Raw genomic sequence first — 115,343 nt, 5'->3', positions numbered from 1 at the left:
GCCGTATCCGTAATCCAAGCTATTTTCTTCATTAAAAATTTCTCCTCAAACTACAAATTTCATATATGACTAGCGAACTTCTATCCATAACTTACACTACGGATTAGCCAGGACCTAGTGACAGTTGTCATATCTTGTCGAATAATTGTGTTTGCTGTCATAAATTGAACATATGTATAAAGAGGAAAGCGAATGGTAGTGTAGGAATTAACGGAGAGTCTTACAGATGTGGTTTGTGGATAGTGTAATTTTTCATCTGTCAGGTACTAACGGGTTCGGTACATGGGGAGAAAACGTTAAAAGGAACAAAGTATTTCATGCTAAAATAGATTATAAGAGGAAGATTTTCTCAATAAATGGACCAAAATCAATTGTAGATAAACTATTGCTTTATGTTTCAGCGCACGCTTTCCGGAGGGCTTGGCCGTATTTCTGTGTACTTTACAGAAATTAAGGCACCTGTCCAGGGTTTCAAGGTTCACGCTGATCCTCATGGAGTCGGCGCCTACACTCCAAGCAACGAAGTGTATTATGTAAATAAGCATTTTCATCAAACGGGCCATTTTGTGAATGTAAGGTAATGAAGAATAGGAGGGGATAATCATGCCACGTTGTACTAACTGTAATTACAAGTGGAATGCGAAAGACATAATCGCTCTTGGATTTTCAAAGAAGGGAAAAGACTGCCCTAATTGTGGTGATAGACAATACATATCTGCTGAATCGCAAAGGTTATTAACTCTGGGATGGTTAAGTCTAATATTTGTTCCGTTTATTATTTCTAAAATTAAATTAAGTGGAAAAGATGAACCCCTTTGGTAATTCCATAGATGGGTACGAATGTGGCACAAATACTATGCCATTAACGGGCCATTTTATTGGTATGCAAAATATATTAGCCATCATAATTACTGAAAGAAGAAGGTGTGTCTCTTGAGGATGTCAAAAAGCAAAGTCTATTGGATTGCATTATCTCTTGTTATGCTTACTGGGATATCTCTAATATTAAAATTACCGAAAAACGGTTACGTCTATGCTTTTACCATGTTAATTTTATTTTTGATAATTGACTATCTTCTTGTTGCCAAGAAAAAACGTGAGAACAAATATTAAGCATTCGGGGGCTATTCTAGGATAAAGAACCTGTACCTTTTCAGTAATAGGAACATATAGAAACTAAAAGGGGGGGAAGCCCTTGTTAGCAGAACAGTTCTATGAACGGGTAGGAAAATCACGAAATACATTTCTGATATTCGCCACTTTAAACATTCTCTTCTTTTCGGGAATATCATTTACTTTTGTAATTCCTGGACTGAAGGGGTTTAGCCTGTTTTTTGTGGTTTTGACATCACTAATGTATTTCATTGCGGCAAACATATTTGTAGGTTTATTTAAAGATAGAATATGGTTTGTTTTTACGATTTGTATAATTTTAAACGGCTTTGGAATGGGTTGGCGTTTATGGCTTGAGTGGGGAGAATTTAGTTTAGTTGAACATACGAGTCTCGCAGTTTATATAGGTTATCCAAGTGTTAGTGCTATCATCATTACGATATTTTATATCATCGGCAATTCGATATTTGGAAAGAAAGTCAACTCTTCAATAAGATGACAGAGCGTTTTAAATGAGCTATCCTCTACTACCACGGTACAGTTACGGAAAAGGACTGTGCCTGAAACGGGTGCGTTTACAGGATAGCTGTGTTCCAGAATCGGGCCACTTTGCGAAGAAGTCCTGTATGTTGTACTAACGGGCAGAGGAGTTGAATAAGAGTCCGATAACTTATCAATTGAAGAAGGTGAATAATTATTAGTAAAAGAATTACAGGAGTAGTTTTCGGAATAGTAATTTCTTTAATTACTGCCTTATTATTTATGCTAATAGGGCAAGCATGGGCTGGTGGAATTACTTCACTTTGGGGTGAAGGTTGGCTCTATCTCTCAGTTGTAATCCCTTTTGTAATTACATTTGTGGTGTTAGGTGAATACTTTCAGAATAGAGACGGATTATCTAATAAAAAACTGTGGCTAACAAGTCTTATAAGTGCATTTTTCGTAACCTTATACAGTGGAACGATAGGTGCAATTTTTGGTGAAACTATTGTTAGAGGCGGGATGGAAACAATAAATATTGGGGGTACATTGATTTGGGGAACAATATACGCTTTTGTGTTATTACCACTAACTACACCTTTTGCCCGTTTGATAATCGGTGTGTTTTATAAACTAATTCAAGAATGACACATTCAAATTAAATTTGATATTCAACTAGCGCAATTTTCGAACTGTAAATTGCACTATTTCAACAATAGGGCCATTTAATTAAACAAGAAAGGATGAAAAGAATGAGTGATGGATTTGATTTAAGTTTAAAAAACAAAGTGGTTAGAATGTGTCTTTGGATTGTAGTGCCAGCTGCAATTATAGCTGTATTGCTCATATTGCTTACTGAGGTTCCCAGTATTGTACCCACAATAATACCTACCATAGCTTGGATTTCTTTTTTTATATGGCTGTATTTTTATAAACGCAAGCAGAAGAAAGAACAATATGCTAATTAAATAATTACTTTTCTGCAATCGGGTGCGTTTATGGAAGAGGCTTCTCTGTAGTTGGCTAGTTGATCTTCGCTACAGCCGGCGACTCCCGGAGGATCAGCGAAAGTCGTAACGAAGAACGGCTTTTGCGAGTGAAGCGTAGCGAGAAGGAGCACATCATTGCATTGACAGGTGAAACACCCGGCGAGCAACGCGAGGGGTGTGGTTCACCGCCCGCCCTCGGGAACGCGTCCGGCTGGAGCGCAAGTCAACGGATCTTGACCACTTTGCCTTTATCGGGGGCGTTAATTGAATAAGGATTGTATTACAATCGGGCCAAAGAGGGTGATATGTTGAAAGGAAAAGTCAACACTAAACGAAAAACTATTGAGACGATTTCATTTGGTGTAGTAATATTATCTAACGTTATTGGAATAGTATTGTTTAACTCTAAAGTTGGAGAGCAACTCACATATAATACAATTTGGTCTGTGATTTTTACTGGGCTCGCGATAGCAATGATTTTACTCTTAATTTCACGTTTAATTCCAAAGGAAAACTGAAACCATATATGAAATTCAATAAAAGGGCACGATTGCCGCAGAGCTTCACTGTAGTCAGCTAGTTGATCGGAGCTACAGCCGGCGACTCTGGGAGGGTCAGCGAAAGTCGTAACGAAGAACGGCTTTTGCGAGTGAAGCGTAGCGAGAAGGAGCACATCTTTGCATTGACAGGTGAAACACCTAGCGAGCGAAGCGAGGAGTGTGGTTCACCGCACGCCCATAAGACACGCGTCCGGCTGGAGCGCAGATCAACGACTTTCGACTACTTTGCCTTTATTGGGCGCGATTGCTCTAGAAGTGATCGTGTCCAGATCACGTAAACGGGCCATTTAATTTACTATTGATGAAAATAGTGTAAACAAGTGTATATACTGAGAGCAGGAGAGGGGATCGTATATATGAATGAGCCGAAGATGAAAGAAAACAAAAATAGTGTAACTGACTTTATTGAAAGTGTGGAAAATGAGAAGAAGAAGGCGGATGCCTATGAGTTATTAGCTATCTTTGAAGAGGTGACTGGTTACAAAGCAAAAATGTGGGGTCCTAGTATAATAGGCTTTGGCAGCTATCACTATAAATATGCATCAGGACGCGAAGGGGATGCGCCTTTAGTGGGTTTTTCACCGAGAAAGGCAAAGATTAGCCTTTATTTAGACTATGAAAGTGAAGAAAGGGAAAAGTTATTAGAACACTTCGGTAAACACACGAAGAGTAAGGCTTGCATTTATGTAAATAAATTAGCTGATATCGATGCCAATGTTTTAAAAAATTTAATTAAACATACAGTAGAAAAATATCAGAGTCTTTATCCTAATGAATGAGGTAATGATTACATTATTCTACAGACGTGAACGCTTGTTAAATAGGCGTCATTGCTAGTATTCAACAAATGGCTCTACTAAAGGAGTTGTATAAAGTGGATGAAAAAAAAGATGTACAATTAAAATCCTCTTCAAAAGCAGAAAACATTCTATCTCAGATTAATAGTAACACTAAGCTAGGCGACTTAAGAAAAATCGCGAAGGACATTAAAAAAGATCACGAACTAGCTATGGAACTTTGGTCAACCGAAGAATTTTTGCCCAGACTATTAGCAATCTTAATTATGGACAAAAAACTTCTTTCACAAGATGTACTAAATAAGCTGGATCAAGATATGCAGAATCATTCTTTTGATGAGCGAAATTACTTAATGGATTGGTTAATGGCTAACCAGCTCGCCAAAGACAAGAAGAAAATTGCATTGATGGAGTCATGGCAAAATAGTCCTTCTGCTCTTCAAAGGCGGATTTTCTGGTATTATCAAGGGCGATTGAGATGGACTGGACAAACACCGCCGGATAACACCGCAGACTTGCTATCTGCATTAGAAGCGAATATTATGCAGGAAGAACCGGAAGTTCAATGGGCTATGAATTTCACCGCAGGCTGGATAGGCGTTTATGATGAAAATAATCGTGCACGTTGTATTAAACTAGGTGAGAAAACGGGTCTTTACAAAGGTGAAAGAGTATCAAAAGGATGTACTCCCAACTATTTGCCGGAGTTTATTACGATTGAAGTTAACAAACGACAAAGTAAGTAGTTATCTCTAAAGTATGTATTAAGGTTTAATGCAAAAAATAAAGAAATTCAAAGCCTCAATGTGAAAATTATCATGAGCTTGGACCGAAAAATATAGGAAACATCGCGTTATGGCAGCCAGTTAGTGAAATATGCAAGGAAGATGTAAAGGATTAACCCACTCTCTCTTGTAATCTGTAAGGTGCTTGTCTTTAAAAACAACAAATTTCCATTTGCGCAGTACAACGATAAAAAACTTCCACAATCGGGGCCGATAGTGGAACAAGTGATACGAAATGTATATTATGAAATAAGATAAGTGGATAACACACAGGCGAAATAGTCTGTGTGTTTTCTTTTGCCTTTTATGGTTAATGCATCTATAAAACATATGTTAAATCGGTTGTTACTTGACTTGTTATGATCGTTTATCTCCCCATCAACCGAACCGGTTAGTTAGATAAAGCGATCTTTATTGTTTAGCATCGGGCGTTAATTTCACACTAGAAGGTTTGTAAAACTGATCCACTAAGTTATAAATAGTGATCAGTTCATAGAGAACGACAAACTCGGGTGGGAATTGGCTTGGATGTCTCTCTTCACTAGTTGTAATTTCCTTATTGTCATCCCAGAAAAGGTCCGTAACGTTTTTTAATTGTGACTCATGCTTCTTCGGGTTGTAATCAATGGAATGCTTCAAGTCGTTCGCAAGCTCGGTTACAGCGTGCATGATCCGATCGCGTTCTGCCGGCGTCCAGGAAATGCATCGTTCCGGTATGTTCAATAAAGCACCCAAATGATATTCGAGATTATGTAGAAATAATAACTGCTTTTCAGCCATGAGTAGTTCTTTTTCTTTTCCTCTGACCCACGGATACAATTTCGATTCGTTACGTTGAAAATGAATCAGTGTTTCGGTTTTTCTAATTTCTTTCGTAAGTTGCTTGGTAGTCTCTAGCTCATCTCGGCTGTTTGTTTGCACGTCATACAAGATGGTTTGGAATGTTCGTTCCAAAATAGTTCCTGCTCGCTCACTAATATGTTGGATGTTTTCTACAATATCTCTCCTGTAGTTTGGCGGGAAGACCAACATATTTACAGCAGTGGACACTAGCAAACCAATGGTGGTCGTACCGAGTCGAATGAAAAAAGCGATTAAGTAGTTGCTGTGGATGACTTCGACCATGGCGACCGCTGTCAATGTGGCAACGAGTAGACCGGCATGCAAGTTTAGTCGGTAACAGACTAAAATGGTGGCAACCGCTGCTAATGTATAGGTAATCGGGGAATTCCCGAAGAGCGTGATAAAGAGTACAGCAAATGCAGAACCGATAGCAGATGCAGGAAATCGAATAATTCCTTTCTTAATGGAATCACTGACAGTGGGCTCAATCGTGACAATTGCCGTGATTACAGCAAATACTGGGGGCCAATTAAACCATTCACAAATAATAGCTGTTAAAAAGATCGCTATACCTGTTTTCACTATTCGACTGCCGTTAAAATGAAAGGATCGCATACCGTTATAACCTCCAGTTCGTATTACGTATGTTTAGTACTGTAGTACATTATATCATCCGCTACCATCGGAACGTACGAGCGCTACTTTTCGCACAAATATACCTACACAGATTTTTATTTGGCGAATACTATGCTGTAACAAGGAATAGATTGCTAATAAGATGTCACTCGATTACTTCATTATCCTGTTCGCAATTTGAGTACTAAATACGTTTAAAAATAGGAGAAGGGGTGTGTGAAATGAGTATCCTTTTATATTTAATAATTGGCGGTGTCATTGGCTGGTTTGCTAGTCTGATCATCGGCAAAAGTGTCCCAGGCGGTATTGTTGGAAATATTATTACGGGAATCATAGGTGCGTGGATTGGCGGGAGTTTATTCGGCAGTTGGGGACCGCGCTTAGGAGAATTTTATGTTGTACCTTCTATTGTAGGGGCGCTGATTTTTGTCATAGTTGTCAGTTACATTATGAAGGCGGCGCGGAAAAGACGATAACTAGATAGGTAAGGGGTTCCTACATTGTCAATATGACGAGAGGGAGCCCTTTTTCATTGATTGGAATACATAAAACGATGAGAGCTGTACTTATTATTCTACTTGCGTATATAAGCATATCATTATATGCTTGTAGGGAAGTGGAGGGATGGACTATGAATACACTTGTTACGGTTGATCTACAACGCGCATCACGACTATTAAAATTGCTAGGAGACCCCACACGGTTGACGATGATGAAGTTACTCAAGTCACATGAATGCTGTGTTTGTGAATTTGTTGCGATTTTTAAAATGAGTCAGCCAGCGATTAGCCAGCACTTACGTAAACTTCGAGATATTGAGTTGGTTAAAGAAGAACGTAGAGGTCAATGGGTTTTCTTCTCGATCAATGAAAATCATGAAGATTACCCGTTTATTCAAAGCATCCTTGAACATCTTCCAGAACAGAATGAATCTATCGCTGAATTGGAAGCACAAGGGCTTCGAATTTGTTGTGAATAAGGAGGAGAAAGTACGTTGGCTATAACTGCATCATTGATTTTCATCATTACACTTATTTTTGTTATTTGGCAGCCTAGAAACTTCTCGATCGGATGGTCTGCCTGTATTGGTGCGATCATCGCATTGTTAGTTGGGGTAGTTAACTTCCAAGATGTTATGGATGTAACGGGGATTGTATGGAATGCTACGCTTGCTTTCATCGCGATCATCATTATTTCATTAATCTTAGATGAAATTGGTTTTTTCGAGTGGTCGGCCCTACATATGGCTAGATTAGCCAAAGGCAGCGGTATTCGCCTATTTATTTACGTCACGATTCTAGGTGCAGTCGTGGCTGCTCTGTTTGCAAACGATGGGGCGGCCCTTATATTAACGCCCATTGTACTTTCCGTGGTACGAAATTTGAATTTCAATGAAAAAATGATTTTCCCATTTATTATGGCCAGCGGATTTATCGCTGACACGACTTCATTACCATTGGTTGTAAGTAACTTAGTCAATATTGTTTCGGCAGACTTTTTCAATATCGGGTTTGTTGAATATGCATCTCGAATGATCGTCCCGAATTTATTTGCATTAGTTGCCAGTATTTTAGTGTTGTTGTTATTCTTCCGTAAAAGTATTCCGAAAGACTATGAAGTATCAGATTTAAAAAAACCGAAAGATGCGATCAAAGACCTCAAGTTGTTTCGACTTGCTTGGGTAATTTTAGGTGTATTACTTATAGGATATTTCTCAAGTGGGTTTACGGGATTGCCTGTATCTATTATTGCGGGGCTTACGGCGATATTCTTTATGGCTATGGCGCAAAAAAGTCCAGCCGTTCATACGAAACAAGTGCTTAAAGGTGCACCTTGGGCGATCGTATTCTTCTCTGTCGGGATGTATGTTGTAGTATACGGATTGCGTAATGTCGGTCTAACGGGTGTATTGGCGGATGTCATTCAAACGGCAGCCGATCAAGGACTCTTTGTCGCAACGATTTCGATGGGCTTTATTGCAGCGATACTGTCATCACTTATGAATAATATGCCTACGGTCATGATTAACGCGTTAGCAATATCGGACACAACTACGACAGGTCCCATTCGCGAAGCTTTGATTTACGCAAATATTATTGGATCTGATTTAGGTCCCAAAATCACACCAATCGGTTCATTGGCCACCTTATTATGGTTGCATGTACTGGCTCAAAAAGGCGTGAAGATTTCTTGGGGTAGCTACTTTAAAATTGGTATTATTCTAACAGTCCCTACACTTCTGATTACACTAATCGGACTGTATCTATGGCTGTCAATTATACAATAAGAAGGAGATTTCATTATGTCGAAAAAAACACTTTATTTCTTATGTACAGGCAACTCATGCCGTAGTCAAATGGCTGAAGGATGGGGTAAAGAGTATCTAGGTGAAGAATGGCAAGTTCTTAGTGCTGGAATTGAAGCGCATGGCGTGAATCCAAATGCAGTAAAAGCTATGAATGAAGTCGGCATCGACATATCGAACCAAACTTCGGATATCATCGATCCACAAATCTTAAACAATGCAGATTTTATCGTCACTCTTTGTGGGGATGCCGCTGACAAGTGTCCGATGACACCACCTCATGTAAAACGTGATCATTGGGGGTTTGATGACCCTGCAAAAGCACAAGGAACAGATGAAGAAAAATGGGAATTCTTCCAGCGTGTGCGCGACGAAATTGGTGCCAGGATTGCGGAGTTTTCTAAAACAGGTCAATAAATATAAGACGCTGTAGATGCCTATCCGGGCTATCCATTGACATGTGAAGCGCTCCTTTTACATATTATTTCTCGCTATAAATAGAATAATCAGATAGTTTATGAGATAATAAGATAATGAAAAGGGGGATTCGTCATGGATAGTCGATTTCCGATCGGGGAATTACACGTTCCGGAGCATGTCACGTTGGAAGATATTCAAAAGTGGTTACAAGAAATTGAAAGCTACACTACTCGATTGAGAGAAATTGTAGATTCATTGAATGAGGAAGAGTTAAACAAAACGTATCGCGAAGGTGCGTGGACTGTTCGTCAATTGGTGCATCATATTGCAGACTCGCAGTTGACTATGTATCAGCGATTAAAGCTTGCGTTAACAGATGACAACCCCATAGCACCTGCTTTTGATCAAGAGAAGTGGGCTGTATTACCTGACACAGAACTGCCGGTTGAGCCTTCGATTAAAATGCTCGAAGGGATCAATGAGCGTATTGTAGCGTTAGGCAATAGTCTGACGGAAGCGCAACTGCAACGAACATTTATCCATCAAGTAAACGGTGAGATCGCAGTAGCGAAAAAAGTGGCGAAGTTAGCTTGGCACGAAGAACATCATTTAGCGCATATTGAGTTGGCTTTGGCGAAATAAGCGTGTCTTATATCGTATGGACCCCGCCACTTCTTCACTTGAGGAAGTGGCGGGGTTTTATTAATGTCCCGGGGTATCTCTTGAGCGCTTGATTGCACGAACCAAAGCCAATTCTGACTGGTGATTGGCATAATCAACCAACTGTGGCACACGAAATAGATCAAGCAATAGCCAAAGGTACGGAATGAGTGGAAGAATGATAAAGTGCGGATGCATGAGTAAAAATAAGATGTAATCGATCGTCATTTGATTGATATATGCATCTCTGATGAAATAGATGATTACACCATTTAGTAATAACGTATAAATTGCACCGAAAATCGCATATGGCGTAATACCGAGATAAAATCTGTGAAGAAAGTAATTGCCAAAGAAAATCAGAAGTACATACGTGATGGCATTTGTTTTCTTGCGGTTATTGTATTCATACTGTAATTGCATTACTTCTTCGTATGTCATGCCTTTCTTACTTATGTAGTCCATTGTACTGTCATCTCCTATAGTTCTTTATGTTATTTAAACCACTATATCATAAATTTCTCTGGTATAATGAGACTAATTAGGGGATTGTGAGAAAGGTGGCATAAATATATGAAATGTACAAGATGTGGCCGTCATTTGCAGCCTAGACATGAAGACTGTCCGAATTGTGGCGAGCCGATTGTCTATAAATTAGAGAAAAGTCATAATGTAGCGAAGATGCTTTTTTTCGCAGTGTTAACGATTGGTGCCTTAGTAGCAGTAGTTGTTATACTATACAGTGATCATGATTTTACGTTGAAAAAAAAGAGTGTGAAACAGGCGACAGAATCTGTCTTAGGTGAATCAACAACTAATCCAGATTACGATGATGAGTGGGTGGAAGAAGAATACGAACTGGTGGCTGATGATCCTGGGATGACATCTGAAAGTGTAACCGTACAATCTGATCCGGTTATAGGGAATACGCAAGAATATGAGGTTGATGAACCGTTACCGATGCGTGAGCTAGTGGAAGAATTCTATCAAGACTATCGCTTGATGTATAGTGAGTCATTGAACAATCTGGATTTCAGTATAGTAGCATCACTTTTAACTCCAAATAGTTCTGCGTACAGTGAGATGTATAAGTACATAGATGATATCAAAAACTCAGGATACTATTTTAACTTCTATGATAACGAAATATTGGACTATTACAGGGACAAAGGGATGCTGTATTTAAAAACATATGAAGCATTCGATTTAATTGATCAGAATGGAATAGTAACTTCTCATCAGCGGAATAAAACCTATGCAATAGTTTTGAATTACAATAATGTACCTGTTCAAATAGATGCAATCGAGATTACAAATTATTATCGATAGACCACATATAATTTTGAGCATGTTTGTCTTTATAAAGTACAGACTTATTGAGTATTGGGAAGTCTTTTTTACATTTATCTTCTTCTAACATTTAATAAACCACTCAATGCGTAGAAAACAGTAACTTATGGATGTGGGAGAGATGAAAGTGAAGATGCAAAGAATAGTTGTGCTCGTACCATGGCTAGTAGTCAGTATTCTATTTGGCGTATTGACCAAGATGCTGGATTCTGTCCCTTTCCTTGGAGATGTCTTCACTAGAATGGGCATTTGGGTATTAATTGCGACGTGCATTGCGGCATACAGCCAAACTGCTTTGCGGGCAGCGATTCATACGTTGCTATTCTTTTTAGGAATGTTGACTGGCTATTATCTATACTCCGCCCATTTATTCGGTGTGTATTCGACGAATGATATGAAGTACTGGGGCATTGTAGCGGTCGTTACGCCATTTCTTGCGGTGGTCGTCTGGTATGCGAAACATGGTAGATGTTTGGCTTGTTTTTTACCCGCGTTACCAATGGGATTGATGTTAAGTCTCTCACTAGGAATCGGGTTGTTTTATTTGGATGTGAATTATTTAGAAGAATTTATTATGTACATCATTTTGTGCGTGATCTTCTACCGAAACTCTAAACAACTAACTATAGTGATTGTTCTTTCTGTTATGGTCACAAGTGTAATTGAATTGACGCCGTTGTCTTGGTTCTTTATGTTTTGATTTATACTACTTTACGGACCCTTTCTTATCTATGAAGAGGGTCTTTTATTGTAGATCTGCAATCATTAAAAGTTGAATCTTCCATTTTAATTAACTCCACACCAAGTCATCTGTTCAAAATGTAAACAACCTCATTATTAAATTGTCAGAATTATGATATAGTGAGTACTAGTTTTCAAGAAAAGATCTTATATAATCCATTTGGTGTTTACACATTACATGGCTAGGAGCAGTAGTTCGGGCTAGATTATCCGAAGTGAGTAAATGGAGGTTTACTGATGTTGAAGGTCGTGGTGATATTTCTGCTGGCCGGCTTGGCTGAAATCGGCGGAGGTTATTTGATTTGGCAATGGTTGCGCGAAGGTAAATCCGCGATACTCGGATTATTCGGAGGTATTGCCTTAATTTTATATGGCGTAGTAGTCACATTCCAAACATTCCCGACTTTTGGCAGAGTGTATGCGGCTTATGGAGGCGTGTTCGTCTTTCTATCCGTATTATGGGGATGGGGAATTGATAAAAAGACTCCTGATTTGTACGATTTCCTAGGGGCAGGTATTTGTCTGTTTGGTGTGTCCGTCATATTGTTTGCACCGAGATCGTAACAGTGAATGGTGGGTTTAAGGCAGAGTATGAAAATGAAGGACCTCATTAGATAACGGGAGGACGATCACATGACGCAAAATGAAATCTTTCATATTGGCAAACAAGCACTAGAAGCACAATCTTTCAGTAAACTATTGGGAACAAAATTGATGGAGTTTACTGCGGGGGAAGTAGTTCTGGAAGTTCCCATCACGGAACATGTACTACAGCAACATGGCTTTGTACACGGTGGGGTCATTGGCTATGCGGCGGATAACGCATTGACGTTTGTAGGCGGTTCCGTTCTAGGTCCGAACGTATTGACGGCAGAATACAAAATCAACTATGTACGGCCCGCAGTAGGTGAAAAATTAATTGCCCGGGCGACAGTTATTTCAGCTGGCAAGCGACAAGCTGTGTGCCGCTGTGATGTTTTTGCCGTCAAGGATGGGGAAGAGAAGATTTGTGCCACTGCACAAGGTACCATTATGACGGTTATATCGGAATAATGAAATGAATAGCTTATGACAAAAACGCACCCATTAGCTGGCGGGTGCGTTTTGTGTCGTTTCATTCGCATGCACATGATCAGTGGGAGTAGATGTAACGCGGGTCTGTTGACGTTTGGCCGAATGATACCAGTTGCTAAACAACAGAATGATAATTACAAGATCCACCGCATCACCACCGTAATACATAAGCATCGCTCCTGCACGGGCCTCTTCAATCGGCACACCGGCAGGCGGATAGGCGTATAGGAATTTGGATAGAATCCCGTGTCCCGCCAGAGCTACAATAAAGACCGCAGTACGATAACGGTAACTGTAGCGGTGAGATACGGGATCGATGTATAAAAGAGAAATGGTAAATAGATATCCCGCAACAAACACATGAATATGGACTAAAATATGCAGCCAGAGATGATGGTGCATGGCCGCAAACAAGCCTGTCGTGTATAACAACCAAAGTCCGCCAATGTTCAAAATAGAAGCAATGATGGGATGTGTAGAGAACCCAGCGAGTCGACTTTTTAGCAATCGGCTTACCTTTCTAGCCTGCCGAACGGGAAGTGTCCGCAGCACCAACGTCATAGGAGCAGCGAGCGCTAATAGAAGGGGCCCGAGCATGCCGAGCAAAAGATGGCCGAACATATGCCAGGTGAACTGATCATGTGACAGTTTGGCAAGCGGTCCGACAACAGTGCTTACTGAAGCGAGTACGCCTGCTACCCACAACACAATCCGTCTACGTGGCCATTTTCGTAAACGTTTTTGCCGATTGGAATGAAATATCCCGACCCCGTATAACAGGATGGCGAGCAACGCAAGCGTCCCAAACAGCCAATCGGTCGCACTGATATATGCATCATGTGGCATGAAGCACCAGCTTTTCCGCCGAGCGTGCATTCTGTCGCGCTGACTTGATTAGCAACAGGCCTGCCGCAATCATCACAATCGCAGAACCGTTCCAAACGACGTCATATGGAACGATGTCTACATGATAACGAATCTGATGAATACGCATGACCTTGTGTTGAATGGTTCCATCATACAATTGGAACGCTCCACCCCCGAGCAACTTGCCACCCCAGAACATCTTATGCCATAACGCATTCCTCCTACGCAAATCCGCCACCAAATACAATCCACCGACCGTCGCAAACCAGCTAAACGCATGAAATAAACCATCCGACACCAATCCGACCGCCACTGTAGATTTATCATAAAACTTGTGCCAATGCAGCAACTGATGAAACAGTGTCTCGTCCAAAAACGCCACAAACCCGAGTCCGAATAATATACCCGCCCAGAGATTTCTCTTCTGATAACTTTTTCGATTCGTCCAATTTATCACTTGTGACTCAGCCATTCATTACTGCTCCTTTCCTTACGTAGGTAGTGTTCCCTGAGGGTGCGGTGTTTAATACATGGTGCGTGCTGGTAGATGGGCGAATAGAGCGGCGTGGAGCGGGGGTGGGGTCGGGTCGGGATCATAGAGCGGTTACGTGGCTTGATAGAGCGCATTACTTCGAAGTATGAGCGGATACAGGTTAACATTGAGCGGATCTACATCGACATAGAGCGCTTTATTGCCAACTATGAGCGGATCTCTGACCTGATAGAGCGGACGCGCGGCTCGGTGTGAATACGCGGGTTCATAGAGTTGAACCGCGTTGTCATTGAGCGATTTCGTATTCAGATAGAGCGCTTTACTTCGAAGTATGAGCGGATACAGATTAACATTGAGCGGATCCACATCGACATAGAGCGCTTTATCGCCAACTATGAACGGATCTGCGACATGATAGAGCGGACGCGCGGCTCGGTGTGAATACACGGGGTCATAGAGCGGAACCACGTTGTCATTGAGCGGTTTCGTATTCAGATAGAGCGCTTTATCTCGAAGTATGAGCGGAACCATGTTGTTAATGAGCGGATCCACGCTCACATAGAGCGCTATACCGCAAACTATGAGCGGATACGGGACTTGATAGAGCGGATGCAAGACTTTATAGAGCGAATGACCACCTTCATTGAGCAAAAACACCTAGCAAAACTATTACCCTGTCCATCTACAGAGATATCTGAAAGCCTTCATTATAAAAATATATGAACTAACCAATATTTTACGGTAACTTTTCCCACGTAATCTGCTAGAATACGATTAAAGGGAGTGTGAGCCGTGAAAATTGTCATTGCGCCTGATGCATTTAAGGGAAGTTTGCATGCGGAAGAAGCGGCCGACGCTATATATAGTGGAGTGAAAAAAGTCTATCCACACGCAGAAATAGTACGTTTGCCGGTTGCGGATGGTGGCGAGGGGACGCTTGCTGTTCTCGTTTCATCAACTGGTGGGACGTTGCGAACGGTGTCTGTGCAAGATCCGCTGGGCCGCCCAATCGATGCGTGTTTTGGTGTGCTTGGTGACGGCAAGACAGCGGTCATTGAAATGGCGCAGGCGTCCGGTTTGCTGTTGCTTGAGGATCATGAACTGGATCCAATGAAAGCGTCAACATTTGGCACGGGACAATTAATTCGTCATGCGCTGGATGCGGGGTACAGGGAAATGATTATTGGACTTGGCGGCAGTGCGACGAATGACGGGGGAACAGGTTTGCTCGAAGCGCTAGGCGTACGTTTCCTTGCTGACGGACAGTTGTTGCAGATAAATGGGGAAGCGCTTCCGTTCATCAATGAAATCGATACCTCGCAACTAGATAAGCGTTTGCTGGAGACGGACATTCGCATTGCGTCCGACGTGGAAAATCCATTTGTCGGTGAGCAAGGTGCGTCGTTTGTTTTCGGTCCGCAAAAAGGGGCGAATGCGGAAATGGTTCTGCGTTTGGATGAAGGGTTACGTCATCTGGCAGACGAGACGGAAAAGCGGACAGGCGTGCGATTGCATGAGTTACGTGGTGCAGGAGCCGCTGGGGGAAGTGCAGGTGCATTAATTGCCTACTGTGGGGCGCGTCTTGAAAGTGGAATTGATGTCGTGCTCGAGTCGATGAACTTCGCAAAGCATCTATCTTCATCAAATTTCATTGTGACGGGTGAAGGTAAGACAGATCGGCAGACGCTTGCAGGCAAGGCATTAATGGGGATTGCAAAGCTTGCAAAAGTAGAGGGGGTTCCGGTCATAGTCATTTCGGGGGCTATTGAAGAAGCGGCGCGTCAAGAGCTTCTAGGGTGGTTCTCCGAATTACATTCATTAGATGACGGGAAGATGTCGTTGGCTGAATTGATGGCATATGCAGCAGTGTTGTTGGAGAATAAAGCGTCAACCGTCATGCAAAGTAGAAAATAGTTTCTTTATGCCAAGCATAGTAACTAGACAAGTAGGGTATAGCATACACAAGGAGGTGGTCAGATGTTTCAAGATGCGATCGACTGGCTTGTAGGGCCGGCGAATAATTTCATTTGGACATATGTTTTAATTGGACTTTTATTGGCAACAGGTTTATATTTCACGATTCGCACGAAATTTGTGCAAGTACGCTTATTTCGCGAGATGTTCCGTCTGATTGTAGAGAAGAAAGATAGCAATGACGGAGTGTCTCCGTTTCAGGCATTCACGATCAGTGCCGCATCACGTGTAGGAACAGGTAACGTAGCGGGGGTAGCCCTTGCGATCGGAATCGGTGGTCCGGGCGCGGTATTCTGGATGTGGGTGATTGCTATTATCGGCATGGCGACCGCATTCATTGAAAGTACATTGGCGCAAGTGTATAAAGTGAAAGACGGTGATACATTCCGCGGAGGGCCGGCGTATTATATGCAAAAAGCGCTTGGCTGGCGAAAACTTGGAATTATTTTTGCGATTTTATTGACGATGTGTTTCGGATTCATATTTAACGCAGTACAATCTAATACGATTAGTCAGTCCTTTACTGAAGTATTCGGTATTCCGAACTGGGGTATTGGGGTTGGTTTAATGCTGTTGACAGGGATGATCGTCTTTGGCGGCGTCAAACGTATTGTCAAAGTAACACAGACCATCGTACCCGTCATGGCAACCTTCTATATTTTAGTAGCCCTATACATCGTGATTATAAATATCACAGAAGTTCCAGGCTTGATTGTCTTAATATTCGAGCATGCTTTCGGAATTAAAGAAGTTATGGGTGGCGGAATCGGTATGGCGATGATGCAAGGTGTACGTCGCGGTCTCTTCTCCAATGAAGCAGGTATGGGTAGTGTGCCCAACGCAGCCGCTACAGCGAACGTATCGCATCCGGCCAAACAAGGATTGGTACAAAGTCTAGGTGTGTTTTTCGATACAATTATTATTTGTTCTGCCACAGCATTCATTATTTTGCTCGGCGGTTTGTATCAATCAGGTGAAACAAACGGGATTATCTTGACACAAAATTCCATGGCCGTACAAGTCGGCGCATGGGCACCATACTTCATCGCCGTTGCGATTATGTTCTTCGCCTTCAGTTCCATCATTGGAAACTATTACTATGGCGAAACGAATATTGAATTCATCAATGCTAACGTCGTATGGAAACGAATCTACCAAGTTCTCGTACTTGCTATGGTATATTTCGGAGCCATTGCAAAAGTACAAGTAGTATGGGACATGGCCGATCTTTTCATGGGACTAATGGCTATCATTAACCTAATCGTCATTCTGCTACTCGGCAAAATCGCCTTCAAAGTACTCGACGACTTCACGAAACAACGAAGAGCCGGCAGAAATCCCGTCTTCAAATCAGCCAGCATTCCTGAACTAAAAGGTGCAGAATGTTGGGAAGAAACAGCTGAAAGAGCAGAAGATCGCTTGTGATATTGAGAGATAATCTAGGGCTTTTTATGTTTTGATCTTAAGACTTTGAATTGGTACTAAAAATACATTGAATTTTCTAGGTGGTCTACGTTAGAAAGTAGGATGAAGACGGGGGCGACTCCGGAACTCGTCGCCCGGTTGGAGCCCTCATCCCTTCTCCTAACTAAATTCACAATCTATTTAAAAACATTCACAACACTGACACCAGGAAGCCCCTCATTTCAATCATGGGGAGGAATGGTGTCGGTTTTTTCTTTGTTCTACGGCAAATAATATAGTATATTGTTTGCTAATCATCTATTGTTTTGGTACTACTAACAAAAAAATCAGATAACGGCCTCAAGGAGCTGTTTCACATGAATGACTATATACATAAAAAAGGACTGGTCTACAAAAATCAATTTCATGTGATTTTTTGTCCGAAGTATCGTAGAAAGGTGCTAATAGGAGACATCGCAATGGATCTAGAACAGATATTCTACGAACTCGCAGAAGAAAAAGAGATTATCATTCATGCTCTGGAAATCATGCCAGAACACGTCCACTTATTCATAGAGTTTGATCCACGGCTACTGCTGCATAAAGTAATTAAAGATTTCAAAGGGGTTAGTAGCCGAAGACTGCGTGGCAAGTACCCGTCTCTTAAGTCTAGGCTTCCGTCCCTCTGGACACGTAGCTATTTCAGTTGCACTGTTGGCCATATTTCAGAAGATACAATCAAGCACTATATTGAAAATCAAAAAAATGTCTAACTGAAAGGAGTGTTGATCGATGACGAACAGAACATACGTATTGACTCTTCCGCTACGCACAGAGCCATGGCAAGAAGATGTCCTTCGGAAGCGGTTGAACATTGCTCGCACCCTCTACAATGCTTGTCTTGGAGAATTACTCCTTCGTAGAAAGAACCGAGGCAGGGATCCTCGCTATCGCTCTTTGCTTACAGAAGAACCGTCTGCAACACGCAATAAGGCGTTTCGGGAACTCGACAAGGCATACGGCTTAAGTGAATATGCTTTACATGCCTATGTGAAACCTATGCAACACCACTTCAAGAAGAATATCGATTCGAACACTGCCCAGAAAATCGCAACGCGAGCTTGGCACTCCTTCTCTAAGCTGCTGTTTGGCAAATCGAAACGTGTCCACTTCAAACGAAAAGGGGAGATGCACTCTGTCGAAGGGAAAAGCAATGGCGCCGGCATTCGCTACAAAGAAAGATGCATTCACTGGAATGGACTTACGCTACCCATCCTTCTCAAGGAGCGTGACGTCTACGCTCATCTCGCTTTACAGGATCGCGTCAAGTATTGCCGCGTCATTCGAAGATCTATCCGAGGGTCAGAACGCTATTTTGTACAGCTCGTCCTCGAAGGCATTCCCCCAGAAAAGAAGGACCAAAAAGGCGAACCGAGGCATTCGAAAGGTGTCGGTCGCGTGGGCATTGATATTGGGACACAAACGATTGCGGTCGTTAGCGAGACAGATGCCAAACTCTTCCTACTCGCTCCAAATGTCATTCATTTGGAGCGGGAGATTCGCCTCTTGCAAAGAAAGCTGGATCGAAGTCGGCGAGCGACAAATCCCGAACGGTATCATCCAAATGGAACGATCAAGGGGGTACGTATACCATGGCATGAAAGTAACACGTATCAAAAGGTGCGTTGGCAGCTCAATGAGTTACATCGCAAGATGAAAGCCATACGAAAGCAGGACCATCAAATCATGACCAATTGGATTCGTGCGATGGGAGATGATATTCGCGTGGAAACGATGAGTTTCTCGGGCTTACAACGTAGGTCCAGTAAGACAACCCTCAATGAAGTGACGGGTCGCATCTGTTCGAAGAGGCGATTTGGACGGTCGCTTGCTCGACGGGCCCCTGCACTTTTACTCTCGATATTGGACACGAAATTGCAGGCAGACGGCATTCATCTCAAAAAGATTGATACCTGGAGCGTCAAGGCGAGTCAATACAACCATATGGATGACACCTATCAAAAGAAGACCTTGAGCGACCGCTGGAACATATTCGGAAAGCGACACATACAGCGAGATCTCTACAGTGCATTCTTGATTCAAAACACGAACAACGATTTAACAAGCATTGATCGAAATTTATGTAATGCGTCATGGAGCCGCTTTTGCGACGACCATGAAACTGAAATGATTCGACTATCCACCAGCATGATCTGCATTGCGAGCATGGGTGTGTAACAATAAAGCAAAATTGAACAGGTCTTGAAATGGGCCTACCGAATCGTAACGCAGTCCGTTAGGGCATACGTGATTCCAGAAAGACTCAGGGAACTCGGTTAGTGTCCTGTCCAGTTATTATAGAGTCAGGAAGAAGCCGAATAGTACCTCAGAACCCACCGAATTTATTCGTGTGGAGTTTCAGACAAACAATTTAGTCAAGAAGTAAAAAGTTTGATATACTATAAAATAATGAATAAGAAAAATCGGATCGTAGTTCAGAAGAAGGATTCTGGACCTCGGTTCGATTTTTGTTTTGCATGTTTGAACACAACATGTTAGGGTTATATATGAATTAACACACTATATATAGTGTGTGACAGCAATTAGATGAATTGGTACTCACGAAGTTTAAAAGGGAATCCGCCACTAACGGAGCTGCCCCCGCAACTGAGGGCACGGACGACTATCTTATAAAAACCACTGCTACGGCGGGAAGGAAAGATGGAAGAACGATGTGCCAGCCAGTAGACCTGCCAGTCATCTCAGCAAAACATTCTTCGGGGTTGGAGAGTGAAAGCACAAAGCAGTCTTTTTTCAGTCTGCCTAAAACTTTCCGCAATCTACTAAGCGTCAATCGACGACTCCCGATTTTTATTGGGAGTTTTTTTATTTAGTACATAACCGAATTAATTCACTAAAGGGAGCGGATATAATGGCTATAATTCAAGAATCTGTTGGACTTAATTTATTGATGGAAAACTTACAAGAGGAATTTGGCAAGAAGCAAATCGAGCCGTTGATCGAAGCGAGTGAGAAATTCCAGGAGCGTCACCCGGCGAGCTCGGCAACTGAGTGGACGAACGCGATGGTGCTAGAGTCTTTAAGCCGTATTGATGAAGCGAATGCGTACTGGACGTTTGTAGCGGCGCGTATTTATTTATTCGACGTCTATGCAAAGCAAAAAGCGTTGCGTGGAGCGGATGTCTATACCGATTTTGCGAAAAATGTAGAACGCTTGGTGGAAGAGGGTTTATATACACCCGTTCTAACAGAGAAATACAGCCAGGACGAGCTTCAGGAAATCGGTAAGCTACTCGATCCTTCTCGTGACCTATTATTCACATATATTGGATTAAAAACATTAGTAGACCGCTATGTAACGGTAAACTTTAAGAAACAGTCAGTGGAGCTTCCGCAAGAGCGCTGGTTGATCATTGCGATGACGTTAATGCAGGACGAAACAGTAGACCGCATTCATAAAGTTGGCGAAGCGTACTGGGCGATGAGCAATTTGTACATGACGGTTGCGACACCTACATTATCGAACGCAGGCAAGATGCACGGTCAGCTATCGAGTTGCTTTATCGATACAGTGGATGATTCATTACAAGGGATCTATAACAGCAACACAGATATCGCGAACTTGTCGAAATTCGGTGGCGGTATCGGTGTCTATATGGGGAAAGTTCGTTCTCGCGGTGCATCGATTCGTGGATTCGAAGGCGCGTCAAGCGGGGTTCTTCCATGGATCAAACAGCTGAACAACACAGCAGTCAGCGTCGATCAACTCGGTCAACGTCAAGGTGCCGTGGCGGTGTATCTCGACGTATGGCATCAAGATATCTTCACATTCCTCGATCTCAAGCTCAATAACGGCGATGACCGTTTGCGTGCACATGACATTTTCACAGGCGTATGCTTGCCGGACTTGTTCATGGAGAAAGTCGAGTCCCGTGAAGACTGGCATTTATTCGATCCACATGAAGTCCGCACGAAAATGGGCTATTCATTGGAAGATTTCTATGATGAAACAAAAGGCCAAGGAACATTCCGCGAGAAGTATGAAGAATGTGTCCGCAATGAAGATTTATCAAGAGAGACGGTTTCAGCGATTGAAATCATGAAACGAATCCTGCGTAGCCAGCTCGAGACAGGAACACCATTCATGTTCTACCGCGACGAAGTAAATCGTATGAACGCTAATAAGCATGAAGGAATTATATATTCTAGTAATTTATGCACAGAAATACTGCAAAATATGTCAGCAAGTACACATGAATCGGTCACGCTTGAAGACGATATGGTTGTCACACGCACGAAGCCAGGCGATTTCGTTGTATGTAATCTGTCATCGATTAATCTTGGAAAAGCTGTTACAGCAGACGTACTAGACCGTTTGATTAACATTCAAGTACGTATGCTCGACAACGTCATCGATCAGAACCAAATCCCGGTTGTACAAGCGCAACGCACAAATGCACGCTACCGTGGAATTGGACTCGGCACATTCGGTTGGCATCATTTACTCGCATTGAAAAACATTCAGTGGGAATCAGATGAAGCAGTGGACTTTGCAGACGAGTTATATGAAAATATCGCGTATTTGACAATTAAAGCTTCAATGGAATTAGCAAAAGAAAAAGGCGCGTATCCATTGTTTGATGGTTCGGATTGGCAAACGGGCGAATACTTCGAGCAACGCGAATACGATTCAAATAAATGGCGTGAACTGCGCATGGATGTGGCAATGAACGGTATGCGTAACGGCTACTTGATGGCAGTCGCACCGAACAGCTCGACATCGGTTATCGCAGGCTCCACAGCGTCGATCGATCCAGTATTCAAGCCGTTCTACCATGAAGAGAAGAAAGACTATAAATTACCGGTCATCGCACCGGATTTGAATCACAACACGTATGACATTTACCGTCGTTCCGCTTACATCGTGGATCAGCGCTGGTCTATTAAGCAAAACGCCGCGCGTCAGCAGCACATCGATCAGTCGATTTCATTCAACATCTATGTACCAAACTCCATCCGCGCATCCGTTATTTTGGACTTGCACTTGCAGGCATGGAAGTCAGGAATGAAAACAACGTACTATATGCGTTCAACCGCAGCTGAGATTGAGGAGTGCGAGTGGTGTCATTCTTAATCGCCTATGCATCCTGGAGTGGCAACACGCAGGAAGTAGCGGAATTGATTACGGAAAGTCTACAAAATGAAGGCGTCGAAGTCGATACCTTTCGTATCGGCATCGGTGTCATCCCAAACGTTAAAGAATACGACGCGTTGTGCATCGGTTCATTCACATGGGAAAAAGGGGCAACGCCGGATGAAGTCAAAGATTTCGTGGCAGACGTCGGCTATAAACCCGATCTCGTCTACGTTTTTGGCACAGGGGATACCCAGTTTGGTGGCGATGATCTATTTTGCAAGGCAGCAGACAAGCTGGCAAAATTTTATCATTCCCCTTTTGAACCATTGAAGATTGAGCAAAGCCCACGCGGCATGCAAGAACAAAGCGTTACGAATTGGACGAAAGGAGTGCTCGAACATTGGCGACACTTACAAGAGTAAAAGTACTGAATCCTGCTAACCCGAATAAGGCAACAGCTATTTTCGGTGGGGAAGCAAGCGGCATCCTGAACTGGAACGACATCGCGCACCCTCATTTCTATACATTGCGTCAGCGAATCCGTTCTCTTTTCTGGACGGCGAATGAAGTCGACATGACACAAGACGTCAAGCAATTCGCAAGCCTGACAAAAGAAGAGCAATCCGCATTCCTAAAAATTATCGGCCTACTGGCTACACTCGACGGCCCACAAACCGTCATCGCAATGAAAATCGCAGACTTTACAACGGATCCTTCCGTCAAGTCGATTATGGCGACAATTGCAGACCAGGAAAGCGAACATAATCACAGCTACGCGTACGTACTTTCATCTGTCACGAACTTGGACAAGCAAATGGAAGCCTTCGAAATGGGCCGTACAGACGAAGTACTAATGAAGCGAAATGAACGAATCGTAGACGTTTACAATGAATTTGCGGAAAACCCGACAATCGAAACGGTTCTAAAAGCGATGGTGTACACGACATTATTAGAAGGTTTATTCTTCTACAGCGGCTTTGCATTTTTCTATAACTTAGCACGCCATCAGAAAATGGTTGGTACATCCACGATGATCTCGTACATCAACCGCGACGAACTGCAGCATGGTAAAGCAATCAGCGACATCTTCCGTGCAGCGTTGGCTGAAAATCCAGAGTACAACACAGATGAATTCACGGAATGGATCTATGACCAATTCCGTCACTCGGTCGAGCAAGAAGTCATCTGGAGTCGCTATGTATTAGCAGGAATCGATGGCCTGGAGCTGGATGAGATGGAAGGCTACGTCAAGTATCGCGCGAACAAAATGTTGCGCATGCTCGGCCTGAGCGAAATCTATCCAGAATTTACGGATAATCCAATGAAGTGGATCCGCGCCTACGTCGATAACTTCGACGACACGAAAACGGACTTCTTCGAACAAACTAGCCGTCAGTATGTGAAGACTAGCGATTTAAATGGCTTTGATGACTTGTAATAAGTAAGGGAGGGGAATCCATTATGGGTTCCTCTTTTTTATGTGTGGGAAAGGGGAGAGCGCTGTTGATCAACGCTCTTCGTTTACAATCAGCTAAAGTGTGGTTTTGTTTAAGTGGAGCCGCTCATACAACTGGCCAAGCGCTCATACTTCCGCGTTATCCGCTCATACATCTTCCCAACCGCTCAATGAATCCTCAAAAGCGCTCTATCCATCCATGTATCCGCTCAATGAACTTTGCTTTCCGCTCAATCTTCCAAGTTAACCGCTCAATGTCCATCCTAGCGATCAGCTCTATCAATCTTTGGACGTGAGTCGCTCACACAACTGGCCAAGCGCTCATACTTCCGCGTTATCCGCTCATACATCTTCCCAACCGCTCAATGAATCCCCGAAAGTGCTCTATCAACCTATTTATCCGCTCAATGAACTCTGGCATCCGCTCAATCTTCCTAATTAACCGCTCAATGTCCATCATAGCAATCAGCTCTGTCACTCTTCGGACGTGAGCCGCTCACACATCTGTCCAAGCGCTCATACTTCCGCGTTATCCGCTCATACATCTTCCCAACCGCTCTATGAATCTCCGAAAGCGCTCTATCCATCCATTTATCCGCTCAATGAACTCTGGCATCCGCTCAATCTCCCCACAAAACCGCTCAATCCCCGCCAGAAAGCACCCACCTAAAACCTCAATCAACATAGCCATCCACACACCCCAGCCTCACCAAGCAAAAAACACAAAAAATAAAAACAACACAAAAAACCAAGCAGATCGAAGTCCGCTTGGTCATGTCATTCCTATAAAATTACTTCTGAGCTTCTGCAACCTTGTGCATAGTCTTGTTCTTCGCAAGATTCACGTGCCAAGATAGAGCCTCTTCCAAGATGTGTGGAGTTTGTCCGCCCACTTGTTCGCATGCTCTGTTGTAATAATCACGAAGTTCTTCCTTGAAGTCAGGGTGAGCACAGTTCTCGATCAACAACTCAGCTTTTTGTCTTGGAGCTAAGCCGCGAAGATCCGCGTACCCTTGTTCTGTAACAATTACGTCTACGTCGTGCTCTGTGTGGTCCACGTGGGAAGAGAAAGGTACGATGGATGACACGTCTCCGCCTTTTGCGTAAGACTTCGTAACGAAAATTGCGATGCGCGCGTTACGAGCGAAGTCACCAGAACCCCCGATACCGTTCATCATGCGTGTTCCGCTAACATGTGTAGAGTTCACGTTTCCGTAAATGTCCAGCTCAAGCGCTGTGTTGAATGAAATGATACCCAAACGACGGATGATTTCCGGGTGGTTTGAGATTTCTTGTGGACGGAATACAAGCTTATCACGGTATTTAGCGATATCATCTTCAAAGCTGTCCAAACGCTTTTTAGATAGAGTCAATGAAGTAGCAGAAGCGAATTTCACTACGCCATCATCGATCAAGTCGAAGATTGCGTCTTGAAGTACTTCAGAATACACTTCGATATCTTTAAACTCGGAATTTCTCATACCGTCAAGTACTGCGTTCGCAACTGAACCAACACCTGATTGAAGAGGCATTAGTGTTTCATCCATACGGCCCAATTTGATCTCGTCACGGAAGAAGTTCAACAAGTTGTTTGCGATCTCTTGTGTCTCTTCGTCTGGAGGAACGATAGGGGAAGGAATATCACCTTGCTCCGTAAGAACAATTCCGACAATCTTTTCAGGGTCTACTTTGATACCTGGTGTACCGATTTTATCTGTTGCACTATAAATAGGGATTTCTTTACGTTGGTTTTGAGCATCTGGGATATAGATGTCATGTAAGCCTTCAAACTCCATAGGCGCGTTGACGTTCAATTCGATGATGACATGCTTCGCTTCTTGAACGAAAATCGGAGAGTTACCAACAGAACCGGTCGGAATAATTGAACCGTCTTCTGTAATAGCTGCTGCTTCGATGATTGCATAGTCAACGGGTCCGATTACGCCTTGGCGAATCCATTCAGCTGTATGGGAAAGGTGCTGGTCGATGTAAAATGAGTCACCTGAGTTGATTTTGCCACGCATTGCTGGGTTGCCTTGGTAAGGAACGCGTAAATTGATTACGTCTGCATTGGCCATCAATTCATCAACGTTCGGGCCCATAGAAGCGCCAGTGAAAACGTTTACTTTGAAGTCCTCAGTTTTTCCGCGTTCTGCTAATGCCAATGGTACGGCTTTCGCGTCTCCGGACAAAGTAAATCCGCTCAGACCTAGAGACATTCCATCCTCGATCCAAGACGCTGCTTCTTCTGCTGTAACAATTTTGTCTTTCAGTGCTTCACAACGAAGTACCTTATTTAATTCGTTTGCCACGGTATCATCCACCTTACCTTTCATTTTGTATATAATTCTATCATTTATATAAATAAAATCAACTTAATATTATGAGAACTATACTAATTTTACCACTCATTCAAGAAAAACACTTAAAATTATGAAAATTACAGATCAAATGCATTAGTCGTCATAAAATGTTTTCCCCTACACAGAAATTAAGACAAGGGATCTGCGAAATGAGAATAGGGAATTCCCCCATAGGAATTACTATAAAAACACCTATACTTGTATAATATAAAGATATTTTATGAGAGTCAGTCGAAAAGTCCTGTAATACACAGTAATTAATAGGGAATTCCCTTAGTTTAAATTCAGACTACTTCGTCTATTTGAGGGTAGAAGAGTAATAAGTCTGATTCATTTACTGCTACATTCTGAGAAGGAGTGGAAATGTTCGATGAAAAAGAGATTCGGATTGAATTATTTTAAACCCGTTGAGAGTTATTCTGGAAGTTGGTCAGTGTTAGAAGAGAAAAATCGTGACTGGGAAAACATGTACCGTCAGCGCTGGTCGCATGACAAAGTGGTGCGTACAACGCATGGCGTAAACTGTACAGGCTCTTGTAGCTGGAAGGTTTTCGTCAAGAACGGCATCATCACATGGGAAAATCAGCAAATAGATTATCCTTCCTGTGGTCCGGATATGCCTGAATTCGAACCACGTGGTTGTCCACGTGGCGCATCATTTTCTTGGTATGAATACAGCCCATTGCGCGTGAAGTATCCTTATATACGCGGCAAACTGTGGCGCATGTGGAACGTAGCGCTGGAGGAAACGAAAGATCCTGTAAAAGCATGGACAGCGATTGTTGAAGATCCTGAGAAATCCAATGAATACAAAAAAGCCCGCGGTAAAGGCGGTCACGTTCGGATTCATTGGCGTGATGCGACGATGCTGATTGCGGCACAACTCATCTATACGGTACAAAAATACGGTCCGGATCGCGTGGCAGGATTCACACCGATTCCTGCGATGTCGATGGTCAGTTATGCATCGGGCGCGCGCTTCATTTCATTACTCGGCGGCGAAATGCTCAGTTTCTACGACTGGTATGCAGATCTACCGCCATCCTCTCCGCAAATCTGGGGTGAGCAGACGGACGTTCCGGAATCGAGTGACTGGTTCAACGCAGGCTATATCATTATGTGGGGCTCTAATGTTCCGCTTACACGGACGCCAGACGCGCACTTCATGACGGAAGTTCGCTATAAAGGGACGAAAGTTGTCTCGGTTGCACCGGATTATGCGGAAAGCGTAGTGCATGCCGACGATTGGATTGGAGCGAATCCAGGGACGGATGCGGCAGTTGCTCAAGCTATGACGCACGTTATTTTGGATGAATTCTATCAGAAACGCAAAGAACCGACATTTATCAACTATGCCAAACAATACACGGACATGCCGTTCTTGATTCTACTAGATCCGCATGAAGATTCGTATAAAGCCGGACGTTTCTTGCGTGCAAGCGATCTTGGACAGCAGTCGGCACACGCCGAATGGAAACCCGTACTATTTGATGAAGCGAGAGATGAAATCATAGTTCCAAACGGCACGATGGGGCAGCGCTGGGAAGAAGACGTCAAGTGGAATCTGCAACTAGAAAACGCGGATGGCACACGCGTTGAGCCTGCATTATCTATCGAAAAGCAAGCAGAGCAATGGCAAGAAATTCATTTCCCGTACTTCGATAACCGAGGAAATGGCACATTCAAGCGCCCGATCCCCGCGATGAAAGTACAGTTTGCAGACGGCACAGAGCGTTTAGTTGCGACAACGTATGATGTCATGCTGAGTCAGTACGGTGTCAACCGGATCGGCAGTGAGCTAGAGGCAACAGGTTATGACGATGTGACTTCTATCTATACACCGGCTTGGCAAGAAGCCATCACGAACGTTAAACCGGAACTCGTTACGCAAATCGCCATGGAGTTTGCACAAAACGCCATCGACACAGGCGGACGTTCAATGATTATTATGGGCGCAGGAATCAATCACTGGTTCAACAGTGATACGATCTACCGCGCGATCCTCAACTTGGTTACGTTGACGGCTTCCCAAGGAGTGAACGGCGGAGGTTGGGCGCATTACGTAGGACAAGAGAAATGTCGTCCAATCGAAGGCTGGAGCACGATTGCCTTCGCGAAAGACTGGCAAGGTCCACCGCGTCTGCAAAACGCCACATCATTCTTCTACTTTGCGACGGATCAATGGAAGTACGAAGAAGCGGGGACAGATACACTTATGTCGCCACTTGGTGGAGAAGCAAGATACCAGCATCCGGCAGACTATAACGTCCTCGCGGCGCGTCTCGGCTGGTTGCCGTCTTATCCTCAGTTCAATAAAAATAGTTTATTGCTCGTGGAAGAAGCAGCGAAGCTTGGGAAGACGGATACAAAAGAAGTCGTTTCGCATGTCGTGGATCAATTGAAATCCGGTGAATTACAATTCGCAGCAGAAGATCCAGGAGCACCGGAAAATTTCCCGCGTTCATTATTTGTTTGGCGTTCGAATTTGATCTCCAGTTCTGCAAAAGGACAAGAGTACTTCATGCGGCACTTACTCGGTGCTTCGGACGGCTTGCTTGCGACCCCGAACGAAGATATGAAACCGAAGGAAATGGTCTGGCGCGATGATGTAGAAGGCAAGCTCGATCTATTAGTAGCGCTCGATTTCCGTATGACCGCGACGCCACTTTATGCAGATCTCGTGCTCCCAGCTGCGACATGGTATGAAAAAGTGGATTTATCTTCAACAGATATGCATCCATTTGTCCATCCATTCAACCCGGCAGTTAATCCATTATGGGAATCCAAATCGGACTGGGATATTTATCGCGAAATCGCAAAAACGTTTTCGACACTTGCGGAAACGCATCTGCCAGGCGTTTATAAAGACTTAGTCACTTCTCCGTTAGCGCATGACTCGGTTCAGGAAATTGCTCAGCCGATGGGCGAGGTGCATGACTGGAGTAAAGGTGAAATTGAAGCCATTCCGGGCAAAACGATGCCAGGTATGACAATCGTGGAGCGCGACTTTACGAAAATTTATGATAAATACATTACGCTCGGACCTTTATTATCCACAGGAAAAACGGGCGCACACGGTGTCAGTTTCTCAGTAGCGGACGAATATGAAATGATGAAAGGGATCAACGGTATTTATGAGGATGATACCGTGAAAGACGGCTTGCCTAAATTGTACACAGCGAAACATGCAGCAGAAGCGATGTTAACACTGTCTTCCGCAACAAACGGTCGCGTGTCACAACGTGCATTTGAAGCAGCGGAGCATGACACGGGTATGGAACTAAAAGATATCTCGGCAGACCGCGCAGCAGAGCGCTTCACATTCGCAGGGATTACCGCGCAACCGCGTGAAGTCATTCCAACACCAGTCTTCAGCGGTTCGAATAAATTAGGCCGACGCTACTCGCCATTTACGACGAATATCGAACGTCTCGTGCCATTCCGAACATTGACGGGCAGACAGCATTTCTACGTCGATCACGAATTATTTCTTGGGTTCGGTGAAGCATTGCCAGTCTATAAACCAACACTTCCGCCATTCGTCTTTGCGGACCGCGATGCAGAAGTTAAAGGTGGACAAGATGCACTCGTTCTTCGTTATTTAACGCCCCACGGCAAGTGGAATATTCACTCGACATACCAAGACAATCAGCACATGCTGACATTGTTCCGTGGCGGTCCGACTGTATGGTTATCAAATCTCGATGCAGAAGAGCACGGAATCGACGACAATGCTTGGCTCGAAGTGTATAACCGAAACGGGGTCGTCAATGCACGTGCCGTTGTCAGTCACAGAATGCCTAAAGGTACGATGTTTATGTACCACGCACAGGATAAGCATATTCAGATGCCAGGTTCGGAAATCACCGAGCAACGCGGAGGAAGCCATAATGCGCCAACGCGAATTCACATGAAGCCGACTCAAATGGTAGGCGGCTATGCCCAGCTCAGTTATGGATTCAACTACTACGGACCGATCGGTAACCAACGTGATGTCTACGTCGCAGTCCGTAAGATGAAGGAGGTCAACTGGCTTGAAAATTAAAGCGCAGGTAGCAATGGTAATGAACTTAGACAAGTGTATTGGGTGTCATACGTGTAGTGTGACATGTAAAACGACATGGACGAACCGCGAAGGTGCCGAGTATATGTGGTTCAATAACGTAGAAACGAAACCGGGGATTGGGTACCCGAAACGCTGGGAAGACCAAGAACTCTACAAGGGTGGCTGGCAGTTGCGAAAGGGTAAGTTGGAATTGAAGTCTGGTTCTAAACTGTCGAAAGTCGCACTCGGTAAAATCTTCTATAATCCGGATATGCCTGAAATGAAAGATTACTATGAGCCATGGACGTACGACTATGAAAAACTGACGTCCGCACCGGATCAAGAACATACGCCGGTTGCACGTGCAAAGTCTGTAGTCACAGGCGAATACATGGATCCAGAGTGGGGTCCGAACTGGGAAGATCAGTTAGCTGGTGCACATATTACAGGACCCACTGATCCAAATATTGAGAAAATCGAAGAAGAAATCAAATTCAACTTTGAACAAGCGTTCATGATGTACTTGCCACGACTATGTGAACACTGCTTGAACCCGAGCTGTGTAGCCTCTTGTCCGTCAGGCGCCATGTACAAGCGTGACGAAGATGGAATCGTTCTTGTCGACCAAGAAGCATGTCGCGGATGGCGTTACTGCATGACGGGTTGTCCGTACAAGAAAGTGTACTTCAACTGGAAAACGAATAAAGCGGAAAAATGTACATTCTGTTTTCCGCGCGTGGAATCCGGTTTGCCGACAGTTTGTTCCGAGACATGCACAGGTCGAATCCGCTACCTAGGTGTCTTGCTTTATGACGCAGACCGCGTGCAAGAAGCCGCATCTACACCCGATCCGAAAGACTTGTACCAAGCACAATGCGATTTGTTCCTAGATCCACATGATCCGGAAATTATCGAACAAGCAATCAAAGATGGTATTTCTGAAGACTGGATCGAAGCAGCACAAAATTCACCGGTGTATAAGTTAGCGATTGAGTATAAACTGGCCTTCCCATTGCACCCGGAATACCGGACATTGCCAATGGTATGGTACGTTCCGCCACTTAGCCCGATCATGAACTACTTTGAAGGGAAAGATTCCATCAAAAATCCGGACATGATTTTCCCAGCCATTGAAGAAATGCGAATTCCACTTCAGTATTTAGCCAATATGCTAACGGCTGGAGATGTGGATATCGTCAAGGGAGGCTTGCAGCGGATGGCGATGATGCGTTCGTATATGCGTGCGGTTTCTTCAGGTAAAGACTTCGACGAATCCAAACTAGAGCGTGTCGGATTGACTGCCAAACAGACAAAGCAGATGTATCGCTTGCTTGCTATTGCCAAATACGAAGATCGTTTCGTGATCCCGACATCTCATAAGGAAAGTCAGATGAACGTCTACCGCTCACAAGGTTCAGCAGGTTATGACGGCATGGGCACATACGGCGAACAAGCACCAGCCCAAAATCCGTATTCTTCATTCTCCGTAATGGGATCGGACGGAGGGTGTGATGGTTGTGGACCTGTGACGCCGGGAGCAGCTCCAGTGAAAACGGGCAAGCAAATCTACGAAGAGAATTTCTATGGGGGGATCTGGCGTGATTAATCTTGATCTCTTATATGATAAGAAGCATATCTTCGGCTTTTTCTCCCATCAACTGAACTACCCGGAAAAGCTGACATTCCATCCAGATATGTGGAATGAGTATGTAACAGAAGAAGCTGCAGGTTATGAAAACCTGCAGCTGTATTGGCAAACGATGCAAACGTACAGTTTGGATGAAATACAAGAGATGTACACCTACACATTTGATTTCCAAAAAGATGCTACGTTGTTCATGACCTATGTGAAGTTTGCGGACTCAAAAGAGCGTGGTCAGACGCTAGCGCAGTTAAAAGTATTATACGAAATGTTCGGGCTCGAAATGCCGGATGAAGAACTATCTGACTTGCTTCCGTTAATGTGTGAATTTATTTATGCAGCTGAATGGAAGGGAGATCCGCGAGCGCAACAGAGCTTTTCAATGTTGCTCGCAGTCATCGAGGACGGTTCGTACTTTCTAATGAAAGCCCTTGAAAAGTATGAAAGTCCATGGCTGCATTTGATCCGTGCACTGCGTGAAACATGTAAATCATGTATTCAACGGGAGGTTTCCGCTAATGACTAGTCAATTTCTATGGGTCATTTTTCCTTACATCTGTATCGCAGTATTTATTGTAGGACATATTTTCCGCTATAAGAGCGATCAATTCGGTTGGACCGCAAAGTCGAGCGAGTTTATTGAAAAGAAACAATTGATGATTGGTAGTTTGTTGTTCCACATCGGAATCTTCCCTGTGATTTTAGGTCATGTGGCGGGACTTGGGATTCCGAAAGAGTGGACGCGGGCAATGGGTATTAGCGATCACATGTACCACATCGGCGCCGTATGGGGTGGCGGATTCTTTGGTGTGATGACGCTAGCCGGAATGATTATTCTGACGTCACGTCGTTTCACAAAGAAAAATGTTCGCAAGTTATCTTCTAGATCGGATTTAATCGTCAATACCTTTTTGCTGTTTATCGTGTTCATTGGGGTATACAGCTCATTGATCACGAACACGATGACGCCAGGATTTGATTACCGTGATACGATTTCGGTCTGGTTCAGATCCTTGCTACTTTTCCAACCGGAAGCTGCCTATATGGCATCTGTTCCAATTGCATTCAAGCTTCATGTTGTAACTGGCTTCCTGATTTTTGCAATGTGGCCATTTACGCGACTCGTTCACGTCTGGAGTGTGCCATTGAATTATGTAGGTAGAAGTTATATCCTATATAGAAAACATCAGCCCACCAAACAATCACCTCGGTAAGCGAATGATGAATAATAGGAGATTATGCTATGACGGGACAAGCAAATAGTAATTTCCAACTGGCGATCGACAATTTGAAAGAAACGCTTCATGCGGATTTCATTGGCTTAGCGTTAGTGGATTTGAAGAAATATCATCACGACTTTAGATGGCGATATGTAACGGGGAATATAAGTTTACGCTATCGTAGAATCGTCCTTCAATCAGGAAAAGGTGTGGCAGGAATTGTTTTCAAGACAGGAAAGCCAATGAATATCGAGAACGTAGACGTAAGTGTGATGGATGGAGATCTCTATAACTATCCAATTGTCGTATTTGAAAAGCTGAGAAGTTTTGGTGCGATACCATTATTCCTTGATGATCATGTGCAAGGCGTGCTTTTGATTGGCTATCGTGAAGCGAACCGGTTAACGGCTGACAAGTTTGAGCAATTCAAGCATGCGGTAGGACCTCAGTTCGGACCGTTTCACATGAAGGAGCGATTGAAAGATGACTTTATTGGATAATGACCAACTAACCACTATGCTGCACAAACTATATGATCGTACGACAGAAGCGATGTTCTTTTTTGGCGCGAACGGCGAGATTCTATCGATGAATGAAGCGGCGAAAGAAATTATAGAACCCGCTCTCTATGAAAAGATGCTGCAAGGCGAGGCTGACGCGATGTGTCTCACATGCCGCGGCTTCACGAGTGAAGACGAACAGATGACGTGTGTCTCGTGTTTCATGGAGAAACCACAACAAACCTTATCTTCATTCCAACTCTATTTGGAGACGAAAGATCTTGGTGTGCAACCATACAGCGCAACGTATCAGGTGTTGGATAAAGACAACCACGTGTCCATGTTGATGTTGCGTAATTTAACACGGCAAACCGAGACGTCCGAAATTCTCCACCAAAAATTGCGCATGCAACAAGTCATTTTGGCGCAGGAAAATGAACGCAAACGAATTTCACGCGAGCTGCATGACAGTGTAGCGCAAGAGATGCTCAGTTCACTCGTCGATTTGCGCGTATTGAAATATATGGGTATGACTGATAAGGCGCTTGAGAAGTTGCGTCAAACGGAAGGTTCGTTGATGCGCTTACTTGATGAGATCCGTCATCTATCTGTCGAATTACGACCGGCTGTACTCGATGATTTCGGATTAGAAGCCGCTTTCCGAACGCACATCAAGAATCTTGAAAAGAATTACGGACTGTATGTTCATTTCGAATCCGATTTGAGGGAACGTCGTTATGAAGGCGCGATTGAAACGGTTGCGTATCGTATCGGCCAGGAAGCGATTCTCAACTCCATGAAATATGCCCAAGTAGAAGATGTCTTTTTAACATTGAGCGAAGCAGATGGCCAGTTGCAAATAAAAGTATTTGATGAAGGTGTTGGCTTTGATGTCAATGACTTCACACCGCAAGGCACGGGCCTTGGTCTCTATGGTATGAAAGAACGAGTGGAACTAGTAGGTGGTAATTTGACGATCAATTCTAGTCAGCAAGAAGGCACAACAGTCCAAGCAACTATTCCACTGAAGAAGGAGAGAGCAACAAGTGAAAATCATAATAGCTGATGATCATGCAGTCGTCCGCACAGGATTCATGCATATTTTGAATTTCCAAGACGATATGGAAGTCGTAGCAACAGCGGCAGATGGATTGGAAGCGTATGAACTAGTTGCGAAGCACAAACCGGATATTATTTTACTGGATCTTAGCATGCCTCCTGGCCAAAGTGGATTGATTACGACAGGCAAAATTCATGAAGATTTCCCAGAAACCAAAATCGTCATTTTAACAATGTACGATGACGAGGAGTATATGTTTCATGTACTTAAAAACGGTGCAGCGGGTTATATTTTGAAAAATGCTCCTGATGAAGAATTGCTACACGCCATTCGTGAAGTATACGACGGCGGGACGTATGTTCACCCGTCCATGGCTACGTCGCTTGTCAGGGAGTTTGTGAAGAAAGGCACGAAAGAGGCAGATGAAGATGATCCGTTCAAGATTTTATCTAAACGCGAAATCGAGATTCTGCCGCTTGTTGCTAAAGGTTACGGTAATAAGGAAATTGCAGAAATGCTTTATATTTCCGTCAAGACTGTAGAAGCGCATAAAGCGAAAATGATGGACAAGTTGCAATTGAAGAGTCGTCCGGAACTCGTCGAATACGCGCTGCGCAAGAAATTTTTAAATTTCTAAATGAAGGGGTGAAGGATGATGGTCAATACAGGACTTACGCATACGCTACCTGCATTACGCGTGCTCGAAAATGAACATCGTTTCCTGACATCTTTAATGGAGCAGTGGCATGCGATCGTACTGGATTTTGAGAGCGATAGATTCACGCGTGAAGAAGGCCTCGAAGCGCTCAAGCGATTGCGCGTGCTAGTCGTCGAATTCATTGATCCGCTAAAGAATCATACGGAAAAGGAAGAAGCATTCCTGTTTCCAATGCTCGCGAAATATGTGGGCAGTGATCAAGGACCGGTTCAAGCTGTGCAAGAAGAACACGACGAGATCGATGCGTTTATCGGACATTTCCTTCATCACACAAGAGGGGATCTATCGGAATTTACACTCGCTATGATGCAAGACGTCGTAAAAGACGCAGGCGAGGCTTTTGAAGTGATCATGATTCACTTTGTAAAAGAAGAAAACGTCATTTTCCCAATGGTTCTATCGGTCTTACTTGCCAAAGAGCAAGATGAATTATTCGACCAATTATACACGTCAATTCTACCGGATTAACAAACAATGAAAGAAATGGGTTAGCATTGCTACTAATTTCAGATTGGATGGATTCCTATGACACAAAAGATTCAGTTGCCTCTACAGACGGCAAATCTAGTTGTCGGCTTCATGGTGTGGGTACTGATTTCTTCCTTGCTACCATTTATAAGCGAAGATATCAACATTCCACCAGAGCGTGTGGCCATCATCACAGCAATCCCTGTAGTACTCGGTTCAATTTTGCGAATTCCACTCGGCTACTACGCCAATGTCTATGGCGCACGTATGATGTTTTTCATCAGTTTCATCGTATTGCTATTTCCTGTCTACTACATAAGTGAAACATCAACAGTGACAGGGCTTTTGATCGGCGGTACGTTACTTGGGATAGGGGGCGCGATTTTCTCTGTTGGTGTTACGTCGCTACCGAAGTATTATCCTAAAGAAAAGCACGGACTGGTCAATGGTATTTACGGAATGGGGAACATCGGGACAGCAATCACGACGTTTGCAGCACCCGTACTCGCTATGAAGTTTGGTTGGTCGTTGACTGTCAAAATGTACTTAATTTTACTGCTTGCGTTCATCGCAATGAACTTCTTCTTCGGTGACCGTAAAGAAGTAAAAGTGAAAGCACCCATTGTCGAGCAAATTAAAGGTGTTTATAAGAATGAGAAACTTTGGTTCTTCTCGTTGTTCTATTTCATCACATTCGGTTCATTCGTTGCGTTTACCGTGTTCTTGCCGAGTTTTCTCGTCAATTACTTTGAACTTGAAAAGGTCGACGCAGGACTTCGTACAGCCGGCTTCATCGTCGTCGCGACGTTATTGCGTCCAGTCGGTGGTTGGTTAGGCGATAAATTCCAGCCGTTATTCTTATTAATGGGTTGTTTCGCAGGTTTGACAATTTCGTCCATCGTCCTGGCATTTTCACCGGGTATCGAACTGTACACAGTCGGCAGTATTATGATTGCAGCAGCTGCGGGTCTCGGAAATGGTGTTATTTTTAAACTAGTACCGATGTATTTCAGTAAGCAAGCAGGTACAGTGAACGGAATTGTATCGATGATGGGTGGTCTTGGTGGATTTTTCCCTCCATTATTACTTGCAACGATCTTCTCCATGACAGGCTCTTATTCAATTGGCTTCATGGCGTTTTCACAAGTATCGTTAGTCAGTCTTGTGTTGGCTTTCTGGCTCTACTATATGGATCGCACGAGCTTGTCTAAAGAAGTATTTGATTCGACTGGGCAAGGTATTCTCGTGACCAATTCAAAGGGGCTTATTGTTTCCGTCAATCCGGCATTTACGAAACTAACAGGTTATAGTGAAGAGGAAGTACTCGGTAAGAGTCCGAATATCTTAAGTTCAGGCAGGCATGACCGGGAATACTATAACGACATGTGGCGCACTATTAATGAACAAGGTGAATGGCAAGGTGAAATTTGGAATAAGAAAAAGAACGGCGAAGAGTATCTGGAGTTCCTATCCATCAGTTCAGTAATAGATGGAACAGGTGATGTAGTTCGCTATGTTGGTTCATTCAGTGATATTAGTCCAGATGTAAACGTAGGCAATCGGTCTTAACCGATTGCCTCGCTTGTGGTTTAATGAAAGGAAGTAGATCCAGTGGAGAATCGTTATTCAAGGCAAACATTATTTCAACCTATTGGCACGTTGGGACAGCGGCAACTATCAAACGCACATGCGGTAATCATAGGCTGTGGCGCACTCGGATCTTCGATTTCGGAGACACTCGTACGCGCGGGAATCGGCAAAATAACGCTTGCAGACCGCGATTATGTTGAAGCATCCAATTTGCAGAGGCAACAATTATTTGTCGAAGCAGATGCGAAAAATAGTGTGCCAAAAGTGGTGGCAGCAGCGCGCCGCTTGCATGCTATTCGTGAAGACGTAGACATTACGACGGTGCTCGATCATATCGACGGACCACTACTTGAAGAAATTGCGGTCGGTGCGGATATTTTACTCGACGCAACTGATAATTTCGAGACGCGTTTGCTAATCAATGACGTCGCATGGAAACTGAATATCCCTTGGGTCTACGGCGCAGTCGTGAGCAGTTCAGGCAGCGTCTTTCCTTTCATTCCAAGCAAGACACCATGTTTTCGCTGTCTACTACCGGTCATGCCGGCAGTCAATGAAACATGTGATACAGTAGGGATAATTGCGCCCGCTGTACAGATTTCGGCTGCACATCAAAGTGCGGAAGCGATGAAATGGCTAACGGGGAATGAAGAGGCCATGCGCACAAAACTTCTGCATTTTGATGTGTGGAATAATACATCAGTGGAAGCAGGAATTAGTCGGATGAAGAACCCGCAATGCGAAACATGTGGTGAACATCCGACGTACCCTGCGTTACATCAAGCGGCGGGAACGCAATACGCTGTGCTATGCGGACGCGATACAGTGCAAATCATACCGGATGCGGGACGTAATTTGACGGTGGCAGACGGTGTGAAAGTCGCGCAACAACTGGGGTCGAAGTACCGGGAGACACCGTTTTTCGTAGAGTTTCAAGCGGAAGGCTATCGCTGTATTTTATTCGGCAACGGCAGACTATTGATTCATGGACTGAAAGATATGCGAGAAGGACGAAAAATCTATCATTCATTATTCGGCTAGGAGGAATAGCTAATGGAAGAGGCTCATTTACCACAGAAAGCGCGAGACAAATCGATTGCGGTCGCTGTGCTGACCATCAGTGACACACGGACCAAAGCGGACGACAAGAGCGGCAAGGTGATTTGCGACAAGCTGGTTGAAGCTGGCCATACTGTGAAGGCGTATGAAATTTGCTCGGATGAAGCGGTGCACATTGTAGAGCGGCTGTCCGCTTGGTCGTCCGATTCATCCATTCAGGCAATGATTTTCACTGGCGGAACGGGGATTGGCGCACGGGATATTACAGTGGAAACCGTGTCACCTTATTTCACGAAGCCGTTAGACGGTTTTGGCGAACTGTTTCGCTTTTTGAGTTATACCGAAGACGTGGGATCGAAAGCATTGCTCAGTCGCGCGGCGGCAGGTGGGATGGGCTTACAGGCCGTGTTTTTATTGCCGGGCTCTTCGAAGGCTGTGACGCTGGCGATGGATAAGCTGATCGTGCCGGAGTTGCCGCATATTGTGCATGAGTTGGGGAAGCATTTGGAGTGAGGGTATGAGCGTTTGCGTGTGTTGATAGAGCGGTAGGTGTGGGGGAATGAGCGGAAGCGTGTGCTGATAGAGCGGTTGGCGTGAGAGTATGAGCGCTTACGTGGACTGATAGAGCGGATAGCGTGAGGTAATGAGCGTTTACGCGTGTTGAGCGGTTGGCATGAAAGTATGAGCGTTTACGCGTGCTGATAGAGCGCCTAGCGTGAAAGTATGAGCGGTTACGCAGTCCAATAGAGCGCTCAAGCCACTTCATTGAGCGCCACGCCACGCGACTCCAATCAGCACTACACCCACCAAACCCAATCAAAAAAACGCGCGACAGTTAGTCCGCGCGTTGATAATCTCCATTCTTTCCACCTGATTTATGCTGTAGCATCGTCGGTCCGATGACCATATCTTTGCCGGCAGCTTTACACATATCGTAAATTGTCAATGCGGCGGCAGAAGCGGCAGTCAACGCTTCCATTTCGACGCCGGTTACGCCTTTCGTTTTGACTTCGGCTTGGATGAACACGTTATAATGGGAAGAATCTTCATTGATCTCCCAATCAAATCGGACATCCACACCCGTTAAAGGGAGTGGATGGCACATTGGAATGATAGTGGACGTATTTTTCGCGGCCATAATGGCGGCGACTTGCGCGACGGCGAAGACGTCTCCTTTTTTATTTGTGCCATGCGTGATTTGCTCGTGAATCGATTGGTTGACGAGGATGGACGATGTTGCGATCGCTGTACGTAGTGTAGTTTCTTTTTCGGACACGTCGACCATTTTGGCGCGACCTTGTTCATTGAAGTGTGTAAGTTCGGACATGATGATCACCCTTTCGTTTCATTTCATTGTACTAGTTAGTATAACAAAAGAAAGTAGGAGATGTACGTGGTAGAAATTCGAAAACCGATTCAAGTGGCGGAAGCTGTAGAGCGTGTGATGAAACATGTACATAAGCTTCAGACGGAAGTTCTTCCGTTAGAAGATACATATGGTCGAGTGCTGGCAGAACCGATCGTAGCGAAACATGATGTGCCACCTTTTGATCGATCGCCGTATGATGGATTTGCAATTCGTGCGGAAGATTCGACGGGTGCCTCCGGAGACATAAGAAAAGCTTTCCGTGTGATTGGGGAAATTGGTGCAGGGCATGTAGCGGATCGTCCGATTGAGTCAGGCGAATCGTTCCGCATTATGACGGGTGCATTGATTCCGGAACAGGCAGACGCAGTCGTCATGTTGGAGCAAACGGTGGAAAACGACGATGGATTTACGCTGCGAAAGTCATTTGAAGCGGGCGAAAATATTTCGCGTCAAGGAGAAGATGCCAAACAAGGTGAGGTATTGATCGAAGCAGGAACGGTTATTCATCCAGGAACAATCGCTCTGCTTGCGACATTTGGCTATGCAGAAGTGCGTGTCGCGAAACGGCCAATTGCTGGGGTGCTGTCGACAGGAACTGAATTGCTAGATGTCGCTGATGAACTTGAGCCAGGGAAGATCCGCAATTCAAATGGGCCGATGATACGTGCGCAGTTGAAGCGAATGGGGATTACATATACGTCGTACGGCATGATGGAAGACGATTTGGATGCATGTACTGAAATTGTCGAGAAAGCACTTCAAGAGACAGACTTACTTATTACGACGGGCGGCGTGTCGGTCGGAGATTATGATTATCTGCCTGTAATCTATGAACGTCTCGGTGCGGAAGTATTGTTCAATAAAGTGGCGATGCGCCCGGGTAGTGTGACGACGGTGGCGGTTTTAGGGGATAAATTATTATTCGGTCTATCAGGTAATCCTTCTGCTTGCTTCACAGGATTTGAATTGTTCGCGCGTCCTGCCATTTACTCGATGATGGGCTGCTCGGCGCCTTATATGCCTCGGATTCAAGCGGTTCTTGGAGAAGACTTCAAGAAAGCGAACCCGTTCACTCGTTTCGTTCGTGCTAGCTGGTCGATGACAAATGAAGGCATCGTTGCAACGCCTGCAGGTTTCAATAAATCTAGCGCCGTGTCTTCTATTGCGCGAGGTAACTGCATTATTGTCTTGCCAAGCGGAACGCGCGGCTTTGAAAAAGGGATGGTAGTGGACGTATTATTGCTAGGAACGGAACAAGGTGTGGAGCGTTGGGAACTGTGAAGACGCTACATGTTGTCGGCTTCAAGAATAGTGGGAAAACGACGCTTGTTTCGCATTGGATTACCGTGCTGAAACGTCTTGGCTGCGAAGTTGCCGTGCTGAAACATCATGGGCATGGTGGCGCGCCTGAACTGCCGCCAGCGCATACCGATACGGTGCAATTCTTAGAATTTGGAGCTGTCTCTACTCTTGTGGCAGGCGGCGATATGATACAATTGATACAAAATAAAGAACGTTCATTTGAACAACTAAAGGCATTGGCCGCATCTAGTGAGCCAGATGTTTTATTAATAGAAGGATATAAACAAGAAGCCGGTGAAAAAGTAGTTCTCATCCGAAATGAAGAGGAACGGCAAGAGTTGGAGTTGTTGCCTGGAATCATTCAGACGGTGGAAACAGCCGAACTGTTCGAAGACATCACACGACTCGACGACTGGCTGCAAGAATGGGTGGAGGCGAGACAATGAAACGTTATGAAATCATAGACACGCCGATTGATGTGCAGAAATACAGTGATCTGGTCTTGCATCCGGCAGCGGGTGCAGTGACGGTATTCACGGGACATGTACGCGAGTGGACGCATGGTGTTCGCACATTGTATCTCGCGTATGAAGCCTACGTACCGATGGCGGAAAAGAAGCTAGCTGAAATCGGTGCCGAGATGGAAGCGAAATGGCCAGGAGTTCAGGTCGCTATGGCGCATCGAATTGGTGAGTTGAAAATATCGGACATTGCTGTAGTGATCGCGGTATCGTCACCTCACAGAAAAGAAGCGTATGAAGCGAATGAATATGCAATCGAGCGTATTAAAGAAGTCGTACCGATTTGGAAGAAGGAAATCTGGGAAGATGGCGAAGAATGGATTGGTGCACAGAAGAAATATCCAGAGAAAGGGGGCGAGTCACAATGATTACAGTTCATTACTTTGCAAGGCTACGGGAGTTGACGGGTAAAGGTGAAGAGTCTTTGGATCGTGCGCCTTTGACGGTGGAAGAATTGCTGAACTGGGCGGAAGAGACGTATCCGGGTTTCGGTAAAGAGACAATCCATGTGGCGGTGAATGAAGAGTATGCGCTAAAAGATGATGTCATTCAAGCAGGGGATGTCTGCGCGTTCATTCCACCAGTGAGCGGCGGATGAAGACGGTCGGTGTGTTACTGGCAGGCGGACAATCGCGACGTTTCGGCTCACCGAAAGCATTTGCGATGCATGAAGGCCACTCGTTCTATCATTATGCATTAGAAGCATTACGATCGATTTGCGATGAGATCGTGGTCGTGACGCGTCCCGAATTTCAAGAACAGTTTCCGGACGGCGTTCATGTGACGACGGATCTTGCGTTGTATGCGGGAATGGGTCCTCTTGCAGGGATTTTATCCGCAATGGAATTAATGGAAGCAGATCGCTACGTCGTGTTGCCTTGTGACATGCCGTTTATAGAAGCGGATATCATGGAAAGATTAATTGAATTGCATAATGGGGATATTTCATCTGTCACGGTAGAAGGCAAGCGACATCCACTCGTTTCGGTTTGGAATGCGACTGTCAAACCGACGATCCAACAAGCGTTACGCGATGGCAATCGTCGGGTGATGCATGTGCAAGGCCAACATGAGGGTCAGTGGATTGAAGGCGCTTTATTAACCGATACACCTGAAATAGCTTTTAAAAATGTCAACACGCCATGTGAACTGGAAAGGGGTTGAAGAAGATGAATGCCATTGTAGATCAACTCGGACGCCCGATTCGGGATTTGCGGATTTCTGTAACGGATCGCTGTAATTTCCGCTGTACGTACTGCATGCCGAAAGAAGTATTTGGTGATGATTTTGTATTTTTAGCCAAAAATGAATTGCTATCGTTTGAGGAATTGGAACGCTTGGCTCGGATATTCGCTCAGTTAGGAGTCAAGAAACTGCGTTTGACAGGCGGTGAACCGCTAATGCGCCGCAATTTACCCGAGTTGATACAGAAGCTTCACGACATCGAAGGGATCGAAGACATCGGACTGACAACCAACGCAGTGCTGCTCGGTCAATACGCACAACCGCTTTACGACGCTGGATTGCGCCGTCTGAACATCAGTTTAGATGCACTTGACCCAGAACTGTTCGGCCAGATCAACGGCCGTGGCATTTCACCTGAACTCGTTCTCAAAAATATTCAAAAGGCACAAGACATCGATTTTACGATTAAAGTGAATATGGTCGTACAAAAAGGTATCAATGAAAGCGAAATACTCCCAATGGCTACGTATTTCAAAGAACGTGGCATCACGTTGCGCTACATCGAGTTCATGGATGTCGGTAATGACAATGGCTGGAGCTTCAAAAAAGTTGTCACGAAGAAAGAAATCTATGACATGCTGGCTGCTGAATTTGACATGGAGCCTGCGGAAGAAGACTATTACGGCGAAGTCGCAAAACGCTATCGTTATGTAGGAACGGATGCACAAGTCGGCTTCATCACATCCGTTTCGGAGTCGTTTTGTTCAACTTGTACGCGTTCTCGTCTATCATCCGAAGGGAAATTATACACGTGTCTCTTTGCGTCAGAGGGCTTTGATCTACGGGAATTAATTCGTTCGGATAAAACCGACGAAGAATTATACGAAGTGATTGCCAACGTGTGGAGAGGTAGAAAAGACCGCTATTCCGATGAACGTACGGAGCAAACTGTGAAGAACCGTAAGAAAATTAATATGAACTATATCGGTGGCTAAAGGAGTGTTGTACATGAAACCAACAGTATATATTTGTCGAGAGATGCCGGAAGAAATGATCGCACCAGTACGCGAGCACTACGAAGTACGTATGTGGGAATCAACGAGTGAAGCTGTTCCTCGTGATGTATTGCTGAAAGAAGTGGCTGACGCGGATGCACTATGGACCGTCATCTCCGATCAAATCGATGAAGAAGTGCTTAACGCAGCTCCTAAATTACAAATAATCGTCAATATGGCAGTGGGCTATAACAATATCGATGTTAAAGCTGCGGTGGCACGGAATATTATCGTAGCGAATACACCGGATGTACTATCAGAAACGACGGCAGATTTGGCGTTTGCTTTATTGATGGCAACGGCCCGTGATTTGATTGGCGCAGAGAACACGTTGCGCGAAGGGCGTTGGACTTCTTGGGAGCCGCTTGGCTTTACAGGAACTGATGTGTACGGGGCTACTCTTGGTATCGTCGGAATGGGCAGGATCGGTGAAGCAGTGATGAGACGTGCGAAAGGGTTCGATATGGACGTGCTGTATCATAATCGTAACCGCAAGTCCGAAATGGAAGACATGTATGGCTGTCGTTATGCCAAGCTTCCGGATTTGCTGGCGTCGTCCGATTTTGTACTGATTTTGGTGCCGTATAGTGAAGAGACAAAGGGAATGATCGGGGAGGAGCAGTTGTCTCAGATGAAAGAGACGGGTATTCTGATCAATGTTGCGCGTGGCGGGATTGTGGATGAAGACGCGTTGTTTGATGCGCTACGCACGAACAAGATTCATGCGGCAGGACTGGACGTGTTTGAGACGGAGCCTGTTCCGCTCGATCATCCGTTGTTGACGTTGCCGAATTTGACGGTGCTTCCGCATATTGGCAGTGCTTCGGTGAAGACGCGGAAGGCGATGATGAAGCTGAACGTGGACGCGTTGCTTGCGTTTGCGCTAGGGGAAGAGCCTAATCATCAGGTTCGTGGTTAGTAGTGATGGGGGGGCGACTAGTTTATTCTACTGTCTATATTGACGTGTGAAAATAACCTCCCACTAGACAAAAAAGAGCCTCGAAAAAGAGACTAGCAAAGTCATGCTTGGCGACTTTGCTAGTCTCTTTTTGTTCTTATTGAGATTTATTGATAAACAACCAAACCGCTGCGGATAATTCGATTGCTCGTAGCTGCAGTTCGGAGCCTTCGAAGGCTTCGCGGAATGAGCGTACGACGGATTCAAGTAAATAGAGTCGAGGTTGATCAGATGATAACTCGTCTACTAAAAATTGACTGTATAACGTTCTTTGACTTTCTTCTTCTGGTAACTGGCTGATAAATTTTTGCAAACTCTCGATCAGTACTTCGCGTGTCATAGGGTAAAAATCTGCAGCCGTTAACATGTCTTCTAGCAAGTTTTGCGACAGGAAGTGTGCGTCTCGTTTTATAATGTCTGGCACGATAACTTCCATTCGTTGCATGACGAACTCGACTAGTTTCATCGTATCGATGCGCTCTGTAGTGGAACTTTTCCAGACGTTTAGTGCGTGTTGGATGAAGCCGAAAAGCAGCGATGCGCAATCATAGGAGTAAGGTTTTATTTCTTCGCCGTAGACGTTAACGAGTCGTTTTGCGATCCATGCCAGTTCCCGGAAATGCATCTGTTTGACAAATTGACGTAGCTCGTCATCAGGAGAATGAACGATAGTTTCAAACAACGGAAGCAAGTTTTGTTCCCGGTTCATCGTTAAACGAATTTCAATTTGTGCAGATAGCAATGCGGGGTCTGTAAGATCTTTACCAATCGCCAGCTCATTTCTTCGTAAGTAACTTATATAATAGGCGTCGCGCAATATCGCCATTAGACATTCGTTTTTAGAAGAAAAGTAATTATAGAACGTTCCCTTTGAAATTTGCGCTGCATCCAAAATGTCTTGAATGGATGTCGAGTGAAAGCCTTTGTCGATGAATAATTGTTTTGCGATAAGTAATACGTGCTTTTTACGGTCGTTCATAGATAATCACCTGTTATTTAAATTTGTTTTTATACTGCGTGTATACTTCATATACTATTCTTAAAACATTGTTATATCAAGCTTTTGATTCTCTCGAAATTTATTAGTTGTAATAAATGTACTGGCGGTATAAAATATAAATCTGACATATTTTATACATGTTATAGGAGGATAAAATGGTGGAATCATTAGAAATTAAAAAAATGCATGAGAAACCGCCTTATGGCATCATTGCTATATTGTTCATTGGTGCATTTGTTGCGATCTTGAATAATACTTTGTTGAATATCGCATTACCGGTCATAATGAAAGAGTTTTCGATTACGCCATCGGCCGTACAGTGGTTGACCACCGGTTATATGCTGGTCAACGGGATTATGATTCCGGCAAGTGCGTTTTTTATACAGAAGTTTACTAATAGAAGAATCTTCATTACAGCGATGGTGCTTTTCTCGTTAGGGACATTTATTGCGATCATAGCGCCGACATTCTCTTTGCTAGTCGTCGCACGTATGATTCAAGCATCTGGTTCTGCACTGATGATGCCGTTGTTAATGAATGTTATGTTGACAGCATTCCCAATCGAAAAACGGGGAGCGGCACTTGGTATGTTCGGTCTGGTAATGTTCACGGCACCGGCGATCGGACCCACATTGTCTGGCTGGGTAGTTGAACATTATTCGTGGCGTACATTGTTTGAGATTGTCTTGCCGATTTCATTGCTGACACTGATTCTTGCTATTTTCAAACTCAAGAATATTACGCCGAATCGTGATGTACGCATTAATTTCTTCTCGTTAGTCTTATCGACGATTGGTTTTGGTGGTTTGCTATACGGCTTCAGTTCTGCAGGTGAAAAGGGTTGGAGTTCTCCAATTGTCTATGGCATGATTGCGCTCGGTACCATTTCGCTCGTATGGTTTATTCTAAGACAATTACGTATGAAAGAGCCGTTGCTTGATTTTCGAATTTACAAGTACCCGATGTTTGCACTCGCTTCCGTCATATCCATGGTGATAGCAGTAGCGATGTTTTCCGGAATGATTTTGACACCGTTATATGTACAAAATGTTCGGGGTATTTCACCGCTAGATGCAGGATTGCTGATGTTGCCAGGTGCAGTGTTAATGGGTATCATGTCGCCGATCACAGGTCGCTTATTCGATAAATACGGTCCGCGTGCCCTAGTCTATACGGGACTGACTATTTCGGTATTCACGACGTATTTATTGAGCCAATTGCAGATGGATACAAGCTATTATTATTTGATGGGCGTATATACATTCCGAATGTTTGGCTTGTCGATGGTCATGATGCCGGTTATGACAAACGGAATGAACTCGTTGCCGATGATCTCGAATCCACATGGTACCGCAATGAATAACACATTGCAGCAAGTATCTGGTGCTATTGGTTCGGCATTGTTATTGACACTCATGACAAAACGGTTGGATGCATCGGCAGTGGCACAAGCAAAGGATTTGGCCGCGTCTGGAGTCGATGTGTCCACTATGACAGAAGAGATTGGACGTTTGGCGATGCTCGACGGTGTCAATCACGCGTTCTTCATCTCAACGATTATTACAGCCATTGCATTGATTCTATCGTTATTCATTAAACGGGTCATGCCACCGACTTCGCCAACTATTGGTGAAGTGAAGGAACAGTCCGAAAAGTAGAATAAGAAGTTTCGTATGCTACTATGCATGCGGAGCTTCTTTTTAGTATGGTATAGTAAAAAGAAAAGGTTGTGTTCGATGTGATAGGGAACAAAGAAAAGTGCCCATGCGGAAGCGGGGAAATTGTAGAGAACTGCTGCGGCAAAACAGATATGCCGGGCACAAATATCGTTCAAGAAGAACTGAAGAAAGTATTAAACAGCTATTATGAAACTTCATTGTCTCCTGCTGAGATTCAATCATTAGAAGGATTATTGAAAGAGTGGGCTGGACGTCTGGGTGAGTGGATGGAAGAAGAGGAACTCGTGACGAATGTGAGCGATTATTATTTCTTCATCGTTCGTAAAGATCTTTGGAGACGCCACCTAGTAAAAGCGTTGAACCGTACGCAAAACAGAGGGGTACGAGCTATTCTGAAGAGCTGGCAGAATGCTTTTATAACGTTCGCGGAAGTGACGAAGGCGGAGAAAGAAGTCTACCATATGAAAGAGATTCTTGGGAGTGGCGAGTATTTATTGGCGAGAGAAGCAGGCGAGCCTGAAGATGTTCGCGCCATCGTTGCCATCGTCCTGGAAGAGATGCGCAATGAAGAGCGCTGGGTCATGCCGATTTCTGCCATCGCAGTGAATGAGCATATGAGTGATGAACTATTGACGCGTGTGCAGGAACTAGCTGAAACGAGTGACGAAAAGAATAGCTTCGATTTCTTCAAGAAGCATCTAGTCGACATTTACGAAGTCGTTTGTAAACTCGATGTTCAAACGTTATCTGACGTAGTCGAGCAGAACTTCACACCATTACAGCGCGAAGTGATAGAAATTCTGGATGCTAAACTCGAAAAGGAAGAGCTATACCCGGGCGCGTATGAAATGGTACTGTCCTTGATGGCGTATTACTTTACCGATCAAGATCCGAAGTTCCGTAAGCCGGAAGTACTCGCCGCAGCGGCTTTCCAATTGGCAGTGGACACGAACATGATGCCGAATACGTACACACAAGCGGAAGTAGGGAAACTGTTCGATGTTTCTGTATCTTCATTCCGAAAGCATACGGATATTTTGCTAGAGAAGATTGAAGAACTCGAGAAGATGATGGAGGAAGGGAAGAAGGATGCTGCATATCCTATTGGAACCAATCCACTTCCATCTGAGCAAATGAATTGGCAAGTGCATATGTTGACGCAAAAGCATAACTTTGATTCGTTAGAAGAAGCACAAGCATACATTCAAGAAGCAATGCAGCAACCGTTCGAGCCGGAAAATCAGCAACAAGAAGCACAGATGCTTTGTTATATGGCGTACAATGCCGAAACGATTGAACAGCGACATGACTTCGCGGTAGGTGCGTATGGCGCTGATCCGACGAACGTCGATGCGTTGTTACTTCAGACGGAGCTGACAGATTCAAAGGACGAGCAGGAGAAATTCTTTAAACAAGCTATATTCTCTGGTGAAAAACAGTTTGATAATCGTGCGGAAGACGCGTGGAAGTTTGCACCGAATCGTCCGTATTTACGTAGTTTGCTGCAGTACGGCGTGTGGCTCTATGAGCAAGACCGTTTTGCTGACGCGAGCGAGATGTTTATACGTCTGCTGTCGCTCGACCTCTTTGATCATCAACGTGCACGGTACTTGGCGGTTTCTTCGTTGATTCATCAAGGAGAAATTGATCAGGCAACGCGATTGTTGGAGGCGACTGAAGAAGTTTCTGAAGGCGATGCAGCGTATTGGTATTTGTCGTGGTTGGTGGAGATGGAGCGTGCGCAAGGTGAGTCTTCGGAGAATGCTTTGGAGTTGTTTGCTAAGGCTGAGCAGTTGAATCCACATGTGAGTAAGTTGATGGAGATGGCTGTGGAGAAGATGAGCTATCCGAAGAGTGTTGCTCTTATCCCGGGTAGTCATGAGGAAGCGCATTATATTTGGTATTTGTTGTAATGAATGCAGGCCGTCATGGCGAGTTGGAGTTTCCGACTTGCTGTGGCGGCTTTTTGTGTTGGCATTGGTGAGCGATGAGAAGGGCACCGTTAATCTGCGTTTTAGGCGGACGCTTTCCTGCGGGCATGGCTTGTGCCTCCTCGTCACTGCGTTCCTGCGGGGTCTCAAGGCTCATGCTTTTCCCGCGGGAGTCGCCGCCTAAAACGCAGATCAACTACTTTACGTTTCTAAAACTAGTGATGTGTAAAGATTCCTTTCATTAACTAAACGAAGGCACCTCCAAACCGTAGGCTTAGCAAGGAAGCATCCGCAAGCAACTCACAGAATGCAATGCTTTTCCAAGGTTGCATATCTTATTTAAATTTCCGGAATATGTCTAGCCTTAAAGGAATAGGATGATATATTGTCGAACAATTCTAATAGGGACAACTTACGAAAACGATATGGAGTAGAGAGGGGTAGTATGGATGAAGCTAACTAATTACATTGATGGTGTTTGGCAGGGGGAAGCCGCTAGTTATGCTGTTGTGCTCAATCCAGCAAATGGGGAAGAGTTGGCGCAGGTGCCTTTGTCGACGGAGGAAGAGGTGCAGCAGGCGGTGGCTGCGGCGAAGAAGGCGCAGAAGAAGTGGGCTTTGGTGCCGGCACCGAAACGTGCGGATTATCTCTATGAAATTGGCCGTATGATGAAAGATAAAAAAGAACATCTAGCGCAAGTACTGACGAAGGAAATGGGCAAAGTAATAGAAGAGGCCCGCGGAGAGGTGCAAGAGGGAATCGATATGGCGTTCTACATGGCGGGAGAAGGTCGACGCTTGATTGGGGAAACGGTTCCGTCTGAGTTGCAGGATAAGTTCGCGATGAGCGTACGTGCACCGATTGGCGTGGTCGGTCTGATCACGCCGTGGAATTTCCCAATTGCGATTGCTACGTGGAAGTCGTTTCCGGCAATTGTGGCGGGGAATACATTCATTTGGAAACCGGCGACGGAAACACCGTTGATGGCGTATGAAATGGCGTTGATTTTCGAAGAAGTGGGTTTGCCACATGGTGTCGCGAACATCGTCTTCGGTTCAGGCTCAGATGTGGGTACTGCGCTGATCGAACATCCCGACGTGCGCGTTATTTCGTTTACTGGCTCGACGGAAACAGGTCGCCACGTTGCGGAATTAGGCGGTCGTCACTTGAAGAAAGTGTCTCTTGAAATGGGCGGCAAGAATGCAGTCATCGTGCTGGAAGATGCAGATATCGAGCTAGCGGTAGAAGGTATTTTATGGAGCGCATTTGGAACGGCAGGACAACGCTGTACAGCTTGCAGTCGGGTCATCGTGCATAAAGACGTGAAGGAAGAGTTGCAGAAGCGTCTGCTAGAGAGCATGCAAGACCTAACGATGGGTGACGGATTGGATGAAACAGTGAAAGTCGGTCCTGTGATTAATGAAAAAGCGCTGGAGAAAATCCAAAGCTATATCGAAATCGGCAAAAGCGAAGGCGCGAATCTAGTGGCAGGTGGACATGTGCTGAATGAAGGCAAATTCGCTACCGGACATTATTTTGAGCCTACATTGTTTACGGATGTCGCATGGGATAGTCGACTTGCACAGGAAGAAATTTTCGGTCCGGTTGTTTCATTGATTACAGTCAGCAGTCTGGATGAAGCGATCGAAGTGAATAACAGCGTTGCATATGGCTTGTCCAGTTCCATTTTCTCGCAAGATGTCAATAAAGTATTCCGCGCACAACGCGACCTCGATACGGGTATTGTTTATATCAACGCAGGCACAACGGGCGCGGAAATTCATTTGCCATTTGGCGGAACGAAGGGGACGGGGAACGGTCATCGTGACTCTGGAGTTGCGGCACTCGACGTCTTTACGGAATGGAAGAGCATTTACATCGATTACAGCGGCAAGTTGCAACGCGCACAAATCGATACGGAATGAACTCACAGGAAGAAGGGATGAGCAGATGAAAGTTGTTGTATTAGGTGCAGGATTAATGGGAAAAGAAGTCGTTCGTGATTTAGTCAAGCAGGACGAAGTGAGAAAAGTGTATCTCGCGGACCGCGCCATTCGGCAAGCGGAAGATTTCGCCGAAGAACTCATGAATGAAAAGCTCGACATTCTATTGCTCGATGCTACGAATGAAGAGCAACTCAGCGATGTCATCGGGCTTGGGGATATTGTCGTCAACGCCCTGTTTTATACATTCAATGAAGCGGTCGCCCGTTGTGCAGTAGAGCGTGGCGTACATGTTGTCGACCTAGGCGGACATATCGGTGGGGCAACGGAAAAAGTGCTCGCGCTAAGTGAACAGGCTGCTGCAAAAGGCGTGACGTTAATTCCAGACCTTGGTGTAGCGCCCGGTATGATTAATATTCTGTCAGGATATGGCGCGTCGTTACTAGATGAAATTAAGTCGATCAAACTGTACGTAGGCGGAGTTCCGGTCCAATCCGAACCGCCACTGAACTATAATGTTGTCTTTTCATTGGAAGGATTATTCGATCATTATACCGATTCATCTCGCGTTATGCGAAATGGTGAAGTGATGGAGTTACCTTCATTATCGGAAATCGAAACGCTAGAATTCGATGGCTATGGCGAAATGGAAGCCTTCCATACATCAGGTGGTACGTCGACGATGCTTGAATCATTCCCTAACATTGAAACACTAGAATACAAGACAATCCGCTACCCGGGTCATGCAGAAAAGGCGCAGCTATTGGTTGATCTTGGCTTGCTATCTAGAGATTCTACAATTCAAGTAGATAGTAGACCTTTACGTGTGCGCGACGTCATGCTCGCTCATTTGACACCGCAATTACGCCTTGGAGATAAATCGGACGCTGTCTTACTTCGCGTCATAGTGAGCGGTACGAAAGACAATAATCCGCAGACGGTGACGTTTAATATGATTACGGAAAAGGATCCGAACACGAATGAAACGGCTATGGCACTCGCAACGGCCAACACTATTTCTGTCGTAGCGCAAATGATCGGCAATGGAATCATCACGAAAAGAGGCGCATATCCACCGGAAAATATCGTGCCTGGCGAACTGTATATCGCTGAGATGAAGAAACGCGGAGTGGTTATTGACGTACAACAGGCCTGATACGGTATATACTGGTAAGAAAGCGTGGATTTAGATCTCAACAGACCATCTCCTCGTAATTCTAAGGAGTGAAGTGAAATGCAACAACAAACATTGAATACATCACAGATGGGATTACAGCATCTCGCAACGAATCGACGGACATTGAATAGATTATTCAAATTCGTGCTAGTAGACTTCGGATTTCTCGACCATATTCCATTCCCGATTATGCGCAACGCACTTAAGAAAAACATCTTGCGTGCAGTCTATTTGACGGACGGTATTAACGTTTACGGCTATGCCATCTATCAGGAAATCCCGAAATATGGAGGTATTCACGTACTCTACTTGGCAATTGCGCCGGAATTCCGTTCATATGGCTTAGGCAGCGTCATGCTTCGCCGTCTAGATGCGTTATCACCAGCGGGAATTTTACTGGAAGTGGAAGATCCCGACTTCTCTCGGAATGAAGAAGAATTATCGATTCGGACACGACGTATCGCATTTTATGAACGGAATGGACTGACACTGGATCAAACAGTGAAGCTAACCAATTTTAAGCACCCGTTATTATTAATGACAACTACGGCACTGCCTGCATTGAACGAGCGTCAGTTCCGTAAGTTTTATCGACAGTTATATAACCGCGTATACCGCATACCAGTAGGACAGATTGCGGTGAACGCACGCATCGAAAAAGCTTAGTTTCATTGTAAAGGAGGACACGAAGATGGACTTTACATTTACAGATGAACAGAACATGTTGCGACAGACGGCAAGACAGTTTGTAGATGCGGAAATTATGCCGTATATTGCGAAATGGGATGCAGAGGGAAGTTTTGACAAAGGAATTTGGAAACGGCTCGCGGACCTTGGATTTATGGGCGTCTGTGTCCCGGAAAAGTACGGTGGCAGCGGGATGGATTATAATGCTTTGGCGATTTTATGCGAGGAACTCGAACGTGGAGACACAGCTTTTCGCACCGCGGTTTCTGTCCACATCGGCTTGAATTGCATGACGTTGATGCAGTGGGGAACGGAAGAGCAGAAGAAGAAGTATTTAGTACCGCAAGCGAAAGGCGAGAAAATCGGCGCATTCGGATTGACGGAACCAGGCGCCGGCTCAGATGTTTCCGCCATTCAGACAACCGCGGTTCGTGATGGCGATGACTATGTATTGAACGGTCAGAAAACCTGGATTTCACTTTGTGATTCGGCAGACAACTTTCTCGTTTTTGCTTACACGGATAAATCACAGAAGCACCACGGCATCAGCGCGTTTATTGTAGAGCGAAGCATGCCGGGATTTTCATCAAAGGCAATCAAAGGGAAGTACGGCATTCGGGCAGGTAACACGGGTGAGCTATTCTTTGAAGACGTTCGTGTACCGGCTGTCAACCTATTAGGTGAAGAAGGCGAAGGGTTCAAGATTTCGATGGCGGCGCTGGATAATGGTCGTTTTACGGTGGCGGCAGGTGCAGTGGGCTTACTGTACGCTTGTCTTGAATCGAGCGTACAGTATGCAACCACGCGTGAAACATTCGGTAAGAAAATAGGTGAACACCAACTAGTCCAGCAGATGCTTGCGAAGATGGAAGCGGGTTATGAGATGAGTCGTCTTCTTGTCTATCGTGCGGGTGAGTTGAAGAATAGCGGTGTTCGGAATACACGTGAGACGTCACTCGCGAAGTGGCAAGCGTGTGATTTTGCTAATCAAGCTGCAGATGATGCTGTGCAGATCCATGGAGCGTATGGCTATTCGGATGAGTATCCGGTTGCGCGGTATTTACGCAATTCAAAGGCGCCTGTTATTTACGAGGGCACGCGGGAAATCCATACGATCATGCAGGCGGAGTATGTGCTTGGGGAGCGTAGTGATAAGAAGTTGAATCGGATGTTGCCTAAGTGGCCGTTTGAGGAATGAAAACGATGCGGTAAGCCGGTATGGCTTACTGCATCGTTTTTTTTGTGCGGAAATTCTGATTTTGAGGGTGTAGCGCGGTCGTGCTTAACGCTTTACCCTTCATATATACCGAATTAAGACCCAACAAAATCTCCGCCATCGACGTGTATAGTTTGTCCAGTCATATAGCTCGAGTCCTGTGAAGCTAAGAATACATACGCGGGTGCGTTCTCAGCAGGCTGTCCACGGCGTTTCATCGGTGTGTCTGCACCATGTTCATCCACCGTCTTCGCGTCAAATGTAGCGGGAATCAGCGGTGTCCAGATCGGTCCTGGTGCCACTGCGTTGACACGAATTCCTTTGTCCGATAAATTTAATGCCAATGAACGTGTAAAGCTTGTGATGGCCCCTTTTGTCGCAGAGTAATCAAGCAAACCAGGTGATCCGTTATAGGCTGTTATCGAAGAAGTATTGACTATGCAGTCGCCTTTTTTCATATGTGTAATGGCTGCCTTGGACATAAAGAACAACCCAAAGAAGTTCGTTTCAAATGTTTCCTTCAACTGCTCTTCCGTAATGTCTTCGATAGATTTTTGCGGGAACTGTTTACCGGCATTGTTAACTAGTATATTGAGTTTGCCAAAGTCTTCTATCACTTGGCGGATCAGTTGTTTACAGTTTTGATCGCTGCTAATATCCGTTTGATATTTTTTTGCTTTACCACCGTATTTCTCGATTAATTCAATTGTTTTATCGGCATCCTCATCTTCCTGATCAGCTAAATATGCGATGGCGACGTTCGCACCTTCTTTCGCATAGGCAACCGCGACGGCTCGTCCAATTCCGCTGTCACCACCTGTGATCAAGGCCGTTTTTCCTTTAAGTTTATCCGCGCCTTTAAAATTCGGGTCATCGTAAATTGGCGCGGGGTCCATCTTTTCCTCGACACCGGGCTGTGTAGATTGTGTCTGTCCTGAAATGTTGTCGTCGATTTTTTCGTATGGGTTTTGGCTCATGTAATATCCTCCTCAATACATAGTTACCAAAAGTATTCCCCGATTGCTCATGACCAAACATTCAAATGTCCGGTATAAAATTAATCCAAGCGGTGTTTTTGCGTGTTATAATAAAGTCGTGTAGTACTATATAACAGCTAAGGAGCGTGTCTTCGTGAACTTTCAACCTTCCAAAAAAATGTCCATATTCTCACCAGCGATCTTTGGTGACTTAAAAGCAGCTGCTGAGTTAAAAAAAGCAACAGGCGCGCAAGTCGTCGATTTGAGTCTCGGTAGCCCGGATCTACCACCTGACGAGCGTGTACGTCAAGCGTTGTCTGAGCATAGCGCGTTGGCCTCATCTTACGGTTACACACTGGGAGGGACGAAGCGATTCCATGAAGCCGTCGCAAATTATTACAAACGACGCACAGGTGTCATCATCAATCCCGATACAGAAATTCTGCAGACAATGGGTTCGCAGGAAGGTCTCGTTCATTTACCGTTCGCGTTCTGTGACGAAGGAGATTACGTCCTGACGACGAATCCTGCCTACGTCGCCTATGACGCAGGGATCAAACTAGCAGGCGCAGTGCCTTATTACATGCCATTACTTGCGGAAAACGACTTCTTGCCTAATCTGAATGAAGTCCCGGAAGACGTGCTGAAAAAGACTAAACTACTTATCCTAAACTTACCAGGAAACCCAGTACCGGCAATGCCAAGTGAAGCCTTTTTCGAAGAAGTCGTAGCGTTCGCAAAGAAACACGAAATCATCGTGCTTCATGACGCAGCGTATTCGGAATACTATTTCACTGGCGACCGTCCAGCAAGTTTCCTCACAACACCTGGCGCAATGGAAGTCGGTCTGGAAATCAACTCGCTGTCAAAAAGCTTCAGCTTGGCTGGCGCACGGATCGCTTACTTCGTCGGAAATGCAGAAATGATCAAAGTAATACGCGAACTGAAATCCAACCTCGACTATGGAACATTCGGACCGATCCAAGAAGCAGCCATTGTGGCACTCGATAACGGTGAAGAAATCACGGATCGCCTACGCGCCGAGTTCTCTAAACGCCACCACGCGTTAATGGACGGACTCGCATCACTAGGCTGGGAAACGACCCCATCTGAAGGCGGTATGTTCGTCTGGGCGAAGTATCCATATGACATCGACGACATAGAATTCGTCTTCGAAGTTATTAAACAAGCGGGCGTCGTCATGGTACCTGGCAGCATCTTCGGTACCGCAGGAAAAGGTTACGTCCGCCTTGCCCTCGTGCAAAAAGTCGAATTGATTGAACAAGCGATTGAACAGCTTAGAAAATTATCGATTGTTAGCGTGTAAATAAAAAAGGAAGAGCGTTTTTTTATGCTCTTCCTTTTTTTATAATCAAAGAAATGGTTCAAAATCAATTCGATACAAGACGTCTACTGCATACATTAAGTTACTACCGCAAAATATTAATAGAAACGTAACAGAGAGAGGAGGGGATACGATGACCGAACGTAAAAAGGACCGAAGCTACCAGAAAGACAACAGAATTCAACCCCGTAGAAAAAAGCAGAGTATTGTGATCTGGAGTGTTGTCGCGACAGCCACCGTGATGTTTTTGCTACTCGTGTTACCATTGTTGCAAGAGTCGAATACGGAAAATGAAAAAGTTATACCAGCTGTAGGCCTGTATGAAGATCTAGAAAATTTACAACTCAAGGTGTTACAAGAAAAACCGTTAGAAGATGGAGAAATCGAATATTTAATTGAGATAAATAATGACACCAATAGGGTAATTCACCAGCCTACATTAATCTTCAGTTTCGAAGTGAAACTAGAGAAAGGTTGGGCAGAAAACCCCTTCAAGTACTCAACTGATCTTGGACTGGAAATTGAACCGGGGCAAAAAATGAAAGTACCGCTTGCAGTGAATGTAAGTCTACTCAACAAGGAGACGATTGATACTAATCACGTTATGCTTGAATTGAAAGGCTATCTGGATGAACTAGAGCTTGAAAATCTATTTCACACGGGACAATCAATCAGTAATGTTGAAGGCGACAGACAATGGAAGAAGCTATAACCAAGCTAAAATCACTCTATAAAAAGAGTGCTTTTAGCTTTTTTAAATAGAATGTAACGAAACTGAAAATTTTCAGTCTACTCTACTACATACTAAATAAAAGGAGATGAAAATCATGAATACAGGTAGATGGCTCATTGTGTTAGGTGTAGCTGGAACGATTGGAATCCTAGTGCTAATCAGTTTCCTGTTTTGGCCGAAAGTAGGCATCACATCGACGAAGTCCGTGCTCGCGGGTCAGTCGCTACATGTTTACTTTACGGATCCGGTGAGAGGAAACTTGGATGCTTCGCAGTTTTATGTGACGAAAAGCAATAAGAAGACACCGGCCAAGCTAGCGTACGGAAATGGAAAGAATTCATTGCAAGTAGGGGAGCTGCAACCAGGAGATTATACATTGCATATTCCAGCAAATAGTTTTGGACTATGGAAACGCGCAGCTGACCAAGCGCTTTCATTCACCGTACTCGAATCTATACAGCCTGTCACCTCAATTAAGGAGATCGAGAACTTCTTTGAACGGGTGAAACCTCAAGGACGCAGTGAGATTATGGAGGAGTCTTCTTCGGAAGATAAAGCTTCTGGTGGCGGTAACGATCATTCAAAGACCAATCAGCAAGTAGCGGGTGTAGATGAAGCAGATACTGTCAAAACAGACGGCGATTTCCTGTATGATGTTTTAAATGGTGATGGACTTATGATCACGGATATCCGCAATCCGAATGGGATGGTCCTTGCCAGCAAGACCGACTTCACCGATGGATTCTATGCAAACCAACTGTATGTGGATCAGAACAAAGTCGTAGTAATCGGAGGACAAAATCTAGATGCACCGACGTCCACTATGGATCAGAACATAACAGAAGATCGTATCATGCCGATGCACCAACTGTCCGTTATCCGTGTATATGACGTCACCGACCGCATGAACCCGAAACTCATTCGTGAAACAGGTGCAGAAGGCTACGTCATCGGAACACGTAAAATCGGCCGATTCGTTTACATGATCACGAATAACCAACCATTTCTCTGGTACGATCATCCAACTCCGGTAGAAGATCAGCTAGTACCAAAAGTGTTTGATTCCGCAGCCAATCAACAAGTGCAGCCACTAGCATTAGATAAAATCTCGATTTTGCCAGGCGCGATGGAACCCTCTTATTCTGTCATCACGACTCTCGATATCGAATCTGGAGAACAGGGCGGAGTAGATACGAAAGCTTATCTCGGCAGCGGTGAACAACTGTACATGTCTGAAGAGCATCTGTACTTGACGTCGACAAACTACCAAGACAATCAGCAAAGCACTAGCGAAGTATTCAAATTCATACTCGACAAAACGCACGTTCATTTTCATCAAACCGCTCAACTAAAAGGGACTATCTTAAATCAATTTTCGATGGATGAGCACAACGGCTATTTCCGGACAGTCACAACAGAAGGCAATCTCTGGGACGAACGCAATAAAGCGAAGAACCATCTATTCATCCTCGACGAAAATATGAAACAAGTTGGTTCAGTCGAAAATCTGGCAGTCAATGAACGCATTTATTCCGCACGATTCCTTGGAGACAAAGCGTATATGGTAACGTTCCGCGAAACGGATCCACTATTCGTCATGGACGTGGCGAACCCGACTAACCCGAAAGTACTCGGCGAACTAAAAATACCTGGCTTCAGCAACTACTTACATCCGCTTGATGAAGGTCATTTAATCGGCTTCGGCTATGAAACAATCGCGAAGAAAAATCCACAAGGCGGCGCGCCGATCATCCAAACAGGCGGCATGAAAATCTCAGTGTTCGACGTAACAGATTTTGCGAATCCCAAAGAAACCGCATCCGAAGTCATCGGTGGGCAAGGGACCTATTCCTCAGTCCAGCACGATCATCACGCGTTGTTCATCCATCCAAACCGTAACTTATTCGGTTTCCCGATTTCAGTGTATGAGCAATCCAAGCGAGAAAACATTCTAAATCTACAAAGCTCTGGCGCAATGATCTACGAAATCACAGCTGAACACGGTATCGTTAAGGCAGCTGATCTAACCAATCGCATGACAAATGACTACATGGACTGGGAAAAAGAAATCCAACGTCTAGTGTATAGTGGCAATTCCCTTTACACGATTTCCGTAAATGAAGTAAACAGCTACACATTAGACCAATTCACACCGCTGGATACGTTAGAAAGAGCTAGCTACACATCGGACAGTGTACCACCCCGTGAATCGATAGAAAAATAAGGCTTGAGCGCTCACTAGTATTGGTGGGCGCTCATTTATATTGTCGAGCGCTCTATGGCGGTGGCGATCCGCTCAATGAAGCTAGTCAAGCGCTCAATCGGACCCGCAATCCGCTCAATGAAGCCAGCCAAGCGCTCAATCGAACCCGCAATCCGCTCAATGAAGCCAGCCAAGCGCTCAATCGGACCCGTTATCCGCTCAATGAAGCCAGCCAATCGCTCAATCGCACCTGCGATCCGCTCAATTCACCCGGCCAATCGCTCAATCGCACCTGCAATCCGCTCAATCCACCCGGCCAACCGCTCAATCGCAACCGCCATCCGCTCAATCACACCCCCACAACCCAACCAAAAAAGGTTGTCTTTTCACCTCCCGTACAGTAAGCTGTAATCAAACGCACTAAGACTTACCACAACTGAACAAGATAGACAAAAATGGAGCCCTTTCTTTATGAAAGGAGCTCCATCTAATTTGATAGCGATACTTTATTTAATTTCGATTTGCTCACCCGGCATTGGCATTCCGATGAAATGACCTTGCATAGCATCGATGCCCATCTCTTTCAGCAATTCAAATTGCTGTTCATTGCTAACGCCTTCTGCGATCGTGTATAAGTTGATCTTCTTGGAAAGTTGGATCAGTCCTTCGATCAATTTCTGCGTCTTCGGATTGCTCAATAACGCATCGATAAAGACGCGGTCAATCTTGACGCTGGAGATCGGCAAATGCTGCAAGTAACGCAACGATGCATATCCTGAACCGAAATCATCGAGAGTGAACTGTAAACCGAGGTTTTGTAGTTCGGACATTTGTGCCAGCACGGATTGTTCTTCTTCCGCTTTAAGCGCAAATTTCTCCGTAAACTCAAGATGCACTTTATTTGCGGGGCAACCTGTTTCATTTAAGATGGAGATTAATCGGTCTTTCCATTGTGGATTCAAAGATTCACGAATAGAAGAGTTGATGGAAATACTCATATCATTCCCGGCGCGATGCCATTTCGTTACGAACGTCATCGCTTCTTCTGCCACATATGCACCGACTTCTTCAATCAAACCGTTTTCTTCTGCAATCGGAATCAATTCGTCGGGACTGATGACGCCAAGATCTTCATCCTCCCAACGAACGAGCGCTTCATAGCATGTGATTTTCTCGCTAGCCACATCATATTGCGGTTGATACGCTACATGCAATGAATTGCGATCTAGTGCTGTCAGCATCTTGCGGTCAATTTCCAAACGGCGGTTCAGAATTTTATGGGACTCAGCAGACAGTGAAGCAATCCGTCCACCACCTTGACTAATGACATCATCTGCGGCAGTCATCGCAACTTTGTATAGTTGCGTGTATGTTTTCTGGTCTTCAGGGAAACGTACAATCCCGCCACTGATCGAAAGTGTTTGCGCATTGTGGCTGAGGTAGATTGGCTGTTGCTTTAAGAAATCATAGAATCCTTGAATATACCAATCACCGAAAGCTGTCAGCACAACAAAGCTATTCGTATCGATACGTGCAATCGGATTATCTTGGAAATAACGTTTTAATCGATTGGTGAATTCTTGAATCAGCTGCGTCTCAGTTTCTTGGGATTGCAGCTCTTTCATAGTGAAGTAATGATCGATCGTCAAATAGACAAATGAAAAATGGTTAGCATTTGCGATGTATTCGTTCACCACTTGTTCTAGCTTGTGGCGGCTCATGAGTCCTGTTTCTACATCAATGAATGCAATGTCTCCTAAGCGTTTCTGCAAACGAACATCTTCCGTAATATCTAGCTCCAAGAAAAATACGGATTGCAGTTCTCCGAAGTCGGAGAGGGTAGGGACAGCGAGTGTATTCACATAGAATGATTCACCTTTGCGAGACATTTTTTCTATTTTACCCGCCCATGTTTTCCCTGACAGCAAACAATCCCAAATGGAGTTCGCTATTTCCTGGCTTTCAGGTTGATCCGAAAACATTTGCCAGAAAGATTTTCCTAAAATGCGCTTAGGAGTCCAACCACTGACGGTTAGGTAGTTTTGATTAGCATAGGTGATTAGACCATCGCCATCCGTATGTGTAACTAATTGGTATTTACTTAGACTATCGACTAGTGCCTGATATCTGCTTGTCTCTGGTAACGGAATTGTGTGCATAAAGGTACTCCTCTCCAATTCTACTATATAACTATTATAAATGAAGTTTCAGTGTTGTCCATGACTCATGTGTGAATTTTATACTATATGACTAAAAAGACAAGAAATTAGTTAGGGGTGACAGATCATGTTGCGATTAAAAGGAATTATCATGATTATTATAGGTTCGATGTTATGGGGCGCTACGGGGCCTATGATGGAGTGGATTTTGAACCATAGTGAAATGTCCGTTTCGATGATGTTAATCCTACGTTTGTCGATCGCGGGTGGCGTGTTGCTATTATTATTGAAAGCAAAAGGCATACAGGTCGGTCGTCCTATGAGGCAAAAGTTGTGGTTGCGCAAAATGGTGATGTTCGGCGTGATCGGAATGCTCGGTGTACAGTTTGGATTCGTTCAAACCATCGCACATAGTGACGCAGTAGTCGCAACATTATTCCAGTTCGTTGCACCGGTCTACATCATCATTCTGCTTTCCATATTTCAGAAATCCTTCCCGCCAGGCAGCCAAGTAATCGGTATGGTCATTGCGTTATTCGGCTTGATCTTGCTCTTGACAAATGGTTCGTTCTCGAGCATTTCATTAGATACGACCGCAATTGTGTGGGGGATAATTGTGGGATTTGCCTTCACTTTCTACACACTATATCCCGTAGTTCTTATGGCGGAGTGGGGTGTATTACTCGTCGTTGGCTGGGGAATGTTCATTGGTGGTATGACTTTATTCATCATCAACTTGCCGATGTTCTTCATGAATCTTGGTGCTTTGCTTGACGGTCCAGCGATGGGTATGTTGTTACTCGTCATCATTATGGGAACACTCGCATTCATCATGTTCCTGCAAAGTATGAACTATATTTCACCTGTTGAAACGAGCGTGCTTTCCAGCTTCGAACCGCTTACAGCGATGATAATCTCCGTATTCTGGCTAGGTCAGGCAATGGGTGTCTGGCAACTAACCGGCGCGGCCATCATGCTAGTGGGGGTTGTCTGGTTATCCATAGGCGGTAATCGCAAGAAGAAAAGCGCTCCGTTCCCAGATCCTATTCAAGAGTATGACCATAGCGAGGTATAGCTTTTCGCCTGTACACACTGTATTCCTATATGACATAATGAAAGGAAAGACAGCAAGTAAAGGGTGAATTAGATGAAAACGGTTTTTCGCTATGCACTACCTTATAAATGGCCAATGTTCATCGCCATTTTACTCATGTTACTTGAACTATCGGTCGAATTAATTCAACCATTGCTGATCGGTAGAATTATAGATGAAGGAATTATGAAAGAAGACTTGAACACCGTTCTGATTTGGGGGAGTGTCATGATGGCACTCGCCTTTATAGCGCTCTTTACGGGCGTCGTCAATTCCTATTTCGCTGCACATGCCGCGCAAAGTTTCGGCTATGATCTCAGACAAGCTTTGTTTCGGCGCGTCCAGACGTTTTCGCTAGCGGCATTTTTGCGCTTTCCGACATCTAGTCTCATTACACGTTTGACAAGTGATGTGACGCTTGCCCAAACCGCGCTCTTCATGGGGTTACGAATTATGGCCCGCGCACCGTTAATGGCACTCGGCAGTCTGATTATGGCATTCGTCGTCAGTCCGAAACTCGCAGTATTCTTACTAATTGGTTCACCGTTCCTAGCTGTATTCCTCGTCGTCATGGCGCGCAAAGGTGTACGTTTATTCGGGCAAGTTCAACGCCGTTTGGACGGTGTCAATCAACTCGTACAAGAAAATTTACAAGCGGTTCGTCTCATTAAAGCCTATTTACGAGGTGTTTTTGAAACGAACCGTTTTTCCAAAGCGGCAAGTGCACTGAAAAAAGACAGTGTCCATGCGATGCGTTTAATGGAACTAATTTTACCCGTGTTACTGTTTATCATGAACGTCAGCTTTATGGCGGTGCTTTGGTTCGGTGCAGACGAAGTGCGCAACTCCAATATGCCTGTCGGAGACGTCGTAGCAGTCGTCAACTACACGATGAGAATGACAAGCGCTTTTTCAATGTTCTCCTTTTTGATCGTCATTTTCTCGCGCGCAAAAGCGTCTTCCGATCGGATGGAAGAACTGCTAGTTGCCGATGGTGATCTCGAAAAGCTAGAGATAGCCGACAATTGCCAACAAGGTGCTGTTTCAGTTCGTTTTGAGCACGTCTCATTCCGTTATCCAGGAACGACTGAAGATGTGCTTAGAGACGTGTCGTTTGAAATTCCAGCGGGTGAGAAGCTTGTCATTATGGGGGCTACCGGTTCCGGTAAATCTACGATGCTTCAACTACTCCCGCGCATGTTCACGGCGACGGAAGGTACTGTGTGGATCGATGGCAAAAACATAGCCGACTGGCCGCTTAACACATTACGAAACTTGATCGGTTATGTGCCGCAGCAATCAATGCTCTTTACAGGTACGATCACCGATAATCTGTCATGGGGTAAACCGGACGCCACTGCGAATGAAATCGAAGAGGCCGGTAAAAAAGCACAAATACATTCGTCTGTCATGAACTTTACAGATGGCTATGAAACACGTGTCGGGCAGCGCGGCGTGAATTTATCTGGCGGTCAAAAACAGCGCTTGTCTATTGCTCGCGCATTGATTCGTAAGCCCTCCTTACTGATTTTGGATGATAGCACGAGTGCACTCGACGTCAAAACCGAATCGTCATTATGGGACGCATTGCAGGAAGAAGATACGACGATGCTGATTGTCACGCAAAAAATCCAAACCGCTCAAATTGCTGATGCGATTTTATTATTATCAGATGGTGAGATTGTGGGCTATGGCACGCATGAAGAGTTACTTCAAACGTCTGCCTTCTATCGGGAAATTGCAAAATCGCAACAGAATGGGGGAGTGGCATGATGCGAAAACCTTTCGGCTATGAACCTATTATTCGGAAAGAGGATTTATCAAAAGTTCAGCGTAAAAAAGTTCAGAAAGCGGGCGACTGGAAATCCGTACTTGCACGCATTTGGCGTTTGATCGATCAACAACGAAGTTTACTAATCGCAGTCATGACTCTCGTATTAATCAGTTCAGCCCTAGCGCTAATTGGCCCATTGATGATTGGAAAGATTATCGACGATTTCATCATTCCGAAAAAAGTGGACGGGCTCAGTATGCAGATTGGCTTATTACTGCTCGTGTATGCAGGCTTCTCATTGTCTACTTATTTCCAAAACTACTGGATGGTCGGAATTGCACAGCAAACAGTTTATCGTCTGCGCACGCAATTATTTGGCCATCTACAGAAGCTGCCCATCCGATTCTTTGATAAGCGGCAGCACGGTGAATTGATGAGCCGCGTGACGAACGATATCGAGAATGTTAGCCAGACGCTGAATTCTTCGTTGATCCAAGTGTTTTCAAGTGTACTGACACTGGTCGGTACGGTATCAATTATGCTGTATCTCAGTCCGTTATTGACGTTGCTGACTATGATTATCGTACCTTTAATGTTCATTGCCATGCGCTGGATTACTCGTCGCACGGGTATATTATTTAAAGAGCAACAGCGCGCAATCGGTGAATTAAATGGGATGATTGAAGAAACGATTTCTGGTCAACGTGTCGTCAAAGCGTTCTCACAGGAACAGAATGTCATGGAAGAGTTCGCGCAAAAAAGCGAACGCCTTCGTACAGCGGGTTTTTGGGCGCAGACATATTCAGGCTTCATTCCAAAAGTCATGAACACACTTAATAATATGTCGTTCGCGATAGTTGCGGGGGTTGGCGGACTGCTGGCGGTGACAGGATATGGTGGCGTAACAGTCGGAACGATTGTCATCTTCAGTGAGTACGCACGGCAATTCACGCGACCGCTGAACGATTTGGCCAATCAATTTAATACCGTCCTCTCCGCCATTGCAGGAGCGGAGCGAGTGTTTGCCATTATGGACGAGCCGGTGGAAAAAGACGAAGCAACGAAGCAAATCGAAACATTACATGGCGATGTCGAGTTCCGCGATGTGACGTTTGGTTATGAAGAGGAAGCGATTATTAAGAACCTTAGCTTCCATGTTCAATCAGGTGAAACCGCAGCCTTTGTTGGTGCAACAGGAGCAGGGAAGACGACGATCATGCAACTGCTGTCACGCTTTTATGAAGTAGACAGCGGCCAAATTCTGCTCGACGGCATCGCAATCGACGAACTGCCACGCCATACCGTACGTAGCCAAATGGCCTTCGTCTTGCAAGATCCGTTCTTGTTCGAGGCGACAGTTCGCGAAAACATTCGCTACGGCAGACTCGACGCAACGGACGAAGAAGTGGAAGAAGCTGCAAAAAAAGCCAACGCCCACAGCTTCATCTGCAAACTATCGTCTGGCTATGACACGGTGCTGACGGCAGGTGGCGAAGAGATATCACAAGGACAAAAACAACTGTTATCTATCGCGCGAGCACTCGTGGCGGATCCGACCTTGCTGTTACTCGACGAAGCGACGAGCAGCATTGATACAGTGACAGAGCTCGCGATTCAAGAAGCGTTAGAGCGTCTCATGGAAGGACGAACAAGCTTCGTCATCGCCCACCGTTTGAACACGATTAGACAAGCAGACAAAATCTTCGTACTGGCAGATGGCGAGCTACTCGAATCCGGCAGCCACGATGAACTGCTGAAACGCAAAGGCGTGTTTTATGGGATGCTGAATAATGAAGAGAAAGTGGAAGCCGTTGATCGAAGCCTTCCACTTACGATTGACTAATGACGTTTTCTAATGTTGGAGAGTGGAGTTAGAAACCTTAATTACTTCTTTGTCTAAGAAATTGAATAAATACAACATGAATGAGCATCGCATTTAGCGGTGCTTTTATTTTTTTGAATAAACTTAATTAGAATATTTTTGGGAATTTATGTATACTCATAGTATGGTAATTGAAAGAGTGGAATCAGAAAGTCTAAACATAGTTACTTGGATTCACAGTATTCAAAAAGGTGGATACTTTTACACTTTACGGACGTATAAATAGTAGAACTATGATTGTTCAAGAATTGAGACAAAAAGGGGGATTTTTATGAGAAGGTTCTTTTATTACTTCGGTTGGACAATGGTGATAGGAATTATTATTTATATAGGTGCTAAATATCAGTTCCTGTTGAAACAAGAATATATGAAAAACTATGAAGCCCTATCATTTGTTTTGTTTTCATCAATTTATCCTATTGGTATTGGAATGTTGCTTAAGTTGCCAAAACTTATAAATGAAATTATAGAAAATAGACAATGGACCTTTAATTGGGCTAAATTCATGGGGATTGGGTTGCCATCTCTTGGTGTATTATCTATAAGTATATTAATATTTACACCGGCAGGGGAGAATATTATTCCGTTTGTACCAGAAATAATGTATTCGGGAAATTCAACCATTCAAACAATAGCTGGTGTGGTGTTTGGCTTTATTTTATTAGATAGTGTAAAGAAATAATGAGTTGTATGTAAATTAACAGGTGTTGTTGTGGAAGAAGTGTTGTGCCTGAAATGGGCCATTAGGTTGTAAGAGAAGCGCGGTTACAAAGAAATCGGATGGATAGAGTACTTTTCGTATTGTGAAGGAAATATGTGGGCTGATATTCGTATGGGAAAACATTTGTGATATAAGGTGGGAATACTATGGAGGAAATAGTATGGGATATACAAGAAATCAAGCGTTTAAAGAAAAAAGGGTTGGTTGAATATAATCTTGGGATGCTGTTGATACTCCTAATTTCTGCTTTGTATATAAATATGGGATGGCCAGTTTCTGTATTCTTCGGTATAGCGTGTCTGGTAATCTGGTTTTTCACAGCACATTCGCTTTATATTCTTATAACAGGAAAAACTACTGGTACCAAAACAAATAAGCTAGTCCAAGCTTTTGATAGAGATCGTTCGGGAGGTAGGCGCTGGAAAAGGCTAAAGATAGTTGAAGTTATTCTCTTTAGTGTGTTAAGCGTTGTTTGTACACTACTTGTATTTCCTATTGATATTGACTCTGAACCATTGCAGTTTATGTATATTTGGGCATTATTAGGTGCTTGGTTTGGTGCTAATGTGGGTTCGATTATTAGAATAATTAGCTTGGAGTGATATGTATATAAAGTAGAGTATGTACAAAATAAATTACGAATACAAGTTTGTACAAGTTCCATTAAGAAAAAAGGAGAATGATTAGCTATGAAAAAGAAATACGTAGCTATAGTTGCTGTAATGTCATGTTCATTATTTTATTTTGGGGACGATTATATTTCCTCTGCTTCGCCAAATGAAGATGAGAAAATCGATAATCTTTTTGAATCGGAATTATATGATAACGCTGAAATGAAATTCGGCATAACTTTTATGGGTGTTGGTAAGAGTGAGAAGATCTTTTCAGTACATATAGACGAAGATAATTTACATAATAAAGAAAAAGCAAGACGTTATTTTGAAAAAGAACTTGCCAATAATGGCGTTACTAATTACGAAGTTGAGATTTTAGATATAGTAAAATAAGTTGACTATCTAACGAATGATGAACGTTTTGGTAAATTTTCGTCAAACAGTGGCAATTCTGTAACAAGGATTTGCACCCCATTTCAATAACAAGGGCCATTTACAGCACAGACCAAGAACAGGAGGTATCCTGCAATGCGATTTTACGATAAACCACTTAAAGCGTATTTGTTTAATGATTTAAGTGCTGTTGAAGAACATGATCATGAACTCATTTACTTTTTTGAAAAGGGATACGTGACAGTTCTTGGTGAATTTGAACATGAAAAGTATGGTGGAGGTATAGCCTGCCTTATTTTCAATCAAGAGGATGTTATATCTGTATCAAAAGGAATGTTACGATTTGTAGAAGATAACTAATCGTGAAATCGGTTTGATATCTTCAACACATGGGTGCATTATTAACTGAACTACCGTTGCGCATCAAACGGGCCATTTACTTTAGGAAATGAAGGTATAATAAAATGTTAAGAGGTGCTCGAAAAATGGCTAATGAAAAGTTGTTTAAAGCTATTTATATTCCAGAGACACCGTTTGTCAATGGAGTATTAAAGCTTAATAAGGCAAAGAAATATTGCTTTGAACTACTCGGAAGTGAAAAAATGGTAGATAATCTTTATCATTTTATTTATAAAAGGGATGAAAAACAAATTCACTGTTATTATTTCGAGGATTTAGAAGATGAGTTGGAAAGATATTTGTTTGTGGAGAACAATGATTTATATGATGACTTTGTTTCGCAGTTTTGGGGTGGGGGACAAAGGTATTGGGAAAGTGGCATGGATGTTTATTTAGATGTAGATAGTCCTGAAGAGGTATTCGATTGCTTAAATCATGTATTTAACGATAGGTTTTATGATGAAGATGAACCTACGCCCACGTGCCATATTTTTGGGCAACAAATGTGGCATAGCAACGCTTACCTCATTGCCAATAGGACAGCTTTACTGGAACTGAAAGAGGCAATTGATGTTGCCTTAAAGCATGAAGAAACAAGATTAGGTTTGATGCCTTCTGATGGCGAGGGATATGATTTATTCATCAAATGCGTTGACGACGATTTTGAATGGGAAGAGTTAGAAATGCCTTATCATGATAGAGAATGTTATATGCCTGATGAATCGGAAGCACTTCCGCCAAATAAAACTTTTGAAAAATATAAACTTTAGAGGAATGTATCTAATCTGTAATTTGTATTCTTATTGAACTAAAGGGGGAAATTCTTGAAGAAGGATCGCACCTAATTCAGTAATAGAGCCAGTTTGTAGAATAAAATTATTTTGAATTTAATGGGGAGGGATAATTTTGAAGAAAGTTACTTTATCACTTACTTTGGCTTTTTGTGCTTCACTTTTATTTGCCTGTCAATCTAAAGACAAGGTAATGACGATGTTAGATGGTATTTCATCGATTTCTATTTCTGAATCTAATAGCTATGGTGGTATTAACGAAAACTATGATACAACAATCGATAAAGATGCAATCATATCAAGGGTTGAAGAAGTATTCAAAAATGCAGAAGGCAGAAAACAGAAAATTGATGTTGGTACTGAAAAGCCTGATTATGATATTTTAATTCGTTATGAAAATGGAGAAACCCACGGATTACATCTTGTACTAGGAAATACAGGAGAAAAAAGCAGAGTAATGTATGTCGGTCACGAAAACAACGGTTTTAATATATCGTCTGAAGATACAAAAGTATTAAAAGAAGTTTTAGATAACCAATGATTATAAGGCAATCGGGCGGGATTGTTGCACAAATTTCATGTCATTAACGGGCCAAATTATTTAATAATGTATTTAAAGGAGTAGATAACTTATGAAGATAAATTGGACTTTGTTTTTTTTCATATCTTTTTGTGTGGATAGTGGTTGGCATAGTGATATTTGATAATGTAATTCCTATGATTATTTTTATAATCTGTGGAGGAGCATGTGGTGGTTTTATACTTGCTACTAAAAAGAAAAGAAAGGTTTGCAATTGAACTATTAAACAAATGGGGGCGATTGTGGAAGAAGTTTATTCGTAGTGGCTTAGTTGATCGGAGCGGAAGCCGGCGACTCCCGGGAAGGTCAGTGGTTCACCGCCCACCCTCCGGAACGCGTCCGGCTGCAGCGCAGATCAACGGTTTCCAACTACAACTATAAATTAGTAGCGGATTCCGTACAATTTTCCTATTATTTACTTATAATAGTAATATAAAGGCATGAAAAACCGCTAATTCATAAAAATTAGCGGTTTTTTCATGCCTTATTTTGAATAAGTAATCAGAATGGTTTACAAAACCTGTATAAATAGCTCGTTCCACGTTATTACTTCTTCTCATCAATATGAAGAGTCTTGCCGTCTGCAAACTCTACATCCAACTTAAACTCATCATACCCATCGAGACCGTACCACTGTAAAATGCGATCAATCGCTTCATCTTTAGTAGTTCCGTTATCAATCAAAATCTCCATAAACATCTTATGCATATCGTCAATCGCTTCATTGCCTTCAAGATTCACTTCCTGGAACTCATTGACATACTCTGCATCACCAGGCTTTACATCCTCATAATCCGTTTCGATTTTCTTATCGTCTTTCTTGATCGTTAAATCGAAATCCGTGAAGCCATAGCCGTCACCTGTGTTCATTGTACTGCCTTCATCCTCGCCTTCAATGCTGACCGCAGCGTCATTGTCCGGTGCCTTGTCTTTTGACGAGCAACCTCCGAGAAGTAAAATAGATGAAACCCCTGCAATAGATAATATTCGTAGTAATGACATAAGCGCCACCCTTTCTAAAGTGTATACTACTTGTATTATCACCTTAAAACAGTAAACTTAAACAAAAAACGGATCTCTTTGTAGGTAGGAGAGAAGGATAATTAGCGATACTTACGCTCCAAGATCGAACCGAGCATCTGTCGAATAGGTAAGACTTGTCCGCTTGGTAGTCGAACTTTTCCATGATAATAGCCGACATATTGAGTAATCGACATCTTTCTAACAAGATAGTGATCGAGCGTTGGGCATTGGAAGAATGGTTTAAATGTCAATTGGATATTATCCGAAAATTTCGTTTGGATTTTCCAAGCACTTTTCGGGTCTTTTTTATCGCTCGTGAATACTACATCCTCGTGAAATTTATGCATTGCACCTTCCACAAAGACAGCATTTTCCGTTAACCCCGTACCATCCGTCCAACGGCCGCCGAAATTCAAGCCGATTCGTTTACCGCTTGTCCGTTGAGAGGCCATTGCCCAATCCCAATTCGTTCCGGCATGCCACACACCACGACCATAATCGTGGACCGCGAAACTATAATACGGATTAAAATCATAGCGTCGATCGCCAACGCGAACATATCCGCCAGTCGGCATAATAGAGTGTTTGGAGGTGAAATGGAATGAGTCTCGACTTCTCGGGATGACCACATTTAAAGATTCATCTTTCTCGGGATGAATAATATGCAAATCTGCATGCAATACTTCATTGTCGAAATCAGGAATGACCACGGACAAATGCGTTTCGCCTTGCATATGGACGAGTTGAATCGTAATATCGTCATGCACAAACTTAATACTTTCGAGTGCCTCTTCAGGCATTTTTATACGTCTTCCAAAAGGTAGGGTTACATGTTTTTCATAGAAACGCTGTGTTTCATAGTTGAGTATGTAAACTAGACAAATAACTTTATGATCTAAGTGTACAATCGAGGCAGTCAATAAGACCTCTTCCCCGTAGATGCACCAATTATTCCAGCGCTTCTTTTTCATAAACTGTCCTCTTAGATTGCTCCTCACTAAAGGGCTGCGTGCGTATCCTATTGATTCAGGATTCAGAAGTCCCTTGGAGTCACACAGAGACACAGTTTCAGTCAACTCTCTTTCTTCATGCTGCATGCCGTTAACCACCTTTCTTGCCTATTGTCTTTTAAACGAACAGTTGATATACTCTATATTGTATCAGATATGAGGGGCATTAGCTCAGCTGGGAGAGCGTTGCGCTGGCAGTGCAAAGGTCAGGGGTTCGAGCCCCCTATGCTCCATTAAGATAATAGCGGCAGTTCTTGAGAGAAATCTCCAAGAACTGCTGCTTTTTTTATTTAAAATGATACTACTCATACTATACTCCCCTTTACCGTACGCAATAAAACTATTTACTATTGTATAATTATTCATTCTAGCGTATATTAAATAATATAGGAAGTAACCGTTATAAGATCTTGTCCAATATATGTAGTATGCAAGCAAACGTATACATATACTTGTAGACAGTTGTAAGTCAGTATCTTATAATTGTATTAATTTAGAATATTTATACTAGTGAAGAGAGAGAAGGGGAAATGTATGAAGAAGATGTTTACAGCACTATTACTAATCCTAGTCTTGGTTGTTGCGGGATGTAGTAGTAACGATGGAGGAGCAGGATCAACAGAGAAGTCCACGTTAAAGAATATTAAAGACAACAAGAAATTGGTGATCGGAATTGCACCAGGTTATTTCCCTTTTGAAATGAAAAGCATTGACGGCGGATTTGTCGGCTACGATATCGATTTAGCAAACGCGGTAGGTGAAGCGCTAAATACAGAAGTGGAATTTAAACAATTCGCATTTGATGGCTTAGGACCAGCTTTGCAAATAGGTGATGTGGATATGGTCATCGCGGGTATGACGATCCGTGGAGACCGTGCACTATCCATTAGCATGTCGAATCCTTACTATAAAACAGGTCAGGCGATCATGGTGCCAGCTGCGAGCAAAGGTATCAAATCATGGGAAGAGCTTGATGTTAAAGGTAATAAAATTGCTGTAGGTATCGGGACTACGGGCGCACTGCTTGCAAAGTCTCAGTTCAAAAATGCGGAAGTAGTAGATTACGAAGATTTCCCGTTGGCAGCTACGACAATGGGTTCAGGACAGGCTGATGCAGTGGTGTATGATGAACCTGCTATTGCGGTATGGCGCTTAGAACACGAAGGAGAAGTTCATCAGCTCGAAGGTTTGCTTTCAGCTGAAAACTTAGGGATTGCAGTGAAGAAAAATGATTTTGAAACGATTCAATGGTTGAATTCATTCTTGCATAGCTATGTTGATAGCCCGGAAGAATTGGAATCAAGAAGTCGCTGGTTTGAGGAAAGCGACTGGCTAGATAAGGTTTCGGGAGAATAATATGGGCGGCTATGAATATGACTTCAGTGTAATATCGCAAAATATGGATATCTTTATTGAAGGGGCGCTGAAAACACTCGAAATTTCAGCAATCGCATTATTGCTGGCTATTCCGCTGGGTATTATCATCGGAATGGGCCGGATTTCCCGCAATCGATTTATCCGTATTCTTTCCTCAGCCTATGTAGAAGTCATGCGCGGTGTGCCGTTGCTAGTACTGCTGATTTGGATTTTCTTTGTGCTAGGTCAATTTTTAAAACTCGGTTCCTATTGGGCATCGATTATTGGTCTAGCTGTCTTTACCGCAGCATTCATTGCAGAAATCGTTCGTTCAGGAATACAAGGTGTGCCAAGAGGTCAGATGGAAGCGGCTCGTTCGTCAGGTATGACCTACTGGCAGGCAATGCGTTTGATCGTCTTGCCACAAGCATTCCGACGAGTTTTACCGCCACTTGCTTCACAATTCATCATGCTAATTAAAGACTCATCTTTGATTTCGGTCATCGGTGCGACGGAATTGACGTTGAACGCGAAGAACCTCGTTGCCACTAGTATGCGTTCCATTGAAGTATGGACATTCATAGGTTTCGTTTACTTTGCCATGACGTTCACGTTATCCATGATCATTCGTGCGATCGAACAAAAGTTATTAGCGAGAGAAAATTCATGAAGTTCGATGTGAAGGAGTGCCAGATATGATTTCTATAAAACATGTGAATAAAACATTCGGTATGAACCAAGTGCTGACAGATGTCACGCTTGAAGTGCCTAAATCAAACGTTGTGGCCATCATTGGCCCAAGTGGAGCAGGGAAGTCTACATTAATTCGCACGATCAATGCGCTCGAGCCGATCGATAACGGAGAAATTGTTGTAGACGGAATTTCCATCCACGATAAAAAAGTGAATATCAATAAAGCACGTTCTGAAATAGGATTCGTTTTCCAAAGCTTTAATCTTTATCCTTTCCTCACAGCGTTGCAAAACGTCACGCTTGCGCCCATCAATGTAAAAGGATTAAGTAAAAGTGCAGCGGAAGAGCGAGGGAAGGAGTTGCTGACTTCACTCGGCCTTGGCGATAAATTCGACGCGTATCCAAACCGGTTATCGGGCGGTCAGCAACAACGTGTAGCGATAGCGCGTGCGCTTGCGATGGATCCACAAGTCATGTTATTCGATGAGCCGACTTCTGCACTCGATCCCGAGATGGTCACGGAAGTTCTTGATGCGATCCGTAAACTCGCTGAAAGTGGTATGACGATGGTCGTCGTGACGCATGAAATGGGCTTCGCCAAAGAAATTTGCGACGAAATCATCTTTATGGCAGACGGCAAAGTCGTGGAACAGGCAACACCTGCCAAGTTCTTCACGAATCCCGATTCTGAACGCGCCCAAAACTTTTTATCGAAAGTATTACATCATTAATTGAACGTCCCTCGTTGTCATATGATATGGCAAGGAGGGATTTTTTTGTACAATCGACAAGCGGCAGTAGACTATGCAGATAAATGGTGGAATAGCAGAAACCCCGCTTTCCCAAGTTTTGAAGATGACTGCACGAATTTCATTTCACAATGTCTGTTGGCAGGAGGGGCACCGATGCACGGAGCACCGAACCGCGAAAAGGGCTGGTGGATGCGTAAAGGCACGTGGAGCTTCAGTTTTACCGTCGCTCACTCGATGCGCTGGTACTTAGCAACTTCTACAAAAGGGTTGACTGCAACTCAAGTAAAAACTCCACAAGAACTGCAGATTGGGGATATCATTACGTACGACTTCCATGGGGATGGCCGCTTCGACCATACAACGATTGTAACTGCCAAGGACGGGGATAACCCTCTTGTCAATGCCCATACGTATAACGCGTATCATCGCACATGGGATTATAAAGACTCCTACGCTTACTCGCCGAATGCGAAGTATATCTTCTTCAAAATTAATGATCATTTCTCATAATTGTCCAGTTCTGCATCAAAGTGTTTCTCATAGCCTCTAGCAACAGACTACCAAGTTAGGGTATAATGAGAAACAGATACTTAGTGCAAAGGAGAAGGTTGAGTGTGAATGAACAAGCATTATCGGTAAGAGAGGCCATCGTCACACGGCGCTCTATCAAGAATTTTAACGGACAACCGATCGAACCAGAGATCATCCCAGAAATTATAGAAGATGCCGTTTGGGCGCCAAACCACGGAAACCGTAATCCTTGGCGATTGATCGTAGCAACAGACGAACAGTATGAAGAGCTTTTGGACGTCTTGAAGGAGTTCGGTGTAGCAAATTGGAAACAGCTTTCTGACGAGGATCTCGAAAAACAAATGAAGAAGTTCTCGACTGCCAGTGCAGCTGTATTCGTCATCGTCCCTGAAGATGTACGCCAAAAAGAGCGTATGGAGGATTTTGCAGCAGCCAGCATACTGATTCAGAATATCCAATTACTTGCTTGGGATAAAGGAATCGGTACTTGTTGGAAGACGCCGCCGTTCATCGACAACCCGAAGTTCCGAGAGCGTCTAGGTGTAGAAGCAGGCGAGCGCATCATCAGCATGTTACAATTCGGCTATTTCGACACATCACCAAAAGCTCCACCGCGTAAGCCGGTAGAGGAAATCATCACGTACTTTGGTAGTAGTGAGGACGAAGAAGAGGAAGCGTGAGGGCGGGAAAGTATCGTTCTTAATGTGGATATATTAGTGATATGAAATACGAAACAGGCTACCCCTTTGTGGAGTAGCCTGTTTTTTGTGTGAGAAAAGGGAGAAGTGCTCATGGTTTCTTGTGGGCGCTCTATCCGGCTAACGCAAGCGCTCAATGCAACCCCACGAGCGCTCTATTCAGCAGCGTAAGCGCTCAATGCAACCCAGCGAGCGCTCTATCTAGCAACGTAAGCGCTCAATGTAACCCAGCGAGCGCTCTATCCAGCAGCTTAAGCGCTCAATGCACTCCCGCGAGCGCTCTATCCAGCACCGCACCCGCTCAATGCAACCGGGCAAGCGCTCTATCACCACACACAACCGCTCATTCAATCACAATCCAAGCTTTTCAATCTCTCCATAATAACTGCTGATGACACGCAGTCCTTTATCGAAATTCTCCAAGTGGAAGTGTTCATTCGGCGCGTGGAAGTTTTCCGTATCCAGTCCGAAGCCCATTAAGACGACTGGGATGTTAAGGATTTCATCAAATGCTGCAACGATTGGTATGGAGCCGCCACCCCGTGTGTAAACGGTAGGTACGCCATATACTTGCTCATACGCTCTGCCTGCCGCTTGAATCACTTCGTGGTCGTATGGCGTTAGGTAAGGTTTCCCTTTATCAAATTCAGTTACTGTTACTTCACAGCCGACGGGTTCGTGTTTCGCAATGTGCGCGCGTAGCTTTTCTACGATTTCATCCGGTTCTTGATCGGGGACTAGTCGACAAGTGATTTTCGCTCCTGCTTCGGAAGGGAGGACGGTTTTGATGCCTTCTCCTGAAAATCCTCCGAATACGCCGTTGATCTCGAGTGTAGGACGTGCCCATGTGCGTTCCGTGTACGTGTAGCCTGGTTCACCGGTCAGTTCTTTAACCCCGACTTCTTTTTTCACTGCTTCCTTATCGAAGTCGAGAGCTGCCCATCCTGCACGCTCTTCTTCAGTTAGGTCGCGAACTTGATCATAGAATCCGTCGATTGCAATAGTTCCTTCGGCATCACGGAATGAAGCTAGAATTTCGACGAGTGCGTGGATCGGGTTTTGAACACCGCCACCGTATAGTCCGGAATGCAAGTCACCTTTAGGGCCTTTCACGTCGATTTGTACGCCGGCTAATCCGCGCAGTCCGTAGCAAATGGCGGGCTGTCCTGGTCCGTACATGCCTGTATCAGAAATAACGATGAAGTCTGCCGCTAGTTTGTCTTGATTATTTTGGATATATTCCTCAAGGCTCGGGCTACCAATTTCCTCTTCCCCTTCAATAATGAGCTTGACGTTTACAGGAAGTTTGCCTTCAACATTCATTAGCGCCTCGATTGCTTTACTGTGCATAAACACTTGCCCTTTATCATCGCTTGCTCCGCGTGCATATAATTTATTATCACGTATTGTTGCTTCAAATGGAGGTGTTTCCCATAAGTGAAGCGGGTCAACAGGTTGCACATCGTAGTGGCCATAGATCAGGATGGTTGGCTGACCTTCGGCATGCAACCAGTCTGCATAGACAACGGATTGTCCAGCCGTTTTTTCAATCGACACGTTTTCCAAGCCGATATTTTCGAATTCATTCGACAACCATTCCGCTGCTTTTTGCATATCCGGTTGATGTTCGGAAAGTGCGCTGATGCTTGGAATTGCCAGGAAGTTCGTTAACTCTTCCAAGTGGCGGTCACGGTTGTTTGTGAAATATTGGTCCAATGATGGTAATGAAGTCATAGTAAACCCTCTTTTCTTTGGATATTTTCTATTCCACAGTATAGCAGAAATTCGTGATGTAATAAGGTTTAGACGCTTACGAATAGGGGAACCAAATGATAAAAATATACGTCCTACCTGTATGTTGGATTAACGATTCAGTTTATATGTATGATATACTTACGCAATAAGAAATGTTGGATTCATGGCAATATGACATGATGAATGATGACAAATAAATGGGGAAACGTTGGAGGAGACGCAATTGTTTATTGCACTGGGACTATGTTTGATTTTGTCCTTCTTTTTATCGGGAAGTGAAACAGCTCTAACCGCTATCAATCGAATGAAAGTTCAATTGCGTGCGGATCAAGGAGACATTAAATCGATAAAATTACGAAAGTTGATTTCCAAGCCGGACCGTATGATTACGGCCATCCTAATTGGGAATAATGTTGTAAATATTTTGATGCCGACGATTGTGACAATGATTGCAATCGATAAAGGATTGAGTATTGGATTACTGACAGGAATCTTAACTGTCGTTTTGATTATATTCGGAGAAGTATTGCCGAAAACGATTGCTGCAACATTTGCAGATCGTATCGCGTATATTGTAGCGCCACCTATTTCGGTGCTCGTGAAGTTATTGATTCCATTGACGTTGGTTCTATCGTTGTTTACCAATTTCTTCGTACGCTTGATTTCTAAAGGAACGGTGACGGAAGCAACTTTGACGAAAGAAGATGTGCGTTCGATGGTGGACATTGCGTCTACAGAAGGTACTTTCGGTCAGGATGAATCCATCCGTTTAAAGGGTATGCTAGATTTTCGCGATAAAGATGTGAGCGATGTAATGGAGACACACCGTACAGATATTATTTCACTGCCGATGGATTCAACGTATGAAGATGTACGTGACGTCGTATTGCAGTATTTCTACACCCGCTATCCAGTATATGAAGAGAGTATCGACAAAGTGGTCGGTATTTTTTATTCAAAAATGTTGATCGAGTGGTCCATGTTTCCCGAGCGGTCGTTTGCGGATGTCATTGACCGCCAGCCTTTGTTCGTCGTGCAGACGGCAAGTGTAGAGCTTGTATTTAAACGTATGTTAACGCAAAAGAAACATATGGCGATTGTGCTAGATGAATACGGTGGAACACTGGGGATCGTGACACAGGAAGATATTATTGAAGAAATGATTGGGCAGGATATAGAGGACGAAACGGATGTTGAGGAAGAGTCGATGGTCTTCGAAAAAGAAGAAAATCATTTAGTCTGTCAAGGACGTTTAGAGATTGAAGACGTTATTGAACTACTCGATATAGAGATACCGACAGATCATGATACTATCGGTGGTTTTGTTTTTCAGGAAATAGGACATATTCCAGAAGAAGGCGAAAAGTTCAGTTATAATTCGTTGTTGTTTGAGATTGAAGAAATGGATCGAACGCGGATTTTGCGCCTAAAGATTACCAAGCAGGAACCAAAAGAAGAGGTCATTGAAGCGTAGGATATGTCAAGTAACCTTACACAATTGTAAGGTTACTGAAAGAGAAAGCGATAGTTCGTAAGGTGTTTGTCGGTGATAATAAGGGTACCAGTTATAAAACGGAGGCTACTTATTATGAAAAACGACTTAAACGCATTATACGAAGAATATGGACGCTATATATATCATTTATGTCTTAAATTGACTCGCAACAAAGAAGAAGCAGAAGATCTCATGCAAGACGTATGGGTGAAAGTAGTGCGCTACAGAGGTGAAATGAGTGAAGTCAACCGCATGAAGGCTTGGTTGACGACGATTTGTATGAACACATTCCGCGACCGTTATCGAAAAAATGTACGTCACAGTCAATACGTGATGAATCAACCTGATACATTAGACGTTCCGATCTTGGATTTGGTTCCCAGTAATGCGAAAACTCCTGCTGAGTTGATGGAGCAGAGTGATATTTCCGAGCTTGTGCAGCAGAAGATCGGTGAGTTGGACGGTATTTATCGGAAGACGATTGAGTATTTCTATGTGAATCAGTATTCGTTAGTGGAGATTGCAGGGTTGATGAGTGTGTCAATCGGTACCGTGAAGTCCCGCTTGTTCCGCGCGAAGAAGTATCTGAAGGAGTTGCTCGTGCAAGACGAAGCATCCCACGAATATGTAATGGCTTAAGCTCACATTTGCTGTGGGCTTTTTTTAATGGAGCAAGAGCCGTCACGAAGGACGGCTTTTACGAGTAAAAGCGGAGCGTTAGGAGCACATCTTTGCACTAGGAGGGGCGACTCCCAGAGGGTCAACTCGCTGCGTGCCTTTAACGGCCTAGAGCGCACCCCCACCCCGACAGCACCTCGAGCCTTAGCAACTCTAAAGACGCTAAAAAACAACCTCTATCAGCTATACATGGTAGAGGTTGTTCGTATTAATTTGTCGCTTCAGCAAGCTGCTTATTCAAATCCGCTAGGCGCTCTTCCATTTTAGAAAGACGCAACTCTGCATTTTCGATCATCTTCACGTGACCGGTCGACTCTAACTTCTCCATATCGCCCTGCAAGCTGATGTAGTCCATCTTAAGCTCCGCGATCTCCTGCTCCAACTGATCCTTTGTCATAAGGGAAAACTCCTATCATTTGTTTTCCTTTAGTGTAACACATTCTGTCTTGTGCGTTTAGGGAACTCCAGCAAATAACGGATCGCCTCAAGCACTTTTTCGTCACTTGCTCCGACGTCGATCTGCAACTGCTTTTTGATTGCGCGTTCCTTACGTGCGTCATGAAGCAACGGTTCCATAATTGCGTTCAATAAGTTCGACTGGGTCACTTTACGGCCGAGGCCCAGGTGGGTAAAGCCATTTTTTTCAGTCGGAAATCCGAGAGTTGATTCGAACTCGTTTTGAGCGAGTACAATACAAGGAACACCGATGACGGCTACTTCATATGGTGTATAACCAGCATCGCACAGAACCATATCGGCTTTTGAAAACAGTTCTGCACGGTTGTCAGGGGCTTGGACGACTTTCGTGTTCGGTCGGCTCAATGCCATCATTTGAATTTCACTCACATCATGTTTATAATTCGGTCCGAGTAGTACTGTAACGGACAAAGGAATTTGTAGTTGCTTTAAATGTCGCAACGCCCGGAACGTGAGGTTACCAGGGTCTTCATCACCGAATGAAATGACGAGTTGCGAAGAAGAGGAGGGAGATTTTCTCTTTAAACCAGCATGCCGGAGTGATTGCAGTGGCGCATCTACCATGAATGTCTGTGGCCCCACGATATAGTGCTCGGCATGTAGTTCTTGAGTTTCGGGATACAGCGTCTGGATCACCCAGTCTGCTAATTGTCCACCATCACCGAAATCGTCAAAATGTAGAATGCTTGGCACTAGTTCATGAATTTTGGACATTTCCTCTTTATGGCTTGGACCACTGTCTCGAATTAAAAGATCAGGTTGAAGTTTACCTATTAATTTACTCAATGAAGAAGGACCGATTACTTTATGACACGTGAAATGTTCACTTGGGACTGGTGTTTCTTGGTCGTATAAAAAGATGACTTGTGCTTCATTTTTTAGTGTGTTTGCCAGTAGTAGTGCACGTCGTAAAGGATAACTTCCTTTACCTTCTGTTATGGAAAGATAAATCACGATTGTTTTTTGGACTTGTTTTTCGATTGGAACCACCCTTTCTGAACCTGCTCGTTCCTCTTACCCTATGAAAAACGGGAATAGTTTATTACAATGGGATGAAAGCAGTTCAGAAAGGCTTGGAAGAGGGAAGGAGGCGACCTACCTAATGTTCAATTCATTGATTATGGATTTGATGTTGGTCGTGTTAATTGGCGTAGCGTCGCAATGGATAGCGTGGCGAACGAGGATGCCAGCGATTGTCGTGATGGCAATTGCAGGGCTATTAATTGGACCGATTTTCGGTTTGATTAATCCACAGCAATCAATGGGCGAATTATATTCACCCATCATTACATTCGCAGTAGCTATTATATTATTTGAAGGCAGTTTGAATCTTGATTTTAAAGAAATTAAAGGATTTGGACGTCCCGTTGCAAGAATCGTAACATTCGGTGCGTTTATCGCATGGATCGCAGGTTCACTTGCAGCTCACTATATCGCAGGATTGTCGTGGGAAGTGGCATTCATCATAGGAGGACTGTTTATCGTCACAGGTCCTACCGTAATCTTGCCTTTGCTTAGACAAGCGCGGTTAAAACCTCGTGCAGCCGCAATATTGAAGTGGGAAGGAATTGTCGTCGATCCGTTCGGTGCACTTCTTGCGGTATTTGCATTTGAAGTCATTAGGTTCCTTAATAGTGAAGTTACGGCCAAAGCAATGTTGCTGTTCGTTGGGGCTTCACTGTTCTCGGTGCTTCTTGGCTGGGGAACGAGCCGGATTTTAGGTACAGCATTTGAAAAAGGTTGGGTACCGGAGTATTTGAAAGCTCCAATTTTATTCGGTTTCGTGTTATTTGTCTTCGTATTGTCTGATGAAATTATGCATGAAACGGGCTTGTTGGCTGTCACCGCGATGGGGATGACGATGGCGAATATGCATTTAACTACTTTAGATGACATCCGCAATTTTAAGGAGAATATTTCAGTATTGCTCATCTCGGGAATTTTCGTCATGTTGACGGCGTCCTTGGATCCGCATATTTTGATTGAAATATTGAATCCGAAAATTATTCTATACGTACTTGCGATGCTATTTGTTGTCAGACCACTATCGATATGGGTATCAACAATCGGTACGGATTTGACGAATCGTGAAAAAACACTCATCGGCTGGATTGCGCCACGTGGTATTGTAGCGCTGACCGTATCAGGATATTTTGCGACCATATTGCTCGAGAACGGCTATAAAGATGCGGAGCTACTAACCGCTTTGACTTTCGCACTCGTATTTGCGACCGTCGTCGTACATGGTTTCTCGATCGGCTGGCTTGCAAAGAAACTCAATTTGGCCACGCCGGAAGAATCCGGTGTAGTACTGATCGGAAGTACAAGGTTTGTAGCGGAACTTGCGAAGAATATTAGTAACGCTGGCCACAAAGTTTTAGTTGTAGAAGATTCATGGGGCGGTCTGTCCAATGCACGAAAACTCGGCGTGCCAACGTACATGGGAGATATTTTATCCGAGCATACGGGCTATCATTTAGACTTGACGCCATACCGTTATATTTTGGCCATGACTAAGACGGATTCCTATAACTCGCACGTATGTGCCGATTTCACACCGGATCTAGGACGGGACTTATTGTTCCAGACGACGACGCATAAACGAAGCGCAGATCAACAGTTCAACCTGGCGACAGGGCAATTCCTGTTCACGCCGAACTTATCCATCCACGAACTAGACGATCGTATGAACCAAGGGCATGTATTCCGTAAGACTTTGCTAACGAAACAATACAGCTACACGCAGTACTTACGCGAGCGCGATGACCGATCGGTGTTGTTGTACATCATACGGGAAAATGGGGACATGGAGTTTTACACCGCAGAGAAAGAATTAAAAGCACAAACAGGGGATACGATCGTAGCGCTATCGACGTTGAATAAAACGATCGAACGGACGATTGACCGACTCGAAGAAAAGAACGGTAAAGCGACTGTGCCAAAGGAAGTCGTCGAGACAAAGTTCTTGGAAGATATACCGAATGAAAAGCCAGCGATTCCGGGCGAGACGCCGCCGAAGATTATGAAAGATTGAGTAACATTTATCGGTGCTCATTGAAATTGTAATTGTTTCTATAGGTGAATTCGACAAGCCCTTGAACCTATCAAAGTTCAAGGGCTTTACTAATTCATACACTACGGACTGGGAACGATTGGAACTAAAATTAGATTTGTATTTGGACGTAGCTAAGTCCAAAGCCAACAAAAATTCATATACTATCTACAGTGACGAATTTATGTACCTCCACTCTACACGTAGCATTGAAGCGTCCGCCAGCTGGAGCTTCAATCCCATGCACTCTATCAAGCAACAAGTAACCTTGTTTACTCACATGAAAAAAAGGGTATCTATACCACACATATTCCTACATTGAAACTAGTAAATTCCCACCGCCTAGCATATCCATCTAGTATGAAATGCGTAACCAGTGGGTAAAATGAAATCACCATCCCACGCAAATGCAATCTTTTGATGGATTGGCAGTTCACGCGCTACTGCGTAAACTAGTTATACTAGATACACATGTCGAAAATTTCTAATTGGAGGTGGATACCATGAATGCTGTAATAGGGTTTGCGAGCGCCGCCGAACCACTACAGCGGTATGACGCAGTCCGTAGAAAGAATGCCGAAAACGCCTATGAACGCCAGACAGAATTCCGTGAACAAGCGCAAAAGACCAAAGACGATCTAATTGCATTGCTACGCGGAAACTCACAACCGATTGAGAAATCCGAAGAAACGCAAAAAGACTTCCAAAAGCTTGGTGCAGGCCAGATGAAGAATGTTTCAATTCCGCTCGGCAATAACTTGGATGAAACGATTGATCTCTGGCGTCAAGTTCGTAAAGAGGCATACTCTGAATCACCGCCAACGACAGCGGATTATCAGCTAGCCAGTGATGCATCTGCGAAAATAACGCAAGCGGAACTACAATTAGCGTTACATAACCGCGCCAAAACTATTCGTGATCAAACGGATACAGTTGACAGCACCTTAGCAACTGACAGACCGAAGCGTATGCAACAGCAATATAGCCATGCATTTTCCATCTATCAAATACAAAATCAAGCTAGAATGAATCAGTATGAAATGGAGCAGCCACAAATGAATGTCAGCATTTGATCTGATTTGTTTGAAAATAAAGCCCGTTTTGCTGGAACCCAGTGAATGGGCTTTTTCGATGATATATATTCTGCTAGCTTTCCATTAAAACGAAGAGAAAGGAAGTCCTACATATGTCAAAGAAGAATAAATTACCGAAAACCAATGCAATTCGCATCATAGAAAGTGAAGATTTTCCATTTGAAATCCGTAGTTATCAAACGGATGATGGATACAATGATGGTATTTCCGTTGCGAATAAAACGAATGAACCAGTCTCTAGCGTGTATAAAACGCTCGTTGCCATGGCGAGCAAAACGGATTTACTCGTCTTTATCATTCCTGTCTCAGATGAGCTAGACTTGAAAAAGGCAGCAAAAACGGCAGGCTTTAAAAAAGTAGAAATGCTTCCAATGAAAGAATTGACGAAAGAAACGGGTTATGTCCGTGGCGGTTGTTCGCCAATCGGTATGAAACGGGAGTTACCGACATTCATTGACCAACAAGCTGAAACGCTCGACTATTTTTATGTCAGTGCGGGCAAAGTCGGTTTGCAATTGAAATTGGCGCCACAAGACTTGGCACAGGTCACAAAAGCACAATTTAGCGATCTCGTAAAGTAATGCCATAGCAACTTTGTTGATTTCTGTTACAATGAATGATGAGACTGACGATTAAAAGAAAGAAGAATGTATATGCGTAATTTATTAGCTTGGCGATGGATATTTTTCATCGGCGGCATGATGATCATGTCGCTTGGCATCTCATTGATGATTAAAGGTCAGCGGCTTGGGATTGCCCCTTGGGATGTGCTCCATCTTGGTTTGTATCAAAACTTTGGATTAACGATAGGGTCGTGGAGTATTATATCGGGTTTTGTTATCATTTCGGTGACGTCGATTATTTTAAGAGAATGGCCAAGATTAGGTACATGGCTTAATATGTTGGTCATCGGATTATTTATCGACTTTTTCAACTGGCTGATACCTGATGTTACTTCATTGACTGTGCAAATTATTTGTTTCATCATTGGTGTATTTGTCCTGTCCTATGGGGTAGGAATATATGTCTCGCCGAATCTTGGGGCTGGACCTCGTGACAGCTTGATGCTGTTGTTCGTTGAAAAGTTTGGTTGGAGTCTTCGATTAGTACGGACTACGATTGAAGCCATTGCTACACTGATTGGTTTCTTACTGGGTGGTCCTGTAGGGGTCGGTACATTGGTTGTCGTCCTCTTCTCTGGTCAAATCATTCAAATCGCCTTACCGCAATGCAAGAAGATGTTATTGAAGATCACTCATCAAACGGATGAAAAAGTTTTATTACACTATAAAGGAGCATAAGCCCACTCGGCTGTGCTTTTTTTATTTGCCTATACATATAATGAAATGAAGAAAGAAAGGGTGGTCAATATATACGGACATATTACAGAATATATGGGAACGGCTTATACAGGACAAGGCGTGCAGCATAAATATGAGGAGTTGCTCGCGGAATCAAAGAAGACGATATTTTTGAAGTGTTTGCCTACACATTCCTTATCGCAAGTGCTCAATGACTTGGCGGTCTATTTTGTCAACAGGGGCTATAGTGTGGATCGATTCATGAATCCTGGTCATGTGGATAAAACTAATGCGATTTATGTTAAAGGACTGGAACTTTTCATCTTGCAGGCATCCCATCCGATTTCATTCGAGCCGACAGATCTTGGCAAGAGACATAAAGTCTTTTGCTTCTATGATGTCTATCATCAGGATCAGTTACTCGGACAGCATGACGAAGTGAGTGCTTTGTTGAAACAGGAGAGAACACACTTCGATCAATCGTTGAAAGAGCTGAAACGAGCAAAAGCGATTCATGACGAATGGGAAGCAGTCAATATCGCACGTATGGATTGGGCCCGCCATGAAGAGATTACAGAAGAATTAAAGCAAGAGCTATTTGGTACGATTGAACTAACGAAATTGGCTCACGTCTCGCATCGCATTATCGGTTCATTGTCAGCTGGCAGTGCACATGACTTCATCCCGTCCATCACGAAACGTACGAAACGTCGCTTACTAATCAAGGGCTTACCGGGCACAGGCAAGTCAACGATGATGAGAGCGCTCGGAGACGAAGCACAGCGTCGGGGGCTTGATGTGCTGTATGGTTGGTGTGGACTGGATCCTGCAAGTATCGACTTAGTCCTGTTCCCAGAGTTATCGGTGTGCCTGTTTGATTCGACGCAGCCCCATGCTTATGATGCAGAAAGTCCGCGCGATGAATTAGTGGATATCGTGCCGTTATGCGCAGAAGATGAAGAAGCAGAAAAGCAAATCGATACTATACGACGTCGCTATCAAACAGTGATTGGGGAAGCGGGCAGGCAGATGCAAGTCGCTGTGCAATCACAAAACAGCGCAAGAATCCAAATGGACCGTGCGTTAAACGTGGAAGTGTTTGAGAAGAAGTTGCAAGATCTCTATGCCTTTATTAAAGCGTTTGAAGAGAAGTAATGTCGTATATAAAACAAAAAAACCGCAGACTCTGCGGTTTTTTACTTGAATTCATGGATATAAAAGGCTTCATTATACAACCAGTCAAGTGCATCCTTGTCGTCTGCAGCCCATCGTTTTTCCATATCGGGTAGCATCCAAACTGTCTGGGAGGCATGTGCGCGTAAAGCGGCAATCTTTTTATCTGCTACGTTAGGTGTATGGTGCACAACATGCGGCTCACCCAGTTGGTTCAACGTATCATTATCGAATGCTTTCATGTACAGTACCGGTCGATCCGTTTCCGGCCTACGGTTCATCGCTTCAATCACAGCTACACCTGTTGCATTGTGGTCAGGGTGTACAGCAAGCGTCGGGTGGAATGAGATGACTACTGAAGGGTTTGTTTCTTCAATGAGATCGGTCATCAGTTTAACAAGTTTCTCGGGATCTTCAAATTCTATCGTTTTATCGCGAAGTCCCATCATTCGTAAATCTGTCAATCCCATTGCATTACACGCATCCAGCAACTCTTGTTTACGGATTTGCGGTAGTGTTTCGCGGTTTGCAAAAGGAGGATTTCCCAGGTTTCGGCCCATCTCGCCAAGTGTCAAGCAAGCATACGTAACGGGTACGCCCATTTCAATATATTGTGCAATCGTGCCGGCAGTGCCGAATGATTCATCATCAGGATGAGGGAACACAATGAGTACGTGTCGTTCTTTTTGTAACATCAAAAAATCTCCCTTCTTAATAAGCAAATGGCGTTTCGCTGATTTCAAGCGCTACCGCTAGTTTTCCATCAGGTCCAAGTCCCGCCATCAGTAAACGATTATGTTCGTCAAGTGTATAGTGTGTGATTCCTTGTGCGTAAATCCAGCCACTCGGCAATTTCAAACCGATACGGTGAGGGGATTCGCCCGCCACTTTTCCAAGTTCATAACGGATCACGACATTACGGATAAACGCCCCAGCATTAAAAAAACCTTCTTGGAAATGAGAAGCATACGATCCATTTGTTGTTTCCAAATGTATGTAGACATCTTTATTGGCAAAGGAGTCCAGTAACTCCTGTAAATGTTTTACGTCAACAGTTTCCATACTCATCCTCCTAAATCTTGCAGTCATTTCGCTGCAATCTTCCTATTTACTATTATATAGATAGTGTAGTTTGAATGCGATCAGACGGCTCACAAAAAAGTCAGGAATACACCTGACTTGTAAGGATTCGTTATACTTCCTGCAGCTTTACTTGTGGCACGTCGAATTGATTTTTTGCACCGTGCATGACAGGTCCTACATACTCATTGAGCTTCCAGCCGTGCGCAATGGCCGCTGTGACAAACCGCTTCGCTTCAATGACCGCATCCTTGATTGACAACCCATTCGCTAAATTTGCTGTAATTGCTGCCGCAAACGTGCATCCGGCACCATGATTATGATACGTTTCAGATCGTTCTGATTTTAATAACGTAAACGTCAATCCATCGTAGAATAAATCTACTGCTTCTTCATGATCGAGTTGTTTACCGCCTTTGATCACCACATTACGTGCACCGAGTTCATGGATTTTCTGTGCCACCACTTTCATATCATCAATTGTCTTTGGTGTTTTCATAGAAGCCAATTGTCCCGCTTCAAATAAATTGGGTGTGACGATTTCTGCTTTTGGTACGAGATATTTAATCATCGCATCCGTATTCCCAGGATTCAATACCTCATCTTCACCTTTACACACCATGACGGGGTCGATGACTACATGATCCAAACCGGATTCATCAATTGCCTGACCAGCTGTCTGAATGACTTCCTCTGTGCTCAACATGCCTGTCTTGATCGCGTCGATTCCAGTGGATAATGCCGTTTTCAATTGTGCTTTCACGACATCGATCGGCAAAGAATAGACATGATGTGACCAATTCTGATCGGGATCCATCGTGACAATCACTGTCACAGCTGTCATGCCATACGTACCGTGCTCCTGAAAAGTCTTCAAATCCGCCTGAATACCCGCACCGCCTGATGTATCCGAGCCTGCAATCGTTAAGGTTTTCTTTAATGACATAATAAAACGTCTCCTTCGCTTACTAAATTTTCATGTTATTTATAGTATACAACTAATTATCGAAATACAAACAACTCGGTTATGATGAAAGTCTAGAAAGCTTGTAACGCGAACATGTCTTACGAATGAAACCTATTATTCGACGGAACGTACAAATAGAAACGGAGTGTTTGATTAAACGAGAGGATGTGAGCCATGAGTAAGCGTGATTCGTCTAAGAGAGGGAAGAAGGAAATGACGGAGGCTGATGCGCAAGCAGCTGTCACATTCGCTGGGCGAAAAAAGATCAAACGGAAGCGCAGGGGAGGAATTCTTGAACTCGCCTTCACTTTGTGGACATCATGGAGAAAAACGTATATTTTATTAATTTTACTATTGGTCGCTGCACTTATTACCCTGCCGATCGCAGGCTTTTATTTAATGCAACTAGGCTCTACTTTTTCAGAACAAAAATCCGCTTTTGTTGAGCGTGTTCAAGAGCTACAGCAACTGACAACCGCGGAAGCTTATACGAAAGTGCTCGTCAAACGCACCGACAATGAATTATTCGGTCAAAGCATCGGTGTTAATTTTCCTGGAACGAAGCGGAATTTATTAGTCGTCATTCCAGGTTCCATCAAAGCGGGAATTGATCTAAGTAAAATCACCGAGCAGGATATGTGGGTGGATGAAGAAGAAAAACGTATTGAGCTGACAATTCCGAAAGCTGAATTCCTCGGTGGTGCAGAATTGTATTTCGATAAGGTAGAAGTCTATTCTGTAGAAGGACTATTCCGTGGAAAAGCAGATATAAAAGAAGGCTATGAGCTAGCGAATGAAGCCAAAACGCTCATAATGGAAGAGGCATCCGAACGGGGTGTGCTGGAATCCGCTGAGCAGAATGCAGTAAAAACGCTGAAAGATATGTTTTCTTTCGCAGGCTATCGACTGGATATTGAATTTAAGGAGTGATGCATATGGTAGCAGAATTTCGTAATGATTGGGATCACCTACTAAAAGATGAATTCGACAAACCGTATTATCAGGAATTGCGTACGTTCCTACGAGATGAATATACAAATCACATCATCTATCCGCAAATGACCGATATGTGGACGGCTTTTAAACTGACACCTTTTCAGGACGTCAAAGTCGTGATTTTGGGTCAGGATCCGTATCATGGGCCAAACCAGGCGCATGGTATGAGTTTTTCTGTCCAGCCTGGCGTGAAAGTGCCACCAAGTTTGCGCAACATTTTTAAAGAGCTGTCATCGGATATCGGGATCGATGTCCCAACTGAAGGAATGTTGACAGGATGGGCCGAACAAGGTGTATTATTATTGAATACTGTACTGACTGTGCGCGAAGGAGCAGCGGCATCGCATCGCGGAAAAGGTTGGGAACGCTTTACGGACGAAGTCATTCGTAAACTGTCGATGCGCAGCACACCAATTGTTTTCATTTTATGGGGAAGACATGCGCAGGAAAAAACGGCATTGATCAACCGCAGGCGCCATGCGATTATTGAATCACCGCATCCAAGTCCGTTCAGTGCGTCCAGAGGATTTTTTGGCAGTAAGCCGTTTACTAAAACGAATGAGTATTTACGGGAGTGGGGAAGAGAGCCGATAGATTGGGCGAAAACTACCAAGTGAATAAGTAGAAAGGAAGTGTGACGATGGCCGTCAATTGCTTCGACTGTATCTTTTTTTATACAACATGGGATCCTGCAAGTCCGCGCGGCTGCAAGGCATATGGATTTAAGACGAAAATGTTGCCATCTATAGTGGTAAAGCGTTCTTCTGGTATGGAGTGTATGAAATTCGAACCGAAAAAGGGGATGAAAATTCGATGATTACAGCTACACAATTGCTTGGAGAAATTGAGCAACAAGTACGCTTGGCGAAACAAACACAGAATGAAGCGGCACAAAGAGAAGCCATCTATGCTGTGCGAGCGTTATGTAATGTGATGCTCAGTGATGAAAGGCCATCTGTGCCATCCATGCCTCAAGCTATGCAAATGAGTTCTGTACAGGCGACGCCGATTACGTCGCTTAACGAGCAACCATTGCAGGAAGCGGATGCCAACGGAGAGTCGCTGTTTGATTTCTGATAGCGCCACAAACCGTTCAAACACCTGTCATATCTACGTGTTTTAATATGGTAGACTGGAAACAGGATATACAAGATTTGTTAGAAAGAAGGAATAATCATGCCGTTTTTTATTATCGCAGGAGCTATTAACGCCGCGATCGCAGTTGGATTTGGAGCATTTGGTGCACACGCATTGAAAGATCGCCTATCCGAACATTACTTAGCCATCTGGGAAACCGCGGTACAATATCAGATGTTCCATGCGATTGCCTTGCTCGCAATTGGTATTTTGATGAGCAGCACATTGCTTGGGCCATCGACGCAACTATCATGGGCTGGCTATTTAATTCTGGCTGGTATCATTATTTTTTCCGGAAGCCTGTATGTACTCAGCTTATCTGGAATCGGGATACTCGGCGCCATCACTCCGATTGGCGGCGTTGCATTCATCGCAGGGTGGATCATGTTGATCATTGCTGCAGTGAAATTTGGAAGATAACAAAGGAAAACCGCTCACACATGATGAGCGGTTTTTTCTTATGGCGTTTGGTCGAAGTAATTTAATTCCTCAGGGAACTCCGCATAATCGAAGTAGATCATAGGGAATAAATAGCGTCGTCCTGTATTGGCTTCGCTGAGGATGACGTGATCGCGTCCTGCAGCTTCTACCATACCCGTGACAGATTTCGTGTTCTTGCCTGCTTCTACCGCATGCTCGAATGAAAAGTGAAAGACGCCGGGTTTTCCTCTGTTAAGCCGTAAAATATTCTCGATGTACGACTGCTCTCTAAAAGGCGTAGTTGGTGCGTTCCCCTGTACATTTGTTTGTGGTGGTACCATTTGTTGCTGGGCATAGCCGGGATTCCAATAATATTGAACCATTTCAACATCCTCTCCAGATCTGTTAGTTTTACTCGCGGGCAGTCTTGTTGGACGAGGGAAAGGCGCGTTGCGTTTTGAAGTAGTCTGTGTGAAGTCGTTTCAGACATTCTTCAGTCTGTATGAGACGAGCAAGCGCATCTATTCCCTTTTTGGTTGTCACGATGACAGCTAAAGCAAAACCCCCTTGGTTGTATCTTATGTTGGAAGGGTGGTGGGTATGAATGATGTTTTTCGGAAGAGGGAGTTCAAGGCTGGGGGAAGGCTTCGTTTCGCTGCGTTCCAGGCGGACGCGTTCGGGAGGGCTCGCGGTAAGCCCCCTAGTCGCTAGTGCAAAGATGTGCTCCTAACGCTTCGCTTTTACTCGCAAAAGCCGTCCTTCGTTACGGCTCTTGCTCTCTTTAGTGGTCTTACCTGTCGGGCTGATCCTCCCCGAGTCGCCGCCTTCCACTTCGCTTCACTACTGTCATTTTCTGGAGTTAGAGAGTGAAATTCAAGACCTTATGTTGCGCTTAAATTTAACTAAGTTAGAAGCCAACAATAATTCACTTGCTATTAACAGTAATGCTTCTAAGTTAAACCACTTTGAACGTAGGATTGGAGCGGAAGTTGGGGGCGACTCCTGGGGAATAGAGTGATCTTGAGACCCTAGGCAGGTGCCTTAATTTCTGCAAAATACACAGAAATTAAGGCAAAGCGAACCCTTCGCTGTTCGCTTGGCTCAAGATTGCTCCCCCGGAAAGCGTCCCCCAACTGGAGCTTCAATCCCTATCCCTAAGCCCCATTCACTTTCTACTACAGATAACAAAAAAAGCCGCGAAGTGTTTCATTCGCGGCTTCAGTCTTACGTATTATACTTCGAAAAATGCTGCGCGCTTGTCGGCGTCTAAAATCGTACCGACGAAGAACGAGCCGAATACGCCGTAGCGTGCGCTGACTTCATCAAAACGCATTTCATAGATGAGCTTCTTAAACTGCAACACGTCATCAGAGAACAACGTGACGCCCCACTCGTAATCGTCAAAACCAACGGAGCCGGAGATGATTTGCTTCACTTTACCTGCATATCCGCGGCCGATCATGCCGTGGCTGCGCATTAAACTCTTGCGGTTGTCCATGTCGAGCATGTACCAGTTGTCTTCGCCTTCGCGCTTCTTGTCCATTGGATAGAAACAAACGTATTGGCTACGTGGTAGTTCAGGATACAAGCGACCGCGTACATATGGGTTCTGATATGGATCTTCGTCAGATTCACCTGCTAGGTAATTCGATAACTCGACTACCGACACATACGAATACGCCGGGATAGTGTAATCCGCAATCGTTAACTTATTGAATTCTGCTTCTAGTTGCTGAAGTTCATCCATTGTAGGACGTAATGTCATCAGCATGAAGTCTGCCTTTTGACCAACTACTGTATAAAACGCATGACTTCCTGTTTTAGCATCATCCGCTTCTTGCATACGCTCTAAAAATGTTAGAAATTCATTGACTGCTGCCTGGCGTTCTTCTTTTGAAATTAGTTTCCAAGAAGCCCAGTCCATCGTGCGAAAATCATGAAGTACATACCAACCGTCTAATGTAATAGCTGCTTCGTTCACTTGAATTCAGTCTCCTTTTAAATCAAAGTACTTTCTATTTCAAGTGTATCATAACGGCCTTTACTCGTTAAGGAATAAGGTAAGATCCACGACACGTAGTGTAAAAATGAATAGCTAGGTGACAGTTATCAGAATATTTCAGAGTTCCTAGTGTAATAATTAAGCTTTTCAGGTATGATGAATAGGAAAATATAACAAAGGGTGGGAATGACATATGGCAGATCTTTTTAAAGGAATTCGTAAAACGTTGGAAGGTAAAGGAAAATCGATCGTATTACCTGAAGGGGAAGACGTGAGAATACTAGAAGCAGCTGTGCATCTTCAACAAGAGGGGATTATTACACCGGTTTTATTAGGGAATGAAGAAGCGGTAAATAAAGCAGCGAAAGATGGTGGTTTCGATATTTCTGAAATTAAGTTAATCGATCCTGCAAACGCTTCCTATTTTGAAGAACTGGCGGAAAAATTCGTTGAACGTCGTGCAGGAAAAGCTACAATTGAGCAAGCGCGCGAGCAATTGAAAGATGTAAACTATTTCGGAACTATGCTAATCTATACAGGACGTGTAGATGGTTTAGTGAGTGGAGCTGCACATTCGACGGCAGATACAGTTCGTCCGGCATTGCAGATCATCAAGACAAAGCCTGGCATTTCAAAAACAAGCGGAGCTTTCATTATGATGAAAGAAGATGAGCGTCTGATTTTTGCAGACTGTGCTATTACTGTGAATCCTTCGGCTAAAGAGTTGGCTGAAATCGCTGTGGAAAGTACAAAAACTGCAAAAGCATTCGGAATTGATCCGCGCGTTGCGATGCTTTCATTCTCCACTAAAGGTTCTGCTGTGACTGAAGAGACGGAAAAAGTGGTGGAGGCGGCTAGAATTGCAAAAGAATTGGCGCCTGAGCTATTGATTGATGGAGAATTCCAATTTGACGCAGCATATGTACCAAGTGTAGCAGCGAAAAAAGCTCCGGAATCTGTCATCAAAGGCGATGCAAACGTCTTTATTTTCCCGACACTCGATGCAGGAAACATTGGCTACAAATTGACTGAACGTCTTGGCGGCTATGAAGCGATCGGTCCCATTCTTCAAGGCCTGAATGGTCCTGTCAACGACTTGTCACGCGGTTGTTCTGCAGAAGACGTGTACAAGCTATCTATCATCACAGCAGCTCAGAGCCTATAATCACAGGTTCGAAGTTTGTGAACCGTCTACATAAAATCCAGATCAACCACCATAGGAGAGCTAGACATGTCACAAGATAAACAATTATTGAATCAACCAGCTTGGCGTTTCATTGACGAATCGATTTCAGCACGCAATCGTTCTGCACTCGAATCATTCGCTATGGATGATACGTTATGCCAATTAGTTGGACAGCAACAAAGCGTACCTGTAGTCAGAACATGGGTACATGACAAGACGATCGTGTTAGGTATTCAAGATCATCGCATGCCTTTTATTCAACAAGCGATGGAAGGGATCGAGCAGCACGGCTATCAGTCAATCGTTCGCAACTCGGGCGGTCTGGCAGTCGTTCTAGATGAAGGGGTATTAAATATTTCCTTAATCTTTTCCGAACAAAAGTCTTCGATTGATATTCCGGTAGGCTATGAAGCGATGCTATCACTAGTTCAGCTACTATTTCCTGAACTTGGCGAACGGATAGAAGCCTATGAAATTGTCGGATCTTATTGTCCTGGATCGTATGATTTAAGTGTTGATGGTAAGAAATTCGCAGGGATCTCCCAGCGGCGTCTGCGCCAAGGAATCGCTGTACAAGTGTATTTATGCATTGAAGGCAGTGGATCTGAACGAGCGGAGATCATTCGTGAAGTCTATGAGAAGGGCTTACAACGACAGCCGACAAAATTCAGCTATCCTGTGATCAAGCCGGATACGATGGCGTCGTTATCGGAAATTCTCGATACGCATTTGACGGTCAATGAAGTCGTTATTCGTCTGCAAGTATTATTGCGCTCGTTGACAGAAGATGTGCGACACGGTGGTTTAACAGACGAGGAAATGGAATTATACGGATTTTATTTGAAACGCGTCTTTGAACGCAATCAAAAGATGCTGTCATAGAACGAAAAAAAGCTGCCAATCAGTTATTGATTGGCGGCTCTTTTGATGAGACTAGATTTCCATTAGGCTCCATTTTGAACAACGGTGCTATGTGCTCGCTTTCTTCATTCAAAGCGATTAATCGGCGTGCACGATTCATGATTTGGACGAATTGCTCATAATCGTCTTTCAATGTTCTGTTCTCTTTTTTCAGATCTTCTATTTGCGATTCCAGCGATTTCATTTGTTCCGTCGCTGTTTTTGCCGTCTGTCTCCATCGAAGAGCATCCGTATCGGCACCCCCGTTATGATGCATGCGAATTAAATATGCAATGACGGTGTCGAGCGATAGGGCGGATAATGGAACCTGTATTTTCTCCTGGCCATCTGCGCCTGTCTCGGAGTTGTACATTTGCTGGTTACGTCTTTTAAAATCTGTACCTAGCACACGTAACGTTTGCTTTCTCTCTTTCTTCGCTTCGGAGAGTTCACTCTCGTAGTCTCTTCGCACGACTGCATTCCATCTGAACCCACAAGCTGCTGCAGTTCGGTTCAGAGCGTCGCCTACTTCCTCAAATGCACCTAGTTGTGTACTTCCTTCTCTTACATGTCGTAGCACCGTCTCTGCCAATAATTCATCGTCCTGTTCTAACCATGCGTCTTGTCTAACTTTCACCATCTCCATGCCTCCTGTCTTGTACTCTCTTTCTACTGCCATTATGACCACGAAATGAGTCTTTTATTCAGAGAGTCACAAAATTCTATCAAGATGGTAATAAAGCGGGCGGGCTTTTTGGGTGAGTAGGAGTTGAATATGGTAGTTGGTAGGGTGTTCGGGAATAGGCTGACGGGCTGTTGGGGTGGGAATTGGTGTTTTGGAGGGGACGCGGTGTCCTCCCGGAGTCGGCTCTCCTAGTACAAAGATGCGCTTCCAACGCTTCGCTTATGCTCGCAAAAGCCCTCCTTCGCTACTGCTCTCGCTCCAATCCCTGCATTGCAAGTGGGTAATACTTCTTGTTGCGCATTGAACTGTCGCAAACGCTCAACAATCTGTTCAAGCGCTCATACTTGCTGCATAGCCGCTCATTAAACTGATTAAACGCTCATAACTCAAGTCTAACCGCTCTATCATCAGCGACAAGCGCTCATACTAAGTCGGCAACCGCTCATATAAGCTGAATCTACATGTAATTACTAATTCCTTCTTCACTAAAAACACGTTTTACTATTTACTGTTTAAAATCCGTCATAGAGTACTATGTCACGATCCGTCGTTTTTTGTTATACTAGAACGAATGAAGGATGAGGTGACGACATGGCGTACCAAAACGAAAAACTGCCCGAAGAAAAAGTGTTTAAAGACCCCGTGCACCGCTACATACATGTCCGAGACCGCGTAATTTGGGATCTGGTCAACACCCGCGAATTCCAGCGCCTGCGCAGGATTCGCCAGCTTGGCACTACCTATCTCGTGTTCCACGGCGCAGAACACAGCCGCTTCCAGCACTCGCTCGGTGTCTATGAAATCGTCAGACGAATTCTAGACGACGGCTTCAGTGGGCGTGAAGAATGGGACGAAGAACAGCGACTTGTCGCCCTTTGTGCAGCACTATTGCATGATCTAGGACATGGTCCGTTTTCCCACGCATTTGAAAAAGTATTCAATCTGGATCACGAACAATTCACCCAGCAAATTTTATTGGAACAGACAGAAGTCCATGAAGTGTTGCATCGTGTGTCGCCAGATTTCCCTCAAAAAGTGGCGGATGTCATAGATAAGACGTATCCGGACAAACTAGTCGTCAGTTTGATTTCCAGTCAAATCGACGCGGACCGTATGGATTATCTTCAGCGCGATGCGTATTACACAGGCGTTTCCTATGGCCACTTCGACATGGAACGGATTTTGCGTGTGATGCGTCCGACTGAAGAACAAGTCGTCATCAAGCACAGCGGCATGCATGCGGTGGAAGACTATATCATGAGCCGTTATCAAATGTACTGGCAAGTATATTTCCACCCTGTATCGCGAAGTGCAGAAGTGATTTTGATCAAAATTTTACACAGAGCGAAACATTTATTCGAAACTGGATATGCGTTTAAGCAAGAACCGCTGCATTTCGTTTCTTTTTTCGCACAAGAGTTCAAATTGAAAGAGTACATAGCTCTTGACGAGGGCGTGTTATTGACGTATTTCCAGCTGTGGATGGAAGAAAATGATACAATTTTAGCGGATTTATGCGATCGCTTCGTGAACAGACGGCTATTTCAATATGCCGAGTTCGATCCTGCAGTGCAGTACATGAAATTCGGTGAACTTATCACATTGTTTAAAGAAGCAGGGCTCGATCCTGAGTATTATTTAGTGACGGATTCTTCATCAGACTTACCTTACGACTTTTATCGTCCAGGTGAAGAGAATGAGCGCGTGCCGATTTATTTACAACTAGAAAATGGCGATTTGCGTGAACTGTCGCGGATGTCCGATGTGGTCGAAGCGATATCAGGAAAACGCAGAACAGACCATAAAATTTATTATCCAGAAGATTTGTTGATAGATGGAAACCCGTTGCATAAGAAGATTTTGGAGTTGTTAAGAGGCTAAGAGAGGGGTTGCGGGACTTGCTGCAAGAGCATGCAAAAATCGTTCAGTTTATATCGTTGGCAAATGAAGTGAATGGCCGTAAGAAAATGCAGAAAATGGTTTATATATTAAAGAAAATGAATTTCCCGTTTGCAGAGAAATACGAGCTCCATATGTATGGTCCTTATTCGGAAGAACTGACATTGCGAGTAGAAGAGTTATGTGAAATGGGCTTTTTGGCTGAACGTTTTGAGGACAAGGGTTCATATAAACAATATTGCTACCAAGTGACGGATGAAGGGTCGAAATTCCTTGCGACAGCAGAAGCGCCGAAAGAACAGTTACCCAAATGTATCGAGCGATTGAATGAGAAGTCGTCACGTTTTTTGGAATTGGTCTCCACATTGTTATTTTTCGATCAGCTCGATAAAGAGGATCAAATTGCTAAAGTACGTATCGTAAAAAACAAACTGAACTTTACTGATCAAGAAATGGATCAAGCATTTGCCTTCATCGAAGAGATGCAAGTGAGTTCAGTCAGCTGAATGAATTAAGTAAAAAGGATTCTCGCGATGAGAATCCTTTTGCCAATTTTACTGATCACTCATCAGTTTACCTTCTTTAAAAAGATGGTTTTTTGGCATTTCTTCAATGAAAACTGTTACGCTATCAGTAGTAGCACCAGTCGTTTCCACAACGGCTTGCGTAACTTTTTCACAGAGTGCACGTTTTTGGTCGTCAGTGCGGCCTTCAAGCATTTTTACTGTGACGTATGGCATTTTATTTCCTCCTTAGCAGAAAATTCAGGTATAGTACATATAATAACAGAGACGGAGGGCGATTTACATGGCAAGTGAGCAAAATTCAAAACCAAAGTTAGGCTTTACGATAATTAAAAATGATCCCACAGATGGACATAAAGGGTTTGGCATAGGTTCGTTGTCGCTCGAAAACATTTCGCCTGTGATCATCGATGTAGAAGCGGGTACAGCACAAGTGGAAATGGGTGCTATGCATGCCCGTAGTGATACAGAACGAGGAATCAAATTCACCACGGACCGCAAAGATTCTGAAGGCGGTAAACCATACTGGCTCGTTTGGGTGACAATTGATTATCGTGAGGAAGGTCCATATTATGCAGGAATCACAGCGTGTGAAATGGTCGTCAATCGCGAAAAGAGGCGAGGCTATAAGTTGCTCGCAGACCACGTCAACCGCATGGACAAATCAATGAAACGTCAAATTATTGTAGACGATATGGACGATCGTTCAAAGAAAATTCTAAAAGACTTTCTAAAGTCGCATAACGCAGAGCTTTGGGAACGTAGTACACCTGAATTACACGAAGGTTTGCGCACAGAGTAAGACGTCACACGGCATAATTGAAAAGTACAATTCTCGTCAAATACGTCAAAAATGTGACAATTTGCATAACGTACTCTTTGAGGTTGAATGTCTGCAACAAAGGAAGTAAACTAAATATACAGCTTTGCGCTGTAATCTAGGACACCCGCTATGTAGACAGTCGTTTGATGAAACCACAAACCCAAGCAGTGCGGATTCATTCGATCCCTGCATAACGGTCAAAAAAGCCTCGCTCTCCGCGGATACGGAGAACGAGGCTTTTTTATTGGGGTTTGAGGGGTGGAATCTAGTTGTGGCGCTCATACTTTGTCGTTAAGTGCTCTATTGCGACGGCTATTCGCTCAAAGCGAGTGTCCGAGCGCTCATAGTTAGCGGCTATCCGCTCTATCATGAGCCTATTCCGCTCATACATCAACGCTACCCGCTCTATCCTGCCCGCAAACCGCTCATACTTTGCTATCCGCTCTATTGCGACCGTCATCCGCTCAATTATCCCGGCTATCCGCTCTATACGAGCGTACACCCGCTCATACTTTGAAGCTATCCGCTCAACACCAGCATCCGAGCGCTCATAGTCTTCGGCTATCCGCTCAAAGCCAGCAGCCAACCGCTCATAACCCAAAACTCTCCAATCACTCAAAAAACGAAAACGGGAATAACTCCATTTTAGAATTTTCCTCTTCACCCGAATGCTGTTCTCTCAACGAGCGATCCGTACATAACTTCTGCGGTACGTCTTTATCCTTCACGTAGATCAATCGTTGCTTCGCACATTCATTGACTGCAATTCCGCCAGTTTCGATATCTACAATGACACCTTGCACGCCAGAAGGGGGGAGGAATGGTTGTGGCGCTGTACCCTCATGTGCCGCTTCCATAAAATCAATCCAGACTTTTTTCGAGACAGTTTTATCTTCCAAATTCTCGAGTTGCTTGCCACGGTCGAACCCTGTCCAAATTCCCGCTGTTAATGTGGGCGAGAATCCAATCAAATACTGATCCCATATCGTCGTTCCGGACTTCGCAGCATAAGGCCGTGATTGTTTCGGACGCATGGATAGGCCCGTAGAGGTTAAATAATCATTAAAGACGGGGTCGAACATCCCTGTCATCAAATGTGTCAGCACAAACGCGTCTTGTTCCGACATTGCTTGCTTCGGTTTCTTCGAAGGGTGCTCATAGACCAGTTTTCCGTTCGCATCCGTAATCGATAGAATCATTTGGGGCTCAACCTGTTTCCCTTCTGACGCAATGCGATTATACGCTGTCGTCATCTCAAACAGCGTCAAGTCGGAAGTTCCTAGAGCAACTGCAGGCGATTCGGGAAACGTGACGTCGATACCGAGTCGTTGCGCCATTTTCGTGTACGGCTTGTAACCCACTTGCTCAAGCGTCTTGACTGCATAAATATTATCCGAAATCGCAATCGCCTGTGCCAATGAAATTGGCTTCGCCGCAAACTCCCCGTTAATATTACTTGGCTCATATGTCGAACGACCGTCATCATACGTAAACAGCGTTTTTTCAGCTGTCATGAACGTTAAAGGATTCATCCCTTTTTCCAGCGCTGCCGCATAGAGGATCGGCTTCATCGCAGACCCTGGCTGACGTTTCGCTTGAGTCACCCGGTTGAAGGAGCTATCGCCAAAATCCACACCGCCTATCATCGACGTAACAAAACCTGTATCTGCGGCCATTGAAATGAATCCAACTTGCAGATCATTTTCAGGCATTGCTTGTTTAATTGCTTGTTCCGCCGCTTGCTGGTGCTGTTGATTCAACGTCGTGCGGATTTGCCAGCCACCTTCCGCTGGTGCTCGACCTTTCGAAGCGAGAATGTCTTCTGCTTGTTGCCACGCAGCATCCAAAAAGTAAGGTGCCACTTGCTTCATATCTTTCCAACTATCTGTCTTGAGTACAATTTCCTCTTCTATTGCTCGTTCTTTCTGTTCAGTAGAAATATAGTCATAGCGCTCCATTTGATTCAGTACGAGCAATTGACGGTCACGTGAATTTTCAGGATGATCAAGTGGTGAATAAATGGAAGGGCCTTTTGCGATCGCCGCAATCGTAGCCGCTTCCTCTAATGTCAGGTCTTTAGCGGCTTTGGAGAAATAAAACCGGCTCGCCGCTTCCACGCCGTACATTCCGTGACCGAAGTAGACGGTATTTAAATAACCTTCCAAAATCGTATCCTTGTCATAGAAGATTTCCAGTCGATAGGCAAACAGCGCCTCATGGAGTTTCCGTGTCCAAGACTTTTCGTGCGTCAAATACAGATTTCGCGCATATTGCATAGTAATCGTACTCGCTCCCTGTGCCTTACTCATCGTTTTGACATCCTTCAGAACTGCACCCGCAATCCGTTTATAATCAAATCCATTATGCGAATAAAATTGCTTATCTTCGGTTGCGACGAAGGCATCCGAAAGATAAGGAGACATATCAGACAGCTTCATCCAATAACGTCGATGTTGTGAAAAATGATCCCCTATCTGATGTCCACTATGATCAAGGAACAATGAAGCCTTTGGTACGCTCAATGAAGGGGCACCAAGTACTTGAGCATATATTCGAAGGGCGATTAAGACAGTTAGGATTGCGGCTATTGACGTGATCGACAGAGATAATACGATCTTTTTCCATTTTTTACGATTTGTAGATTTTATATAATCGGTACGTTTCATTGAGCATCACATCCCGTTCCATTCAGTATCTTTTGACAGTATGGTACGGTTATGGACGGATTAAACGGTTCGTAGGAAAAGTTTAGATGTGTAACAATGAAACTAATGCCAGAAGAAGTGTATAATGAGTGAATCTATTTACTTAAGGCGGTGAACGAATGGAAGCGCCAAAAATGGAAGTTCAGCTCCGTTCCGTTATTCAACATCCAGACCAGCAAGCAGAAACGCATACGATGCAGGCAACTGGAGAACTCATTGAGAAAAAAGGACAGGCCTACTTATTGTTTGAAGAACGAACAGAAGGAGTGCCATCAGTCCGAACGACCGTGAAATTACATGCCGATGATGCCTTCATCATGCGTAAGGGCGGCGTACAGATGCGATTGCCTTTCAGACAGGACGATGTCCGTTTCGGTACGTACGGTAATGGTCCTGCCGTTATGGATTTAGCCGTTCATACCAATCAACTGGAGTGGGTACCAGGACGCTTTACAGTAGCGTACGACTTACATTCAGACGAAAGTTTATTAGGGAAATACCATTTGACAATAACCTACTCGGAGGTAACACAATGAATGCAGTAGAGCAGATTCAACATGAAATTAAAGTAGCATTGCACGAAGCGATTGAAAAAGCACAATTAGTCGAAGGTGCAGAAATTCCGGAAATTAAACTGGAATCACCAAGAAGTAAAGAGAACGGCGACTATGCAGCGAATATCGCCATGCAGTTAACGAAACTAGCAAAAAAACCACCACGGGCAATCGCGGAAAGTATTTTGGAGCACCTCGATACGACGAACACAGCAATTGACTCCATTGAAATCGCTGGACCTGGCTTCCTTAATATCCGCTTGAAAACAGACAGCCTTGGAGATATCGTGAAGACTGTCCTTGATCAAGGAGCCGGCTACGGACGTTCCGACAGTGGACAACAACAAAAAATCCAAGTTGAATTCGTCTCAGCGAACCCAACAGGCGACTTGCACTTAGGGCACGCACGCGGAGCTTCGCTAGGCGATTCATTATGTAATATTCTCGATAAAGCAGGCTATGACGTAGCGCGCGAATACTATATCAACGATGCAGGTAATCAAATAAACAACTTGGCGTTATCTATAGACGTTCGGTATTTCGAAGCGCTTGGACTGGAAAAAGAAATGCCTGAAGATGGCTATCGTGGTGCAGATATTATCACGATCGCAAAAGACCTGGTCGAACAATACGGCGACAAGTATGTCGATGTTCCAGAAGAAGAGCGACTTGCATTTTTCCGTGAGCACGGCTTGAATATCGAACTGGATAAACTGAAGAAAGACTTGGCGGACTTCCGCGTTCATTTCGACAACTGGTTCTCAGAAACGTCGCTATATAACAACGGCAAGATTGAAGTCGCACTTACTAAACTTCGTGAAAACGGCCATGTCTTTGAAGAAGACGGTGCCACTTGGTTCCGCTCCACTACATTTGGCGACGACAAAGACCGTGTACTGATCAAACAAGACGGTTCATTCACATACTTAACACCGGATATCGCATATCACCAAGATAAACTGAGTCGTGGATTCGATAAACTGATCAATATTTGGGGAGCAGATCACCACGGATATATTCCACGTATGAAAGCGGCAATCCAAGCACTTGGCTATGACCGCGATACGCTCGAAGTAGAAGTGGCACAAATGGTTCAACTCTATAAAGACGGAGAAAAATTCAAGATGAGCAAGCGGACAGGCAAAGCAGTCACACTGCGTGAACTCGTAGAAGAAGTCGGCCTAGACGCTGTACGTTATTTCTTCGCGATGCGCTCAGGTGACGCACAAATGGACTTCGATCTAGATTTGGCAGTATCCAAATCCAACGAAAACCCTGTCTACTACGCACAATACGCGCACGCACGTATTTGCTCGATCTTACGTCAGGCAAAAGAACAGAACGTAGAAGCGTCAACAGAGAACGTCACGCTATTACAAGATGAAAAAGAACTCGAGCTACTGAAGAAGCTCGGAGACTTCCCGAAACTAATCAGCGACTCGGCACGCATGCGCGCACCGCATCGTGTAACAACATATATCCAGGAACTAGCAGCTACATTCCATAGTTTCTATAATGCTAACAAGGTGCTTGATCCGGAAAATAAAGATCTTTCCGAAGCACGTTTGGCTTTGATCACAGCGACTAAAACGACGATTGCGAACGCGTTGAAATTAGTTGGCGTGCAAGCACCTGAAAGAATGTAATATATCAAAAATGGCCAAGCAGATCGACTGCTTGGCTTTTTCTTTATGAATGGGAAAGGGAAAGGCAACGTTTCGCTGCGTTCCCCTGCTGGAGCCTCACTCCCATGCCCCACTCAATCTCCTCCTATCCCCTGTACAACCAACGCTATTATCGCTATAATAAGTCATAATTACATATCTTCTAAAAAGGTTCTCAAAACTTGAGATGAAAAGCGAAATCGGTTCAAATCCGATGCGGTCCCGCCACTGTATGTGCCATGCACAAGCCAGGTCACCTGCCTTTTTAGAAAATGAAGTTCCGCAGCAACCTACGAGGATAGGTACAGTGGAAGAAATCACGTATTGATTTCATCCCACCTAATCCTTCGAACTATCGAAGGTTTTTTTCATGTCTGCGGCTTGCGTAATGCAACACACATATTAAAGGAGGAACACACATGAAGAAGTTTTTGCAACTGATGCTGACGGCAATGCTTGCGGTACTACTACTCGCAGCATGCGGAAGTGACAGTAAAAAAGAAGAAACACCAGCAGATGAAAAACAAGCTGGCGAAGAAACAAACACAGAACAACAATCGACGGATACAACGAGTTATCCATACACCCTGACAGACGCGGCTGGCAAAGAACTTACATTTGAACAAGCGCCGGAAACTGTAATCTCATTAGTTCCAAGCAATACGGAAATTTTATTCGGTATTGATGCAGGAGATCAAGTCATTGCAGTAACAGAAAACGATGACTACCCTAAGGAAGTAACGGAGCTTGATACAGTAGGGGACTTTACGGTCAACGTAGAAAAAGTCATTTCATTGGAGCCGGAAGCAGTATTTGCACATGAAATGATGATGAGTTCAAGTGAAGAAGGATTGAATCAAATTCGTGACGCAGGCATCCCTGTGATCGTCGTACCAAATGCTGAGACATTTGACGAGACATATGAAACAATTGAACTGATTGGTGCAGTCATGGACAAAAATGTGGAAGCGAATCAAATCGTCGAAGATATGAAAACAAAAGTTGCGGATATTGAAAAGAAAGCAGCAGACATCACGGACAAGAAGCGGGTGTTTGTTGAAAACTCCGATGCACCTGAAATTTATACGCCAGGGAAGGGAACATTCCCACAGCAATTTTTAGATATGATAAACGCTGAAAACATCGTGACAGAAGAAGGCTGGATTATGATCAGTCCTGAAAAGATTGTAGATGAAAATCCCGATGTAATTTTGGCTATGTATAGTTATGTTCCAAACGTCGTAGAAAACATTAAAACTCGTGACGGGTTCGATGCGGTTACTGCGATCAAAGAAGATCAAGTCATTCAATTGGATGAAGATATTACAAGCCGTACAGGTCCACGTTTAGCTGACGGATTAGAATTGTTTGCAAAAGCAGTCTATCCTGAGGTATTCGGTGAATAAAACCGCTCTCGCCTATGTCGTGTCGATTGCCACGTTGCTTGTGGCAATCTGGCTCGGCGTATCGATCGGTACAGTGAAAATACCAATAGAGACGCTATGGAATCAATCGGACGCGACCGCAAGTAATATTTTGTGGAAGATCCGTATGCCTCGTGTGTTGCTGGCGGGAATCGTCGGTGCCTCACTGGCTATTTCAGGAGCCGCTTTCCAAGGGCTGTTGAAAAATCCATTAGCTGATCCTTACACCCTCGGAGTGTCATCCGGTGCCTCTGTCGGCGCCGTGATCACACTCTTTTTTGGTATTTCTCTACCGGTTCTTGGCGCATTCACCTTACCTGTATTTAGTATGATCGGTGCCGCAGTAACGATGTTTCTAGTGATCGGTTTTGCCCGTCTCGTCGATCGATCAATGAAAATGGAAACGATTATTTTGACAGGCATTATTTTCGGTTCGTTTCTTGGCTCCGTGCTGTCGCTGATGATCGCGTTAACGCAAGAAGAACTCCGTCAGATCGTGGGTTGGCTGCTTGGTAGCGTATCCATGCGCGGATGGAATTATATTCTAATGGTACTGCCGTTTTTCATCATCGGCTCATTCATGCTGTGGCTCAATCGTCGCGAATTGAACGCTTTATTATTCGGTGAAGAACGCGCGCATCATCTTGGGGTCAATGTCAAACAGCGTAAATTAATGATTTTGCTTGGCGGTTCGGTATTAACCGGTTCTGCTGTTGCTGTGTCTGGGACAATCGGCTTCGTGGGCCTAGTTGTCCCTCATATGACACGTATGCTATGGGGTTCTGATCACCGTCACGTGTTGCCGTTATCATTATTCAACGGTGCCTCATTATTAATCATTTGCGATCTCGTCGCACGAACGGTTATTTCGCCGGCTGAATTACCGGTCGGCGTCATTACAGCATTCATTGGCGCTCCGGTGTTTGCTTACATCTTTTACAAACAACGTAGAAAAGGAGCGATGTGAAGATGTTGCAAGTGGAGAACTTATCAGGAGGCTACGGCAAAGAACCGATTGTGCGAAATGTGTCGTTCCACGTTGAAAAAGGAGAAGTTCTTGGGATTTTAGGGCCGAATGGTAGCGGAAAGTCAACCTTACTGAAAATCATTTCGGGTATTTTGCCGAAACAAAGCGGCAAGGTAATGATTGCAGGAAAACCTTCTGGCGCATATAGCCAAAAGCAATTCGCGCAGCAAGTAGCCGTCTTGCCACAGCTTCATGCCCATGCTTTTTCCCATAGCGTGAAAGACACCGTCGCTCTCGGTCGTTATCCGTATCAGTCAGGGATTTTCTCGAGCTGGTCGGAGCTGGACGAGCAAGCGGTGCAGGAAGCGATGAACCATACAGGTGTCACGCGATATGAAAATACCGCCATTGAATTATTATCTGGAGGCGAGCAACAACGCGTATTCGTTGCGCAGGCACTCGCCCAGCAAGCACCTATTTTATTATTGGATGAACCAACGAATCATCTAGACATTGCGCATCAGCAGCAATTGCTCGATACGATCCGCAATCAAGCGAGACAGAAGGGGATCACGGTCATTTCAGTATTTCACGACATCAATCTGGCCGCTCTTTATTGCGATCGCCTGCTGCTGTTGAAGAATGGGGAAGTAGCATCAATGGGTGTACCGCAAGACGTTGTACTCGAGTCAGAAATTCATCATGTGTACAATGCGCGTGTCAAAACGCAACCCCATCCTGAAATGCCAAAGCCTCAAATGACGCTATTGCCGAACTTGCAAGAAAAGGTAGAACAGTTTTGTGTAAAGAAAGCGGACGTAATGATTCAAGAAGATCATGTCTTATTGCAATCAAGCCAACCGTTGAAGACAATTTCTTCTGCTGTCCATAATGCAGGACTTGGTTGGTATCGGACGTTCGTCAATCGAGGCGTGCGTGCGGATTATATGATCGATGATGTCCAACGCGAGAACACGGAATACTTGCGAGCGCTTGGTTATCATCTGACAGATACAGTCGCGATGATGACTGCAGTTAGTCCTGAGCACGTTGAAGTAGAAGAGTATGAAGGAGAATTTGGCTCGATTGTCGTGGCGGTGACGGCGGGTGTCGGAAACGCAGTGGACGTTTCGAAGTCCTGGCAACGTGAAGATATTCCGTACATCGGGACGATCAACACATGGGTATTCATTAACGGCGAATTAAGTGAAGAAGCTTTCGTCCAAGCATTGATTACTGCAACAGAAGCGAAAGTGAAAGCATTGCAGGATGAGCAAGTAAAGGATCCTGAATCCGGCACGGTCGCTACAGGTACTTCGACAGACAGCTTGTTGATCGCATCGACACAGCAAGGGGAATACTTGCCGTATGCCGGACCGATCACGCAACTCGGGAAGTTGATCGGTAAAGGAGTCTATGACTGTACGGTACGGGCTATTCATTCGTATCGATTAGCAGTAGGTGAGCACACATGATCCCCGCACATTTCATAGCAATCGCCATCGGTATGGTGCTCGACCGGCTCATTGGTGATCCGCCTAACTGGCCCCATCCAGTCAAATGGCTAGGTACGACGATTAGTAAGTTGACGAAGCTAATGAATAAAGGCCGTATGCGGACAGTAAAAGGTGCGATTTTATGGGTAGTTATTTGCATGACGACGTTTTTTCTCGTCATCTGGCTCGTTAGTATCGCGTATCGTCTGCATCTAGTAGCGGGCATCGCGATCGAAGCGCTACTCATTGCGGCGGGACTTGCGCAAAAGAGTTTGCGTGATGCGGCTTTGTTAGTCTATGATCCATTGAAGTCAGGAGACATGAACGAAGCGCGTGAGAAACTAAGTTGGATTGTCGGCAGAGATACGAAGAAGCTCGATGAAAGTGCGATATCCCGCGCTACGATTGAAACGGTTTCAGAAAATACGTCTGACGGCATCACAGCTCCATTATTTTGGGCATTCTTGCTCGGGGCACCGGGTTTGTGGTTGTATAAAGCGGTCAATACACTCGATTCTATGGTCGGATACAAAGATGAGCGTTATCGTGAATTCGGAAAAGTTTCGGCTCGTATGGATGATCTCTTTAACTGGATACCATCAAGAATTACAGGATTGCTCATTCTATTGTTCACTCCGAATGAAGGTGGACATTCATTAAAAAAGCGGATTAGCGGCTGGTTAGGCGATGCCAAAAAGCATATGAGCCCGAATAGCGGCTATCTCGAAGCAGCAACTGCATGGCAACTTAATATCCAGTTAGGCGGCAGCAGTACATATCGGGGAGTAGTATCGGAACGAGCGGTACTTGGTCCAACAGTCATTGCGAATAAAGATCATATTCATTCCGCTACGTACCAAATGCAAGTCGTGTCTTGGACTTTCTGGTCACTAGGCACAGTATTAGGAGGGATTTTCTATGCGATTGCCTGAACACGGTGCCAACAGCAAACGACTGTATGTATCAATGAATATTCGGATGCCTGATGAAGTGCTCGATTTCAGTGAAAACTGTAATCCGGCAGGACCTCCACCGTCCGTAGTGGAAGCATGGCCTACGTTGATTTCGACGCTCAACAGCTATCCCGATCCAGACGGTCAGCCATTTCGTTCGGCAGTTTCGCTCTTTCATCAAGTAGACGAACAACAAGTACTTGTTGGCAACGGTGCGGCAGAAATACTATCTCTATTGGCAGGGAGCTACCGAGGGAAACGCGTCCTCTTAATTGACCCAACGTTTTCTGAATATCGCGCGACGCTTGAAGTGAACGGCGCAGAGGTCGTATCGCTTCAAGCTAGTGAAGCAGAAGGTTTTCAATTACCTATGCGCCAAATTCTAGAAGCATTACCTGAAGCGGATGCGCTGTATATTTGCACACCTAATAATCCGACAGGCTTGTTGCCTTCAAAGGACGAGCTACTAACGATTATAGAAGCAGCTAAAAATAGTTCGACTGATGTTGTGTTAGACGAAGCGTTCATCGATTTTGTCGATGAATCAAAGTCCTTTATTCCGCAAGTCGCGAACTATCCGAACTTGTTAATTGTGCGCTCGATGACGAAAATGTACGCGATACCTGGTATCCGTCTCGGGTATATAATCGCTCACCCTGAACGAATCAAAACGCTTAAACAACGAGCTTCCCACTGGCATGTTAATGGACTCGCTGCTGAAATCGGGGTGTTATGTCTGCAGGAAGAAGCGTATCGTCAACAGGCGATTTTGCATGCACAAACGGAGCGCTTAAAGATGGCGCAGTTCTTGCGCTCGCAAGGCTGTGAAGTACTCGATTCTTCGGCAAATTATCTCGTCATGAAGCCTCTGCAAGATACGAAGAAGCTGTATACAGATTTATTGAAACAAGGCATCGTCCTGCGTCACTCTGAAAACTTCCGCGGGATGGACGGGCACTGGTTACGGATTGGCATGAAGTCCAAACCGATGATGGCTACACTGCGGGAGGCGATGGATCAATGGTTCAAGCAACAATAACATTCATCAGTGGCGGTGCACGCAGTGGGAAAAGTGCTTATGCAGAACGTCTGCTTACGAATCAACCAGCAGGTCGCCATGTCTATATCGCATCCGGTGTAGCAGCCGATGAAGAGATGAAGCAACGGATTGATCAACATAAAGAAGATCGTCGACATGCGAATTGGCACACAATCGAGCAACCGAAAAACCTCCATGAAGTGATGCCGTTTCTAAAGCCAGGCGATCTCGTTTTATGGGATTGCCTCACTACGTGGCTCGCGAATGAAATGTATGAAGGATACGAAGAAGGTACACCTTGCGTTTCGCGTTTGGGATGTTTAGAACAAAAGCAGGGGAAATTACTTCGTACGATTAAGCAAATGAAAGAAATCGTCTCCCATTTAGTCATTGTTTCGAATGAAGTCCTCGATGAGTGGCCGCAATACGAAGAGGAGACGGAAATCTACCGCCGAACAATTGGTAAGCTTCATCAACAAATCGTGGAATTTGCTGATCACGCGATTGAAATGGATCACGGTATTCCAATCGTCTGGAAAGGGGAACATTTATGAACGGATTAATGATCGTTGGCACGGCGTCAGATGTCGGTAAAACAATGATTTGCACCGCGTTATGCCGACTGCTTGCGAATGAAGGCGTTCGTGTAGCACCTTTCAAATCACAAAACATGTCCGGCTTCTCTGAAACACTAGCAGACGGACGTGAAATCAGTCGGTCCCAATTCCAGCAGGCACAAGCAGCTCGCACTCAACCGATCGCTGAAATGAATCCCATTTTGATGAAGCCGCAAGAAAACTTGCAGGCCGAAGTTCTATTGATGGGCGTGCCGCTTGAAACGGTAGACGGGCAGATTTTTCGTGAAGAGTGGTTCGACAAAGGTCTTGAAACGATTCAACAAGCGCTCGATTATTTGTCCAATCATTACGACACACTGATCATAGAGGGAGCGGGAAGTACCGCGGAAGTAAATTTGATGGACCGAGAACTGACGAATATGCGCGTCGCGGAACTGGCAGATGTGCCTGTCATACTAGTTGCAGACATTTCTAAAGGCGGTGCATTTGCCTCGATTGTCGGCACCCTTCAACTTCTTTCAGAAGAGAGACGTCAGCGTGTCAAAGGGATTATTATTAATAAATTTTACGGTGACGCTTCCTATTTCGAAGATGGCGTGAAATTCATTGAACAATACACGGGGATTCCGGTTGCGGGTGTCATTCCTGTCTTAGAAAACCATGGAATTCCAGAAGAAGATATGGATCGTATCACGCTTCCTGCAACGGAAGGTGTCGATGTCTACGAACAATGGGCGGCTCACGTCAAGAGACATATCGACTGGCCGTTAATTCAATCTATTTTGGCGTAAAGGAGCGAGAAGATGAATAGCATTTTATTAGCGCTCCAATTTTTCACATCGCTACCTGTTCATAAAGAACTGCCGCTCGGGAAAAAAGAAGTATCCGGCATGTATATTGCGCTGCCGTTCGTCGGTGGCGGAATCGGTCTACTGCTGGCGGGCGTTGCCTATATCACGAGTGATTTCAATAGTTTCCTTGCGGCGGTACTCATTTTGCTTGCAGGACTCATTGCGACTGGCGGTTTGCATGTAGACGGTTTTGCAGATCTTGGCGATGCATTCTTTTCTTATCAAGATCGTGAAAAACGCCTGACCATTATGGATGACCCGCGACTCGGCTCATTCGGCACGCTGTCGTTACTCGTTTTACTCTGTTTGAAAATCGGTCTATTCATTGAAATTCTGCAGTTTGTAAACGGTTGGGCATTGCTCGTGGCGGTGCCGATTCTCTCCCGCACCGCTTTAGTAGGGTATTACACAGTAACGAAAACTGCGAAACCAAGCGGCATTGCGCACTTTTTCAAACAACACTTCCTGCGCGGGCGTATGCTAGTTGCTGTAAGTATAATTAGTATAGTAACGGTTGTTCTGTTAAGTATTCAATACCGTTCCATTTTATTACTCCCCGTCGTGCTACTCGTCATGTGCTTGGCCATCTGGCTTTATAATCACTGGACAATCAAACATTTTGGCGGTGTCACAGGGGATTTATGTGGAGCGTTCATTGAAGGAATGGAGGTGCTATTATGGCTCGTCCTTATCGTATATTTCTCGTTCGGCATTTAAAAACGACTGCGAATGCACAGAAGATATATTGTGGGTGGACGGATAGCGGATTGGTTTCTTTAGAAGGCGAGGCCATTGAGTTTCCAGTAGCTGTCCAACAGGTAGTGGGAAGTGATTTGATTAGAACCCGTCAAACAGCGGCCATTTATTTTCCACAAATCAACTTTACGGCCGATCCGCGCTGGCGGGAATGTAATTTCGGAGACTTTGAAGAACAGACGTATGATCAGTTGAAAAATGATCCCGACTATCGCAACTGGCTAGACGATTCATGGAACACACCACCGCGCAATGGGGAAACATTGCAGCAGGTTAAGTTACGCGTGTTGAATGCATTAGCTGAACTGCCGAATGAAGCAGTCGTCGTGACGCATGGCGGCGTGATTCGTGTAGTGCTCGATACATTCACCCAAGATCAACGTTCATTTTGGGAATGGGACGTAACCAACGGCTCCATTTGGCAACTCGAATGGGCTAGCGAAAAAGAATTCAAGGAGGGGAAGCCATGCACGTCTTTATCGGAGGTGCCTATAACGGCAAAACGGACTATGTGAGACGTTGGATTGGCGATACGGCGGCATGTTTCTGTACAATGGATACAGCAGCAACCGCTAACCCCGGTGAAACACTCATCATTACCGATTTACACGAGTGGCTGATGACGACAGACATAACAGAAATAGAAGCAGGTAACGCGGTGCGCGAAATGAGTGGACCGAACACCGTCTTCATTTTGACGGAAATCGGGCGAGGCATTGTACCGCTTGACGCACAGCAACGGGAACTCCGCGATCGATGCGGCCGTTTGTACCAGCAATTATTCGCAGAAGCAACAACTGTTACAAGAATTTGGTATGGTATTCCTCAAACAATTAAAGGAGTGAAGTGAAATGAAAATCTATACGAAGACTGGCGATAAAGGAACAACTAGTTTAATTGGTGGACGCGTCGCGAAAGACGATTTGCGCGTCGAAGCATACGGCACGATCGATGAACTGAATTCATTCATCGGTAAAGCGATGACCGAACTTGACGGAGAGAAGTTTGCAGATATCCTAACTGATCTTGAAACAATTCAAAATGAATTATTCGATGGTGGCGGCGACTTAGCGAACGTTATGAAAGAGCGTCATTACAAGCTCGGCGAAGAACCTGTCACAGTTCTCGAAAACCGAATCGATAAGCTAATGGAGGAAGCGCCTGAACTAGAACGCTTCATCCTGCCAGGCGGCTCACCAGCTGCAGCAACATTACACATCGCGCGTACCGTCACACGCCGCGCCGAACGTGTAACCGTCACGTTGATGAACGCAGCAGACGACGTATCGCCGGTTGTGGGACGCTACTTGAACCGTCTGTCGGACTACCTATTCGTAGCGGCACGCATCGTGAACGCTCGACTCGGCATTTCAGACAATGAATACGTCCGCAGCGCAAAAGTATTCCGCACGAATGAGAAAAAAGATAAGTAATTATGAGTAAACAAGGCCCCCCCTGGTAGTGCCAGGGGGCCTTGTTTTTTCGTGGTGTGGCGTTCAATGTTTCTGCGTGTCCGCTCATTGTCGAGGCTAAAGCGCTCAAAGTGTCTGCGTGTCCGCTCAATGTCGAGGCCAAAGCGCTCAATGTATCTGCGTATCCGCTCAAAGTCGAGGCTAAAGCGCTCAAAGTGTCCGCGTATCCGCTCATTGTCGAGGCTAAAGCGCTCAAAGTGTCTGCGTGTCCGCTCAATGTCGAGACTAAAGCGCTCAAAGTGTCTGCGTGTTCGCTCAATGCCGAGGCTTAATCGATCAATGCGTCTGCGTGTCCGCTCATTGCCGAGGCCAAAGCGCTCAATGTATCAGCGTATCCGCTCAATGTCGAGGCTAAAGCGCTCAAAGTGTCCGCATATTCGCTCATTCTCCAGACCAAAACGCTCAATGTATCCGCCCATCCGCTCTATCCAACCCCGCATCCGCTCAATCCCCAAACCACATCAAACCCGAATCACCTCATACAACTCCGTAAACTCTCTCTTACTCAAAATCTTCGGTACAGGATACAACGGATTCGCTTCTGCAAAGGCGCGTTTGACCATTAACGGAATATCTTCAACCATAATTCCATCCACCTGCTCCGGGATATTCATCGCATGATTCAACGCCCGAATTTCCTCGATAAACTTCTCGGCCTTCATTTGCCTCGTATCCGAATGGCTGGTAATACCAATTAAATCAGCCAACTCGGAAAGGGGG

The 115,343-nt window shown here is 44.4% G+C and carries 120 protein-coding genes, 1 tRNA gene and 2 riboswitches (2 of these 123 cut by a window edge); of the genes, 95 read left to right on the top strand and 26 right to left on the bottom strand.

Annotated elements, in window-relative coordinates:
* Positions 1-32 carry the 5' portion of a DegV family protein gene (locus tag H605_RS0107105; RefSeq protein ID WP_029053591.1) on the bottom strand. It extends 814 nt beyond the left edge of the window, so only the first 32 of its 846 coding nucleotides appear in the window; the start codon lies at positions 30-32; the stop codon falls past the left edge of the window.
* 571 nt (positions 33-603) lie between these two features.
* Here H605_RS0107105 and H605_RS0107095 point away from each other — a divergent pair.
* From H605_RS0107095 to H605_RS0107060, 6 genes are all read left to right on the top strand, one after another.
* Entirely contained in the window at positions 604-822 is a 219-nt protein-coding gene (locus H605_RS0107095; RefSeq protein ID WP_029053396.1) for a TIGR04104 family putative zinc finger protein, read from the top strand.
* 373 nt (positions 823-1,195) lie between these two features.
* A complete protein-coding gene (locus H605_RS17485; RefSeq protein WP_051210493.1) occupies positions 1,196-1,612 on the top strand; it encodes a hypothetical protein in 417 nt (138 codons plus the stop codon).
* Positions 1,613-1,875: 263 nt separating this feature from the next.
* On the top strand, positions 1,876-2,241 hold the full coding sequence (locus H605_RS19200; RefSeq protein WP_232321194.1) for a hypothetical protein: 366 nt from the start codon (positions 1,876-1,878) through the stop codon (positions 2,239-2,241).
* A gap of 104 nt (positions 2,242-2,345) precedes the next feature.
* Positions 2,346-2,561 (top strand): hypothetical protein, encoded by a 216-nt coding sequence (locus H605_RS0107075; RefSeq protein WP_029053588.1) that lies wholly within the window; start codon positions 2,346-2,348, stop codon positions 2,559-2,561.
* Between the two features lie 937 nt (positions 2,562-3,498).
* Positions 3,499-3,921, top strand: a complete 423-nt coding sequence (locus H605_RS0107065; protein WP_029053586.1) for a DUF1801 domain-containing protein — start codon at positions 3,499-3,501, stop codon at positions 3,919-3,921.
* Positions 3,922-3,989: 68 nt separating this feature from the next.
* Positions 3,990-4,685 (top strand): DNA alkylation repair protein, encoded by a 696-nt coding sequence (locus H605_RS0107060; RefSeq protein WP_418346793.1) that lies wholly within the window; start codon positions 3,990-3,992, stop codon positions 4,683-4,685.
* Between the two features lie 450 nt (positions 4,686-5,135).
* On the opposite strand, the gene H605_RS0107055 is transcribed toward H605_RS0107060, so the two are convergent.
* A complete protein-coding gene (locus H605_RS0107055; protein WP_029053584.1) occupies positions 5,136-6,182 on the bottom strand; it encodes an FUSC family protein in 1,047 nt (348 codons plus the stop codon).
* A 242-nt stretch (positions 6,183-6,424) separates the two neighbouring features.
* Here H605_RS0107055 and H605_RS0107050 point away from each other — a divergent pair, with 242 nt between their 5' ends.
* The 5 genes from H605_RS0107050 to H605_RS0107030 all read left to right on the top strand — a co-directional run bounded on the left by H605_RS0107050 (position 6,425) and on the right by H605_RS0107030 (position 9,570).
* On the top strand, positions 6,425-6,679 hold the full coding sequence (locus tag H605_RS0107050; RefSeq protein ID WP_029053583.1) for a GlsB/YeaQ/YmgE family stress response membrane protein: 255 nt from the start codon (positions 6,425-6,427) through the stop codon (positions 6,677-6,679).
* Between the two features lie 155 nt (positions 6,680-6,834).
* Complete coding sequence (locus tag H605_RS0107045) at positions 6,835-7,182, top strand: ArsR/SmtB family transcription factor (protein ID WP_029053582.1); 348 nt, start codon at positions 6,835-6,837, stop codon at positions 7,180-7,182.
* Between the two features lie 15 nt (positions 7,183-7,197).
* Positions 7,198-8,490 carry an arsenic transporter gene (locus H605_RS0107040; RefSeq protein WP_029053581.1) on the top strand — a complete coding sequence of 431 codons (1,293 nt, stop codon included), beginning with the start codon at positions 7,198-7,200 and terminating at the stop codon, positions 8,488-8,490.
* 15 nt (positions 8,491-8,505) lie between these two features.
* Positions 8,506-8,925, top strand: a complete 420-nt coding sequence (gene arsC, locus H605_RS0107035) for an arsenate reductase (thioredoxin) (RefSeq protein WP_029053580.1) — start codon at positions 8,506-8,508, stop codon at positions 8,923-8,925.
* 135 nt (positions 8,926-9,060) lie between these two features.
* Complete coding sequence (locus H605_RS0107030) at positions 9,061-9,570, top strand: YfiT family bacillithiol transferase (RefSeq protein WP_029053579.1); 510 nt, start codon at positions 9,061-9,063, stop codon at positions 9,568-9,570.
* 60 nt (positions 9,571-9,630) lie between these two features.
* Here the strand turns inward: H605_RS0107030 and H605_RS17480 are convergent, their stop codons facing one another.
* Positions 9,631-10,053, bottom strand: coding sequence for a TM2 domain-containing protein (locus tag H605_RS17480; protein WP_037561676.1), 423 nt, complete (start codon positions 10,051-10,053; stop codon positions 9,631-9,633).
* Positions 10,054-10,161: 108 nt separating this feature from the next.
* Between H605_RS17480 and H605_RS0107020 the strand changes: the two genes are divergently transcribed.
* The 4 genes from H605_RS0107020 to H605_RS0107005 all read left to right on the top strand — a co-directional run bounded on the left by H605_RS0107020 (position 10,162) and on the right by H605_RS0107005 (position 12,732).
* The gene (locus tag H605_RS0107020) at positions 10,162-10,917 is read left to right on the top strand and encodes a TcaA NTF2-like domain-containing protein (protein WP_029053578.1); all 756 of its coding nucleotides are present in this window, start codon (positions 10,162-10,164) and stop codon (positions 10,915-10,917) included.
* Between the two features lie 154 nt (positions 10,918-11,071).
* The gene (locus H605_RS0107015; RefSeq protein ID WP_029053577.1) at positions 11,072-11,638 is read left to right on the top strand and encodes a DUF6518 family protein; all 567 of its coding nucleotides are present in this window, start codon (positions 11,072-11,074) and stop codon (positions 11,636-11,638) included.
* A gap of 278 nt (positions 11,639-11,916) precedes the next feature.
* Positions 11,917-12,243 (top strand): YnfA family protein, encoded by a 327-nt coding sequence (locus H605_RS0107010; protein WP_029053576.1) that lies wholly within the window; start codon positions 11,917-11,919, stop codon positions 12,241-12,243.
* A 69-nt stretch (positions 12,244-12,312) separates the two neighbouring features.
* Positions 12,313-12,732, top strand: a complete 420-nt coding sequence (locus tag H605_RS0107005; RefSeq protein WP_029053575.1) for a PaaI family thioesterase — start codon at positions 12,313-12,315, stop codon at positions 12,730-12,732.
* A gap of 33 nt (positions 12,733-12,765) precedes the next feature.
* On the opposite strand, the gene H605_RS17475 is transcribed toward H605_RS0107005, so the two are convergent.
* From H605_RS17475 to H605_RS0106990, 3 genes are all read right to left on the bottom strand, one after another.
* Positions 12,766-13,599: a cytochrome c oxidase assembly protein gene (locus tag H605_RS17475; protein ID WP_051210492.1), complete on the bottom strand. Its 834-nt coding sequence runs from the start codon at positions 13,597-13,599 to the stop codon at positions 12,766-12,768.
* Positions 13,589-14,092: a DUF2243 domain-containing protein gene (locus tag H605_RS17470; protein ID WP_037561675.1), complete on the bottom strand. Its 504-nt coding sequence runs from the start codon at positions 14,090-14,092 to the stop codon at positions 13,589-13,591. The genes H605_RS17475 and H605_RS17470 overlap by 11 nt, the downstream gene beginning before the upstream one ends.
* A gap of 132 nt (positions 14,093-14,224) precedes the next feature.
* Positions 14,225-14,764, bottom strand: coding sequence for a hypothetical protein (locus H605_RS0106990; RefSeq protein ID WP_037561674.1), 540 nt, complete (start codon positions 14,762-14,764; stop codon positions 14,225-14,227).
* 141 nt (positions 14,765-14,905) lie between these two features.
* Between H605_RS0106990 and H605_RS0106985 the strand changes: the two genes are divergently transcribed.
* From H605_RS0106985 to H605_RS0106955, 7 genes are all read left to right on the top strand, one after another.
* A complete protein-coding gene (locus H605_RS0106985) occupies positions 14,906-16,027 on the top strand; it encodes a glycerate kinase (RefSeq protein WP_029053573.1) in 1,122 nt (373 codons plus the stop codon).
* A 63-nt stretch (positions 16,028-16,090) separates the two neighbouring features.
* Positions 16,091-17,512, top strand: a complete 1,422-nt coding sequence (locus H605_RS0106980) for an alanine/glycine:cation symporter family protein (protein ID WP_037561673.1) — start codon at positions 16,091-16,093, stop codon at positions 17,510-17,512.
* Between the two features lie 356 nt (positions 17,513-17,868).
* A complete protein-coding gene (tnpA, locus tag H605_RS0106975; protein WP_029053571.1) occupies positions 17,869-18,264 on the top strand; it encodes an IS200/IS605 family transposase in 396 nt (131 codons plus the stop codon).
* A gap of 19 nt (positions 18,265-18,283) precedes the next feature.
* The gene (locus H605_RS0106970) at positions 18,284-19,729 is read left to right on the top strand and encodes an RNA-guided endonuclease TnpB family protein (RefSeq protein WP_029053570.1); all 1,446 of its coding nucleotides are present in this window, start codon (positions 18,284-18,286) and stop codon (positions 19,727-19,729) included.
* A gap of 357 nt (positions 19,730-20,086) precedes the next feature.
* Positions 20,087-20,263: riboswitch (cobalamin riboswitch) on the top strand.
* Positions 20,264-20,423: 160 nt separating this feature from the next.
* Positions 20,424-22,646, top strand: coding sequence for a ribonucleoside-diphosphate reductase subunit alpha (locus tag H605_RS0106965; RefSeq protein WP_081657873.1), 2,223 nt, complete (start codon positions 20,424-20,426; stop codon positions 22,644-22,646).
* Complete coding sequence (locus H605_RS0106960) at positions 22,634-23,071, top strand: flavodoxin (RefSeq protein WP_037561672.1); 438 nt, start codon at positions 22,634-22,636, stop codon at positions 23,069-23,071. Before H605_RS0106965 ends, H605_RS0106960 begins: the two co-directional genes overlap by 13 nt.
* On the top strand, positions 23,050-24,087 hold the full coding sequence (locus H605_RS0106955; protein ID WP_029053567.1) for a ribonucleotide-diphosphate reductase subunit beta: 1,038 nt from the start codon (positions 23,050-23,052) through the stop codon (positions 24,085-24,087). Before H605_RS0106960 ends, H605_RS0106955 begins: the two co-directional genes overlap by 22 nt.
* 809 nt (positions 24,088-24,896) lie before the next feature.
* On the opposite strand, the gene H605_RS0106950 is transcribed toward H605_RS0106955, so the two are convergent.
* Positions 24,897-26,417: a succinate CoA transferase gene (locus tag H605_RS0106950; protein WP_029053566.1), complete on the bottom strand. Its 1,521-nt coding sequence runs from the start codon at positions 26,415-26,417 to the stop codon at positions 24,897-24,899.
* 421 nt (positions 26,418-26,838) lie between these two features.
* Here H605_RS0106950 and H605_RS0106945 point away from each other — a divergent pair, with 421 nt between their 5' ends.
* From H605_RS0106945 to H605_RS0106895, 11 genes are read left to right on the top strand one after another with little or no spacing between them, the layout of a single operon-like run.
* Positions 26,839-30,513, top strand: a complete 3,675-nt coding sequence (locus H605_RS0106945) for a nitrate reductase subunit alpha (protein ID WP_029053565.1) — start codon at positions 26,839-26,841, stop codon at positions 30,511-30,513.
* Complete coding sequence (narH, locus tag H605_RS0106940) at positions 30,503-32,119, top strand: nitrate reductase subunit beta (RefSeq protein ID WP_029053564.1); 1,617 nt, start codon at positions 30,503-30,505, stop codon at positions 32,117-32,119. The genes H605_RS0106945 and narH overlap by 11 nt, the downstream gene beginning before the upstream one ends.
* The gene (gene narJ, locus H605_RS0106935; protein WP_029053563.1) at positions 32,112-32,681 is read left to right on the top strand and encodes a nitrate reductase molybdenum cofactor assembly chaperone; all 570 of its coding nucleotides are present in this window, start codon (positions 32,112-32,114) and stop codon (positions 32,679-32,681) included. The genes narH and narJ overlap by 8 nt, the downstream gene beginning before the upstream one ends.
* Positions 32,674-33,369 carry a respiratory nitrate reductase subunit gamma gene (gene narI / locus H605_RS0106930; protein ID WP_029053562.1) on the top strand — a complete coding sequence of 232 codons (696 nt, stop codon included), beginning with the start codon at positions 32,674-32,676 and terminating at the stop codon, positions 33,367-33,369. Before narJ ends, narI begins: the two co-directional genes overlap by 8 nt.
* 29 nt (positions 33,370-33,398) lie before the next feature.
* Complete coding sequence (locus H605_RS0106925) at positions 33,399-33,875, top strand: GAF domain-containing protein (protein ID WP_029053561.1); 477 nt, start codon at positions 33,399-33,401, stop codon at positions 33,873-33,875.
* Positions 33,859-34,941, top strand: a complete 1,083-nt coding sequence (locus H605_RS0106920) for a sensor histidine kinase (protein WP_029053560.1) — start codon at positions 33,859-33,861, stop codon at positions 34,939-34,941. The genes H605_RS0106925 and H605_RS0106920 overlap by 17 nt, the downstream gene beginning before the upstream one ends.
* A complete protein-coding gene (locus H605_RS0106915) occupies positions 34,922-35,572 on the top strand; it encodes a response regulator (RefSeq protein ID WP_029053559.1) in 651 nt (216 codons plus the stop codon). The genes H605_RS0106920 and H605_RS0106915 overlap by 20 nt, the downstream gene beginning before the upstream one ends.
* A gap of 15 nt (positions 35,573-35,587) precedes the next feature.
* Entirely contained in the window at positions 35,588-36,121 is a 534-nt protein-coding gene (locus H605_RS0106910; RefSeq protein WP_029053558.1) for a hemerythrin domain-containing protein, read from the top strand.
* A gap of 57 nt (positions 36,122-36,178) precedes the next feature.
* Positions 36,179-37,690 (top strand): MFS transporter, encoded by a 1,512-nt coding sequence (locus H605_RS0106905; RefSeq protein ID WP_037561669.1) that lies wholly within the window; start codon positions 36,179-36,181, stop codon positions 37,688-37,690.
* Positions 37,691-37,732: 42 nt separating this feature from the next.
* Entirely contained in the window at positions 37,733-38,752 is a 1,020-nt protein-coding gene (locus H605_RS0106900; protein WP_029053556.1) for a ThiF family adenylyltransferase, read from the top strand.
* Between the two features lie 12 nt (positions 38,753-38,764).
* On the top strand, positions 38,765-39,283 hold the full coding sequence (locus H605_RS0106895) for a MogA/MoaB family molybdenum cofactor biosynthesis protein (protein WP_029053555.1): 519 nt from the start codon (positions 38,765-38,767) through the stop codon (positions 39,281-39,283).
* Positions 39,284-39,605: 322 nt separating this feature from the next.
* On the opposite strand, the gene moaC is transcribed toward H605_RS0106895, so the two are convergent.
* The gene (gene moaC / locus H605_RS0106890; RefSeq protein ID WP_029053554.1) at positions 39,606-40,097 is read right to left on the bottom strand and encodes a cyclic pyranopterin monophosphate synthase MoaC; all 492 of its coding nucleotides are present in this window, start codon (positions 40,095-40,097) and stop codon (positions 39,606-39,608) included.
* Between the two features lie 66 nt (positions 40,098-40,163).
* Here moaC and H605_RS0106885 point away from each other — a divergent pair, with 66 nt between their 5' ends.
* The 7 genes from H605_RS0106885 to H605_RS0106855 are packed head-to-tail and all read left to right on the top strand — an operon-like array spanning position 40,164 to position 45,121.
* A complete protein-coding gene (locus tag H605_RS0106885; protein WP_029053553.1) occupies positions 40,164-41,420 on the top strand; it encodes a molybdopterin molybdotransferase MoeA in 1,257 nt (418 codons plus the stop codon).
* Positions 41,417-41,887 carry a molybdopterin-guanine dinucleotide biosynthesis protein B gene (mobB, locus tag H605_RS0106880; RefSeq protein WP_162141893.1) on the top strand — a complete coding sequence of 157 codons (471 nt, stop codon included), beginning with the start codon at positions 41,417-41,419 and terminating at the stop codon, positions 41,885-41,887. The genes H605_RS0106885 and mobB overlap by 4 nt, the downstream gene beginning before the upstream one ends.
* A complete protein-coding gene (locus H605_RS0106875; protein WP_029053551.1) occupies positions 41,884-42,330 on the top strand; it encodes a molybdenum cofactor biosynthesis protein MoaE in 447 nt (148 codons plus the stop codon). Before mobB ends, H605_RS0106875 begins: the two co-directional genes overlap by 4 nt.
* Complete coding sequence (moaD, locus tag H605_RS0106870; RefSeq protein WP_029053550.1) at positions 42,327-42,560, top strand: molybdopterin converting factor subunit 1; 234 nt, start codon at positions 42,327-42,329, stop codon at positions 42,558-42,560. Before H605_RS0106875 ends, moaD begins: the two co-directional genes overlap by 4 nt.
* Positions 42,557-43,126, top strand: a complete 570-nt coding sequence (gene mobA, locus H605_RS0106865; RefSeq protein ID WP_029053549.1) for a molybdenum cofactor guanylyltransferase — start codon at positions 42,557-42,559, stop codon at positions 43,124-43,126. The genes moaD and mobA overlap by 4 nt, the downstream gene beginning before the upstream one ends.
* Before the next feature lie 5 nt (positions 43,127-43,131).
* Positions 43,132-44,142: a GTP 3',8-cyclase MoaA gene (moaA, locus tag H605_RS0106860; RefSeq protein WP_029053548.1), complete on the top strand. Its 1,011-nt coding sequence runs from the start codon at positions 43,132-43,134 to the stop codon at positions 44,140-44,142.
* A gap of 13 nt (positions 44,143-44,155) precedes the next feature.
* Complete coding sequence (locus tag H605_RS0106855) at positions 44,156-45,121, top strand: 2-hydroxyacid dehydrogenase (RefSeq protein WP_029053547.1); 966 nt, start codon at positions 44,156-44,158, stop codon at positions 45,119-45,121.
* A 136-nt stretch (positions 45,122-45,257) separates the two neighbouring features.
* Here the strand turns inward: H605_RS0106855 and H605_RS0106850 are convergent, their stop codons facing one another.
* Complete coding sequence (locus H605_RS0106850) at positions 45,258-46,139, bottom strand: TetR/AcrR family transcriptional regulator (RefSeq protein WP_029053546.1); 882 nt, start codon at positions 46,137-46,139, stop codon at positions 45,258-45,260.
* A 176-nt stretch (positions 46,140-46,315) separates the two neighbouring features.
* On the opposite strand from H605_RS0106850, the gene H605_RS0106845 reads away from it, so the two are divergent.
* From H605_RS0106845 to H605_RS0106815, 6 genes are all read left to right on the top strand, one after another.
* Positions 46,316-47,818 carry a DHA2 family efflux MFS transporter permease subunit gene (locus H605_RS0106845; RefSeq protein WP_051210491.1) on the top strand — a complete coding sequence of 501 codons (1,503 nt, stop codon included), beginning with the start codon at positions 46,316-46,318 and terminating at the stop codon, positions 47,816-47,818.
* Between the two features lie 152 nt (positions 47,819-47,970).
* A complete protein-coding gene (locus H605_RS0106840) occupies positions 47,971-49,752 on the top strand; it encodes a tetratricopeptide repeat protein (RefSeq protein ID WP_155979481.1) in 1,782 nt (593 codons plus the stop codon).
* Between the two features lie 467 nt (positions 49,753-50,219).
* Entirely contained in the window at positions 50,220-51,695 is a 1,476-nt protein-coding gene (locus H605_RS0106830) for an aldehyde dehydrogenase family protein (RefSeq protein ID WP_029053543.1), read from the top strand.
* Between the two features lie 25 nt (positions 51,696-51,720).
* Positions 51,721-52,869, top strand: a complete 1,149-nt coding sequence (locus H605_RS0106825; protein WP_029053542.1) for a saccharopine dehydrogenase family protein — start codon at positions 51,721-51,723, stop codon at positions 52,867-52,869.
* A 78-nt stretch (positions 52,870-52,947) separates the two neighbouring features.
* Positions 52,948-53,556 (top strand): GNAT family N-acetyltransferase, encoded by a 609-nt coding sequence (locus H605_RS19195; RefSeq protein WP_029053541.1) that lies wholly within the window; start codon positions 52,948-52,950, stop codon positions 53,554-53,556.
* 25 nt (positions 53,557-53,581) lie between these two features.
* The gene (locus H605_RS0106815) at positions 53,582-54,775 is read left to right on the top strand and encodes an acyl-CoA dehydrogenase family protein (RefSeq protein WP_029053540.1); all 1,194 of its coding nucleotides are present in this window, start codon (positions 53,582-53,584) and stop codon (positions 54,773-54,775) included.
* A 113-nt stretch (positions 54,776-54,888) separates the two neighbouring features.
* Here the strand turns inward: H605_RS0106815 and H605_RS0106810 are convergent, their stop codons facing one another.
* A complete protein-coding gene (locus tag H605_RS0106810; RefSeq protein WP_029053539.1) occupies positions 54,889-55,770 on the bottom strand; it encodes an SDR family oxidoreductase in 882 nt (293 codons plus the stop codon).
* 154 nt (positions 55,771-55,924) lie between these two features.
* Between H605_RS0106810 and H605_RS0106805 the strand changes: the two genes are divergently transcribed.
* From H605_RS0106805 to H605_RS17465, 3 genes are all read left to right on the top strand, one after another.
* Positions 55,925-57,097, top strand: a complete 1,173-nt coding sequence (locus H605_RS0106805; RefSeq protein ID WP_029053538.1) for an aminotransferase class I/II-fold pyridoxal phosphate-dependent enzyme — start codon at positions 55,925-55,927, stop codon at positions 57,095-57,097.
* 151 nt (positions 57,098-57,248) lie between these two features.
* Positions 57,249-57,827 (top strand): hypothetical protein, encoded by a 579-nt coding sequence (locus H605_RS0106800; protein WP_029053537.1) that lies wholly within the window; start codon positions 57,249-57,251, stop codon positions 57,825-57,827.
* A 115-nt stretch (positions 57,828-57,942) separates the two neighbouring features.
* The gene (locus H605_RS17465; RefSeq protein ID WP_051210490.1) at positions 57,943-60,072 is read left to right on the top strand and encodes a beta-propeller domain-containing protein; all 2,130 of its coding nucleotides are present in this window, start codon (positions 57,943-57,945) and stop codon (positions 60,070-60,072) included.
* Positions 60,073-60,107: 35 nt separating this feature from the next.
* Here H605_RS17465 and H605_RS0106790 read toward each other — a convergent pair whose 3' ends face one another.
* Both H605_RS0106790 and H605_RS0106780 read right to left on the bottom strand, forming a co-directional pair.
* A complete protein-coding gene (locus H605_RS0106790) occupies positions 60,108-60,287 on the bottom strand; it encodes a hypothetical protein (RefSeq protein WP_029053536.1) in 180 nt (59 codons plus the stop codon).
* A 270-nt stretch (positions 60,288-60,557) separates the two neighbouring features.
* Positions 60,558-62,210 (bottom strand): sensor domain-containing protein, encoded by a 1,653-nt coding sequence (locus H605_RS0106780; protein WP_029053535.1) that lies wholly within the window; start codon positions 62,208-62,210, stop codon positions 60,558-60,560.
* A 127-nt stretch (positions 62,211-62,337) separates the two neighbouring features.
* Here H605_RS0106780 and H605_RS0106775 point away from each other — a divergent pair, with 127 nt between their 5' ends.
* From H605_RS0106775 to H605_RS17455, 9 genes are all read left to right on the top strand, one after another.
* Positions 62,338-63,285 carry a DMT family transporter gene (locus tag H605_RS0106775; protein ID WP_029053534.1) on the top strand — a complete coding sequence of 316 codons (948 nt, stop codon included), beginning with the start codon at positions 62,338-62,340 and terminating at the stop codon, positions 63,283-63,285.
* A gap of 72 nt (positions 63,286-63,357) precedes the next feature.
* Positions 63,358-65,076, top strand: a complete 1,719-nt coding sequence (locus H605_RS0106770) for an ABC transporter ATP-binding protein (protein WP_029053533.1) — start codon at positions 63,358-63,360, stop codon at positions 65,074-65,076.
* Complete coding sequence (locus tag H605_RS17460; protein ID WP_051210501.1) at positions 65,076-66,920, top strand: ABC transporter ATP-binding protein; 1,845 nt, start codon at positions 65,076-65,078, stop codon at positions 66,918-66,920. Before H605_RS0106770 ends, H605_RS17460 begins: the two co-directional genes overlap by 1 nt.
* A 310-nt stretch (positions 66,921-67,230) precedes the next feature.
* Entirely contained in the window at positions 67,231-67,641 is a 411-nt protein-coding gene (locus tag H605_RS0106760) for a hypothetical protein (RefSeq protein ID WP_029053532.1), read from the top strand.
* A gap of 185 nt (positions 67,642-67,826) precedes the next feature.
* The gene (locus H605_RS0106755) at positions 67,827-68,282 is read left to right on the top strand and encodes a hypothetical protein (RefSeq protein WP_029053531.1); all 456 of its coding nucleotides are present in this window, start codon (positions 67,827-67,829) and stop codon (positions 68,280-68,282) included.
* Positions 68,283-68,369: 87 nt separating this feature from the next.
* A complete protein-coding gene (locus H605_RS0106750) occupies positions 68,370-68,687 on the top strand; it encodes a YolC/YozM family protein (RefSeq protein WP_029053530.1) in 318 nt (105 codons plus the stop codon).
* Positions 68,688-68,822: 135 nt separating this feature from the next.
* On the top strand, positions 68,823-69,047 hold the full coding sequence (locus tag H605_RS0106745; RefSeq protein WP_029053529.1) for a hypothetical protein: 225 nt from the start codon (positions 68,823-68,825) through the stop codon (positions 69,045-69,047).
* Between the two features lie 125 nt (positions 69,048-69,172).
* The gene (locus H605_RS18600; protein WP_081657869.1) at positions 69,173-69,856 is read left to right on the top strand and encodes a hypothetical protein; all 684 of its coding nucleotides are present in this window, start codon (positions 69,173-69,175) and stop codon (positions 69,854-69,856) included.
* Positions 69,857-69,992: 136 nt separating this feature from the next.
* Complete coding sequence (locus H605_RS17455) at positions 69,993-70,418, top strand: YhfM domain-containing protein (RefSeq protein WP_051210489.1); 426 nt, start codon at positions 69,993-69,995, stop codon at positions 70,416-70,418.
* Between the two features lie 585 nt (positions 70,419-71,003).
* Here the strand turns inward: H605_RS17455 and H605_RS0106725 are convergent.
* Both H605_RS0106725 and H605_RS0106720 read right to left on the bottom strand, forming a co-directional pair.
* Entirely contained in the window at positions 71,004-71,459 is a 456-nt protein-coding gene (locus H605_RS0106725) for a YusW family protein (RefSeq protein ID WP_029053526.1), read from the bottom strand.
* Positions 71,460-71,560: 101 nt separating this feature from the next.
* Positions 71,561-72,577 carry a DUF2804 domain-containing protein gene (locus H605_RS0106720; RefSeq protein WP_029053525.1) on the bottom strand — a complete coding sequence of 339 codons (1,017 nt, stop codon included), beginning with the start codon at positions 72,575-72,577 and terminating at the stop codon, positions 71,561-71,563.
* Between the two features lie 73 nt (positions 72,578-72,650).
* Between H605_RS0106720 and H605_RS0106715 the strand changes: the two genes are divergently transcribed.
* The 6 genes from H605_RS0106715 to H605_RS0106690 all read left to right on the top strand — a co-directional run bounded on the left by H605_RS0106715 (position 72,651) and on the right by H605_RS0106690 (position 76,502).
* Positions 72,651-72,723: transfer RNA gene (locus H605_RS0106715), tRNA-Ala, on the top strand.
* 301 nt (positions 72,724-73,024) lie between these two features.
* A complete protein-coding gene (locus H605_RS0106710) occupies positions 73,025-73,846 on the top strand; it encodes a transporter substrate-binding domain-containing protein (RefSeq protein WP_029053524.1) in 822 nt (273 codons plus the stop codon).
* A gap of 1 nt (position 73,847) precedes the next feature.
* Positions 73,848-74,516, top strand: a complete 669-nt coding sequence (locus H605_RS0106705; RefSeq protein ID WP_029053523.1) for an amino acid ABC transporter permease — start codon at positions 73,848-73,850, stop codon at positions 74,514-74,516.
* 25 nt (positions 74,517-74,541) lie between these two features.
* Positions 74,542-75,270 (top strand): amino acid ABC transporter ATP-binding protein, encoded by a 729-nt coding sequence (locus H605_RS0106700; protein ID WP_029053522.1) that lies wholly within the window; start codon positions 74,542-74,544, stop codon positions 75,268-75,270.
* Between the two features lie 45 nt (positions 75,271-75,315).
* A complete protein-coding gene (locus H605_RS0106695; protein WP_029053521.1) occupies positions 75,316-75,801 on the top strand; it encodes an amidase domain-containing protein in 486 nt (161 codons plus the stop codon).
* A 104-nt stretch (positions 75,802-75,905) separates the two neighbouring features.
* Positions 75,906-76,502, top strand: a complete 597-nt coding sequence (locus tag H605_RS0106690) for a nitroreductase family protein (RefSeq protein ID WP_029053520.1) — start codon at positions 75,906-75,908, stop codon at positions 76,500-76,502.
* A gap of 369 nt (positions 76,503-76,871) precedes the next feature.
* On the opposite strand, the gene H605_RS0106685 is transcribed toward H605_RS0106690, so the two are convergent.
* Positions 76,872-78,254: a dipeptidase gene (locus H605_RS0106685; protein WP_029053519.1), complete on the bottom strand. Its 1,383-nt coding sequence runs from the start codon at positions 78,252-78,254 to the stop codon at positions 76,872-76,874.
* A 244-nt stretch (positions 78,255-78,498) separates the two neighbouring features.
* Here H605_RS0106685 and H605_RS0106680 point away from each other — a divergent pair, with 244 nt between their 5' ends.
* Both H605_RS0106680 and H605_RS0106675 read left to right on the top strand, forming a co-directional pair.
* A complete protein-coding gene (locus H605_RS0106680; RefSeq protein WP_029053518.1) occupies positions 78,499-79,749 on the top strand; it encodes a hemolysin family protein in 1,251 nt (416 codons plus the stop codon).
* Between the two features lie 114 nt (positions 79,750-79,863).
* On the top strand, positions 79,864-80,409 hold the full coding sequence (locus H605_RS0106675) for an RNA polymerase sigma factor (RefSeq protein WP_029053517.1): 546 nt from the start codon (positions 79,864-79,866) through the stop codon (positions 80,407-80,409).
* Positions 80,410-80,656: 247 nt separating this feature from the next.
* Here H605_RS0106675 and H605_RS0106670 read toward each other — a convergent pair whose 3' ends face one another.
* Together H605_RS0106670 and H605_RS17450 are read right to left on the bottom strand one after the other, a co-directional pair.
* Complete coding sequence (locus H605_RS0106670) at positions 80,657-80,845, bottom strand: SE1832 family protein (protein WP_029053516.1); 189 nt, start codon at positions 80,843-80,845, stop codon at positions 80,657-80,659.
* 29 nt (positions 80,846-80,874) lie between these two features.
* On the bottom strand, positions 80,875-81,915 hold the full coding sequence (locus H605_RS17450; protein WP_051210487.1) for a glycosyltransferase family protein: 1,041 nt from the start codon (positions 81,913-81,915) through the stop codon (positions 80,875-80,877).
* A 112-nt stretch (positions 81,916-82,027) separates the two neighbouring features.
* Between H605_RS17450 and H605_RS17445 the strand changes: the two genes are divergently transcribed.
* The 5 genes from H605_RS17445 (at position 82,028) to H605_RS17440 (ending at position 87,527) form a co-directional block, all read left to right on the top strand.
* The gene (locus H605_RS17445) at positions 82,028-83,959 is read left to right on the top strand and encodes a cation:proton antiporter (protein ID WP_081657868.1); all 1,932 of its coding nucleotides are present in this window, start codon (positions 82,028-82,030) and stop codon (positions 83,957-83,959) included.
* 521 nt (positions 83,960-84,480) lie between these two features.
* Positions 84,481-85,050, top strand: coding sequence for a hypothetical protein (locus H605_RS0106655; protein WP_029053515.1), 570 nt, complete (start codon positions 84,481-84,483; stop codon positions 85,048-85,050).
* Positions 85,051-85,163: 113 nt separating this feature from the next.
* Complete coding sequence (gene ybaK / locus H605_RS0106650) at positions 85,164-85,652, top strand: Cys-tRNA(Pro) deacylase (RefSeq protein WP_029053514.1); 489 nt, start codon at positions 85,164-85,166, stop codon at positions 85,650-85,652.
* Between the two features lie 72 nt (positions 85,653-85,724).
* Positions 85,725-86,372 carry a YczE/YyaS/YitT family protein gene (locus tag H605_RS0106645; protein WP_037561667.1) on the top strand — a complete coding sequence of 216 codons (648 nt, stop codon included), beginning with the start codon at positions 85,725-85,727 and terminating at the stop codon, positions 86,370-86,372.
* A 45-nt stretch (positions 86,373-86,417) separates the two neighbouring features.
* The gene (locus H605_RS17440; protein WP_155979480.1) at positions 86,418-87,527 is read left to right on the top strand and encodes a hypothetical protein; all 1,110 of its coding nucleotides are present in this window, start codon (positions 86,418-86,420) and stop codon (positions 87,525-87,527) included.
* Positions 87,528-87,568: 41 nt separating this feature from the next.
* Here H605_RS17440 and bshB2 read toward each other — a convergent pair whose 3' ends face one another.
* From bshB2 to thiD, 3 genes are all read right to left on the bottom strand, one after another.
* Complete coding sequence (gene bshB2 / locus H605_RS0106635; protein ID WP_029053512.1) at positions 87,569-88,243, bottom strand: bacillithiol biosynthesis deacetylase BshB2; 675 nt, start codon at positions 88,241-88,243, stop codon at positions 87,569-87,571.
* 13 nt (positions 88,244-88,256) lie between these two features.
* Positions 88,257-88,607, bottom strand: coding sequence for a YojF family protein (locus H605_RS0106630; RefSeq protein ID WP_029053511.1), 351 nt, complete (start codon positions 88,605-88,607; stop codon positions 88,257-88,259).
* A 130-nt stretch (positions 88,608-88,737) separates the two neighbouring features.
* Entirely contained in the window at positions 88,738-89,571 is an 834-nt protein-coding gene (gene thiD, locus H605_RS0106625; protein ID WP_029053510.1) for a bifunctional hydroxymethylpyrimidine kinase/phosphomethylpyrimidine kinase, read from the bottom strand.
* A gap of 195 nt (positions 89,572-89,766) precedes the next feature.
* On the opposite strand from thiD, the gene H605_RS0106620 reads away from it, so the two are divergent.
* The 5 genes from H605_RS0106620 to H605_RS0106600 all read left to right on the top strand — a co-directional run bounded on the left by H605_RS0106620 (position 89,767) and on the right by H605_RS0106600 (position 92,145).
* Positions 89,767-90,522 (top strand): DUF4230 domain-containing protein, encoded by a 756-nt coding sequence (locus H605_RS0106620; RefSeq protein ID WP_029053509.1) that lies wholly within the window; start codon positions 89,767-89,769, stop codon positions 90,520-90,522.
* Between the two features lie 5 nt (positions 90,523-90,527).
* A complete protein-coding gene (locus H605_RS0106615; protein ID WP_029053508.1) occupies positions 90,528-91,205 on the top strand; it encodes a uracil-DNA glycosylase in 678 nt (225 codons plus the stop codon).
* A 23-nt stretch (positions 91,206-91,228) separates the two neighbouring features.
* Entirely contained in the window at positions 91,229-91,405 is a 177-nt protein-coding gene (locus H605_RS19380) for a hypothetical protein (RefSeq protein WP_029053507.1), read from the top strand.
* A complete protein-coding gene (locus tag H605_RS0106605; protein WP_029053506.1) occupies positions 91,402-91,665 on the top strand; it encodes a YwdI family protein in 264 nt (87 codons plus the stop codon). Before H605_RS19380 ends, H605_RS0106605 begins: the two co-directional genes overlap by 4 nt.
* Before the next feature lie 99 nt (positions 91,666-91,764).
* A complete protein-coding gene (locus H605_RS0106600; protein ID WP_029053505.1) occupies positions 91,765-92,145 on the top strand; it encodes a DUF423 domain-containing protein in 381 nt (126 codons plus the stop codon).
* Positions 92,146-92,183: 38 nt separating this feature from the next.
* Here the strand turns inward: H605_RS0106600 and gerQ are convergent, their stop codons facing one another.
* Both gerQ and hemQ read right to left on the bottom strand, forming a co-directional pair.
* Positions 92,184-92,528, bottom strand: coding sequence for a spore coat protein GerQ (gene gerQ, locus H605_RS0106595; protein ID WP_029053504.1), 345 nt, complete (start codon positions 92,526-92,528; stop codon positions 92,184-92,186).
* A gap of 848 nt (positions 92,529-93,376) precedes the next feature.
* Positions 93,377-94,126: a hydrogen peroxide-dependent heme synthase gene (gene hemQ, locus H605_RS0106585; protein WP_029053503.1), complete on the bottom strand. Its 750-nt coding sequence runs from the start codon at positions 94,124-94,126 to the stop codon at positions 93,377-93,379.
* Between the two features lie 214 nt (positions 94,127-94,340).
* Between hemQ and pta the strand changes: the two genes are divergently transcribed.
* Together pta and lipL are read left to right on the top strand one after the other, a co-directional pair.
* On the top strand, positions 94,341-95,312 hold the full coding sequence (gene pta, locus H605_RS0106580; RefSeq protein ID WP_029053502.1) for a phosphate acetyltransferase: 972 nt from the start codon (positions 94,341-94,343) through the stop codon (positions 95,310-95,312).
* A 66-nt stretch (positions 95,313-95,378) separates the two neighbouring features.
* The gene (lipL, locus tag H605_RS0106575) at positions 95,379-96,215 is read left to right on the top strand and encodes an octanoyl-[GcvH]:protein N-octanoyltransferase (protein ID WP_029053501.1); all 837 of its coding nucleotides are present in this window, start codon (positions 95,379-95,381) and stop codon (positions 96,213-96,215) included.
* Positions 96,216-96,234: 19 nt separating this feature from the next.
* Here the strand turns inward: lipL and H605_RS0106570 are convergent, their stop codons facing one another.
* Positions 96,235-96,873, bottom strand: coding sequence for an RsfA family transcriptional regulator (locus H605_RS0106570; RefSeq protein WP_029053500.1), 639 nt, complete (start codon positions 96,871-96,873; stop codon positions 96,235-96,237).
* Positions 96,874-97,509: 636 nt separating this feature from the next.
* Here H605_RS0106570 and H605_RS0106565 point away from each other — a divergent pair.
* Positions 97,510-98,799 (top strand): HD domain-containing protein, encoded by a 1,290-nt coding sequence (locus H605_RS0106565; RefSeq protein ID WP_029053499.1) that lies wholly within the window; start codon positions 97,510-97,512, stop codon positions 98,797-98,799.
* A gap of 17 nt (positions 98,800-98,816) precedes the next feature.
* Positions 98,817-99,323, top strand: coding sequence for a YwgA family protein (locus H605_RS0106560; RefSeq protein ID WP_029053498.1), 507 nt, complete (start codon positions 98,817-98,819; stop codon positions 99,321-99,323).
* Between the two features lie 48 nt (positions 99,324-99,371).
* On the opposite strand, the gene H605_RS0106555 is transcribed toward H605_RS0106560, so the two are convergent.
* Entirely contained in the window at positions 99,372-99,557 is a 186-nt protein-coding gene (locus H605_RS0106555; RefSeq protein ID WP_029053497.1) for a 2-hydroxymuconate tautomerase, read from the bottom strand.
* Positions 99,558-99,624: 67 nt separating this feature from the next.
* Here H605_RS0106555 and H605_RS0106550 point away from each other — a divergent pair, with 67 nt between their 5' ends.
* The gene (locus tag H605_RS0106550) at positions 99,625-100,143 is read left to right on the top strand and encodes a YwhD family protein (RefSeq protein WP_029053496.1); all 519 of its coding nucleotides are present in this window, start codon (positions 99,625-99,627) and stop codon (positions 100,141-100,143) included.
* 632 nt (positions 100,144-100,775) lie between these two features.
* Here the strand turns inward: H605_RS0106550 and H605_RS0106540 are convergent.
* Positions 100,776-102,830 (bottom strand): transglycosylase domain-containing protein, encoded by a 2,055-nt coding sequence (locus H605_RS0106540; protein WP_029053494.1) that lies wholly within the window; start codon positions 102,828-102,830, stop codon positions 100,776-100,778.
* Between the two features lie 158 nt (positions 102,831-102,988).
* Between H605_RS0106540 and H605_RS0106535 the strand changes: the two genes are divergently transcribed.
* The 14 genes from H605_RS0106535 (at position 102,989) to H605_RS0106470 (ending at position 114,895) form a co-directional block, all read left to right on the top strand.
* On the top strand, positions 102,989-103,405 hold the full coding sequence (locus tag H605_RS0106535) for a YwiB family protein (RefSeq protein WP_029053493.1): 417 nt from the start codon (positions 102,989-102,991) through the stop codon (positions 103,403-103,405).
* On the top strand, positions 103,402-105,069 hold the full coding sequence (argS, locus tag H605_RS0106530) for an arginine--tRNA ligase (protein WP_029053492.1): 1,668 nt from the start codon (positions 103,402-103,404) through the stop codon (positions 105,067-105,069). Before H605_RS0106535 ends, argS begins: the two co-directional genes overlap by 4 nt.
* Before the next feature lie 170 nt (positions 105,070-105,239).
* Positions 105,240-105,366: riboswitch (cobalamin riboswitch) on the top strand.
* 140 nt (positions 105,367-105,506) lie between these two features.
* A complete protein-coding gene (locus tag H605_RS0106525) occupies positions 105,507-106,493 on the top strand; it encodes an ABC transporter substrate-binding protein (protein WP_029053491.1) in 987 nt (328 codons plus the stop codon).
* Complete coding sequence (locus H605_RS0106520) at positions 106,486-107,478, top strand: FecCD family ABC transporter permease (RefSeq protein ID WP_029053490.1); 993 nt, start codon at positions 106,486-106,488, stop codon at positions 107,476-107,478. Before H605_RS0106525 ends, H605_RS0106520 begins: the two co-directional genes overlap by 8 nt.
* 2 nt (positions 107,479-107,480) lie before the next feature.
* Entirely contained in the window at positions 107,481-108,953 is a 1,473-nt protein-coding gene (locus H605_RS0106515; RefSeq protein ID WP_029053489.1) for an adenosylcobinamide amidohydrolase, read from the top strand.
* Positions 108,953-109,906 (top strand): adenosylcobinamide-phosphate synthase CbiB, encoded by a 954-nt coding sequence (gene cbiB / locus H605_RS0106510; RefSeq protein ID WP_029053488.1) that lies wholly within the window; start codon positions 108,953-108,955, stop codon positions 109,904-109,906. The genes H605_RS0106515 and cbiB overlap by 1 nt, the downstream gene beginning before the upstream one ends.
* Positions 109,893-110,966, top strand: a complete 1,074-nt coding sequence (gene cobD, locus H605_RS0106505) for a threonine-phosphate decarboxylase CobD (protein ID WP_029053487.1) — start codon at positions 109,893-109,895, stop codon at positions 110,964-110,966. Before cbiB ends, cobD begins: the two co-directional genes overlap by 14 nt.
* Complete coding sequence (locus H605_RS0106500; protein ID WP_029053486.1) at positions 110,948-111,520, top strand: bifunctional adenosylcobinamide kinase/adenosylcobinamide-phosphate guanylyltransferase; 573 nt, start codon at positions 110,948-110,950, stop codon at positions 111,518-111,520. Before cobD ends, H605_RS0106500 begins: the two co-directional genes overlap by 19 nt.
* Positions 111,517-112,335, top strand: a complete 819-nt coding sequence (locus H605_RS17435) for a cobyric acid synthase (protein ID WP_051210485.1) — start codon at positions 111,517-111,519, stop codon at positions 112,333-112,335. The genes H605_RS0106500 and H605_RS17435 overlap by 4 nt, the downstream gene beginning before the upstream one ends.
* 12 nt (positions 112,336-112,347) lie before the next feature.
* Positions 112,348-113,112, top strand: a complete 765-nt coding sequence (gene cobS / locus H605_RS0106490; protein WP_029053485.1) for an adenosylcobinamide-GDP ribazoletransferase — start codon at positions 112,348-112,350, stop codon at positions 113,110-113,112.
* On the top strand, positions 113,073-113,666 hold the full coding sequence (locus H605_RS0106485; protein ID WP_029053484.1) for a histidine phosphatase family protein: 594 nt from the start codon (positions 113,073-113,075) through the stop codon (positions 113,664-113,666). The genes cobS and H605_RS0106485 overlap by 40 nt, the downstream gene beginning before the upstream one ends.
* The gene (locus H605_RS0106480; protein ID WP_029053483.1) at positions 113,618-114,001 is read left to right on the top strand and encodes a bifunctional adenosylcobinamide kinase/adenosylcobinamide-phosphate guanylyltransferase; all 384 of its coding nucleotides are present in this window, start codon (positions 113,618-113,620) and stop codon (positions 113,999-114,001) included. The genes H605_RS0106485 and H605_RS0106480 overlap by 49 nt, the downstream gene beginning before the upstream one ends.
* A 1-nt stretch (position 114,002) precedes the next feature.
* Positions 114,003-114,584: a cob(I)yrinic acid a,c-diamide adenosyltransferase gene (locus H605_RS0106475; protein ID WP_029053482.1), complete on the top strand. Its 582-nt coding sequence runs from the start codon at positions 114,003-114,005 to the stop codon at positions 114,582-114,584.
* Positions 114,585-114,625: 41 nt separating this feature from the next.
* Positions 114,626-114,895 carry a hypothetical protein gene (locus tag H605_RS0106470; protein WP_029053481.1) on the top strand — a complete coding sequence of 90 codons (270 nt, stop codon included), beginning with the start codon at positions 114,626-114,628 and terminating at the stop codon, positions 114,893-114,895.
* 189 nt (positions 114,896-115,084) lie between these two features.
* On the opposite strand, the gene H605_RS0106465 is transcribed toward H605_RS0106470, so the two are convergent.
* Positions 115,085-115,343, bottom strand: partial view of an iron-containing alcohol dehydrogenase gene (locus H605_RS0106465; protein WP_029053480.1) — the 3' portion only. 941 nt of this gene lie beyond the right edge of the window; the window shows 259 of its 1,200 coding nt (coding positions 942-1,200); the start codon falls outside the window, past its right edge; it ends in the stop codon at positions 115,085-115,087.

Origin of the sequence: Sporosarcina ureae DSM 2281 (assembly GCF_000425545.1) — a bacterium.
Classification (GTDB): domain Bacteria; phylum Bacillota; class Bacilli; order Bacillales_A; family Planococcaceae; genus Sporosarcina; species Sporosarcina ureae.
Note: the sequence above shows the minus strand (reverse complement) of the source record. Positions and strands in the feature narration are given on the sequence as shown.

Excerpts from the sequence above, each read along its gene's own strand:
- H605_RS0107030 (WP_029053579.1), top strand. The coding sequence starts at position 9,061 with ATGGATAGTCGATTTCCGATCGGGGAATTACACGTTCCGGAGCATGTC.
- H605_RS19195 (WP_029053541.1), top strand. The coding sequence starts at position 52,948 with ATGCAACAACAAACATTGAATACATCACAGATGGGATTACAGCATCTC.
- H605_RS0106655 (WP_029053515.1), top strand. The coding sequence starts at position 84,481 with ATGAATGCTGTAATAGGGTTTGCGAGCGCCGCCGAACCACTACAGCGG.
- H605_RS0106645 (WP_037561667.1), top strand. The coding sequence starts at position 85,725 with ATGCGTAATTTATTAGCTTGGCGATGGATATTTTTCATCGGCGGCATG.
- gerQ (WP_029053504.1), bottom strand. The coding sequence starts at position 92,528 with ATGGTTCAATATTATTGGAATCCCGGCTATGCCCAGCAACAAATGGTA.
- H605_RS0106825 (WP_029053542.1), top strand. The coding sequence starts at position 51,721 with ATGAAAGTTGTTGTATTAGGTGCAGGATTAATGGGAAAAGAAGTCGTT.
- lipL (WP_029053501.1), top strand. The coding sequence starts at position 95,379 with ATGTCACAAGATAAACAATTATTGAATCAACCAGCTTGGCGTTTCATT.
- H605_RS0106815 (WP_029053540.1), top strand. The coding sequence starts at position 53,582 with ATGGACTTTACATTTACAGATGAACAGAACATGTTGCGACAGACGGCA.
- H605_RS17475 (WP_051210492.1), bottom strand. The coding sequence starts at position 13,599 with ATGCCACATGATGCATATATCAGTGCGACCGATTGGCTGTTTGGGACG.
- H605_RS0106725 (WP_029053526.1), bottom strand. The coding sequence starts at position 71,459 with ATGTCATTACTACGAATATTATCTATTGCAGGGGTTTCATCTATTTTA.
- moaD (WP_029053550.1), top strand. The coding sequence starts at position 42,327 with ATGATTACAGTTCATTACTTTGCAAGGCTACGGGAGTTGACGGGTAAA.
- H605_RS0106800 (WP_029053537.1), top strand. The coding sequence starts at position 57,249 with ATGACCGAACGTAAAAAGGACCGAAGCTACCAGAAAGACAACAGAATT.
- moaA (WP_029053548.1), top strand. The coding sequence starts at position 43,132 with ATGAATGCCATTGTAGATCAACTCGGACGCCCGATTCGGGATTTGCGG.
- H605_RS0106905 (WP_037561669.1), top strand. The coding sequence starts at position 36,179 with ATGACACAAAAGATTCAGTTGCCTCTACAGACGGCAAATCTAGTTGTC.
- H605_RS0106540 (WP_029053494.1), bottom strand. The coding sequence starts at position 102,830 with ATGAAACGTACCGATTATATAAAATCTACAAATCGTAAAAAATGGAAA.
- H605_RS0106685 (WP_029053519.1), bottom strand. The coding sequence starts at position 78,254 with ATGACTTCATTACCATCATTGGACCAATATTTCACAAACAACCGTGAC.
- H605_RS0106700 (WP_029053522.1), top strand. The coding sequence starts at position 74,542 with ATGATTTCTATAAAACATGTGAATAAAACATTCGGTATGAACCAAGTG.
- H605_RS0107075 (WP_029053588.1), top strand. The coding sequence starts at position 2,346 with ATGAGTGATGGATTTGATTTAAGTTTAAAAAACAAAGTGGTTAGAATG.
- H605_RS0106750 (WP_029053530.1), top strand. The coding sequence starts at position 68,370 with ATGAAAAAGAAATACGTAGCTATAGTTGCTGTAATGTCATGTTCATTA.
- H605_RS0107015 (WP_029053577.1), top strand. The coding sequence starts at position 11,072 with ATGCAAAGAATAGTTGTGCTCGTACCATGGCTAGTAGTCAGTATTCTA.
- H605_RS0107050 (WP_029053583.1), top strand. The coding sequence starts at position 6,425 with ATGAGTATCCTTTTATATTTAATAATTGGCGGTGTCATTGGCTGGTTT.
- H605_RS17460 (WP_051210501.1), top strand. The coding sequence starts at position 65,076 with ATGCGAAAACCTTTCGGCTATGAACCTATTATTCGGAAAGAGGATTTA.
- H605_RS0106745 (WP_029053529.1), top strand. The coding sequence starts at position 68,823 with ATGCGATTTTACGATAAACCACTTAAAGCGTATTTGTTTAATGATTTA.
- H605_RS0106485 (WP_029053484.1), top strand. The coding sequence starts at position 113,073 with ATGGCTCGTCCTTATCGTATATTTCTCGTTCGGCATTTAAAAACGACT.
- H605_RS0106850 (WP_029053546.1), bottom strand. The coding sequence starts at position 46,139 with ATGAACGACCGTAAAAAGCACGTATTACTTATCGCAAAACAATTATTC.
- H605_RS0107055 (WP_029053584.1), bottom strand. The coding sequence starts at position 6,182 with ATGCGATCCTTTCATTTTAACGGCAGTCGAATAGTGAAAACAGGTATA.
- H605_RS0106535 (WP_029053493.1), top strand. The coding sequence starts at position 102,989 with ATGGAAGCGCCAAAAATGGAAGTTCAGCTCCGTTCCGTTATTCAACAT.
- arsC (WP_029053580.1), top strand. The coding sequence starts at position 8,506 with ATGTCGAAAAAAACACTTTATTTCTTATGTACAGGCAACTCATGCCGT.
- H605_RS0106630 (WP_029053511.1), bottom strand. The coding sequence starts at position 88,607 with ATGGAAACTGTTGACGTAAAACATTTACAGGAGTTACTGGACTCCTTT.
- H605_RS17480 (WP_037561676.1), bottom strand. The coding sequence starts at position 10,053 with ATGGACTACATAAGTAAGAAAGGCATGACATACGAAGAAGTAATGCAA.
- H605_RS0106705 (WP_029053523.1), top strand. The coding sequence starts at position 73,848 with ATGGGCGGCTATGAATATGACTTCAGTGTAATATCGCAAAATATGGAT.
- mobA (WP_029053549.1), top strand. The coding sequence starts at position 42,557 with ATGAAGACGGTCGGTGTGTTACTGGCAGGCGGACAATCGCGACGTTTC.
- H605_RS0106565 (WP_029053499.1), top strand. The coding sequence starts at position 97,510 with ATGGCGTACCAAAACGAAAAACTGCCCGAAGAAAAAGTGTTTAAAGAC.
- H605_RS0106515 (WP_029053489.1), top strand. The coding sequence starts at position 107,481 with ATGTTGCAAGTGGAGAACTTATCAGGAGGCTACGGCAAAGAACCGATT.
- H605_RS0106480 (WP_029053483.1), top strand. The coding sequence starts at position 113,618 with ATGCACGTCTTTATCGGAGGTGCCTATAACGGCAAAACGGACTATGTG.
- H605_RS0106895 (WP_029053555.1), top strand. The coding sequence starts at position 38,765 with ATGGAAGAGGCTCATTTACCACAGAAAGCGCGAGACAAATCGATTGCG.
- H605_RS19200 (WP_232321194.1), top strand. The coding sequence starts at position 1,876 with ATGCTAATAGGGCAAGCATGGGCTGGTGGAATTACTTCACTTTGGGGT.
- H605_RS0106755 (WP_029053531.1), top strand. The coding sequence starts at position 67,827 with ATGGAGGAAATAGTATGGGATATACAAGAAATCAAGCGTTTAAAGAAA.
- H605_RS0106855 (WP_029053547.1), top strand. The coding sequence starts at position 44,156 with ATGAAACCAACAGTATATATTTGTCGAGAGATGCCGGAAGAAATGATC.
- H605_RS17445 (WP_081657868.1), top strand. The coding sequence starts at position 82,028 with ATGTTCAATTCATTGATTATGGATTTGATGTTGGTCGTGTTAATTGGC.
- H605_RS0106775 (WP_029053534.1), top strand. The coding sequence starts at position 62,338 with ATGTTGCGATTAAAAGGAATTATCATGATTATTATAGGTTCGATGTTA.
- cobD (WP_029053487.1), top strand. The coding sequence starts at position 109,893 with ATGCGATTGCCTGAACACGGTGCCAACAGCAAACGACTGTATGTATCA.
- H605_RS17440 (WP_155979480.1), top strand. The coding sequence starts at position 86,418 with ATGAAGAAAGAAAGGGTGGTCAATATATACGGACATATTACAGAATAT.
- H605_RS0106525 (WP_029053491.1), top strand. The coding sequence starts at position 105,507 with ATGAAGAAGTTTTTGCAACTGATGCTGACGGCAATGCTTGCGGTACTA.
- H605_RS0106980 (WP_037561673.1), top strand. The coding sequence starts at position 16,091 with ATGTTTCAAGATGCGATCGACTGGCTTGTAGGGCCGGCGAATAATTTC.
- H605_RS0106570 (WP_029053500.1), bottom strand. The coding sequence starts at position 96,873 with ATGGTGAAAGTTAGACAAGACGCATGGTTAGAACAGGACGATGAATTA.
- H605_RS0106845 (WP_051210491.1), top strand. The coding sequence starts at position 46,316 with ATGGTGGAATCATTAGAAATTAAAAAAATGCATGAGAAACCGCCTTAT.
- H605_RS19380 (WP_029053507.1), top strand. The coding sequence starts at position 91,229 with ATGGCCGTCAATTGCTTCGACTGTATCTTTTTTTATACAACATGGGAT.
- argS (WP_029053492.1), top strand. The coding sequence starts at position 103,402 with ATGAATGCAGTAGAGCAGATTCAACATGAAATTAAAGTAGCATTGCAC.
- H605_RS18600 (WP_081657869.1), top strand. The coding sequence starts at position 69,173 with ATGGCTAATGAAAAGTTGTTTAAAGCTATTTATATTCCAGAGACACCG.
- H605_RS0106670 (WP_029053516.1), bottom strand. The coding sequence starts at position 80,845 with ATGACAAAGGATCAGTTGGAGCAGGAGATCGCGGAGCTTAAGATGGAC.
- H605_RS17435 (WP_051210485.1), top strand. The coding sequence starts at position 111,517 with ATGAACGGATTAATGATCGTTGGCACGGCGTCAGATGTCGGTAAAACA.
- H605_RS0106770 (WP_029053533.1), top strand. The coding sequence starts at position 63,358 with ATGAAAACGGTTTTTCGCTATGCACTACCTTATAAATGGCCAATGTTC.
- H605_RS0106675 (WP_029053517.1), top strand. The coding sequence starts at position 79,864 with ATGAAAAACGACTTAAACGCATTATACGAAGAATATGGACGCTATATA.
- H605_RS0106550 (WP_029053496.1), top strand. The coding sequence starts at position 99,625 with ATGGCAAGTGAGCAAAATTCAAAACCAAAGTTAGGCTTTACGATAATT.
- H605_RS0107010 (WP_029053576.1), top strand. The coding sequence starts at position 11,917 with ATGTTGAAGGTCGTGGTGATATTTCTGCTGGCCGGCTTGGCTGAAATC.
- H605_RS0106555 (WP_029053497.1), bottom strand. The coding sequence starts at position 99,557 with ATGCCATACGTCACAGTAAAAATGCTTGAAGGCCGCACTGACGACCAA.
- H605_RS0106600 (WP_029053505.1), top strand. The coding sequence starts at position 91,765 with ATGCCGTTTTTTATTATCGCAGGAGCTATTAACGCCGCGATCGCAGTT.
- H605_RS0106965 (WP_081657873.1), top strand. The coding sequence starts at position 20,424 with ATGGCTATAATTCAAGAATCTGTTGGACTTAATTTATTGATGGAAAAC.
- moaC (WP_029053554.1), bottom strand. The coding sequence starts at position 40,097 with ATGTCCGAACTTACACACTTCAATGAACAAGGTCGCGCCAAAATGGTC.
- H605_RS0107095 (WP_029053396.1), top strand. The coding sequence starts at position 604 with ATGCCACGTTGTACTAACTGTAATTACAAGTGGAATGCGAAAGACATA.
- cobS (WP_029053485.1), top strand. The coding sequence starts at position 112,348 with ATGAATAGCATTTTATTAGCGCTCCAATTTTTCACATCGCTACCTGTT.
- H605_RS0107060 (WP_418346793.1), top strand. The coding sequence starts at position 3,990 with ATGGCTCTACTAAAGGAGTTGTATAAAGTGGATGAAAAAAAAGATGTA.
- H605_RS0106780 (WP_029053535.1), bottom strand. The coding sequence starts at position 62,210 with ATGCACACAATTCCGTTACCAGAGACAAGCAGATATCAGGCACTAGTC.
- H605_RS0106920 (WP_029053560.1), top strand. The coding sequence starts at position 33,859 with ATGACTTTATTGGATAATGACCAACTAACCACTATGCTGCACAAACTA.
- H605_RS0106910 (WP_029053558.1), top strand. The coding sequence starts at position 35,588 with ATGATGGTCAATACAGGACTTACGCATACGCTACCTGCATTACGCGTG.
- H605_RS17465 (WP_051210490.1), top strand. The coding sequence starts at position 57,943 with ATGAATACAGGTAGATGGCTCATTGTGTTAGGTGTAGCTGGAACGATT.
- H605_RS0106970 (WP_029053570.1), top strand. The coding sequence starts at position 18,284 with ATGACGAACAGAACATACGTATTGACTCTTCCGCTACGCACAGAGCCA.
- H605_RS0107065 (WP_029053586.1), top strand. The coding sequence starts at position 3,499 with ATGAATGAGCCGAAGATGAAAGAAAACAAAAATAGTGTAACTGACTTT.
- H605_RS0106500 (WP_029053486.1), top strand. The coding sequence starts at position 110,948 with ATGGTTCAAGCAACAATAACATTCATCAGTGGCGGTGCACGCAGTGGG.
- H605_RS0106830 (WP_029053543.1), top strand. The coding sequence starts at position 50,220 with ATGAAGCTAACTAATTACATTGATGGTGTTTGGCAGGGGGAAGCCGCT.
- H605_RS0106760 (WP_029053532.1), top strand. The coding sequence starts at position 67,231 with ATGAGAAGGTTCTTTTATTACTTCGGTTGGACAATGGTGATAGGAATT.
- H605_RS0107020 (WP_029053578.1), top strand. The coding sequence starts at position 10,162 with ATGAAATGTACAAGATGTGGCCGTCATTTGCAGCCTAGACATGAAGAC.
- H605_RS0106615 (WP_029053508.1), top strand. The coding sequence starts at position 90,528 with ATGGTAGCAGAATTTCGTAATGATTGGGATCACCTACTAAAAGATGAA.
- thiD (WP_029053510.1), bottom strand. The coding sequence starts at position 89,571 with ATGTCATTAAAGAAAACCTTAACGATTGCAGGCTCGGATACATCAGGC.
- H605_RS0106925 (WP_029053561.1), top strand. The coding sequence starts at position 33,399 with ATGACGGGACAAGCAAATAGTAATTTCCAACTGGCGATCGACAATTTG.
- H605_RS0106720 (WP_029053525.1), bottom strand. The coding sequence starts at position 72,577 with ATGCAGCATGAAGAAAGAGAGTTGACTGAAACTGTGTCTCTGTGTGAC.
- ybaK (WP_029053514.1), top strand. The coding sequence starts at position 85,164 with ATGTCAAAGAAGAATAAATTACCGAAAACCAATGCAATTCGCATCATA.
- H605_RS0107045 (WP_029053582.1), top strand. The coding sequence starts at position 6,835 with ATGAATACACTTGTTACGGTTGATCTACAACGCGCATCACGACTATTA.
- tnpA (WP_029053571.1), top strand. The coding sequence starts at position 17,869 with ATGAATGACTATATACATAAAAAAGGACTGGTCTACAAAAATCAATTT.
- H605_RS0106710 (WP_029053524.1), top strand. The coding sequence starts at position 73,025 with ATGAAGAAGATGTTTACAGCACTATTACTAATCCTAGTCTTGGTTGTT.
- narI (WP_029053562.1), top strand. The coding sequence starts at position 32,674 with ATGACTAGTCAATTTCTATGGGTCATTTTTCCTTACATCTGTATCGCA.
- H605_RS0106945 (WP_029053565.1), top strand. The coding sequence starts at position 26,839 with ATGAAAAAGAGATTCGGATTGAATTATTTTAAACCCGTTGAGAGTTAT.
- H605_RS0106475 (WP_029053482.1), top strand. The coding sequence starts at position 114,003 with ATGAAAATCTATACGAAGACTGGCGATAAAGGAACAACTAGTTTAATT.
- H605_RS0106605 (WP_029053506.1), top strand. The coding sequence starts at position 91,402 with ATGATTACAGCTACACAATTGCTTGGAGAAATTGAGCAACAAGTACGC.
- H605_RS0106810 (WP_029053539.1), bottom strand. The coding sequence starts at position 55,770 with ATGAGCCAAAACCCATACGAAAAAATCGACGACAACATTTCAGGACAG.
- H605_RS0106840 (WP_155979481.1), top strand. The coding sequence starts at position 47,971 with ATGCCGGGCACAAATATCGTTCAAGAAGAACTGAAGAAAGTATTAAAC.
- H605_RS0106875 (WP_029053551.1), top strand. The coding sequence starts at position 41,884 with ATGAAACGTTATGAAATCATAGACACGCCGATTGATGTGCAGAAATAC.
- H605_RS17470 (WP_037561675.1), bottom strand. The coding sequence starts at position 14,092 with ATGGCTGAGTCACAAGTGATAAATTGGACGAATCGAAAAAGTTATCAG.
- H605_RS0107005 (WP_029053575.1), top strand. The coding sequence starts at position 12,313 with ATGACGCAAAATGAAATCTTTCATATTGGCAAACAAGCACTAGAAGCA.
- H605_RS0106620 (WP_029053509.1), top strand. The coding sequence starts at position 89,767 with ATGAGTAAGCGTGATTCGTCTAAGAGAGGGAAGAAGGAAATGACGGAG.
- pta (WP_029053502.1), top strand. The coding sequence starts at position 94,341 with ATGGCAGATCTTTTTAAAGGAATTCGTAAAACGTTGGAAGGTAAAGGA.